Annotated in this window: 102 protein-coding genes and 1 pseudogene (1 of these 103 only partly in view); 50 read left to right on the top strand and 53 right to left on the bottom strand. The window is 67.6% G+C overall.

The features are described 5' to 3' along the window. Positions 1 to 202: 202 nt before the first annotated feature. From ACFOPO_RS06435 to ACFOPO_RS06425, 3 genes are all read left to right on the top strand, one after another. On the top strand, positions 203 to 550 hold the full coding sequence (locus tag ACFOPO_RS06435) for a hypothetical protein (RefSeq protein ID WP_386702077.1): 348 nt from the start codon (positions 203 to 205) through the stop codon (positions 548 to 550). A 211-nt stretch (positions 551 to 761) separates the two neighbouring features. Beyond that, complete coding sequence (locus tag ACFOPO_RS06430; RefSeq protein WP_386702075.1) at positions 762 to 1754, top strand: CheR family methyltransferase; 993 nt, start codon at positions 762 to 764, stop codon at positions 1752 to 1754. Between the two features lie 25 nt (positions 1755 to 1779). Beyond that, positions 1780 to 2421: a response regulator gene (locus tag ACFOPO_RS06425; protein ID WP_386702073.1), complete on the top strand. Its 642-nt coding sequence runs from the start codon at positions 1780 to 1782 to the stop codon at positions 2419 to 2421. An 88-nt stretch (positions 2422 to 2509) separates the two neighbouring features. On the opposite strand, the gene ACFOPO_RS06420 is transcribed toward ACFOPO_RS06425, so the two are convergent. Further along, a complete protein-coding gene (locus tag ACFOPO_RS06420) occupies positions 2510 to 3331 on the bottom strand; it encodes an OmpA family protein (RefSeq protein ID WP_386702071.1) in 822 nt (273 codons plus the stop codon). A gap of 116 nt (positions 3332 to 3447) precedes the next feature. Beyond that, positions 3448 to 11877: a YadA-like family protein gene (locus ACFOPO_RS06415; RefSeq protein ID WP_386702069.1), complete on the bottom strand. Its 8430-nt coding sequence runs from the start codon at positions 11875 to 11877 to the stop codon at positions 3448 to 3450. 432 nt (positions 11878 to 12309) lie between these two features. On the opposite strand from ACFOPO_RS06415, the gene ACFOPO_RS06410 reads away from it, so the two are divergent. Together ACFOPO_RS06410 and ACFOPO_RS06405 are read left to right on the top strand one after the other, a co-directional pair. After that, on the top strand, positions 12310 to 14730 hold the full coding sequence (locus tag ACFOPO_RS06410; protein WP_386702067.1) for a hypothetical protein: 2421 nt from the start codon (positions 12310 to 12312) through the stop codon (positions 14728 to 14730). A gap of 39 nt (positions 14731 to 14769) precedes the next feature. Continuing rightward, positions 14770 to 15501 (top strand): hypothetical protein, encoded by a 732-nt coding sequence (locus ACFOPO_RS06405; protein ID WP_386702065.1) that lies wholly within the window; start codon positions 14770 to 14772, stop codon positions 15499 to 15501. A 33-nt stretch (positions 15502 to 15534) separates the two neighbouring features. Here the strand turns inward: ACFOPO_RS06405 and ACFOPO_RS06400 are convergent, their stop codons facing one another. Then, on the bottom strand, positions 15535 to 19812 hold the full coding sequence (locus ACFOPO_RS06400) for an ATP-binding protein (protein WP_386702063.1): 4278 nt from the start codon (positions 19810 to 19812) through the stop codon (positions 15535 to 15537). Between the two features lie 233 nt (positions 19813 to 20045). After that, positions 20046 to 21278 carry an MFS transporter gene (locus ACFOPO_RS06395; protein WP_386702061.1) on the bottom strand — a complete coding sequence of 411 codons (1233 nt, stop codon included), beginning with the start codon at positions 21276 to 21278 and terminating at the stop codon, positions 20046 to 20048. Positions 21279 to 21402: 124 nt separating this feature from the next. Here ACFOPO_RS06395 and ACFOPO_RS06390 point away from each other — a divergent pair, with 124 nt between their 5' ends. Genes ACFOPO_RS06390 through ACFOPO_RS06375 form a run of 4 tightly spaced genes read left to right on the top strand, consistent with a single transcriptional unit; the run spans position 21403 to position 26949 of the window. Continuing rightward, entirely contained in the window at positions 21403 to 23196 is a 1794-nt protein-coding gene (locus tag ACFOPO_RS06390; RefSeq protein ID WP_386702059.1) for an IucA/IucC family protein, read from the top strand. After that, complete coding sequence (locus tag ACFOPO_RS06385; protein ID WP_386702057.1) at positions 23193 to 23834, top strand: GNAT family N-acetyltransferase; 642 nt, start codon at positions 23193 to 23195, stop codon at positions 23832 to 23834. Before ACFOPO_RS06390 ends, ACFOPO_RS06385 begins: the two co-directional genes overlap by 4 nt. Continuing rightward, complete coding sequence (locus tag ACFOPO_RS06380; protein ID WP_386702055.1) at positions 23831 to 25636, top strand: IucA/IucC family protein; 1806 nt, start codon at positions 23831 to 23833, stop codon at positions 25634 to 25636. The genes ACFOPO_RS06385 and ACFOPO_RS06380 overlap by 4 nt, the downstream gene beginning before the upstream one ends. Then, on the top strand, positions 25633 to 26949 hold the full coding sequence (locus ACFOPO_RS06375) for a lysine N(6)-hydroxylase/L-ornithine N(5)-oxygenase family protein (protein ID WP_386702053.1): 1317 nt from the start codon (positions 25633 to 25635) through the stop codon (positions 26947 to 26949). Before ACFOPO_RS06380 ends, ACFOPO_RS06375 begins: the two co-directional genes overlap by 4 nt. Before the next feature lie 59 nt (positions 26950 to 27008). Here the strand turns inward: ACFOPO_RS06375 and ACFOPO_RS06370 are convergent, their stop codons facing one another. From ACFOPO_RS06370 to ACFOPO_RS06345, 6 genes are all read right to left on the bottom strand, one after another. Then, a complete protein-coding gene (locus ACFOPO_RS06370; protein ID WP_386702051.1) occupies positions 27009 to 29237 on the bottom strand; it encodes a TonB-dependent receptor in 2229 nt (742 codons plus the stop codon). A 118-nt stretch (positions 29238 to 29355) separates the two neighbouring features. Then, positions 29356 to 30114 carry an SDR family oxidoreductase gene (locus ACFOPO_RS06365; RefSeq protein WP_386702049.1) on the bottom strand — a complete coding sequence of 253 codons (759 nt, stop codon included), beginning with the start codon at positions 30112 to 30114 and terminating at the stop codon, positions 29356 to 29358. A 48-nt stretch (positions 30115 to 30162) separates the two neighbouring features. After that, positions 30163 to 31449, bottom strand: coding sequence for a cytochrome bc complex cytochrome b subunit (locus ACFOPO_RS06360; protein ID WP_386702047.1), 1287 nt, complete (start codon positions 31447 to 31449; stop codon positions 30163 to 30165). 36 nt (positions 31450 to 31485) lie between these two features. Then, the gene (locus ACFOPO_RS06355) at positions 31486 to 32013 is read right to left on the bottom strand and encodes an Ohr family peroxiredoxin (RefSeq protein ID WP_386702045.1); all 528 of its coding nucleotides are present in this window, start codon (positions 32011 to 32013) and stop codon (positions 31486 to 31488) included. Between the two features lie 111 nt (positions 32014 to 32124). After that, entirely contained in the window at positions 32125 to 33162 is a 1038-nt protein-coding gene (locus tag ACFOPO_RS06350) for a LysR family transcriptional regulator (protein WP_386702043.1), read from the bottom strand. Continuing rightward, positions 33159 to 33395 carry a sigma factor-like helix-turn-helix DNA-binding protein gene (locus ACFOPO_RS06345; RefSeq protein ID WP_386702041.1) on the bottom strand — a complete coding sequence of 79 codons (237 nt, stop codon included), beginning with the start codon at positions 33393 to 33395 and terminating at the stop codon, positions 33159 to 33161. The genes ACFOPO_RS06350 and ACFOPO_RS06345 overlap by 4 nt, the downstream gene beginning before the upstream one ends. A gap of 213 nt (positions 33396 to 33608) precedes the next feature. On the opposite strand from ACFOPO_RS06345, the gene ACFOPO_RS06340 reads away from it, so the two are divergent. From ACFOPO_RS06340 to ACFOPO_RS06330, 3 genes are all read left to right on the top strand, one after another. Continuing rightward, a complete protein-coding gene (locus tag ACFOPO_RS06340) occupies positions 33609 to 34088 on the top strand; it encodes a carboxymuconolactone decarboxylase family protein (protein WP_386702039.1) in 480 nt (159 codons plus the stop codon). 11 nt (positions 34089 to 34099) lie between these two features. Beyond that, entirely contained in the window at positions 34100 to 34513 is a 414-nt protein-coding gene (locus ACFOPO_RS06335; protein ID WP_386702037.1) for a cupin domain-containing protein, read from the top strand. Between the two features lie 200 nt (positions 34514 to 34713). Beyond that, on the top strand, positions 34714 to 35601 hold the full coding sequence (locus ACFOPO_RS06330) for an RNA polymerase sigma-70 factor (protein ID WP_386702035.1): 888 nt from the start codon (positions 34714 to 34716) through the stop codon (positions 35599 to 35601). Between the two features lie 15 nt (positions 35602 to 35616). Here ACFOPO_RS06330 and ACFOPO_RS06325 read toward each other — a convergent pair whose 3' ends face one another. Next, the gene (locus ACFOPO_RS06325; RefSeq protein WP_386702033.1) at positions 35617 to 36279 is read right to left on the bottom strand and encodes an HD domain-containing protein; all 663 of its coding nucleotides are present in this window, start codon (positions 36277 to 36279) and stop codon (positions 35617 to 35619) included. Positions 36280 to 36512: 233 nt separating this feature from the next. Between ACFOPO_RS06325 and ACFOPO_RS06320 the strand changes: the two genes are divergently transcribed. Further along, positions 36513 to 37334, top strand: a complete 822-nt coding sequence (locus ACFOPO_RS06320; protein WP_386702031.1) for an alpha/beta fold hydrolase — start codon at positions 36513 to 36515, stop codon at positions 37332 to 37334. Between the two features lie 184 nt (positions 37335 to 37518). Here ACFOPO_RS06320 and ACFOPO_RS06315 read toward each other — a convergent pair whose 3' ends face one another. The 3 genes from ACFOPO_RS06315 to glmS form a co-directional block, all read right to left on the bottom strand. After that, entirely contained in the window at positions 37519 to 41640 is a 4122-nt protein-coding gene (locus tag ACFOPO_RS06315) for a response regulator (RefSeq protein ID WP_386702029.1), read from the bottom strand. Between the two features lie 31 nt (positions 41641 to 41671). Continuing rightward, the gene (locus ACFOPO_RS06310) at positions 41672 to 42757 is read right to left on the bottom strand and encodes an HD-GYP domain-containing protein (protein WP_386702027.1); all 1086 of its coding nucleotides are present in this window, start codon (positions 42755 to 42757) and stop codon (positions 41672 to 41674) included. A gap of 137 nt (positions 42758 to 42894) precedes the next feature. Continuing rightward, entirely contained in the window at positions 42895 to 44727 is a 1833-nt protein-coding gene (glmS, locus tag ACFOPO_RS06305; protein WP_386702025.1) for a glutamine--fructose-6-phosphate transaminase (isomerizing), read from the bottom strand. Positions 44728 to 44923: 196 nt separating this feature from the next. Here glmS and ACFOPO_RS06300 point away from each other — a divergent pair, with 196 nt between their 5' ends. The 6 genes from ACFOPO_RS06300 (at position 44924) to ACFOPO_RS06275 (ending at position 52293) form a co-directional block, all read left to right on the top strand. Next, positions 44924 to 46213, top strand: a complete 1290-nt coding sequence (locus ACFOPO_RS06300; RefSeq protein WP_386702023.1) for an efflux RND transporter periplasmic adaptor subunit — start codon at positions 44924 to 44926, stop codon at positions 46211 to 46213. A gap of 25 nt (positions 46214 to 46238) precedes the next feature. Then, positions 46239 to 46970 (top strand): ABC transporter ATP-binding protein, encoded by a 732-nt coding sequence (locus tag ACFOPO_RS06295; RefSeq protein WP_386702021.1) that lies wholly within the window; start codon positions 46239 to 46241, stop codon positions 46968 to 46970. Positions 46971 to 46983: 13 nt separating this feature from the next. Beyond that, the gene (locus tag ACFOPO_RS06290) at positions 46984 to 48303 is read left to right on the top strand and encodes an ABC transporter permease (protein ID WP_386702019.1); all 1320 of its coding nucleotides are present in this window, start codon (positions 46984 to 46986) and stop codon (positions 48301 to 48303) included. A gap of 11 nt (positions 48304 to 48314) precedes the next feature. After that, positions 48315 to 49553: an ABC transporter permease gene (locus ACFOPO_RS06285; protein WP_386702017.1), complete on the top strand. Its 1239-nt coding sequence runs from the start codon at positions 48315 to 48317 to the stop codon at positions 49551 to 49553. A 78-nt stretch (positions 49554 to 49631) separates the two neighbouring features. Next, positions 49632 to 50969 carry a sigma-54-dependent transcriptional regulator gene (locus ACFOPO_RS06280; protein ID WP_386702015.1) on the top strand — a complete coding sequence of 446 codons (1338 nt, stop codon included), beginning with the start codon at positions 49632 to 49634 and terminating at the stop codon, positions 50967 to 50969. Between the two features lie 4 nt (positions 50970 to 50973). Further along, positions 50974 to 52293 (top strand): sensor histidine kinase, encoded by a 1320-nt coding sequence (locus ACFOPO_RS06275; protein WP_386702013.1) that lies wholly within the window; start codon positions 50974 to 50976, stop codon positions 52291 to 52293. A gap of 117 nt (positions 52294 to 52410) precedes the next feature. On the opposite strand, the gene glmU is transcribed toward ACFOPO_RS06275, so the two are convergent. Beyond that, on the bottom strand, positions 52411 to 53781 hold the full coding sequence (gene glmU / locus ACFOPO_RS06270) for a bifunctional UDP-N-acetylglucosamine diphosphorylase/glucosamine-1-phosphate N-acetyltransferase GlmU (RefSeq protein WP_386702011.1): 1371 nt from the start codon (positions 53779 to 53781) through the stop codon (positions 52411 to 52413). A 131-nt stretch (positions 53782 to 53912) separates the two neighbouring features. Between glmU and ACFOPO_RS06265 the strand changes: the two genes are divergently transcribed. Then, the gene (locus ACFOPO_RS06265) at positions 53913 to 54317 is read left to right on the top strand and encodes a GtrA family protein (RefSeq protein ID WP_386702009.1); all 405 of its coding nucleotides are present in this window, start codon (positions 53913 to 53915) and stop codon (positions 54315 to 54317) included. 189 nt (positions 54318 to 54506) lie between these two features. Here the strand turns inward: ACFOPO_RS06265 and ACFOPO_RS06260 are convergent, their stop codons facing one another. From ACFOPO_RS06260 to ACFOPO_RS06220, 9 genes are all read right to left on the bottom strand, one after another. Then, positions 54507 to 54932, bottom strand: coding sequence for a F0F1 ATP synthase subunit epsilon (locus ACFOPO_RS06260; protein WP_158732385.1), 426 nt, complete (start codon positions 54930 to 54932; stop codon positions 54507 to 54509). Between the two features lie 12 nt (positions 54933 to 54944). Then, on the bottom strand, positions 54945 to 56345 hold the full coding sequence (gene atpD / locus ACFOPO_RS06255; protein ID WP_200608918.1) for a F0F1 ATP synthase subunit beta: 1401 nt from the start codon (positions 56343 to 56345) through the stop codon (positions 54945 to 54947). A gap of 83 nt (positions 56346 to 56428) precedes the next feature. Continuing rightward, on the bottom strand, positions 56429 to 57292 hold the full coding sequence (atpG, locus tag ACFOPO_RS06250; RefSeq protein WP_386702006.1) for a F0F1 ATP synthase subunit gamma: 864 nt from the start codon (positions 57290 to 57292) through the stop codon (positions 56429 to 56431). Between the two features lie 85 nt (positions 57293 to 57377). After that, positions 57378 to 58928, bottom strand: a complete 1551-nt coding sequence (gene atpA, locus ACFOPO_RS06245; protein WP_386702004.1) for a F0F1 ATP synthase subunit alpha — start codon at positions 58926 to 58928, stop codon at positions 57378 to 57380. 51 nt (positions 58929 to 58979) lie between these two features. Beyond that, complete coding sequence (locus ACFOPO_RS06240) at positions 58980 to 59507, bottom strand: F0F1 ATP synthase subunit delta (protein ID WP_386702002.1); 528 nt, start codon at positions 59505 to 59507, stop codon at positions 58980 to 58982. A gap of 8 nt (positions 59508 to 59515) precedes the next feature. Then, a complete protein-coding gene (locus tag ACFOPO_RS06235) occupies positions 59516 to 59986 on the bottom strand; it encodes a F0F1 ATP synthase subunit B (protein ID WP_200608926.1) in 471 nt (156 codons plus the stop codon). Between the two features lie 93 nt (positions 59987 to 60079). Continuing rightward, positions 60080 to 60376: a F0F1 ATP synthase subunit C gene (gene atpE, locus ACFOPO_RS06230; RefSeq protein ID WP_158732391.1), complete on the bottom strand. Its 297-nt coding sequence runs from the start codon at positions 60374 to 60376 to the stop codon at positions 60080 to 60082. A 71-nt stretch (positions 60377 to 60447) separates the two neighbouring features. Continuing rightward, on the bottom strand, positions 60448 to 61278 hold the full coding sequence (gene atpB, locus ACFOPO_RS06225; RefSeq protein WP_386701999.1) for a F0F1 ATP synthase subunit A: 831 nt from the start codon (positions 61276 to 61278) through the stop codon (positions 60448 to 60450). Between the two features lie 10 nt (positions 61279 to 61288). Next, positions 61289 to 61657 carry a hypothetical protein gene (locus ACFOPO_RS06220; RefSeq protein WP_386701997.1) on the bottom strand — a complete coding sequence of 123 codons (369 nt, stop codon included), beginning with the start codon at positions 61655 to 61657 and terminating at the stop codon, positions 61289 to 61291. A gap of 322 nt (positions 61658 to 61979) precedes the next feature. Between ACFOPO_RS06220 and ACFOPO_RS06215 the strand changes: the two genes are divergently transcribed. Further along, on the top strand, positions 61980 to 62195 hold the full coding sequence (locus ACFOPO_RS06215) for a DUF2061 domain-containing protein (RefSeq protein ID WP_386701995.1): 216 nt from the start codon (positions 61980 to 61982) through the stop codon (positions 62193 to 62195). Between the two features lie 314 nt (positions 62196 to 62509). Here the strand turns inward: ACFOPO_RS06215 and lpdA are convergent, their stop codons facing one another. From lpdA to ACFOPO_RS06195, 4 genes are all read right to left on the bottom strand, one after another. Further along, positions 62510 to 64336 (bottom strand): dihydrolipoyl dehydrogenase, encoded by a 1827-nt coding sequence (gene lpdA / locus ACFOPO_RS06210; protein WP_386701993.1) that lies wholly within the window; start codon positions 64334 to 64336, stop codon positions 62510 to 62512. A gap of 15 nt (positions 64337 to 64351) precedes the next feature. Beyond that, a complete protein-coding gene (locus ACFOPO_RS06205) occupies positions 64352 to 64996 on the bottom strand; it encodes a hypothetical protein (protein WP_386701991.1) in 645 nt (214 codons plus the stop codon). Continuing rightward, entirely contained in the window at positions 64993 to 66423 is a 1431-nt protein-coding gene (locus ACFOPO_RS06200; RefSeq protein ID WP_386701989.1) for a dihydrolipoyllysine-residue acetyltransferase, read from the bottom strand. Before ACFOPO_RS06200 ends, ACFOPO_RS06205 begins: the two co-directional genes overlap by 4 nt. A gap of 107 nt (positions 66424 to 66530) precedes the next feature. Next, positions 66531 to 67367: a DUF2884 family protein gene (locus ACFOPO_RS06195; protein ID WP_386701987.1), complete on the bottom strand. Its 837-nt coding sequence runs from the start codon at positions 67365 to 67367 to the stop codon at positions 66531 to 66533. A 290-nt stretch (positions 67368 to 67657) separates the two neighbouring features. Here ACFOPO_RS06195 and ACFOPO_RS06190 point away from each other — a divergent pair, with 290 nt between their 5' ends. Then, a complete protein-coding gene (locus ACFOPO_RS06190) occupies positions 67658 to 68311 on the top strand; it encodes an OmpW family protein (RefSeq protein WP_386701985.1) in 654 nt (217 codons plus the stop codon). Between the two features lie 166 nt (positions 68312 to 68477). After that, entirely contained in the window at positions 68478 to 68672 is a 195-nt protein-coding gene (locus ACFOPO_RS06185) for a hypothetical protein (protein WP_386701983.1), read from the top strand. Between the two features lie 87 nt (positions 68673 to 68759). Here the strand turns inward: ACFOPO_RS06185 and ACFOPO_RS06180 are convergent, their stop codons facing one another. After that, positions 68760 to 69611, bottom strand: a complete 852-nt coding sequence (locus ACFOPO_RS06180) for a DMT family transporter (RefSeq protein WP_386702675.1) — start codon at positions 69609 to 69611, stop codon at positions 68760 to 68762. 62 nt (positions 69612 to 69673) lie between these two features. Beyond that, positions 69674 to 70753 carry an NAD(P)-dependent alcohol dehydrogenase gene (locus tag ACFOPO_RS06175; protein WP_386701981.1) on the bottom strand — a complete coding sequence of 360 codons (1080 nt, stop codon included), beginning with the start codon at positions 70751 to 70753 and terminating at the stop codon, positions 69674 to 69676. Positions 70754 to 70914: 161 nt separating this feature from the next. Between ACFOPO_RS06175 and ACFOPO_RS06170 the strand changes: the two genes are divergently transcribed. Both ACFOPO_RS06170 and ACFOPO_RS06165 read left to right on the top strand, forming a co-directional pair. Next, a complete protein-coding gene (locus ACFOPO_RS06170; RefSeq protein ID WP_386701979.1) occupies positions 70915 to 71397 on the top strand; it encodes a YajQ family cyclic di-GMP-binding protein in 483 nt (160 codons plus the stop codon). A gap of 7 nt (positions 71398 to 71404) precedes the next feature. Continuing rightward, entirely contained in the window at positions 71405 to 71950 is a 546-nt protein-coding gene (locus tag ACFOPO_RS06165; RefSeq protein ID WP_386701977.1) for a DUF1415 domain-containing protein, read from the top strand. A gap of 237 nt (positions 71951 to 72187) precedes the next feature. Here ACFOPO_RS06165 and ACFOPO_RS06160 read toward each other — a convergent pair whose 3' ends face one another. The 3 genes from ACFOPO_RS06160 to ACFOPO_RS06150 are packed head-to-tail and all read right to left on the bottom strand — an operon-like array spanning position 72188 to position 74690. Further along, complete coding sequence (locus ACFOPO_RS06160) at positions 72188 to 72865, bottom strand: HAD family hydrolase (RefSeq protein ID WP_386701975.1); 678 nt, start codon at positions 72863 to 72865, stop codon at positions 72188 to 72190. Then, positions 72862 to 73569 (bottom strand): pseudouridine synthase, encoded by a 708-nt coding sequence (locus tag ACFOPO_RS06155; protein WP_386701973.1) that lies wholly within the window; start codon positions 73567 to 73569, stop codon positions 72862 to 72864. The genes ACFOPO_RS06160 and ACFOPO_RS06155 overlap by 4 nt, the downstream gene beginning before the upstream one ends. Further along, positions 73566 to 74690, bottom strand: a complete 1125-nt coding sequence (locus ACFOPO_RS06150; protein ID WP_386701971.1) for a class I SAM-dependent methyltransferase — start codon at positions 74688 to 74690, stop codon at positions 73566 to 73568. Before ACFOPO_RS06150 ends, ACFOPO_RS06155 begins: the two co-directional genes overlap by 4 nt. 146 nt (positions 74691 to 74836) lie before the next feature. On the opposite strand from ACFOPO_RS06150, the gene ACFOPO_RS06145 reads away from it, so the two are divergent. Then, on the top strand, positions 74837 to 75097 hold the full coding sequence (locus ACFOPO_RS06145) for a hypothetical protein (protein ID WP_386701969.1): 261 nt from the start codon (positions 74837 to 74839) through the stop codon (positions 75095 to 75097). Positions 75098 to 75140: 43 nt separating this feature from the next. Here ACFOPO_RS06145 and ACFOPO_RS06140 read toward each other — a convergent pair whose 3' ends face one another. Beyond that, positions 75141 to 77639 (bottom strand): ABC transporter permease, encoded by a 2499-nt coding sequence (locus ACFOPO_RS06140; RefSeq protein ID WP_386701967.1) that lies wholly within the window; start codon positions 77637 to 77639, stop codon positions 75141 to 75143. Continuing rightward, complete coding sequence (locus ACFOPO_RS06135) at positions 77636 to 78349, bottom strand: ABC transporter ATP-binding protein (protein WP_386701965.1); 714 nt, start codon at positions 78347 to 78349, stop codon at positions 77636 to 77638. Before ACFOPO_RS06135 ends, ACFOPO_RS06140 begins: the two co-directional genes overlap by 4 nt. A 79-nt stretch (positions 78350 to 78428) precedes the next feature. On the opposite strand from ACFOPO_RS06135, the gene ACFOPO_RS06130 reads away from it, so the two are divergent. Further along, complete coding sequence (locus ACFOPO_RS06130) at positions 78429 to 79115, top strand: arylesterase (RefSeq protein ID WP_386702674.1); 687 nt, start codon at positions 78429 to 78431, stop codon at positions 79113 to 79115. A 43-nt stretch (positions 79116 to 79158) separates the two neighbouring features. Here ACFOPO_RS06130 and ACFOPO_RS06125 read toward each other — a convergent pair whose 3' ends face one another. From ACFOPO_RS06125 to ACFOPO_RS06115, 3 genes are all read right to left on the bottom strand, one after another. After that, the gene (locus ACFOPO_RS06125) at positions 79159 to 80427 is read right to left on the bottom strand and encodes an aminopeptidase (protein WP_386701963.1); all 1269 of its coding nucleotides are present in this window, start codon (positions 80425 to 80427) and stop codon (positions 79159 to 79161) included. A 104-nt stretch (positions 80428 to 80531) separates the two neighbouring features. Then, positions 80532 to 81020 carry a hypothetical protein gene (locus ACFOPO_RS06120; RefSeq protein WP_386701961.1) on the bottom strand — a complete coding sequence of 163 codons (489 nt, stop codon included), beginning with the start codon at positions 81018 to 81020 and terminating at the stop codon, positions 80532 to 80534. Further along, complete coding sequence (locus tag ACFOPO_RS06115; protein ID WP_386701959.1) at positions 81017 to 81586, bottom strand: RNA polymerase sigma factor; 570 nt, start codon at positions 81584 to 81586, stop codon at positions 81017 to 81019. The genes ACFOPO_RS06120 and ACFOPO_RS06115 overlap by 4 nt, the downstream gene beginning before the upstream one ends. A gap of 177 nt (positions 81587 to 81763) precedes the next feature. On the opposite strand from ACFOPO_RS06115, the gene ACFOPO_RS06110 reads away from it, so the two are divergent. Then, positions 81764 to 82090, top strand: coding sequence for a DUF6249 domain-containing protein (locus ACFOPO_RS06110; protein WP_386701957.1), 327 nt, complete (start codon positions 81764 to 81766; stop codon positions 82088 to 82090). Between the two features lie 52 nt (positions 82091 to 82142). After that, the gene (locus ACFOPO_RS06105) at positions 82143 to 82730 is read left to right on the top strand and encodes a cysteine hydrolase family protein (protein ID WP_386701955.1); all 588 of its coding nucleotides are present in this window, start codon (positions 82143 to 82145) and stop codon (positions 82728 to 82730) included. Between the two features lie 92 nt (positions 82731 to 82822). Here ACFOPO_RS06105 and ACFOPO_RS06100 read toward each other — a convergent pair whose 3' ends face one another. Continuing rightward, positions 82823 to 84490, bottom strand: coding sequence for a M28 family metallopeptidase (locus tag ACFOPO_RS06100; protein ID WP_386701953.1), 1668 nt, complete (start codon positions 84488 to 84490; stop codon positions 82823 to 82825). 150 nt (positions 84491 to 84640) lie between these two features. After that, positions 84641 to 85063, bottom strand: a complete 423-nt coding sequence (locus ACFOPO_RS06095) for a PepSY domain-containing protein (RefSeq protein WP_386701951.1) — start codon at positions 85061 to 85063, stop codon at positions 84641 to 84643. Between the two features lie 275 nt (positions 85064 to 85338). Between ACFOPO_RS06095 and ACFOPO_RS06090 the strand changes: the two genes are divergently transcribed. The 4 genes from ACFOPO_RS06090 to ACFOPO_RS06075 all read left to right on the top strand — a co-directional run bounded on the left by ACFOPO_RS06090 (position 85339) and on the right by ACFOPO_RS06075 (position 89172). After that, positions 85339 to 86610 carry an MFS transporter gene (locus ACFOPO_RS06090; protein ID WP_386701949.1) on the top strand — a complete coding sequence of 424 codons (1272 nt, stop codon included), beginning with the start codon at positions 85339 to 85341 and terminating at the stop codon, positions 86608 to 86610. A gap of 82 nt (positions 86611 to 86692) precedes the next feature. Next, on the top strand, positions 86693 to 87460 hold the full coding sequence (locus ACFOPO_RS06085) for a HipA family kinase (protein ID WP_386702673.1): 768 nt from the start codon (positions 86693 to 86695) through the stop codon (positions 87458 to 87460). After that, a complete protein-coding gene (locus ACFOPO_RS06080; protein ID WP_386701947.1) occupies positions 87447 to 87872 on the top strand; it encodes a DUF3037 domain-containing protein in 426 nt (141 codons plus the stop codon). The genes ACFOPO_RS06085 and ACFOPO_RS06080 overlap by 14 nt, the downstream gene beginning before the upstream one ends. 94 nt (positions 87873 to 87966) lie before the next feature. After that, positions 87967 to 89172, top strand: coding sequence for a serine hydrolase domain-containing protein (locus ACFOPO_RS06075; protein ID WP_386701945.1), 1206 nt, complete (start codon positions 87967 to 87969; stop codon positions 89170 to 89172). A gap of 114 nt (positions 89173 to 89286) precedes the next feature. On the opposite strand, the gene ACFOPO_RS06070 is transcribed toward ACFOPO_RS06075, so the two are convergent. Next, positions 89287 to 89496: a cold-shock protein gene (locus ACFOPO_RS06070; RefSeq protein WP_158732419.1), complete on the bottom strand. Its 210-nt coding sequence runs from the start codon at positions 89494 to 89496 to the stop codon at positions 89287 to 89289. A 271-nt stretch (positions 89497 to 89767) separates the two neighbouring features. Here ACFOPO_RS06070 and ACFOPO_RS06065 point away from each other — a divergent pair, with 271 nt between their 5' ends. The 4 genes from ACFOPO_RS06065 to ACFOPO_RS06050 all read left to right on the top strand — a co-directional run bounded on the left by ACFOPO_RS06065 (position 89768) and on the right by ACFOPO_RS06050 (position 91652). Continuing rightward, the gene (locus tag ACFOPO_RS06065; protein WP_386701943.1) at positions 89768 to 90052 is read left to right on the top strand and encodes a DUF4031 domain-containing protein; all 285 of its coding nucleotides are present in this window, start codon (positions 89768 to 89770) and stop codon (positions 90050 to 90052) included. Positions 90053 to 90155: 103 nt separating this feature from the next. Then, the gene (locus ACFOPO_RS06060; RefSeq protein WP_386701941.1) at positions 90156 to 90608 is read left to right on the top strand and encodes a DUF4019 domain-containing protein; all 453 of its coding nucleotides are present in this window, start codon (positions 90156 to 90158) and stop codon (positions 90606 to 90608) included. A 119-nt stretch (positions 90609 to 90727) separates the two neighbouring features. After that, positions 90728 to 90967 carry a DUF3297 family protein gene (locus ACFOPO_RS06055; RefSeq protein WP_386701939.1) on the top strand — a complete coding sequence of 80 codons (240 nt, stop codon included), beginning with the start codon at positions 90728 to 90730 and terminating at the stop codon, positions 90965 to 90967. A 115-nt stretch (positions 90968 to 91082) separates the two neighbouring features. Next, entirely contained in the window at positions 91083 to 91652 is a 570-nt protein-coding gene (locus ACFOPO_RS06050) for a DUF3016 domain-containing protein (protein ID WP_386701937.1), read from the top strand. Here the strand turns inward: ACFOPO_RS06050 and ACFOPO_RS06045 are convergent. After that, the gene (locus ACFOPO_RS06045; RefSeq protein ID WP_386701935.1) at positions 91649 to 92410 is read right to left on the bottom strand and encodes an ABC transporter permease; all 762 of its coding nucleotides are present in this window, start codon (positions 92408 to 92410) and stop codon (positions 91649 to 91651) included. The two genes, ACFOPO_RS06050 and ACFOPO_RS06045, sit on opposite strands and share 4 nt — an antisense overlap. Next, positions 92407 to 93342 carry an ABC transporter ATP-binding protein gene (locus ACFOPO_RS06040; protein ID WP_386701933.1) on the bottom strand — a complete coding sequence of 312 codons (936 nt, stop codon included), beginning with the start codon at positions 93340 to 93342 and terminating at the stop codon, positions 92407 to 92409. Before ACFOPO_RS06040 ends, ACFOPO_RS06045 begins: the two co-directional genes overlap by 4 nt. 189 nt (positions 93343 to 93531) lie before the next feature. On the opposite strand from ACFOPO_RS06040, the gene ACFOPO_RS06035 reads away from it, so the two are divergent. After that, positions 93532 to 93906: a YciI family protein gene (locus tag ACFOPO_RS06035; RefSeq protein WP_386701931.1), complete on the top strand. Its 375-nt coding sequence runs from the start codon at positions 93532 to 93534 to the stop codon at positions 93904 to 93906. A 66-nt stretch (positions 93907 to 93972) separates the two neighbouring features. Here the strand turns inward: ACFOPO_RS06035 and ACFOPO_RS06030 are convergent, their stop codons facing one another. Then, positions 93973 to 95310 (bottom strand): amidohydrolase family protein, encoded by a 1338-nt coding sequence (locus tag ACFOPO_RS06030; protein WP_386701929.1) that lies wholly within the window; start codon positions 95308 to 95310, stop codon positions 93973 to 93975. A 324-nt stretch (positions 95311 to 95634) separates the two neighbouring features. Between ACFOPO_RS06030 and ACFOPO_RS06025 the strand changes: the two genes are divergently transcribed. Together ACFOPO_RS06025 and ACFOPO_RS06020 are read left to right on the top strand one after the other, a co-directional pair. Continuing rightward, positions 95635 to 95979 (top strand): RcnB family protein, encoded by a 345-nt coding sequence (locus ACFOPO_RS06025; RefSeq protein ID WP_386701927.1) that lies wholly within the window; start codon positions 95635 to 95637, stop codon positions 95977 to 95979. A 163-nt stretch (positions 95980 to 96142) separates the two neighbouring features. Further along, positions 96143 to 96733: a hypothetical protein gene (locus ACFOPO_RS06020; RefSeq protein WP_386701925.1), complete on the top strand. Its 591-nt coding sequence runs from the start codon at positions 96143 to 96145 to the stop codon at positions 96731 to 96733. A gap of 52 nt (positions 96734 to 96785) precedes the next feature. On the opposite strand, the gene ACFOPO_RS06015 is transcribed toward ACFOPO_RS06020, so the two are convergent. Further along, a complete protein-coding gene (locus ACFOPO_RS06015) occupies positions 96786 to 97772 on the bottom strand; it encodes an NAD-dependent epimerase/dehydratase family protein (RefSeq protein ID WP_386701923.1) in 987 nt (328 codons plus the stop codon). Positions 97773 to 97970: 198 nt separating this feature from the next. Here ACFOPO_RS06015 and ACFOPO_RS06010 point away from each other — a divergent pair, with 198 nt between their 5' ends. Both ACFOPO_RS06010 and ACFOPO_RS06005 read left to right on the top strand, forming a co-directional pair. Beyond that, entirely contained in the window at positions 97971 to 98450 is a 480-nt protein-coding gene (locus ACFOPO_RS06010; protein ID WP_386701921.1) for a hypothetical protein, read from the top strand. 184 nt (positions 98451 to 98634) lie between these two features. Then, the gene (locus tag ACFOPO_RS06005; protein ID WP_386701919.1) at positions 98635 to 99216 is read left to right on the top strand and encodes a hypothetical protein; all 582 of its coding nucleotides are present in this window, start codon (positions 98635 to 98637) and stop codon (positions 99214 to 99216) included. Between the two features lie 47 nt (positions 99217 to 99263). On the opposite strand, the gene ACFOPO_RS06000 is transcribed toward ACFOPO_RS06005, so the two are convergent. From ACFOPO_RS06000 to ACFOPO_RS05975, 6 genes are all read right to left on the bottom strand, one after another. Further along, positions 99264 to 99971: an SDR family oxidoreductase gene (locus tag ACFOPO_RS06000; protein WP_386701917.1), complete on the bottom strand. Its 708-nt coding sequence runs from the start codon at positions 99969 to 99971 to the stop codon at positions 99264 to 99266. Between the two features lie 42 nt (positions 99972 to 100013). Beyond that, complete coding sequence (locus tag ACFOPO_RS05995; protein ID WP_386701915.1) at positions 100014 to 101207, bottom strand: acetyl-CoA C-acyltransferase; 1194 nt, start codon at positions 101205 to 101207, stop codon at positions 100014 to 100016. 39 nt (positions 101208 to 101246) lie between these two features. Further along, positions 101247 to 101708, bottom strand: coding sequence for a PaaI family thioesterase (locus ACFOPO_RS05990; RefSeq protein ID WP_386701913.1), 462 nt, complete (start codon positions 101706 to 101708; stop codon positions 101247 to 101249). Next, positions 101705 to 102298 (bottom strand): TetR/AcrR family transcriptional regulator, encoded by a 594-nt coding sequence (locus ACFOPO_RS05985; RefSeq protein ID WP_386701911.1) that lies wholly within the window; start codon positions 102296 to 102298, stop codon positions 101705 to 101707. Before ACFOPO_RS05985 ends, ACFOPO_RS05990 begins: the two co-directional genes overlap by 4 nt. A gap of 76 nt (positions 102299 to 102374) precedes the next feature. Beyond that, on the bottom strand, positions 102375 to 103019 hold the full coding sequence (locus tag ACFOPO_RS05980; RefSeq protein WP_386701909.1) for a hypothetical protein: 645 nt from the start codon (positions 103017 to 103019) through the stop codon (positions 102375 to 102377). Positions 103020 to 103118: 99 nt separating this feature from the next. Next, the gene (locus ACFOPO_RS05975; protein ID WP_386701907.1) at positions 103119 to 103517 is read right to left on the bottom strand and encodes an SRPBCC family protein; all 399 of its coding nucleotides are present in this window, start codon (positions 103515 to 103517) and stop codon (positions 103119 to 103121) included. A 166-nt stretch (positions 103518 to 103683) separates the two neighbouring features. Between ACFOPO_RS05975 and ACFOPO_RS05970 the strand changes: the two genes are divergently transcribed. From ACFOPO_RS05970 to ACFOPO_RS05950, 5 genes and pseudogenes are all read left to right on the top strand, one after another. Further along, complete coding sequence (locus ACFOPO_RS05970; protein ID WP_386701905.1) at positions 103684 to 104223, top strand: hypothetical protein; 540 nt, start codon at positions 103684 to 103686, stop codon at positions 104221 to 104223. Between the two features lie 180 nt (positions 104224 to 104403). Further along, complete coding sequence (locus ACFOPO_RS05965; RefSeq protein WP_386701903.1) at positions 104404 to 104640, top strand: class IIb bacteriocin, lactobin A/cerein 7B family; 237 nt, start codon at positions 104404 to 104406, stop codon at positions 104638 to 104640. 132 nt (positions 104641 to 104772) lie between these two features. After that, positions 104773 to 105932, top strand: a pseudogene (locus tag ACFOPO_RS05960) (ABC transporter transmembrane domain-containing protein); the annotation flags it as partial. Between the two features lie 15 nt (positions 105933 to 105947). Then, entirely contained in the window at positions 105948 to 106811 is an 864-nt protein-coding gene (locus tag ACFOPO_RS05955; RefSeq protein WP_386702672.1) for a peptidase domain-containing ABC transporter, read from the top strand. Next, entirely contained in the window at positions 106808 to 108061 is a 1254-nt protein-coding gene (locus ACFOPO_RS05950; RefSeq protein ID WP_386701901.1) for an HlyD family secretion protein, read from the top strand. Before ACFOPO_RS05955 ends, ACFOPO_RS05950 begins: the two co-directional genes overlap by 4 nt. 4 nt (positions 108062 to 108065) lie before the next feature. On the opposite strand, the gene ACFOPO_RS05945 is transcribed toward ACFOPO_RS05950, so the two are convergent. Further along, a complete protein-coding gene (locus ACFOPO_RS05945) occupies positions 108066 to 108581 on the bottom strand; it encodes a DUF1697 domain-containing protein (protein ID WP_386701899.1) in 516 nt (171 codons plus the stop codon). Between the two features lie 98 nt (positions 108582 to 108679). Here ACFOPO_RS05945 and ACFOPO_RS05940 point away from each other — a divergent pair, with 98 nt between their 5' ends. Both ACFOPO_RS05940 and ACFOPO_RS05935 read left to right on the top strand, forming a co-directional pair. After that, entirely contained in the window at positions 108680 to 110200 is a 1521-nt protein-coding gene (locus ACFOPO_RS05940) for a hypothetical protein (RefSeq protein ID WP_386701897.1), read from the top strand. 18 nt (positions 110201 to 110218) lie between these two features. Continuing rightward, the gene (locus ACFOPO_RS05935) at positions 110219 to 111202 is read left to right on the top strand and encodes a hypothetical protein (RefSeq protein ID WP_386701895.1); all 984 of its coding nucleotides are present in this window, start codon (positions 110219 to 110221) and stop codon (positions 111200 to 111202) included. Here the strand turns inward: ACFOPO_RS05935 and ACFOPO_RS05930 are convergent. Next, positions 111111 to 112349: an MFS transporter gene (locus ACFOPO_RS05930; RefSeq protein WP_386701893.1), complete on the bottom strand. Its 1239-nt coding sequence runs from the start codon at positions 112347 to 112349 to the stop codon at positions 111111 to 111113. The two genes, ACFOPO_RS05935 and ACFOPO_RS05930, sit on opposite strands and share 92 nt — an antisense overlap. A 200-nt stretch (positions 112350 to 112549) precedes the next feature. Here ACFOPO_RS05930 and ACFOPO_RS05925 point away from each other — a divergent pair, with 200 nt between their 5' ends. Next, on the top strand, positions 112550 to 112781 hold the start of the coding sequence (locus ACFOPO_RS05925; RefSeq protein WP_386701891.1) for a DUF2306 domain-containing protein. The gene runs 458 nt beyond the window's last position; only the first 232 of its 690 coding nucleotides appear in the window; its start codon is at positions 112550 to 112552; its stop codon lies off the right edge, out of view.

Genomic DNA, 112781 nt, shown 5'->3' with positions numbered 1-112781 from the left:
GTCAAGTGACGTTCGGGCTATATGACCGGGGGCCATGGCGTTGCATACGCCGAAGTGTGGACTGCGTCGGCGCGGCCGGGGGCATGCCGCCATCATCGGCACAGTCGATGGATCGGCGGTGGTTGCCACCGCGTGGCCGATGCCCGCCCCCTGAAGCGTTCAAATCGATGCATCCCCCATCCAAGTCACGCCTCCCACGCCAGTGACACGAACGCTTCGCCCCTTCTCCCGCGTGCTGCGCGCCAGTTTCCTGGTGCTGCTGTTGCTCGGGCTGGTGTCGAGGCCGGCGCCGGGGCTCGGGTGCGACCTGCTCGCCGCCGAACACGACAGTGCCGTGGCGGCCGGCGACCACGGCGCGCCGCAGGGCAACCACGCGCACGCCAAGGGCGCCCACACGCTGATGCACCAGTGCTTCTTCGGTGCAGCGGTCGATGCCACGGCATCGCCTTTCGTGCTGGCCGACACGCGGAACTCGCCGGTGCCCATTCCCGGTTTCCAGCCGGTGTCCCGGCTGCAACTCGCGGTGCCTTTCAGGCCACCGATCGCCTGAGGCCACAGGCCGCCCGATGGCGGCCGATCTTCGTTGACCTGCAAGCCAGCGTCCTTCCGGTCGCGCCGACCCATACCTGACGGTCGGCACGAACTGCACGCCACTGCGCTCGCGGTCGAACCGCATGATTTCTTGGCTACCAACGCCCACCGCGCGCACGACCCATCGAGGGCCGCTGCCGCCGCATGGCATGGGAGCCCAGGGGCCCCCGATGAGCACGTTGCTGGAACTCGCACTCAAACCGTTCGTTCCGTTCGTCCGTTACACTTGGCGACGCCTTCCCACCGCGTTGCGCCAGACCCGGCAGGCGCGCAGGGTCGGCGCGTTCTTCTACGACCACTACGTCCGCGACACCGACCGCAACCAGACGCACTACACCTGGTTCCTGCGCAACATTCCGCAGCTGCGCCTGCTCAACGAGGTCGTCTCCGCGCATCCGCGTGGACAACCGTTGCGCATCGCATCGATCGGATGCAGCGTCGGCGCCGAGCTCTACTCCACGCTGTGGCTGCTTCGACGGCAGCATCCGTGGTTGCAGGTGGTTGCCCACGGGATCGACGTGTCGGCCGACGTCATCGAGGTCGCGCGCAAGGGCCTCTACCGGCTCAGGACACCTTCGCCGCTCGGCGGCACGATAGAAGTCAACGGCGCGAAGGTATTCACCACCGTTCCGAATGCGTTGCACGACATCATGGACGTCACGCCCGCGGGCGATTTCCGGATAAAGGACTGGATCCGCGAAGGCATCACGTGGTCGGTCGCCGATGCGACGGATCCCGCGCTCGCCACCACGCTGGGGCCGCAGGACGTGGTGATCGCGTGCAACGTGCTCGGCCCGATGGAAGACGCCATCGCCGAGGCCTGCCTGAGGAACGTGGTGTCGCTGCTCGTCCCGGGCGGAACGCTGGTGCTGGACGGCATCGACCTGGATCTCAAGTCGCGCGTCACGCAATCGCTTGGCCTCAAACCGGTGACCCGTTACCTGGAGGAGATCCACACCGCCGATCCCACCAAGGGCGACTGGCCGTGGACGCGCTGGGCACACGAGCCGATCGACCATGAGCGCGCGGACTGGGAATACCGGTACGCAACGGTGTTCGCTGTTCCCGTCGTTGCACGTGCGTTGAATGCCGCGACCTTCACCCCTCGCGCACGCAACTTTGCCGATGATGCCTTGCCGATCGCCAGGCGTTTGAGGACTTGATGGCGCATCCAGGGAACGGACACCCATGCCGCTACGCATCATCATCGCCGACGACCATCCGATTGTGCGCAGTGGCATGCGCGAGCTGCTCGAACGCAGCGGCGAGTTCGGTAGCATGGCCGAAGCGGGCTCGTCCGACGAGCTCGTGCTTGCGCTGGAACAGCACCACTTCGACGTGGTGCTCACCGACTTCAACATGCCCGGCGGCCATATCACCGACGGGCTCAACCTGCTCGAACTGATCCGCCAGCGCTGGCCGCTGACGCCGGTGGTGGTGCTGACGATGGTCAGCAACATCGGCGTGCTGCGCTCGGTGCTGGCCACCGGCGTGCAGGGCCTGCTCAACAAGGCCGACGCGCTGGAGGAACTGGAGCTTGCCGTGCGCACCGCGGCGCAGGGGCGCACTTACGTCAGCGCGGGGCTGCAGGCGTTGATGGACGCGGCGGAGACGGCGGCGCCCGGCAGTGGCGAGGCGCGGTTGTCGCGGCGCGAGACCGAGGTGTTGCGCATGTTCGCGTCGGGATTGACGGTGTCGCAGATCGCGGCGCAGCTCAGTCGCAGCGCAAAGACGATCAGTCGGCAGAAGATGGATGCGATGGCGAAGCTGGGGCTGCGCAATGATCGCGAGGTTTACAACTATGCGCGGGAGAAGGGGTTGCTGGTTTAGGGCGGCCTGGCGCGATTGAACCCGGGTGCGCTTCGCTTACCCGGGCTACGGTTGGTAAAGACCGCCCCGGAGACGGGGCGGTGATTGACTAGCGTGCGATGACTTCGATGCGCACGCGGCGGTTGGGCTTGAGGCAGGCGATCAGGTCCCGGCGCTTGCTGTTGCTGCATTCCACCACCGGGTCGGCACTGCCGCGGCCTTCGGTCTGGATGGCCTCGGCCGGCACGCCCTTCGACACCAGGTACGCCTTCACCGATTCGGCGCGCTGCCTGGACAGTCGCAGGTTGTAGTCGTCGCTGCCCATGCGGTCGGTGAAACCGATCAGGCGCAGGGTTTCCACGCGCTGCGCCGATTCGAGCACTTTCAGGATCTGGACGTCGATCGCCGCCGGCGCATCGGCCGACAAGCGAGCACTGTCGAAGTCGAACAGCGTGTCGGCCGCCACTTCGGTCACCGCCGCCACGTGCGGCGCTTCCGGCGTGATCGGTGCCGGCTGGCCACCGGCCAATGCGGCGCACGGTGCGGGATTCCAGAAGGTCTGCGTCAGCAGCATGTCGTCGTTGAACAGCAGCTTGTACTGGCAGTCCACGTACTGGCCCGGCTCACCCGACGGCAGCTTGAACAGGTAGTCCCATTCGTGCACGCCAATGATGCCTTCGCGGTACATCGGGTGGCCGATCAGGCGATAAACCTCGAGCTTGGCCACGCCCGGGGCGATCTTCGGGAATGCGGTGAGGTCCGGGTAGACGGTCTTTTCGACAATCGGATGGGCCTTGGCTGGATCCGGCCATACCGGCTGCTCGGTCGTGCCGTCATGGACTTCGCTGAGGGAGCGGGTGCCGCACGCGGACAGCGCCAGCGTCACGGCGATCGCCAGGAACGCGCCTGGCAGGCGATGGAGATTGGACATGGAGTGGGTCCTTGAGGGACGGATGGCGCACCTTGCGTGCGCCATCGGAAGTGGAAGGATTGGCTGCACGGCAATGGCGGCCCGCGTGGGGCCGCCATGCCATTGCGACGCTGCGCTTAGAACACGTAGCCGACGCCGACGCGGAACACCGGCTCGTCGCCCTGCGCCGCGGACACGCCGGCGTTGAGGTTGACGCGACCGTTCTCGCTCCAGCGCGACACGCCCACGCCCAGCGCGGTTTCGCCGCGGTAGCTGGCGACACCGGCGTTGACCGCGGTGCGACCCGGCAGGTACGGCGTGACGTTGATCAGCGCCGAGGCCGCCGCGATGCCACGGTTGCCCTGGGTGTTGGCCTCGTCGATCTCGTGCGTCAGGTTGCTCCAGACGTCGTCGATCGCCTTGTCCGTGTAGCGGTTGGCATCGGCCAGGCGCTGGTTGAGCTGCGTCACGTTGACCGCGTCGTGGTCGGCGGTGCCGGCGGCGACATTGGTGATCGCACGGGTCTGGCCCGCACTGCCCACCGACACCGTGTTGGCACGATCGGCCACCGAGCCACTGCCCAGGGCAACCGAGTTCGTCGCCGGCTCCTCGACGCGGGCCTTGCTGCCGACGGCGACACCGTCGGCGGCCATAGCCTTGGCGCCATCACCCACGGCCGTGGCGCCCTTGGCACCGGCCGTCGCGTTGTAGCCCAGCGCGGCGCCGTTCTCGGCGGCGACCGCGGCCGGCTCGCCGCGAGGCGCCGGCTGCGCGGCACCCTGCGCCTTGACGAAGTCCGGCGTGCCACCGATGCCACCGTTCTGCTCGATCTTCGTCACGCGACCGTCGATGTTGGTGATGTGGCCCTGCAGCTGGTCCTTCAGCGCGGCGATCTGGCCGCCGTTGATGGCCTGGCGGCTGCCGGACTCGATGCGACCGTCGGCGACGTTGTTGAGCACGGTGCCGTTGGCGCCGCCGAAGGTCACTGCGCCCTTCTGCGAACCGGCGTCGTACACCACTGCGTCCAGCGCCTTGCCGTTGCCGTCGACCAGGCCGGTGCCCTTGAGCTGGCCCAGGTTGACGGCTTCGTCGTCGGCCGTGGCATCGGCCACGTTCTTCACCTTGACCTTCTTCGTCGGGTTCTTGCCGCCGAGCGTGATGCTGTCCTTGTCGGCACTGTCGTAGGTCACCACGTTGGCCACCTTGCCGTCGCCGTCGATCAGACCCGTTTCCTTCAGCTGCGACACGTTGACCGCATCGTTGTCGGCGGTGCCCTTGGCCACGCCGCTCAGCTTGCGATCACCCGCGGTGCCGGTGAAGTTGACCTCGCTGCCGTCGGTGTCCTTGCCGACCGTCAGGTTCGCACCCTTGCCCGCCTGCTGCACCAGGCCAATGCCACCGCTGTTGATGGTGTTGGTGATGTTGGTCACGCGGCCGTCGACGTTGGTGATGGCGTCACCGACGTTGTTGACGGTGGTGGAGCTGCCGTCGGCCTTGTGCACGGTGTAGGTCGGGTTGGTGATGGTGCCGTCCGGGTTGACCTTGGAACCGCCACCCAACGCACCGGCCACCGATTGCGCCGTACCGAACAGCTGGCCGCCGTTGATGGCGTCCTTGCTGTCGGCGCCGACGGTGCCGGCGGCGACGTTGACGATCTTCGTGCCGGCGACATTGGCCTCACCGTTCGGACCGTTGAACAGCACCGCCTTCTGCGCCTCACCCGTCACCGGATCGATCAGGCCCGTGCCCTTGAGCTGCGACACGTTCACCGCATCGGTATCGGCCGTGCCCTTGGCAACGCCAGTGAGCTTGCGGTCGCCGCCGGTGCCGGTGAAGTTGACCTCGGCGCCGTCGGTGTCCTTGCCGACCGTCAGCTTCTCGCCCTTGCCTGCCTGCTGCACCAGGCCCAGGGTGCCGTTGCTGATGTTGTTGGTGATGTTGGTGACGCGGCCGTCGACGTGGGTGATGGCGTCACCGGCGTTGTTGACCGTGGTGGTGCTGCCATCCGGGTTGGTGACGACGTAGGTCGGACCGGTCACGGTGCCCGTGGTCGGGTCGATCTTGGCGCCGCCTCCCATGCCATCGATGATCGGCTTGAGCTGCGAGACGTTGACGGCATTGTTGCCCGCCGTGCCGTTGGCCACGCCGCTCAGCTTGCGGTCGCCGGCCGTGCCGGTGAAATCCACCTCGCGGCCATCGGTCGCCTTGCCCACCGTCAGCTTCTCGCCCTTGGCCGCCTGCTGGACCAGGCCAACCGTGCCGCTGCTGATGTTGTTGGTGATGTTGGTGATGGCATCGCCGACGTTGTTGACGGTGGTGGTGCTGCCGTCGGGCTTGGTGATGACGTAGGTCGGGCCGGTGATGCTGCCGTCCGGATTGACCTTGGAGCCTCCACCCAGCGATTCGCTGACCGACTTGCTCACGCCGAACAGCTGGCTGCCGTTGATGGCATCCGTGCTGGCAGCGTTCACCGTGCCGGCGCCGACGTTGACGATCCTCGTGCCGGCAACATTGGCTTCGCCATTCGGGCCGTTGAACAGCACTGCCTTCTGCGCCTTGCCCGTGGTCGGATCAATCAGGCCGGTGTCCTTGAGCTGCGACACGTTCACCGCATCGGTGTCGGCCGTGCCCTTGGCCACGCCGGTCAGCTTGCGATCACCGGCGGTGCCGGTGAAGTTGACCTCGCTGCCGTCGGTGGCCTTGCCCACCGTCAGGCGCTGGCCCTTGGCCGCCTGCTGCACCAGGCCCACGGTGCCGTTGTTGATGTGGTTGGTGACGCTGGTGATCGCGTCGCCGGCATTGTTGACCGTGGTCGTGCTGCCATCCGGGTTGGTGATCACGTAGGTCGGACCAGTCACGGCACCCGTGGTCGGGTCGATCTTGGCACCGCCGCCCAGGCCATCGATGACCGGCTTGAGCTGCGCGATGTTGACGGCATCGGTGTTGCCCGTGCCTGCGGCAACATTGACGATCTTCGTGCCGGCAACATTGGCCTCGCCGTTCGGTCCATTGAACAGCACCGCCTTCTGCGCCTTGCCCGTCACCGGATCGATCAGGCCCGAATCCGTGGCGATCTTGTCCAGGCCATCGATGGCCGAGCCGACGTTGTCCACCTTCTTGCCGCCGACGGTGAACTCCGGCGCCTTGACCGTTCCGTCCGGATTGACCACCGAGCCGCCGCCGATCGCCTTCGCCACCGACTGCGCGGTGCCGAACAGCTGGCTGCCGTTGATGGCATCCGTGCTGGCGGCGCCGACCGTACCGGCAGCGACATTCACGATCTTGGTGCCGGCGACATTGGCCTCGCTGTTCGGACCATTGAACAGCACCGCCTTCTGCGCCTCGCCCGTTTCCGGATCGATCAGGCCCGTGTCCTTGAGCTGCTTGACGTTGACGGCATCGTTGTCGGCCACGCCTTCCTTGACGTTGCTCACCGTGACCGGCGCGCCACCGTTGTTCAGCGTCACCTTGTCCTTGGCGGTGCTGTCGTAGGCCACGCCGAGCGGATTGCCGGTGACGGCCTTGGCGTCGATGGCGGAGATGGCTTCACCGATCGTGCCGAAGTCCTTGCCACCGACGTTGATGGTCGGCTTCTTGATGGTGCCGTCCGGGTTGACGCCAGCGCCTGCACCGATCGCGTCGGTCACGCCCTTGAGCTGCGACACGTTGACGCCATCGGTGTTGGCCGTACCGGCCGCCACGTTGACGATCTTCGTGCCGGCGACATTGGCTTCGCCGTTCGGGCCATTGAACAGCACCGCCTTCTGCGCCTCGCCCGTTTCCGGATCGATCAGGCCGGTGTCCTTGAGCTGCTTGACGTTGACGGCATCGTTGTCGGCCACGCCTTCCTTGACGTTGCTGATGGTGACCGGCGCGCCGCCGTTGTTCAGCGTCACCTTGTCCTTGGCCGCGCTGTCGTAGGCCACGCCGAGCGGGTTGCCGGTGGTGGCCTTGCCGTCGATCGCGCTGATGGCGTCGGTGATGTTGTCGTACTTGTTGCCGCCGACACTGATGCTCGGTCCGGTCACCTTGCCGTCCGGACCCACCGCAGCGCCGCCACCGATGGCATCGGTCACGCCCTTGAGCTGCGACACATTCACGCCATCGGTATCGAGCTGGCCGGCCGCCATGTTGACCAGGCGACGCGTGTTGGCCTGGTTCTTGATGGTGTACGGACGACCCTCGGCGTCGAACGCGGTGTACTCACCCGTGCCGTCGTTGCCGATCGATATGGTGTTGGCCTCCGTCGCCACCGAACCTGCACCCAGTGCGACCGCATCGCTTGCCGCGGCTGCGGTGTGGGCCTGCAGGCCCACGGCCGTCGAGCGGTCCGCGCTTGCGAAGGCATTGGAACCCACTGCAATCGAGCCGGCACCGGCCGCACGCGAGACGTCCGACGGCGGCGCGGAACCGGTGTGGTCGCCCTTGCCGGCCACCTGCGAGTAGTAGGCCGCCGTCTTGTACGCCGTGGTCAGGCCCGTGCCGTCCACGCCGGAACCGTCGCCCGCCGCCAGCGTTGCGACGTCGTCGCTGACCACGACCGCCTCGGCGAGCAGCGAACGCGGACTGCGCCTGCTGCTGGCCTGGTTGTCGGTGGCTTCACTGACGATGTCCTTGACCAGGCCGAGGTTGGTGGCATCGGTGTCCTGCACCGCATTGGCGACGTTGCTGATCAGCGTGCCCTTGGGCAAGCGGCCCTTGGTGCGGTCGCCATCGACGAAGTAGGCACTGTCGCCCGTGCCCTTTTCGAGCACCACCGTCGGCGAGCCCGAGGCGATCGAACCCGGGGTATAGGTCACTGCGGCGTTGGTCACGTTGCCGGTCTTGTCGAGCACGAAGCCCGCCGACCTCAGCTGCGACGCGTTCACCGCGTCCCTGTCGGCCAGGCCGTTGGCGACGTTGGTCAGCTGGCGTGCGCCGGCGGTGCCGTTGAAGTCGACCTGGGTGCCGTCGGTGTCCTTGCCGACCGTCAGCTTCTGGCCGGGAGCGGCCTGTTGCACCAGGCCGACCTTGCCGTTCATCACGTTGGTGATGTTGGTGGTGTTGCCTTCAACGATGTCGCCGAGGCCATCGATGGCCGCGCCGACGTTGTCGACCTTCTTGCCGTCGACGGTAAACTCCGGCGCCTTGACCGTGCCGTCCGGATTCACCACCGCGCCGCCGCCGATCGCCTTGGCCACCGATTGCGCGGTGCCGAACAGCTGGCTGCCGTTGACGCCATCCGTGCTGGCGGCGCTGACCGTGCCGGCGGCGACGCCAGTGAGCTTGCGATCACCGGCGGTACCGGTGAAGTTGACCTCGGTGCCGTCGGTGGCCTTGCCCACGGTCAGGCGCTGGCCCTTGGCCGCCTGCTGCACCAGGCCAACGGTGCCATTGTTGATGTGGTTGGTGACGTTGGTGATCGCGTCGCCGGCATTGTTGACCGTGGTCGTGCTGCCATCCGGGTTGGTGATGACATAGGTCGGACCGGTCACGGCACCCGTGGTCGGGTCGATCTTGGCACCACCGCCCAGGCCATCGATGACCGGCTTGAGCTGCGCGATGTTGACGGCATCGGTGTTGCCCGTGCCTGCGGCGACGTTGATGATCTTCGTGCCAGCGACATTGGCTTCGCCGTTCGGTCCATTGAACAGCACCGCCTTCTGCGCCTCGCCCGTCTCCGGATCGATCAGGCCCGAATCCGTGGCGATCTTGTCCAGGCCGTCGATGGCCGCACCGACATTATCGACCTGCTTGCCGCCGACAGTGAACTCCGGCGCCTTCACCGTGCCGTCCGGATTGATCCCGGCGCCCGCGCCGATCACGTTGGTCACGCCCTTGAGCTGCGACACGTTGACGCCATCGGTATCGGCCGTGCCCTTGGCCAGGTTGATGAGCTGGCGCTCGTTGCCAGCCGAACCCAGCGACAGGCTGTTGGCGCGGTCGCCGATCGAGTTTGTGCCCAGGGCGATGCTGTTCGCGGCCGAGGCATTGGCGTTGGTGCCGATGGCGATGCCGCGGTTGGCACCCGCGCTGGCGCCGCCACCGACGGCGATCGCGTCGGTACCACCGGCCTGCGAGTCGGCCAGCTTCGAGTTGGTGTGGAAGTACTTGATGCCCGAACCGTTGGTGATGTTGTTCACCGTGTTCTGCACGGCGCCGACCGTCTGGTTGGTCGCGAACAGCTGGCTGCCGTTGACGGCATCCTTGCTGTTGGCGTTGAGCGCGCCCTCGCCGACGTTGATGATCTTCGTGCCGGCGACATTGGCTTCGCCGTTCGGCCCGTTGAACAGCACCGCCTTCTGCGCCTTGCCGGTGGTCGGATCGACCAGGCCCGATTCCTTGACGATGTTGTCCAGGCCATCGATGGCCTCTCCGACGGTGCCGACCTTCTTGTCACCGACGTTGAACTCCGGCGCCTTGACCGTGCCATCCGGGTTGATCCCGGCGCCCGCGCCGATGACATCGGTCACGCCCTTGAGCTGCGAGACGTTGACGCCGTCGGTGTCGGCCGTGCCCTTGGCCAGGTTGATGAACTTCTGGCCGGCGGCATTGGCCTCGCCGTTCGGACCATTGAACAGCACCGCCTTCTGCACCTTGCCCGTGCTCGGGTCGATCAGGCCGCTGTCCTTGATCTGCTTGACGTTGACCGCGTCGGTGTCGGCGGTGCCGGCGGCGACGTTGATGATCTTCTGGCCGGCGACGTTGGCTTCGCCGTTCGGGCCGTTGAAGGTCACCGCCTTCTGCGCCTTGCCGGTGGCCGGATCGACCAGGCCCGATTCCTTGACGATGTTGTCGAGGCCGTCGATGGCCTCGCCGACGTTGTTGACGGTCTTGCCGCCGACGTTGAACTCCGGCGCCTCGATGCTGCCGTCCGGATTGACCGCGGTGCCGCCGCCGATGGCCGTGGCCACGCCCTTGAGCTGCGAGACATTGACACCGTCGGTGTCGGCCGTGCCCTTGGCCAGGTGGGTGATCTGACGCTCGCTGCCGGCGGTGCCGACAGACACGCTGCGATCGCGATCGGCCACCGACCCGGCGCCGAGCGCGACCGAGTTGGCCGAGGCCTTGCTCTGGCGACCGATCGCGGTGCCAGACGTAGCCGCCTCGCTGTCGGCACCAATGGCGACGGCGAAATCGTTGTTGGCGCGCGACAGCGAGCCGATCGAGATCGCCTGCAACGCCTTGCTGCCGGCGCTGTCACCCAGCGCCAGCGACTGCTGGCCAGCCTTGGCGAGCACGCCGATGGCGGTGGCGTACTTGCCCTGCGCCTTCGATTCGGAGCCCACGGCGACCGAGTAATCGGCATCCGCTACTGCGCGCTCGCCGAATGCCGCCGACTGCACGCCGCTGGCCGTCGCCTGGAAGCCCACCGCGGTTGCGTCACGAGCCGATGCCTGCGCCCGGGTGCCAAACGCACTGGCATTCAAGTCCGAGGCCTTCGACCTGGAACCGACCGCCGTCGAATCCTGCCCCGATGCGTTCGCAAAGACGCCCACTGCGGTTGAACCAACACCGCTTGCTTCAGACCATGTTCCGAGTGCCTGGGCTGCAAAGCCAGTCGCCTTGGCCGTGTCACCGATTGCCGTCGAATCGGTCGCACTGGCGATGGCGTTGGTGCCGAACGCGCTCGCATCCACGGCAAGCGCCTTGGCACCGAAGCCGAGAGCCGCGGCACGAAGAGCGGCGGCTTCAGCCGCGGCGCCAATCGCGACGCCGTTCTCCGCGTTTGTCACTTTCGAGAGGGTGCCGATGGCGATGGCGTCCTTCGAAGCGGCATCAACGGCCACGTGCGATTCAAAGTTGCCTTGAATGGCAATGCTGCCGACGCCCTTGGCTTCGACCTGGTTGCCCAGCGTGGTCGCGTTCACGCCCGATGCGACGGAGAGAAAGCCCAAAGCCGTTGCATTGTCAGCCGTGGCGCGCGACATGGAGCCAATGGCAGTTCCTACTGGACCGCTGGCGACGGCGTCCAACCCCATCGAAACGCCGGCGACTCCGCTTGCCAGTGCACCGCTACCTACTGCGGTGGCATCACGCGCCAGCGCCTTGGCTCCCCAGCCGAATGCCGAGGCGCGCAGGGCGGCGGCTTCCGCCGCGCCGAACGCTGCTGCGTTGTCCCCCGTGGCGTTGGCGCCGTTGCCAACGGCCACGCCATTGGCCTTGGTCGCCGACGTGCCGCTGCCGATGGCGACTGACTCAAGTCCACTCGCCTGCGCGCTGGGACCGATTGCAATGGCATGGGCGGCGCTGGCAAATGCACCCGTGCCGAATGCGTTGGCGTCGACACCATCAGCCCTGGCGCCCGCGCCAACTGCGTTCGCATTCTCTTTCGAGGCCTTGGCGCCCGATCCGATCGCAGTCGTGTTTCCGGAAGAGGCCACCGCGCCATTGCCCAATGCTGTCGTACTGCCTACCACGGTCTGGGCAAAGGCTCCGGCACTGATCGCGACGCCGGCGGCTGCGAATGCTGCTGCGCCTGCAGCAGTTACCGTGCGTGATTGCTTTTTGCGTCCCTTGGCCATTTCCGAAGCCACCACCCATGTGTTGGTGGTGGAGTTCCATACGACGTTGTAGATGGTGTTCATTGAGTCGACTCTCTCTTCGCGTAGTTGGGAAATCGTTCGCGCAGCTCGCAAGCCCGACGCAGGAGCGGCGCTACGACGCGAATATTCGTGACGCGGTCGACACATAACCATCAGAACAACCTCAGCAAACGGGCGTAAGCACGTTTGCATTCAGCTGCGTATTGAGAAAGTTCCTGCATGCGCGCTTGAGGATCTGCTGATACGCGCGTGACTTCGTCGCATCTCGCGGAACACGACATGCGATTGCATCGTCGCAGGCGAGAAATTTTCGTGCTCGACGCAACAGGAACAACACGCGCATGAGATTCGTCTGATTGAACCGGCGCGCTGCCGTGCATACCGTTGCGCTCACCATCGGCTGCCGCTCATTCGCCGACCGCGCAACACGACGTTCGTACAGGCAGCCACTCCTTGAAACAGGACTTCCCTTCGATGCCCGTCGGTGTCTCGCGCGCCCGCATTGCCGTTCTCATCGTGCTGACCTGCGCAGTGGCCGTCGGTTGCAGTTACCTCGCCAACTCCATGCGCGAACCGGCGCGCGCTAGCGGCTCGCTGCACGAGAGCGCCAGCGTCCGCTTGCTGGTACGCGGCACACCGCCCAAGAAGGCAAGCGATCGCATGCACAAGTCTTCGGCCGTGTCCGCGCCGCGGGACGCCGTCGCGCGGTTGCACGGCCTGCCAGCCCCGACTTCGGCAGAGTCCGCGGGCGGCCTCGTTGCTGCGGCGGTGGCGGCGCCTGCAATCGCGACAGCCGCACCAACCACGCACGCTGCGTCCGTTGCAGCGGCTGCGGCCAATCCCGCCGCGGCCACCGACCCGACCCGGCAGCCACCGGAACCCGCAGCGCGCTCGTCCTGGTGGCCACTTCTGGCTGCCGCAGCGGTTGGACTGCTGGTGTTGTTCGCATGGCGCCGTCGCAGCGGGCGACGAAGCAGGCGTCGGGCGATTGCCACCAGTCGCGCGATCACATGGAGCGGCGTCAGCGCCCCTGCGGTGCCGGCTGAAGAAGATGGCGTCGACTTCGGCAATGCCGCCTGGCCGCTGCCGAGCGTGGCGGTGGCGATGGACATGGACTGGGTCGAGGTTCCCTTGCCCGCATCCGTTCCGGCCACCGCACTGTCGATGCACCACGACACCGTGCGTGCCGTTGATTCCCGCAAGCGCGCGATCGATGGCGAGGCTGCCCGCCCCATCGCACTTCAGGCTGCGTCACCAGCAGTCGCGCAGATGACCTATAGCCTGAGCGTCGCACCCGAGACGCTGCGCGCAGCACCGGAACCCGTTGCAGCGACCATCCCGACGGACCTCCCGGCATGTCTCGCCGAGGCCAAACATTGGTTGACCGCCAACCAGCCCGACCGCGCCCTCGAAGCGCTGGCGCCGGTCCTGGCCAGTGGCGATGCCAACGGCGAAACCTGGACGGTGGCCGGCTGGTCGTGGTGGCGCATCGGCCGCGATCAACCGGGCCGGCAGCTGGAAGCCGCAGCCGAAGCGGCATCGGCCTTCCGCAACGCCCTTCGCGTGGAACCCGATCGCGCCAACCTGCTGTCGCGGATGATCGCCCGTTGCCATCAGATGCGCGCACGCCATGAAGTCGGTGGCGCGCGCGTGGAGAGCCTCGATGCGGCCATCGCCGTCTACGACCAGCACCTGCAGGGGCGCGACAGCGACGACGCCATCGTCCTCGAATGGGGCGCGGTGCTGTTCGAACGGGCCATCGCCGCACCGCATGGCGAGCGCGGGCCGTGGCTCGATCGCAGCGAGCGCATCGTCGAGCAGCGTTGGGGCCGCACCGTCGAGGGTGCCGACGAACCGGTGCAATGGCTGTGGATCAACCTGCTGCTGGCGCGGGCCAGCCTGGTCGAGCTGCGTCCGGCGGAGCTGTTGCATGCGCGCGCGGCGTCGCTGCTGCGCGCCGGTATCGCCCGCTTCGACGGCAGTCACCGCGATGCCTGGCTGACGCGCCTGATCGATGCCGAGCGGGCGCTGGCGCAGCGCCTCACGGGCGCCGCCCGGATCACCCGCCTGCGCGCGGTGCAGGCCGGCGTCGAAACCCTGCTGGCGTCGTCGCACAGCATCGCGCCGCTACGCGCGTGGATCGGACTGCTCGGCGACTGGGCCGCGAGCCTGCATGGCGGTGCAGCGCAGGAGAAGCTCAAGGAAGCCGAGCCGCTGTTCGCGCGCATCGAGGCGCTCTCGCCCGGCGATGGCGCAGAAGCGCGCTTCGCACGCGCCTACTACCTGCGCCTGCGCTCGACACACGAGTTTGGCGCCAGCCGCTGGCAGACCCTCGAACAGGCGCAATCGCTGCTGGCCAGCATCGCGCCCGGCCAGATGCCCGACGCCCTGCTCGACCTGGAGTCGGCCGAGGTCCATCTCGCGCAGGCCGGTGTCGGGCACGGTGGTGTCGGGCAGGGTGATCCCGGGCAGAACAACTTCGAGCATTGCCGTCACGCCGCCGCGCTGGCCGAGTCCGCCGCACAGGCGCCCGAGAACGAGGCGCGCGCCCTGCTGTGCGCCGTGACCGCGATGGTGGCGATGGCCCGTTCGCAGCGTCCCGATCAGTTCGCCGTGGCCAGGATGAAGGCCCTCTCGACGCGCCTGCTCGATCTCGCCCCCACCGACGCCGCGGCGCTTCGCGTCGTCGCATCGATGCAGCTGGCGCTCGGTGACCCGCAAGCCGCCAGCGAACTGTGTGCGGCCGCCTGGCGCGCCGGTGCCGCCCGCGCCGAACTGCTGCCGATCTGGCGCGAGGCCGATTCGCGCTGGGCGCAGGCGCTTGGCCCCGGTGGTCGCGACCCGCACTGGCAACGCCTGCACCAGGGCATGCGCATGGCCAACAGCACGTTGTAACCCTCACCCCGCCCTGAACAACAACCCAAGGAAGACCTGATGGACACGCCCACTGTCTCGATCGACGGCGCCCAGCGCCTGTGGAAGACCCGCTATGGAATCGCCGCATCGGTGGCGCTCGACAACCTCGCCGCCCGCTCGCTGCAGCATTACGGCGAATGGGTCGAGCAGGAGCTGGACCTGCTCAGCGGCCTGGTCCAGGACGGCCAGAGCGTGCTGGAGTTCGGCGGCGACTACGGTGCGCATGCACTGTGGTTGTCGCGCGTGGTCGGCGGCAACGGCCAGGTGCACGTCGCCGAGCCGCGCCGGCTGCAGTTCCAGCAACTGTGCGCCAACGTCGCCCTCAACGGCCTGGTCAACGTGCACACCCATTCGGTGTGGCTCGGCCGCGAGACCGGTACCGGACGACAGCTCGACGGCGGCGAACGCGCGCGCTGCGCCAGCATCGACAGCCTCGGCCTGGACGCACTGCACCTGATCAAGGTCAACCTGCCCGGCACGCTGGTGTCGCTGCTGCAGGGCGCGGACGAAACCGTGCGCCGCTTCCGCCCGACCATCTACGTGCGCCTGGGCGGCATCGACCAGACCGCGGCCGAGGTGAAGGCACTCAAGGACGCCGGCTACCGCTGCTGGTCGCACCTGCCGTACCTCTACAGCGCCGATAACCACGCCGGCAACAGCGACAACCTGTTCCCGGGCATGGTCCACCAGAACCTGATCGCCGCGCCGATCGAGGCGCGGTTGGAGTTCGACCGCCTGCGCGAGATCTGATGCAGGCCCGGGTGGCGGCGCCGACGGCGCCGTTCACCCGGGCAACGCGAGCGGCGTCGGTTCGAGGCTTTCGATCACCGTTTCGAGGTTGCGGATCCTCGCCAGCAGCTCCGAACGGCGCATCGCGTGATGGAGCTCGGAAATCCGCGTCGGCGCCGCATCGCCCTCGGCCAGCAGCAACAGGGCGCCGTCGATGCGGTGCAGGATGTCGCGCTGCTGGGCCTCGTTGCCGGATTCGAAGGCGAGGTCGAGCTCGACCATGTCCCGCCGCGTCGAGTCCAGCAAGCCCACCAGCACTTCACGCAACGGCCCTTCGCCACCGAACAGCGCCGTCAGGCGCGCGAGCTTGCGTCCGGTCCGGGGCGATATCGGCAACGGCTCGGCGACCGGCGCCGGCACCGGCAAGGTGTGCTCGAGCCAGGTGGCGAGCATCCGCTCCAGCTCGAGCAGCTGCACCGGCTTGGCCAGGAAGTCGTCCATGCCGGCGTCGCGGCAGCGCCGAACTTCCTCCGGCAAGGCACTGGCTGACAACGCGATCACCGGCAGGTGGCGCTCGCCGCCGGCTTCCTGCTCGCGGATGCGCCGGGTCAGTGCGTAGCCGTCGAGCACGGGCATGTGGCAATCGCTGATCAGCAGGTCGTAGCGCTGCCACGCCATCGCCTGCAGTGCTTGCTCGCCGTTCTCCACCAGCGTGTGTTCGTAGCCCAGGCGCTCGAGCTGGCGCGCGATCACGGCGCGATTGGTGATGTGGTCCTCGGCGACGAGGATGCGCGCCCCGCGCGGCCCATGGCTGCCGGGCAAGGCCTTCGCGTAGGTCGGCGCCGCCAGGCCCAGCGCGGCGTAGCAGGCGTCGGCCGCGGCACGGACCAGCAGTGGGCTGCCACCGAGCGACACCTCGCCGTCGGCGACGTGGTAGCCGCGCGCATCGGCGGAGTCCACCAGGCACAGGTACCGCGCGCCCTGCGGCAATCGCCCCTCGCGCACCAGCTGGGTATCGACGACGAAGAGATCGGCATCGCCCGCGCTGGCTTCGCCCAGCTCCTCCGGCCCGACCTCCATGAGGTTGAAGCCGAGCGTGGACAGCGTGTTGGCCAGTTCGCGCTCGAACATGGGGTCGCGCGTGCACAGCAGCACGGTCTTGCCGGCGATGGCTTCATGCGCCTCGACTTCGCTGGTGATCGGCAGCGCCAGGTCGAGCGTGGCGGTCGTGCCCAGTCCGCGCGCGCTGCTGACCTGGACGTCGCCGCCCATCAGCTGCGCCAGTCGCTGGCAGATCGACAGGCCCAGGCCGGTGCCACCGAAGCGCCGGGTGATCGAACTCTCGGCCTGCACGAACGGCTGGAACAAGCGCGACAGCTGTTCCGGCGCAATGCCGATGCCGGTGTCTTCCACGCTGATCCGGATGCGCTGTACGCCGTGCTGTTCGCCCACCAGCTCGATGCGCAGCTCGACGTGGCCCGCCTCGGTGAACTTGAGCGCGTTGCTGACCAGGTTGGTGACCACCTGGCGCACGCGCACGGCGTCGCCTTCGTGGCCGCCGGCCAGGCGCCAGTCGATGGTCGAGTACAGGCGCACGCCCTTCTCGCTCGCGCGCGCCGAGAACAGCCCCATGACGTTGTCGGCGACCGCGCGCAGGTCGAACGGTTGCAGCTCCAGCTCCAGCCGCCCGGATTCGATGCGCGAGAAATCGAGCACGTCGTCGAGGATCTGCAGCAGCGAGCCGGCCGAGTCCTGCACCATCGCCAGCATGCGGTCCTGCTCGCGGTCCAGTGGCGTCTGCGCCATCAGTTCGACCAGGCCGAGCACGCCGGCCATGGGCGTGCGGATCTCGTGGCTCATCATCGCCAGGAAGTTGCTGCGCGCCGAAACGGCCGCCTCCGCTATAGCCATGGCTTCCACCAGGGCCTCGGCCTGGCGCTTCTCGTCGGTAATGTCGGCGAAGTAGATGCACCACACGACGCTGCCGTCACTCTCGTGCCGCGGCGTGCCGCTGGAGGCGCGCGTCCAGCGCACGTCGCCCTTGACGCGCACGCGGAACTCGACCTCGTGGCGGGCATCCGCGGCGACGATCTCGCCGATGGCGGCGAGCAGGTGGTCGGGATCTTCCGCATCGACCACGCGCAGGCGACGGCCGGACTTGAGGATCTCCGAGCGCGAGCGCCCGAACAGCGCCTGCGTCTGCCCGGCGACGTAGTCGTACACGAGCTTGCCGCCCGGTTGCACGCTGACGCGCACGATCACGCCCGGCAGGCGGTCGTTGGTGTCGATCAGGCGCTGCTCGGAAGCACGGGCGCGTGCCTCGGCCTCGCGGATGTCGCTGACATCGACGAAGGTGCCGACCAGTCCGCCGACCTGGCCCTGCGCGGCGTTGAAGCGGTGCAGCCAGACGATCGCGTCGCGCGGCTTGCCGCCGGGTTGCAGCGGCGCCAGCTTCAGTTCGCGGCGCAGGCTGCGGCCGCTGGCGATCACGCCGACTTCGAGGCGATGGGCCTCCTCGCCATCGATCATCGGCAGGTGCCGGGTCTGCACGATGGTGCGGTCGAGCAGCTGCGCGCGGGACACGGCGAACATCGCTTCGTAGGCCTGGTTCACGGCCAGGTAGCGCCCCTCGGCGTCCTTGACGAACACCGGGTGCGGGATGGTCTCGAGCAAGCCTTGCTGGAAGCGCAGCTGCGCGGCCAGCCTCGCCTCGGCGAGGGCCTGCGCGCGCCATGCCCGGCGCAGGCGCCGGTACGCCACCGCACCAATCAACAGCACCAGCGCGGTGGTGACCAGCCCGGCCACCACCCACGGCAGCGGCACGCCGTAACGGTACTCGGTGGTCAGCCAGCGGCTGCGGATCGCCTGGCGCTCGGGCTCGCCGACGTCGGACAGCACGCGGTCGACCAGCGGCAGCAGCGCCGCATGCTCGGGCACGATGCCGATGGCGAACTCCTGGTCGACGCCCGCCGGCCCGGCGATGCGCAGCTTGGCTGCGTAACGGTCGCGGATCATCGCGTCGATCGCCGGCAGCGTGCCGACGTAGGCATCGGCCTGGCCGGCGGCCACGAGGTCCAGCCCTGCTTCGTTGCTGCCGACCGGGACCAGTCGCGTGCGCGGCAACTGCCCGCGCAGGCGCAGGATCACGCCCGCTTCCTGGCGCACGGCCACCTTGCGACCGGCGAGGTCCTCGGGCCCGGCGACGGCGCTGCCGCGCAGGCGCGTGACGATGACCCCCGGGAAGTGTTCGTACGGACGGCTGACCAGCATGTCGCGGACGTCGAAGTCTTCGGGCATCGTCGCTGCGACGAGGTCGACCTCGCGCGCGCGCACCATCTTCTGCAGGCTCGCCCAGTCCTGCGCCGGCACCATCTCCAGGCGCAGGCCGAGCTCGCGGCTGAGCAGGTCGATATAGTCGGCGGCGACGCCGTCGAAGCGTCCGTCGCTGTCAGCGAAGGAGTACGGCGCGCGATCGACCTCGAAGCCGACACGCAGCGGTCGCAGCTCGCCCAGCCATTCGCGTTCTTCGTGGTTCAGTCCGGACGCGGTGGCCGTGCGCGCCTTGTCCTGGTCGATGCCCCAGCGCTGGCGCAGGCGTTCGACATCGGCCGGGTCGAGTGCGTCTTCCGCCTTGCGCAGGACCCGCAGCAGCATCTGCCGGTCCTTCGGCACGGCCAGGCTGATCGGTGCACGCGGAATGTCGACCTCGTCCAGCATCACCAGCTCGTTGCCATTGCGCTGGTGCAGCAGCGTGCGCGTGCGCAGCGCCGTGGCGCCGACGTAGGCATCGGCCTGGCCGGCGGCGACCAGGTCCAGCGCGGTGCGGCCGTCGTCGCTGTAGAGCAGCTTCGCGGCCGGGTACCGCCGCTTCAGGCGGTCGGCGAGGCCATGGAACTGGCGCTCGATCGCGATGCGCGCCGTGGCGAGGTGCTCGTCGCCGGCCATGCGCGTGTCGCCGCGTCGGGCCACCAGCATGAACTTGCCGGCTTCGTACGGACGCAGGAACACCAGCCGGTTCGCGCGGTTGAGGTGCGGCGTCTGCGCCAGCAGCAGGTCGTACGGCAGGGGCACGCGGGTGTCGCCGTGGGCGACCTGCACCCAGTCGACGAAGGGACGGAATTCCAGGCGCAAGCCGGCGCGCTCGGCCAGCAGGCGCGCGTAGTCGACGCCGAATCCTTCCGGCCGCCCCGCGGCCCAGGTTTCCGCGGGCAGGTGATCGCCGGCGAACACGCCAACGCGCACGTCCCGATGCGCGTTGCGCCACGCGACCTCCTCGCCGTTGAGCTGCAACGGCGGCTCCGACGCCAATGCGGAGAGCGACGACGCGAGCACGCAGAGCGTGAGTGCGAGATGGACCAGTCGTCGCAGGGCACCACGTTTTCCATCTCCCGAGCCGGAGGATGAGGAAGCAGTTACTGCAGGCTTCGGCATGGGAGTACTGAGAAAAAGTAGCGATGCGGCGCGCAGCTTAGTCGGGGCGTTTTACGCTCACCATCAGAATGGTCTGAGCACATTGCTGTCACATGCAGACGCGTTCGCGGTTCGTGAATGCAATGCGCCTGCAGTCACTCCGCACGCACGGGTCGATCACATGCGACTGCAATCGCGACGCTCACGCAGCCCAGCAACGCCACCGCCCAGAACGGCGCAGCGGGCGTGAGGCCGAACAAACCCGCGGCGACCACTGCGGCCAGGGAGAATCCACAGGTGTGCGTCATCGCCAATGCCGCGGCTGCGCGCGATTGCCTGTTTCCTCCCGCCGCGAACGACGCAAGCGTGCTGTAGGTCGGCACCAGCAGCGCCGACGCGACTGCGAGCAGCCCGAACCCGCTCCAGATGCCCAGCATCGCCGGCAGCAACGGCGCCAGCGCGAAGGCCACGCCGGTGGCGACCAGTGCCGTTGCACCGACCATCAACACGGCGCGACCGGGCCGGCAACGCGGCACGACCCACAGCTGCAGCACGATCATCAGCGCGGCGCAGGCGCTGAGCATCCAGCCCAGTTCGAGCGCGACCCGTGTTGGCGTCAGTGCGAACACGGCCTGCAACCACGGGCCGACTGCGTACTGCACCTGGCCCAGTGATGCCTGCATCAGCAGGGCCATCAGCAACCACGGCACCAGCGCGCGCCATGGCATCGATCCCGGAGCGGCATCGCTGGGACTGTCGTGCGCCATGGGCTTGCGCACGCGCGCAAGCAACAGCAACGCCGGCCATGGCGCCAGCGCTACCAGCCAGACCGGCCCGAGCCATCCCAATGCGAGGCTGCCCGCCGCCATCACCGGCCCGATCAGTCGGCCCAGCGCGAGGCCGGCGGAGAAGCGCGACATCATGCGCAGGCGCTGCGAAGGCGACGAGACGTCGGCCAGCCACGCCTGGCACGTGGGCACCAGGCCCGACACCGTCAGTCCGTACAGAACCCGGCCTGCAAGCAACAGCGCGAAGTGTCCGCTCCAGGCTGCGTCATGACGCAGCAGTTGCCACAACAACAAGCCATGGCTGAGCGCGAAGCCGCACAGCGCGATGACGACCACGCGGCGGCGCCCCCAGGCATCGGAACAGCGGCTCCAGAACGGCGCGCCAATCAGGAACAAGCCAGACCCCAATGCAAATGCAGTGGTGACCCGTGGCAGCGACAGGCCGGTCATCTGCATGAGCATCGGCAGGAAGGTCAGCAGCGTAGTCTGCCCCAGCCCCATGACCACGGCGGCGCCTGCCAGCGCACGCATGGTCGAGGTGTCGACGCCGGCGACAGTCCTTGTCGTGTGCGCGTCGTTTTGCGCGTTCGATGCCTGCATGGGATCCATCCCTTGCGGCATGCGCCGCGGAGCGAATCGTAGGCGCGTCTGCTTTCATTGGCAAATGCGAATCGTTATCGTTAACTGGTTTTGCGGAGTTTTTTTTTTCAACAAGGACGGTGCAATGGATATGCCCTCGATCTGTCGCGAGCCTGCCTCGCTGTCAGCGTTCATGAATTCCCTGGCGCGTGAGTGGTCGCACGCGCAATGGCTCGAGCCGGGAACGCTCACACTCAAGTCACACGAAGCGCTGGCGCTGCCTGCTGGCGCATTGCGACTGCCGATGACGCAACCGGCCGGCGCGCTGGTGGTGCCGGTGCGACATCGCTCCGCCGCGGGAAGGCACCGCTTCACGGGCGCGGTCTGGTTCGCACCGCGGGATGGAGAAGCGTTCGAGATCGATTTCGCGCAGGCAGCATCGATGCTCGCCGCGGAGCCGACGCTGCGGCCCGGCGCAACACTCGACCAGCGCCGCGTGTTCCTGCGCCGCGTGCTCGACAGTGCCGGCACCGTGTTGCGTGCCCAAGCGCAGCGTCGCGACGATCTGCTGCGACTGGCCTGGCCCGACGCCGATTACCTCGACGCCGAGCAGGCCCTCGTCCATGGCCATGCCGTCCACCCCACGCCAAAGAGCCGCGACGAGTTCAGCGACGAAGACCTGGCCCGCTACTCGCCCGAGCTGGCCGGTCGCACGCCGCTGTGCTGGTTCGCCCTGCGCGATCGCGCGCTCTGGCGGACCGATGTCGGTGTCGAATGCGCTGATGGACAGATCGCGATGCTCGTCGCCGCCGACCCTGCCGTGGCCACGGCGCTGGCCGGCTTCCGGCGCGAGGACGGCTGGTTCTGTCTCCCGGTGCACCCCTGGCAGGCGCGCGCGCTGCGCTCCACGCCGGCGTACGCGCACTGGCTGCGGCAGGGTGACCTGGTCGACCTCGGCGAACTCGGGCTGCCGTGGTTCCCGACGTCGTCGCTGCGCACGATGTATGCACCGCATGCGCCGTCGATGCTCAAGTTCTCCCTGTCGGTGCGCCTGACCAACTCGCGGCGGGTGTTGCAGCCCGCCGAGGTCGCGCGCGGGCGGCAGATCCACGACGCCTTCGCCAGTGCGCAGGGCCAGGCCCTGCAACTGGAATGCCCTACGCTGCGCATCCTGCACGAGACCGCCGCGCTGGCGCTGGCCGATGTCGACGGCCAGCCCGTGCCGGAGAGCTTCGTGATCCTTCGCGACAATCCGTTCGTGCCCGGCAACCATGCCTACGTGCTGGCGACGTTCTGCCAGGACGGCATCGATGGCATGCCGTCGATGGCGAGCCGGCTCATCACCGAGCTGGCTCGGCGCAGGGGCCGCGACCGTGGCGCGGTCGCCATCGACTGGTTCGAGCGCTTCGTGCAGACCGTGGTGCGGCCATTCCTGCTGGCCCATGGCAACCACGGGTTCCTGTTCAGTGCGCATGCGCAGAACACCGTCGTCGCCATCGAGGCCGGCTGGCCTGCGGGCGTGTGGTTCCGCGACTGCCAGGGCACCACCTTCCACGCCGAGACGATCGCCGCACTGTCCGCGTCGGTGCCTGGCATCGATGCCGCGTCCGGGCTGTCGTTCGACGAAGCGATGACCGAACGACTGCTCGGCTACTACCTCATCGTCAACAACGTCTTCAGCCTGGTCGCCACGCTCGGCGCCGACGGCGTGATCGACGAGGCGATCCTGCTGTCGCGCCTGCGTGATGCGCTGCTCGAGCTTCGCGCCGGTCCGTTGCGCCATCCGCACTTCATCGACTACCTGCTGTCCTCGCCGGTGCTGTGGAGCAAAGGCAACTTCATGATCTGCTTCGGCGACGTCGATGAGACGACGCGCCCGGAGGCATCGTTCGGCTCGTACGTGGCCATGGCCAATCCGCTCCTGGCGGTGGCGGCATGAGCGTCGAACCTGCCCATGGGATGCCACTGCGTCCACCGCAGCCGCGTGGCACCGTGTACCGCCGCTTCCTGCCGGCATTGGCGAGCACCTTCTCGCTGCGCGTGGCCGACATCGACCGCGACCTTGCGCGCTTCCACGACTGGATGAACCAGGCGCGCGTGCACCGGTTCTGGGAACTGGCGGGTGACCTCGCGTCCCACCGCGAGTACCTGCGGCGCCAGCTCGACCACGCCAGCTCGCTGCCGTTGATCGGCGAGTTCGACTGCGAGCCGTTCGCCTACTTCGAGGTTTACTGGGCGAAGGAGGATCGAATCGCGCCCCACTGCGACGCCGGCGACTTCGACCGTGGCTGCCATGTGCTGGTGGGCGAGTCGCGCTTCCGCGGTCCGGCCCGCCTCGATGGCTGGCTGGACGGTCTCATGCATTACATGTTCCTCGACGAGCCGCGCACGCAGCGCATCGTCGGCGAGCCACGCGTCGACAACGAACGGTTCATCCGCGTGCTGCAGCAGCATGGCTTCGACCGGCGCAAGGACTTCGACTTCCCGCACAAGCGCGCGGCGCTGATGGTGCTGGAGCGCGAAACGTTCACGGCGCGCTCCGCGTCGTGGACCGAAGCCGCGGGAGGGACGGCATGAACGCATCCAAAGCCGCCGCTGGCGACGATCACGCGCTCTGGCGCGAGGCCAACCGGCGGATGATCGAGAAGACGCTGTCGGAGTTCAGTTACGAAGGCCTCATCGAGCCAGTCGTGGACGGCGAGGTGTTCACCGTTTCCGGCAAGCGCCACCGTTACCGCTGGCGCGGCCGCCGCAATCGCTGGGGCCAGCCCTGCGTGGTCGCCGGCAGCGTCGTACGCGACGACAGCGACGGGCTTGTAAACAGTGAGCCGGCAAGCGACGCGCTTTCGACGATCCACGACCTGCTGGCGCCGCATGGCATTTCGCCGGTGACGGTGGCGCATTACCTGCGCGAATGCCTGAACACCCTGGGCGCCGATGTCGCCCTGCTGCAGGCGCGGCGCGGACTGGGCGCCAGCGCCTGGCTGCGCTTGCCCGCCGAGCGCCTGCAGACGCTGCTCGACGGCCACCCCAAGGCGATCCCGTGCAAAGGTCGCGTGGGTTGGAGCGTCGATGACAATCGCCGCTATGGCACCGAGTCGGCGCCGTCGTTCCGCCTGCACTGGCTCGGCGTGCACCGCAGCGTCGCCATGCCCGTGCTGTCGAACGGATGGGACACTCGACGCCTGCTCGACAGCAGCTGCGACGTGAAGGAGCGCCGCAGGCTAGACCGTGCGCTGCAGTCCGCGTCGTGGCAGCCGGGCGAGTACTGGCTGCTGCCGGTGCATCCATGGCAATGGCAGGCGATGATCGCGACGCAGTTCGCCGCGCTGCTGGCCGACGGACGCCTGATCAGCCTGGGCGAAGGCGGTGACCACTACACACCGCAGACGTCGCTGCGGACCCTGACGAACGTCGACCGGCCGTGGCTGCCGGACCTCAAGCTGCCGGTGAGCATCCTCAACACGTCGGCCTACCGCGGCCTGCCGGCGCGGCATGTCGCGATCACGCCGGCGCTGTCGGAGGGATTGCAGCGGCTGCTGCAGGGCGACCCGCTGCTGCGCCAGGCCAACACCCAGGCACTGGCGGAACCGGCCTCGGCATTCGTGCCGCATCCGCTGTACCACGGCATGGATGGCGTGCCTTACCAGTTCGACGAGATGCTCGGCGCGGTGTGGCGTGAAAGCACGCACGAGCGTTGCCAGGACGGCGAACAGGTGCTGATGGCCGCGGTGCTGCACCAGCTCGACGATGCCGGCGTGCCGTTGGTTGCGGTGATGATCGAGGCATCCGGTCTTGGCGCCGGCGAATGGCTGCAGCGCCTGTTCGACTGCACGGCGGTGCCGCTGTACCACCTCCAGGCCTGCCATGGCCTCGGCTTCATCGCCCATGGCCAGAACCTGATGCTGCGGCTGGTCGACCAGGTGCCCACGGGCATCCTGCTGAAGGATCTGCAGGGCGACCTGTTCCGCGTCGACGCCGACTGGGAGCGACCGCAAGGCATCGACGCGCAGGCGTGGCAGGCCTTGCCGGCCATGCCGCCGCAGCACCTGCTGCACAACCTGTGGACCGGCCTGTTCGGCAGCGTGTTCCGCTTCATGGCCAGCGTCCTGCACGTCGCCGGCGTGTTCGACGAAGAGGCGTTCCATCGCCTGCTCGCGCAGCGCCTGCGCCGCTACCAGTTCGCTCACCTCGACCTGCGCGAACGATTCGCGCAGCTGGACCTGTTCACGCCGGAGATGCCGCGGTTGTCACTGAACCGCGCGCGCCTGGCCGCCGGTTACGGCGACAGCGAACAGCGGCCGGTCCATGCGCTGGGGCCTGCGTTGTCCAACCCGCTGCTCTTCGACCACCCCACCATCGATCAGGAAGATCAATGAACGTCTCCGCCATGGATAGCCCTTGTCTTGACGTCGCCGGCATTGGTGCCGGCCCCTTCAACCTCAGCGTGGCCGCATTGCTGGCACCGTTGGTCGAGGTACGCAGCGCGTTCTTCGAACGACGCCCGCGCTTCGCCTGGCACCCCGGCATGATGCTGCCGGGCGCGAAGCTGCAGACGTCGTTCCTGAAGGATCTGGTGACGGCGGCCGACCCGACCAGCGCCTACAGCTTCCTCGCCTACCTGGTCGCGCACGGTCGCTTCTACCGTTTCCTCAACGCGGAGTTCGGCGCGATCGAGCGTCGCGAGTTTGCCGATTACCTGCAGTGGGTGGCCGGGCGCCTGCCCAACCTGTTGCTGGGGCACGAGGTGCGCGAGGTGCAGTTCGACGGCGATGGCTTCGTCCTGCACGGCGACGGACAACGCCATCGTGCGCGCAACCTGGTGGTCGCCACCGGCGCCACGCCTTACGTGCCGGAGTGGGCGCCGGCACGGCTGATGTGCCTGCACACGCACCAGTACCTGGAGCGGATCGGCAACGTCGATGGCCTGCGCATCGCCGTGGTCGGCGGCGGCCAGAGCGGCGCGGAAGTGGTGCTCGACCTGCTCTCGGGCACGCGCGGGCAAGCGGCGGCGATCACCTGGCTGTCGCGCCGGCAGACGTTCGAGGCGCTCGACGAAACCGCCTTCATCAATGAGTTCTTCACGCCCCACTACGTCGATGCGTTCCACCGCCTGCATCCGGGCCGCAAGGCGGCGATCGTGGCGCGGCAGAAGCTGGCCAGCGACGGCATCTCCCGCGACACGCTGACCCAGCTGTACCAGACGCTGTACATGGACAGCATGGTGCGCGGCGAAGGATCGCTGTTGCGCTTGCTCCCCCACCGCGATGTGCATGCGATGGAGGCAGACAGTGCCGGCGCATGGCGACTCACCGCCCACAACGGGTTTGATGGCGGGCATGACGTGGTCGATGCCGACCTGGTGATCCTCGCCACGGGTTACCTCACCCGCCTCCCCGACTGCCTGGCCCCGCTGCACGATCGCCTCGATCTCGACGCGGACGGCCGTTACCGCTTGCAGCGCGACTTTTCGGTCCAGTGGGATGGGCCCGCCGCGAATGGAATCTACGTGCAGAACGCCGGCCGCCACAGCCATGGCATCGCCGAACCGCAACTGAGCCTGGCGGCCTGGCGCGGCGCCGTGATCGCCAATGCGATCCTGGGCCACGCGCGTTATGCCACCGGTGATGCCGCGCTGCCGATCGAATGGGCGTCGGGCAGTGGCGAGGCGGCGATCGACAAAGCGGCCTGAGTGGGGCCGGGAGCGCCAGGGCTGCAGGTGCGGCCCTGGCGCGGGTCGCGCTGCGTGGCTCAGTAGCGTGCGCTGTAGCTCACGCCAAACGTGCGGCCGCGTCCGTTGAACGCGAATGCCTCCGGCGCCAGCAGCGCGCCATAGAACAGCTGGGCACGCTGCCCCCAGTGCGTCGCGTAGTCCGCATTGGCGAGGTTCTGGATGCCGACATTCAACGTGCCTGCCGGCAGCTTCCAATGGCCGAGCAGATCGGCAGTGGCGTAGCCATCCAGTTCGCGGCCTTCGCCATCGCGCAGGTCGAACGCCCGCAGCCACTGCAGCCGCACACCGCCGCGCTCGCCTTCCCATGCGCTGAACAGGCCCAGCTTCGACGGGCTGGCGTCAGTCACGGCCGCACGCTGCCAACGGCCTGCCAGCTGCCGCTCCGTGCGGATGGCAAGCGCATTGGCGCCCAGCTGCCAGTCGCGTCCGACCTGCCAGCTGGCCTGCGCTTCGACACCGCGGTTGCGCACCTTGCGATCCACTTCGTCGATGGCCAGGGTCAGCGGCACCACGACGATGTCGCGGTCCGACCAGGCGTGGAAGGCGGCAGCCTGCAGGTCGATCGCATCGCCGTGCAGGCGCCAGCCCAGTTCCACCTGGCGGGTCTTGATGCCGGACAGCGGCGAATCATCGACGCTCACGCCCCGCAGCAGCCGCCAGTGGCTGCCCTGCAACTGGTAGCTGCCCTGCCCGTAGTACTTGCCCGGGTCCGGCAGGTCGAAGCCTTCGCTGTAGTTGCTCCACACCTGGCTGCGCCTGCTTGTTGCCCAGATCGCGCCGGCATTGAACAGGTCGACGTCGTAGTCGTTGCTGCCACCCGGGATCGCGTCGGCCGTTCGCCCGACGCCGGTCGACAGCCAGCGCTGTTGTGCCGCGGCGATGAAATCGTCGACCTCCACCGCCGTGTGCTGGCGACGCCAGCCGGCGCTGAGACTCAACGACGCGGTCGCCTTCCATTGCGCCTGCGCGAATCCGGCCAGGCCATCGATCGTGTAACGCGGGTATCGTCCGATGCGGTCGATTTCGCGTATCGATAGCCCGCCGCTGGCGAAGGCGACGCGCGGGTCGAACATGACCTGGGTCGCGTCGAAGCGCTCGTGGTCATGGTCGATGCCGTAGGTCAGCTGCAGTGACGGCCAGCGCTTCTCCAGCACAAGCTTCATCCCCGAATAGCCTGTCTCCTGCCTGGACGCGGAGTAGTACGGCACGCTGCGCCCGGCGAGGCGATCGACACCGGGGAACGGATTGAACGCCAGCGTTTCGGAGCGGGTGAATCCCTGCCACCAGACGTCCTGGCCACCGAACACATCGGGCGCATGGAAGTCGGCGTTGGCCTGCCATCGGCTGCTGCGCGGCGTCATGTCGGAGTCGAATCCGCCGCGGACCTCGATCAACTCCGGCCGCGTCGGGCGGCCCAGCACGCCGGTGAGGTTCGGCCCGAGGTACAACGCCTTGTCGCCTTCGTAGCCGGAGCGATAGACCTGCGCGCCCAGGCGCAGCACGCGACCGCCATCGAAGCGGAAGTCGACATTGCCCATCAGGTCCAGCGACCGGTTGTACTGCAGATCGGTCTGGGTGATGTCGGGCAACACCTGGTCGCCATTGGCATCGTAGGCGCCGCCGTTGTCCTGGTAGGCCAGCGCCAGCCGTGCCGCCACCGCGTCGGTTCCACCCTCCACGGACTGCGCGACGCGCCAGTCGAGGTCATCGCCTGCGTGCAGGCCACTGCGCCCGCCAAGCTCGCTTTCCAGCGCGAGTCCACCGGCGTCGCCCCGGCGCGTGACGATGTTGACCACGCCGCCGGTTGCGCCGCCACCGTGGACGGCGCTGGCGCCTGACAGCACTTCGATGCGCTCGATGTTGAACGGGTCGATGCTATCGAACTGGCGACTGACCGAACGCGCACTGTTGAGCGACACGCCGTCGATCATCACCAGCACGCTGCGCCCGCGCAGGTTCTGGCCGAAGTTGGTGCGGCCCTGCGCGCCGATGTCGAGGCCGGGGATGAGCTGCGCGACCGCCTCTTTCAGCGGCACGCCGGCGCGCGTCTGCCGTTCGAGCTGTTCGCGTTCGATGACCCACACGGTCGCGGGGATGGCACTGATCGCCTGCGGTGCGCGGGACGCGATGACCACGACCTTGTCGAGCGTTGCGGGCTCGTTGTCGTCAGAAGCGAGCGCGACGGAAGGGAGGCAGATCGCTGGCAACATCACAGCGACAGTCACAGCAATGGCACGTTTTTGCATTCCCGATCCTTGGAGTGCATGAGAGAACCGCCGATCTTAATGCGATCTAATCGCATTTGCGAATGGTTCTCATCGGTGCCGGCGTCCGTGCCGGCACCTGCCGTTGCTCAGCCCGTGCTCAACGCGGCGGCGGCGGCGACGTCTTCAGCCAGTCCTCGAACTTGATCGCGCCGACGATCGGGTTCGGGCCGGGCGTCAGCGAGCTGTCGGTGATCGGTGCACCGAAGTACTCCGCGCCGGCATCGGCGACGACGTCGCGCGATTCCTTGTAGAACTTCAGGTAGTCCTGGACGAAATCCGACATCGGGCGGCGATCGGGACCGGCCACTTCCACGACATCGTTCTTCGGCTCGCCCACGGTCACCTTCGTCAGCGCCGCCGCCACGTCGGTGGCGGCCAGCGGCTGGAACGCAGCGGTGGAGATGTGGATGGCCTCGCCCTTGGTGCCGGAGTGGGCAATGGCATTGAGGAACTCATAGAACTGGGTGGCACGCAGGATCGTGTACGGCCGGCCCGACGCCCTGATCAGGTCTTCCTGCGCCAGCTTGGCGCGGAAGTAGGCATTGCCCGGCTTGCGGTCCGAACCCACGACCGAGAGCGCGACGTGGTGCTTCACGCCTGCCTCGGCTTCGGCGGCGAGCAGGTTGCGGCCGGAGGTCTGGAAGAACTCCATCACCGCCTGCTCTTCGAACGAGGGCGAGTTGGCCACGTCGACGACGACATCGGCACCTTGCAGCGCCTCTTTCAAGCCTTCGCCGGTGATGGTGTTGACGCCGGTGTTCGGCGCCGCGGCCACGGCCTCGTGGCCCAGCTCGCGCAGGTTGTTGCACAGCTTGGTGCCGATCAGGCCCGTGCCGCCGATGACTACGATCTTCATGTCCTGCTCCTGTGGGGGGGGTGTGCGAATGCGTGGCCGGCGTCGTGGCTACCGCACCCGTTCCGGCAGCGGAAGCGTCCGCTCGAAGCCGAAGTGGGTGTACGCCCAGGTGAATGCGAAGAAGCCGAAGTAGATCGCCACCAGCACGCGACCGATCCAGTTCTCGATGATGTTCACGTCGATGCCTTCGCCGAGCAGGCTGGGCAGCAAATGCGCCACCGCGCCGATGCCGATCGCGCCCAGCAGCACGAACGCAACCGCGAACAGCCCCAGCGCGATCTTGTAGCCGCGGCCGCGATAGCGGATGGAGCGGACCTTGCCGCGATCCAGCCACGGCATCAGGAACAGCACGCCGATGGCCAGCGCCATCACGATCACGCCGCTGAGCTTGTGCGGGATGACGCGCAACATCGCGTAGTACGGGGTGAAGTACCACACCGGCTTGATGTGCTCGGGCGTGACCAGCGGGTTGGCCTCGGTGAAGTTGTCGTGCTCGAGGAACAGCCCGCCCACCGTCGGCACGAAGAAGATCATGAACGCAGCGATCAGGATGAAGACGGCCGTGCTCAGCAGGTCCTCGACCGAGTAGTAGGGGTGGAACGGGATGCCGTCCAGCGGCGTGCCGTCGGGCCCGTTGTTCTCGTGGATCTCGATGCCGTCCGGGTTGTTGGAGCCCACTTCGTGCAGGGCCAGGATGTGCACGGTGACCAGCAACAGCAGGATGATCGGCAGCGCGATCACGTGCAGCGAGAAGAAGCGGTTGAGCGTGGCGTCGCCGGGCACGTAGTCGCCCATCACCCAGTGCTGCAGGCTCTCGCCGACCACCGGGATGGCGCCGAACAGCGAGATGATCACCTTGGCGCCCCAGAACGACATCTGCCCCCAGGGCAGCACGTAGCCCATGAAGGCTTCGGCCATCAGCACCAGGTAGATCATCATGCCCAGGATCCACACCAGTTCGCGCGGCTTCTTGTACGAGCCGTACAACAGCGCGCGGAACATGTGCAGGTAGATCACCACGAAGAACAGCGATGCCCCGGTGGAGTGCATGTAGCGGATCAGCCAGCCCCACTCCACGTCGCGCATGATGTATTCGACCGACGAGAACGCTTCGGCCGACGACGGCTTGAAGTGCATCGCCAGGAAGATGCCCGTGACCAGCTGGTTGACCAGTGCCACGCTCGCCAGCGCGCCCATGAGGTACCAGAAGTTGAAATTCTTCGGCGCGTAGTAGCGGCTGGTGTGGGCGGCCAGGAACGAGGTCAGCGGCAGCCGGTCCTCGACCCAGGCCAGCAGTCGGTTCTTCGGGTAGATGCGGACGATCTTGAGGGCCATGTCAGTCTGTCCTGCCGGCATTGCCGGCATCGCGGTTCAGGCAGCTTCGCCGCCGGGCGGCGACTCGTGTTCGGGCGCAAGCGCCACGACGTGGTCGATGCCGTCCCTGAACATCTTCGCGTAGGGGCAGATGCGTTCTGCGTTGCGGACCAGCTCGGCGGCGCAGGCGCGATCGATCCCCGGCAGGTAGACGCGGATTTCCGCCGACAACAGGAACAGTCCGTCCATCGGGTCACGCGCGAAGGTCACGGCGGCGTCGACGGTGGAATCGGCCAGGTCCAGCCCGGAGCGGATCGCCAGCAGCTTGAGCACGCCGTGGAAGCAGGCGCCGTAGCTGGCCGCCATCAACTGTTCCGGATTGCTGCCGCCACCGGGGCCGCCCAGCTCCACGGGCAGGCGCAGGTGTGCTTCCAGCGACCCATCGTCGGACCTGACGATGCCGGAGGCGCGACCGTGCGCCGCTTCTCCACCCGTGATTCGTACGCGACCCGTGTAGATGGCTTCGGCTTCGTCTCCGTAGTACTTGTCGAGCAGGCTTACCGGCGGTGGCTTCAGCTGGGTCATTTGAATGCGTGTCCTTACGGAGATTGCGGGGCGATGCTAGGTGGGCGGGGAGGCATGCAGTAGCCCTTCGGCTGGATGCACGATGTTTCCTGCCGTGCACCAATCGCGTCGTCAGGCCGCGACGGCTTCACCCTCGGTGAAAGCCGCGTCGGCGTGCATGCGGGCGACGGCGGTGGAGCAGTCCAGGTCGAGGGCGCGCACCTGCGTGGTGATGAAGTCGATGAAGGCGCGCACGCGCTTGGGCAGCTGCCGGCGGCTGAGGTAGCACAGGTAGTGGCCGCGGTCGTCGGGTGCGTGCTGGGCCAGGCAGGTCACCAGCGTGCCCTTGCGCAGTTCGTCGCAGACCTCGAACGCCGGGATCTGCGCCAGCCCCTGCCCTTCCATCAACGCATGCAGCATCAGGTCGTCGTCGTTGACGACGATGTCGGCCTGCGGCGTCACGCTGTGCGGCCGGCCGTCGACCTTGAAGTCCCAGCTGCGCAGGCGCCCGTTCGGCAACCGGCGGTTGATGCACGCGTGCGCATCCAGCTCTTCGATCGAGGCCGGGAGGCCGTGCCGGCGCGCGTAGTCGGGCGATGCACACACCACCATCTGCATCGGGATGATCTGCTTGGCGATCACCTGGCTGTCGTCGAGGCGGCCTTCGCGGAAGGCGACGTCGACCCGGTCGACGGCAAGGTCGGGGGTGCGTTCGTCGAGCAGCAGTTCGATCGCGATGCCGGGATAGCGCATGTGGAACTCGCTCATCAGCGGCGCGATGATCTTGCGGCCGAAGCCGTGCGTGGCGCTGATCCGCAGCTGCCCGCGCGGCGGGCCGTCGCGCAGGTCGCGCATCTCTTCCAGCGCCTGGACGATGCGTTCGACGCCGGGCCGGCAGTTCTCGAAGAACAGTTCGCCTTCGGCCGTGAGCGTGGTCGAGCGCGTGGTCCGCGAGAACAGGCGCGCGCCGAGCTGTCCTTCCAGCTTCTGGACGCTGCGGCTCACTGCCGATCGACCGACGCCGAGGCGATCGGCGGCGCGGGCAAAGCTGCCCTCGGTGGCCACCGTGATGAAGGCGACCACGCCGGCATAGCTGGCGGAGAAGCTCGATGCCATCCGGTCGGCCTGGTCGGTCGCGCTGGTGTTGGTGGGCTTGGGCAATGCATTCATAGCGGCGGCGCCTTCTTCTTGTCACACAGGGGTTCCACGTACGTCTGCGCGTGCGCGCGGGCGTACTCGACATGGGCCCGGCAGGTATCCGCCGGTTCGCCGATCAGCCGGGCGATTTCGTCATAGCTGGCCTCGAACACCTCATGCAGCAGGAACGCTGCACGGACGTCCGGCTCAAGTCCGTCGAGTGCGGAGATGAACACGGTCCAGATGCGATCGGCCTTCGATGGCATGAACTGGGGCTTTCCTGTGGCTGTCGTCATGTATCCAGGTCGCGGCAGCGACCGGTTCTGTGACAGGCCATTGGTGCGTCGCGCTCAACACTGCGCGTCCGGTGCGTGATCTACCGCCGCGGGGGCGCGGTGCCTAGATTGACCGCCAAGCAGGACTGCGGCCGCCGGCCAGCCCCCTGTTCAAGTCCCCCATTGAAGAAAGGAGCGCTCGCCATGAGCCAACGCCTCGACTACCAGAAGCAATCCCCGGAACTGCTGAAGAAGTTCGTCGAATTCAGCATGTTGACCCGCAAGTCGTCGATCGAGCAGCCGATCCATGACCTGGTCAACATCCGTGCCTCGCAACTCAACGGCTGCGCGTTCTGCGTGGACATGCACATCAAGGAAGCCACCATCCACGGTGAGCGCCCGCTGCGCCTGCACCACGTCGCCATCTGGCGCGAGTCACAGCTGTTTTCCCCGCGTGAACGCGCGGCCCTGGCCTGGACCGAAGCGCTGACGCAGCTGTCGCCGCTGGGCGTGTCCGACGAGATCTACGACCGCGTGCGCACGCAGCTGTCGGAGCAGGAAATCGTCGACCTCACCTGGGACATCATGGCCATCAACGCCTGGAACCGGATCAGCATCGGCTTCCGTGCCGTTCCCGGCACCGCCGACAAGGCCTACGGCCTGGAAAAGGCCGGACTTTCCTGAGGAGACCCCGCATGCGCATCCATCACTCACTGGCGATGGCCGGACTGCTGTTGTCCGGCATCACCACCGCCCAGGCCCAGCACGCCCACGCCGCCCCGGCCCCGATCGTCAAGCCGGTCCTGACCAAGGCGCTGCCCGAGTACCCGGGCAAGGAAGGCCTGGTGCTCACCGTCGACTACCCGCCGGGCGGCTCCTCGCCGCTACACCACCACGACGCCCACGCGTTCGTTTACGTCATCGAAGGTTCGGTGGTGATGGCGGTGCAGGGTGGCAAGGAGGTCACGCTGACCGCCGGGCAGAGCTGGAGCGAATCGCCGGGCGACATCCACACCGTCAGCCGCAACGCGAGCAACGACAAGCCGGCGAAGTTCGTCGTGTTCATGCTCAAGGATGCCGGCAAGCCGGCGGTGATCCCGGGCTCCTGACGAGCCGGGCTTGCCCCAGTTGTTCCCGGGCAGTGTCGGGGTTCATGGCCGGCACGGTGGCGACGCACCTCCCCCGTTTCTCCACCGCGGCCATGGCCCGGGCACTGCCCGGGCACCCTGGCGAGGCGCGCTGGGTGGCCTCCACGCCCGCCGAACGCTCCAGACGTCACAATCGCGCCTTCTGTTCCGACCTGTGTCGTATGGAAGGCGCCACCGACATCTTCACCCGACTCCGGCCACGCCTGCTCGGCGTGGCATACCGCATGCTTGGCTCCGTCGCCGAGGCGGAGGATGTTGTCCAGGATGTCTGGCTGGGTTGGCACGAGACGGATACGGCCACGGTTGCCGACCCCGAAGCCTGGCTGGTCACCACCGCCACGCGACGCTCCATCGACCGCCTGCGCAAGGCGCGCAGCGACCGCGAGCACTACGTCGGCATCTGGTTGCCCGAGCCCGTGCTGACCGACGGCCCGTCCACGCCCGAACAACTCCAGGAAGCGTCGAGCGACCTGTCGATCGCCTTCCTCACCGTGCTCGAGCGGCTGTCACCGGAAGCGCGCGCCGCCTTCCTGCTGCGCGAAGTCTTCGACGCCGACTACAGCGACATCGCCGCGACGCTCGACAAGAGCGAAGCCGCCGTCCGCCAGATCGTGCACCGCGCCAAGAGCCAGCTGCGCGAGGAGCGGCCGCGTTATGTGGTGTCCGCCGCTGACCACCAGCGACTGATGCAGCGCTTCGCCGCGGCCTGGAACAACGCCGACTTTCAGGCCATGAAGGAGATGATGGCCGAGTCGGCCACGCTGGTCGGTGACGGTGGCGGCTTCGTCACCAGCTTCCCCAAGCCCATGGTCGGCGGCGAACGCATCGCCCAGCTGCTGTTTGCCTGCACGCTGCGCAACAAGGACCAGCTCGAGCTGCGACTCACCACGATCAACGGTCGTCTGGGCGTGCTGCGCTACATCGGCGGGAAACTGGAATCGGCGCAGTCCTACGACACCGACGGCGAGCGCATCACCCAGGTCTATGTGCAGCGAAATCCGGAGAAGCTCCGACGCATCGCCGCCAACCAGTCGTCGTCGCTGAACTGACGGCACCGACCCAGGCTACTCCTCGAACGGCGCGCCCTGCAGCGCATCCACCAGCGACGGCGCCCGGTAGCCCGGGACCAGCCGCTCGCCGAAGTCGCGCGCGAAGTTGTCGTAGGTGGTCTCCGGGTGCCGCTCGCAGATGCCGCAGATGGCCTGCGTGAATCCCTGCTTGAACTTCAGGCGCGGGAACTCGGCCAGGATGCTGGCCATCTTGTCGGCCGGTATGGCATCGAAGCCCCAGCCACCCCAGTCCACGGCCACGCCCTGCACGCACAGCGATGCCTCGGCTTCCTTGTGCAGGCAGATCGATGGCGTCGAGTTCAGCGCGATGCTGTCCCAGATCAGCTGGGTGCGTCGCTCGTCGACGCTGTGCTCGCGCGCGAACGCCCGCGCCGCGTTGGCACCGTCCACCTCGAAGCGCAGCGCACCGCTCGCGACCGGCGTCAACCCGATGTCGTGCAGCAGGGCGGAGACGGCCAGGACCTCGGCGTCATGCGGTTGGCCCTTCGTCCGTGCGATCACCGCGGCGAACAGCCACGAGCGCATGACATGGTTGAACAGGTAGGCATCGCTGTGGTCGCGGGCGAACGCGATGGCACTGTTGACCAGCGGCGTGTCGGGAACGTCGACACCGGCCAGGAGACGGGTGGGGGTCTGCGTGCTGTTGTTCGAAGTCATTGCAGCGCTCCGCTGGTGGATGGCCTGATCCTAGGTTCCGCACACCGGGCCCGGTAGCGCCCGCGGCAGGCGCACGGTGTTGCCTGTCGCGCATCAATGCGCGCCGTTGCCGGTCGTCGCGATTGGATGCCAGCCATTGGTGCGTCGGGGTCAACAACGTGGCCACCGGCACAGGACTACCGCCGAACCGTCGGGATTTCTATGGTTCGCACACCCCCACGAGGAGCCACGACATGCAATCGATCACCACCAAAGACGGCACCGAGATCTACTACAAGGATTGGGGCAGCGGCCAGCCCATCGTCTTCCATCATGGCTGGCCCTTGTGCAGCGACGACTGGGACACCCAGATGCTGTACTTCCTCGACAAGGGCTACCGCGTCATCGCCCACGACCGGCGTGGCCACGGCCGCTCGAGCCAGACCGCCACGGGCAACGAGATGGACACGTACGCCGCGGACGTCGCCGAGCTGGTGGCGCACCTGGACCTGCGCGATGCGATCCACGTTGGCCATTCGACGGGCGGCGGCGAGGCCACGCGCTATGTCGCAAAGCATGGCAAGGGCCGCGTCGCCAAACTGGTCCTGATCGGCGCGGTGCCGCCGATCATGGTCAAGACCGACACCAACCCCGATGGCCTGCCTCGCGAGGTGCTCGACGGCATTCGCAAGGACATGGCGGCCAATCGGGCCGGCTATTACTGGGACTTCCCGCTGCCGTTCTACGGTTTCAACCGTCCCGGCACGCCGCTGCAGGAGCCGGTCCGCGCGAACTGGTGGCGACAGGCGATGATCGGCGGCGCCAAGGCGCAGTACGACTGCATTGCCGCCTTCTCAGAAACCGACTTCACGCAGGACCTCAAGAGCATCGAGGTGCCGACGCTGGTGATGCACGGTGACGACGACCAGATCGTGCCGATCGGCATCTCGGCGATGCTCTCGTCGAAGCTGCTGCGCAATGGCACGCTGAAGGTCTACAAGGGTTTTCCGCATGGCATGTGCACGACGCATGCGGATGTGATCAATCCGGATTTGCTGGCGTTCTTCCGCAGCTGATCGGTGATCCCGGGTGCGCTGCGCTTACCCGGGCTACGGGGCATGGGTTGATGGTGACCCGGGTGCGCTGCGCTTACCCGGGCTACGGTTGATGGTGGCCCCGGGTGCGCTGCGCTTACCCGGGCTACGCACTCCACGCTGGGACGTAGCCCGGATAAGCGCAGCGCATCCGGGGGCCGTCACGTCACGCCGCCGCCTGCACCTCGAGGCTCGCCAGACCGCCCAGCACCGGACGCAATGCCACCAAAGTGCGCTCGACGAGCCCATCGATCTCCTGCCGGCCAGCACCGGCCTCGCACGCCTCCTCCAGCGCCTTGGCCTGCTCGGCCACCTCACGCGCACCAATGCACGCAGCAGTGCCGCGCAGATCATGCGCCAGGCGTCTCGGCGCCGTGGCGTCCGCCGATTGGCAAGCCGCACTGAAGGCAGCGCCAAAGTCCGCGTAATCACGAAGGAACCCCAGCAGCAGCCTGCGATAGAGCGCCGCGTTGTGCCCGCACGTCGCCAGGCCGACGTCCTGGTCGATGGCCGGCAGCGACCCCGTCGTCGCGGTGGTGGCAGCGGCGTGGGGCGGCGTCCTGCGCTCGCAGGGTTCCATCCAGCGCGACATGGTCGCCAGCATCGCCTCGACATCAATAGGTTTCGGAATGTGATCGTTCATGCCCGCTGCCAGCGCGGCGTCACGATCACCGGACATCGCACTCGCCGTCATCGCGATGATCGGCAGTTCCTTCAATCCCAGTCGCCCGCGGATGGCACGCGTCGCTTCGTAGCCGTCCATGACCGGCATCTGGCAATCCATGAGCACGCCATCGAACAGCGGATCGTGCTCCAGCACTTCCAGCGCCTCCCGGCCATTGCCGGCCCACACCACTTCGACGCCGGCACGGCGCAGCAGGTCCTGCGCCAGTTCGCGATTGAGCTCGTTGTCCTCGACCAGCAGGATGCGGCTGCCGACCAGTGACGTCACCACCTTGCGGCGAGCCGCGTCGCGAGTGTCGCCGCTGTCCGCGGCCGCGCCCTGCAGCACGGCCGTGATGGTTTCCCGCAGCACCCACGGCATCACCGGCTTGGCCAGCGCGCGGTCGAGCACGACGCCACGGCGCCGCGCTTCCTCCTGCGCTTCGTCCGGATCGAATGCGGTGACCAGCACCGTCGCCGGCATCGCCATGCCCATCGCGGCGATCCGATGCAGCGTGTCGATGCCATCCATTCCCGGCATCTTCCAGTCCATCAACAGCACCTGGTAAGGGCCGCGCTGCGTGAACATCCGCACGGCGTCTTCGCCGCGGCTCGCGCCGTCCGCCACCAGCCCCATGCCGCGCACCATCGCCAGCAGGGCCTCGCGCGTGGCTTCGTTGTCGTCCACCACCAGCGCCGACAGGCCGCGAAGGCCGTGGCTGCCGACTGCGGCCTGCGAGGACATCTGTGTGCCGAGGCGTACACGCAGATGGAACGTCGAGCCGACACCCAGCGTGCTCTCCACCTGGATGTCGCCGTGCATGAGCTCGGCCAGGCGGCGCGAGATCGCCAGCCCCAGGCCGGTCCCGCCGAAGCGGCGGGTGGTGGCGGAATCGCCCTGGACGAACGACTGGAACAGGCGCCCGATCTGCTCCTTGCTCATGCCGATGCCTTCGTCCTTCACCCACGCATGCAGTTCGATCTCTCCCGGCGCGACCTCGCGCGGCAGTTCGAAGCCGACGATGACCGCGCCGCGCTCACTGAACTTGATGGCGTTGTTGGTGAGGTTGAGCAGGATCTGCCCCAGCCGCAGGGGATCGCCGACCAGCTGGGTGGGCAGGTCCGCCGGCAGCCGGTACACCAGTTCCAGTCCCTTCTGCTCGGCGTTGAGGCCGGCCACGCTGCTGACGTGGTCGAGCACGTCGCGAAGATCGAAGGCTACGTGCTCCACGCTCATCTGGCCCGCCTCGATCTTCGAGAAGTCCAGGATGTCGTTGATGATCGACAGCAGGTTGCCGGCGGAACGGTGGATCTTCTCCAGGTAGCCGCGTTGCCGCGAGTCGAGCTCCAGCTGCAACGCCAGGTAGCTCATGCCGATGATGGCGTTCATCGGCGTGCGGATCTCGTGGCTCATGTTGGCGAGGAAGTTGCTCTTGGCCTGCGTGGCTTCCTCGGCCAGTTCCTTCGCTGCCAGCGACGCCGCCTGCGCCGCCTTCTGGTCGGTCACGTCGATGAACCACGCCAGCGCACCGGCTTCGCCGTCATAGTCGATCGGCAGGTACGTGGCCAGCACGTCGCGTTCGCGACGGTCACGGTCGTACAGCTTGAAGTCGGTGGCGGACAGGATCGCGTGCGCGGCCAGGTGGTCGCGCACGCGGATGCGGTCGCTCGGGTCGACGTACATCTGCGTGGGGTCGTCGCCGACGCCGAGGCCGAAGGTCTGCACGAACTTCGGGTTGGCGAAGCGGATCGCATCCCGGGTCGCGACGCCGACGCAGACCGGGCTGCGGTCGAGGATGTAGCGCAGGCGCTCTTCACTCTGCTGCAGCGCGTTCTCCATTTCGCGCCGCTTGCTCACGTCGCGGACCGAAGCGCAGACACACGCGCCCTGCCCCTCCAGCGCGGGCAGGAACGACAGCCCGATCTCGACCGACAACTCGGTGCCGTCCTTGCGGACGCCACGCAGGTCGGAGTTGGAGCCGCCCATCTGGCGACTGATGCCGTGGCCAAAGAAAGATCGCCGCAAGCCGGTGTGCCGTGTCGACGACGCCGACGGCACCAGCTGCTCGACGGCGACACCTGTCAGCTCATCGCGGTCGTAGCCGAAGATGGCCTCCACCTTCGGATTGGTCATGATGATGCGACCGTTGTCGTCGACGATCATCATGCCGTCGGGTGCGGACTCGATGATGCCGCGGTACCAGGCCTTGGCGGCGCCGATGGTTTCCTGCTGCTCTTCCAGCGCCATGGTCTGCGCCTTCAGGCTGGCCGCCTGCCGTGCCAGCAGCTCTTCCTGGTGACGGCTCTCCTCGAGCAGCTGTCGCGTGCGCATCGTGCGCTCGAGGATTTCCAGGTTCATCGCGAGGATCGGCACGACCTGGTCGAGCAGGTCGCGCTGCGGTGGTTCGAGTGCCTCGAAGCTTGCGATTTCCAGCACGCCCAGCAGGCGCTTGCGTCGCACCAGGGGCAGCAGGTGCACCTGCGCCGGCGTTGCCGAGCCCAGCGCGGACCCCACTCGCAGGAACTCGGCGGGCGCCGGCGCCAGGGTGATGGGCTTGCGCTCGACCGCGCATTGCCCGAGCAGGCCTTCGCCCAACGCAATTGTCGTGGCCGCGCCGCCGTCGGCATAACCGCCCTGCCGCGTCAGCGTTCCTTCCGGCTGGTGCGCATACAACACGCCCCGGCAGATGCCGAGCAATGGCGCCAGCGTCGAGAAGAAGCGCGCGGTCAGCTCGGCCGGATCCGCCGCCGACTGCAGCTCCCCGATGATCGCTGCCAGTTGCGTCTTCACCCAGCGCTGGTCGGCAGTCTGTCGTGCCTGCACCTGGAGCGTGGCAAGGGCGCGCGCGAGGTCACCGGCTTCGTTGGGGTATTGCGTGAAGGGAATCGGCGCATCGAGCACGCCCGTGCTGAGCGAATCGACGGCATCGCGCAACTCATCCGCAGGCCGGCGGATGGAACGGCTGATCAGCGCTGCGATGACCGCGCCAGCGAGCAACGCGACGATCAACACCGCGAGCGTCATGCGCACGCCGTCGTAATAGCGGGCGTCCGCGAGTGCAACCTCCTGGTCGGCGCCCTCGCGCTTGCTGGCGGCCACGCGCTCCAGCGCCTGGCGCGTAGCGGTGGCGGCGCTCTGGAACTCGGCCGATGTCAGGCGCGATGCGGCATCGGCCGGGCCCCCACGCTCGGGCGCCTCGCGCAGCAGCGCCGCGATCAAGTTGGCCTGGCTGCGGTAGCCGGCATAGGCGAGGTCGAACTCGCGCAGGTCCCTGCGCGTGGACTCGCGGTAGACCAGCGGGCGCGCCAGTTCGATCTTCCTGCGCAGGATGGTGTCCGACTCGGCGAACAGGCGCAGCGCTTCGGTGCGCGACGCGCCGGCGTCGACGATGGCCGCCTGGCGCAGGTACTGGCCCATGTCCGACAGCGCTGCCCGGGCCGACTCCACGTGCAGCAGCCCGACCAGGTCCATGTCGTACAACCGGCGGATGCCGTCCATCTGCTGCCGGTTCATCGCCAGGCTGTAGATCCCCAGCAACGCCACCAACAGCACGATGCCGCCGAATCCGAGCTGGAGCCGGCGCACCAGGGGCAGGCGCTCGAGTCGTTCCATCAGGCCAGGCATGGCAGTCGCCTCCCGTCCGCAGCTACACCGGTTACTCGACTGCTTCCGCGGCCGAGCGCTCCTGTTCTTCCACAAAGCGTCGTGCGATGGCTGCGAACTCGTCGCCGCACGCGGCGAAGGCGTCGGCGACATCGGGGTCGAAGTCGGTGCCGCGCCGTTCGACGATGAACGCCATCGCCTGCTCGTGCTGCATGCCCGACTTGTAGACGCGGCGACTGGTCAGCGCATCGTAGACATCGGCCACCGCCATCAGGCGCGCCGAAACCGGAATGGCGTCGCCGCGCTTGCCTTCCGGGTAACCGCTGCCATCCCAGCGTTCGTGATGCCCGTAGGCCAGCTCCTTGGCCAGCCGCAGGAAGGGCACTTCGCCTCCCAGCGCGTCTTCGGCGCGCTGGATGGCATCGCGGCCCTTGCCCGGATGCGTCCTCATCACCGCCAGTTCTTCATCGGTCAGGCGCCCCGGCTTGCGCAGTATCTGGTCGGGGATGCCGATCTTGCCGATGTCGTGCAGCGGCGCCGAACGCACAAGAAGGTCGCGGGTGGCACCGTCGAGGTGATCGGAAAAGCGCGGGTGGTCCTTGAGCCGCTCCGCCAGCACGCGCATGAAATGCTGCGTGCGGTGGCTGTGGGAACCCGTCTCGCCGTCGCGCGTGTCGGACAACGACGTCAGCGCGAGGATCGCCACCTCCTGCGTGCGTTCGACATCCCGCGTGCGGCGCGCCACCTCGTCGCGCAGCCAGCTGTCGCGATCGCGCAGCACGTCGGCTGCTTCCTTGATCCGCAACTGGTTGGCCACGCGCGTGGCCAGGACACGGGGATGGACCGGTTTGGTCAGGTAGTCGACGGCGCCGGCCTCGAGGCCTTTCACCTGGTCCTCCATGCGCTCCAGCGAGGTCAGGAAGATGACCGGGACGTCGCTCGTGGCCGCATCGTCCTTGATCCTGGTGCACAGCTCGAAGCCGGTGCAGTCGGGCAGCATCACGTCGAGCAGCACGATGTCCGGGCTCTCGCGCGCCAGCAGTTCGAGCGCGCTCCGCCCGTCGTCCGCCGTCAGCACCCGATAGTCGGGCTCGAGGATCTCGCTCAACACCATCCGGATCGCGGACGTGTCGTCCACCACCAATACCGTTGCCTTCCCAGGCCTGACGCCGTTCATGTCCACTCCACGGCGCATTGGCAGCGCCGGCAAAAGCTCTCGCGAGAACGCGATGCTCCGCTCCGGATGCGTCAACAGGCCGTGAAGGGTGCTGCTGCTTACTCCACCGTCACCGACTTGGCCAGGTTGCGCGGCTTGTCGACATCGGTGCCACGCGCCAATGCCGCGTGATACGCCAGCAACTGCACCGGGATCGCATGCACCACCGGCGACAGCACGCCGACGTGGCGCGGTGCGCGGATCACGTGCACGCCGTCGGACGGGCCGAACTGGCTGTCCTCGTCGGTGAACACGAACAGCTCGCCGCCGCGCGCGCGCACTTCCTGCATGTTCGACTTCACCTTCTCGAGCAGGCTGTCGTTGGGCGCGATCACCACCACCGGCATGGTCGCATCGACCAATGCCAGCGGGCCGTGCTTGAGCTCGCCGGCCGGATAGGCCTCGGCGTGGATGTAGGAGATTTCCTTGAGCTTGAGCGCGCCTTCCAGGGCGATCGGGTAATGCACGCCGCGGCCGAGGAACAGCGCGTGCTGGCGCGGCGCGAAACGCTCGGCCCAGCTGACGATCTGCGGCTCGAGGTTGAGCGCGTGCTGCACGCTGCCCGGCAGGTGGCGCAGCGCTTCCAGGTACTCCGCTTCCTTCTCGGCCGACAGGCGACCCTGCAGCTTGGCCAGCGTCGCGGCCAGGGTGAACAGCGCCACCAGCTGGGTGGTGAAGGCCTTGGTCGACGCCACGCCAATCTCGGCGCCGGCGCGGGTGTAGTACACGAGCTTGCTGGCGCGCGGGATCGCGCTTTCGGGCACGTTGCAGATCGACAGACTCTTGTCGTGGCCGAGCGACTTGGCGTACTTCAGCGCTTCCATCGTGTCGAGCGTTTCACCCGACTGCGAAATGGTGACGATCAGGTGCCTCGGGTTCGCCACGGCCTTGCGGTAGCGGTACTCGCTGGCGATCTCCACCGAGCACGGGATGCCGGCGATCGCCTCGATCCAGTAGCGCGCGGTCAGGCCGGCGTAGTAGCTGGTGCCGCAGGCGAGGATCTGCACGCCATCGCACTCGCGCAGCACGTCGGCGGCATTGGCGCCGAACAGCGCCGGCGTGAAGCCGTTGCCGTCCATCACCGCTTCAATCGTGTCGGCGATCGCGCGCGGCTGCTCGTGGATCTCCTTCTGCATGAAGTGGCGGTACGGGCCCAGCTCCAGCGAAGCCAGCGATACGTCCGAGACATGCACTTCGCGCTCGACCGGCTCGCCGTCGATGTCGAACACGCTGACGCCTTCGCGACGCACGTCGGCGGTGTCGCCTTCCTCCAGGAAGATCACGCGACGCGTCGACTGGATGATCGCCGAGACGTCGCTGGCGATGAAGTTCTCGCCCTCGCCCAGGCCGACCAGCAGCGGGCAACCCATGCGCGCGGCGATCATGCGGCCCGGCTCGTGCTTGCTGACCACGGCAATGGCGTAGGCGCCGGTAAGTTCGCGCACGGCGAAGCGCACCGCGTCGAGCAGGTCGCGGCCCTGCGACTGGAAGTAGTGGATCAGGTGGGCGATGACTTCGGTGTCGGTCTGCGATTCGAAGGTGTAGCCCAGGCCACGCAGGCGCTCACGCTGCTCTTCGTGGTTTTCGATGATGCCGTTGTGGACCACCGCCAGCTCGCCGAAGCTGATGTGCGGGTGCGCGTTGGCTTCGGTGACACCGCCGTGCGTGGCCCAGCGGGTGTGGCCGATGCCCAGGCCGGCGTGGAAGCCCTCGGCCTGCGCCGCCGCTTCCATCTCCGAAACCCGCCCGGTGCGGCGCACGCGGCGCATGTCCTGCCCGTCGAACACGGCAATGCCCGCCGAATCGTAGCCGCGGTACTCCAGGCGCTTGAGGCCTTCGATCAGGACCGGCACCACGTCGCGATCGGCGATCGCACCAACAATTCCGCACATTCGGCAGCACTCCCTGTATGTCCGGCTAGTTTAGCCGGGGCTGCGGTACCGCCGCTGTACGGCGGACACCCGGGTGTCCGGGCGGACACCGCGGACACTCGCGGCACCCTCCAAGCCACTGATTTCAATGGACCGGCCCGTGGCACGGTTCGTGCGTTGTTTAAGCGCATTCTCATTCCTGCGCATCCAACCCCGCATGATTCGCGACACCTCTGGACAAGACCGTGTAATCGCCGCCGCCCCGGCCAACCCGCGGCGCAAGCAGCTGCTCATCGGCGGCGGCATCGCCGCGGTGCTGCTGCTGGCCCTGACCGTACCCACGCTCGGGCGCTGGCTCGGCTCCGGACAGTCGGTCAGCGGCGAGCGCCTGCGCGTGGCCGAAGTCCGCCGCGGCACCCTGGTCCGCGACGTCGCGGTGCAGGGCCGCATGGTCGCCGCCGTCAGCCCGACCCTCTACGCGCCGGCCGCCGGCACGGTGACCCTGCGCGTGCAGGCCGGCGACGTCATCAAGCAGGGCCAGACCCTGGCGGTGATCGACAGCCCCGAGCTGCGCAGCCGCCTGGTGCAGGAGCAGTCGACGCTGGCCAGCCTCGAGGCCGAGGCGCGCCGCGCCGCGCTCGATGCCCAGCTCGCCCGTTCGACCGCGCGCAAATTGCTCGACCAGGCCGAGATCGACCGCACCGCGGCGACGCGCGACCTCGAGCGCAGCCAGCGCGGTTTCGAAGGCGGCGCGGTGTCGCAGGTCGAAGTCGCCCGTGCCCAGGACTCGGTCAAGAAGGCCGACATCGGCCTGACCCACGCCAAGCGCGACTACAGCCTGCAGGACCAGGGCGTGGGCCTGGACACCCGCAACAAGCACCTGCTCGCCCAGCGCCAGCAGGCGATCGTCACCGAACTTCAGCGCCAGGTCGACCAGCTCAACATCCGCTCGCCGGTGGAGGGCGTGGTCGGCACGGTCGCGATCACCGACCGCACCGTGGTGCCGGCCAACCAGGCGCTGCTGGTCGTGGTCGACCTGCGCGAACTGGAAGTCGAACTGCCGGTGCCGGAGAGCTTCGCCGACGACCTGCGCCTGGGCATGGCGGCCGAGATCAGCTACGGCGGCCACAAGTACGCCGGCAAGCTGCGCTCGGTGTCGCCGGAAGTGGTCAACGGCCAGGTCATGGCGCGCGTGCGCTTCGCCGACGACAAGGCTGCAGAAGGACGTCCCAGCGGCCTGCGCCAGAACCAGCGCGTCAGCACCCGCGTGCTGATCGAGGAAAAGCCGAACGTGCTGATGGTGCAGCGCGGCCCGTTCCTCGACACCGGCGGCGGCCGCATCGCCTACGTCATGGACGGCGACACCGCGATCAAGCGCCCGATCACCGTCGGCGCCAGCAGCCTGTCCGACGTGGAGATCCTCACCGGCCTGCAGCCGGGCGAGCACGTGGTCATTTCCGACATCACCCCTTTCAACGGCGCCGACCAGGTGCTGGTCAACAACTGATCACACAGATCCCAGGAGTACGAACATGTTGAAGATGACCCACCTGAGCAAGGTCTACCGCACCCACATGATCGAGACGCACGCGCTGCGCGGTTTCGACATCCACGTGCGCGAGGGCGAGTTCGTCGCCGTCACCGGGCCGTCCGGCTCGGGCAAGACCACCTTCCTCAACATCGCCGGCCTGCTGGAGGATTTCAGCGACGGCGATTACCTGCTCGATGGCGTCTCGGTGAAGGGGCTCGATGACAACGCCCGCTCGCGCCTGCGCAACGAGAAGATCGGTTTCATCTTCCAGGGCTTCAACCTGATCCCCGACCTGAACCTGTTCGACAACGTCGACGTGCCGCTGCGCTACCGCGGCATGAACGCCGCCGAGCGCAAGCAGCGCATCGAGCACGCGCTCGGCCGCGTCGGCCTGATGTCGCGCATGAAGCATTACCCGTCCGAGCTCTCCGGCGGCCAGCAGCAGCGCGTCGCGATCGCGCGCGCCCTCGCCGGCTCGCCCCGCCTGCTGCTCGCCGACGAACCGACCGGCAACCTCGACTCGCTGATGGCGCGCGGCGTGATGGAACTGCTCGAGGAGATCCACGCGCAGGGCACCACGATTGTCATGGTCACCCACGACCCGGAACTGGCCGCGCGCGCGCAGCGCAACGTCCACATCATCGACGGCCAGGTGACCGACCTCGACGATGCCCCGCGCCTGGGCGGCGAACTCGCCGCTGCCACCGCCGCCACCACCGTGCCGGCCAACTGAGGACACCGCCATGATGGGCTACTACCTCCGATTGGCCATCATCTCGCTTAGGCGAAACCGCATCCTCACCGCGTTGATGGTCGCCGCGATCGCGCTCGGCATCGGCATGTCGATGACCTCGATGACCGTGCTGCACATGATGTCGGCCAACCCGCTGTCGCATAAGGACGAGCAGGTCCGTCGCGTGCAGCTCGACAACTGGGACGCCAACGATCCGTGGGACGAAGACAACCCGTCCGAGCCGCCGGACCTGATGACCTACCAGGACGTGCGCAACCTGGTTGCCGCGCACAAGGCCGAGCACGAGGCCGGATTCTTCCCCAACGTGCTGTCGCTGGAACCGGCGCAGCGCGAGATCAAGCCGTACATGGTCGAGGCGTTGTTCACCACCCATGGCTTCTTCCCGATCTTCGAGCCGCCCTTCAAGTACGGCGGTGGCTGGAGCCAGGCCGAGGACGACAATGCCGCGCGCGTGGCCGTGATCGACCAGGAAACCAACGAGAAGATCTTCGGCGGCGAGAACAGCGTCGGCCGCAAGATCCGTCTCAGCGGCGAGGACTACACCGTCGTCGGCGTGCTCGAGAAGTGGCATCCGACGCCGCTGGTCTATCACATCGCCGCCGGCGCCTTCAACGACCCGCAGGCGGTGTTCGTGCCGATGAGCATCGGCATCGAGAAAGAGCTGGTCAGCGGTTCCAACAACAGTTGCTACGAGGACCGCTCCGACCCGGGTTACCAGGGACTGCTCGGTTCGGAATGCATCTGGATGGACCTGTGGGTGCAGGTCAAGGACGACGCCGACGCGCAGCGCTACCTGAGCTTCCTCAACAACTACGTCAACGAGCAGAAGAAGAACGGTCGCTTCCCGCGGCCGCTCAGCAACAAGCTGCGCAGCGTCTCGGAGTGGCTGGTCGCGGAGAAGGTGGTCAGCCGTGACGCGCGCACGCAGGTGTGGCTGGCGTTTGCCTTCTTCGCCGTCTGCCTGATCAACACCGTGGGCCTGCTGCTGGCGAAGTTCATGGGCAAGTCCTCCGAGATCGGGCTGCGCCGCGCCGTCGGCGCCAGCAAGCCGGCGGTGTTCGCCCAGTACCTGACCGAGTCGGGCCTGGTCGGCCTGGCCGGCGGAGTAATCGGCCTGGTGTTCACCGGTTTGGGCCTGCTCGCCTTGCGCAAGCTCTACGCCGGCACTTCGATCGAGAAGCTGGCGCAGCTGGACTGGACGATGGTCGGCCTGTCGCTGCTGATCGCGCTGGTCGCCAGCCTGATCGCCGGCCTGTACCCGACGTGGCGCGCCTGCCAGGTGCAGCCGGCCACGCAATTGAAGACGCAGTAACGGAGCAGACCATGGAATTCCGTCCAGTACTCAACGCGCTCATGCGCAACAAGACAGGCCTGCTGCTGATCGTGCTGCAGGTCGCCATCACCCTGGCGATCGTCTGCAACAGCGTCTTCATCATCCTGCAGCGCATCGAGAAGGTGAACCGTCCCAGCGGCATGCAGGAAGCCGGACTGTTCACCGTCAACAGCCTCGGCTTCGCGCCGGACTTCGACCTGGCCGGCAGCCTGCGCCAGGACCTCGACGCGCTGCGTTCGATCCCGGGCGTGATCGACGCGACCACCATCAACTCGGTGCCGCTGTCGCAGGGCGGCTGGAGCGAGGGCCTGTCCGACCAGCCCGACAGCGTGCCGCAGGACAAGCGCATCCGTGAGAGCTCGGCCATCTACATGGTCGACGAGCACGGCCTCAACACGCTCGGCGTGAAGCTCATCGCCGGCCGCGACTTCAATGCCGGCGACATCAGCCCGCGCACCAAGGACGACAAGGGCACGCTGCACTCGGTGATCATCACCCAGGCGCTGGCCGAGAAGATGTTCCCGGGTGGAACGGCGGTGGGCAAGACGATCTACAGCAGCCTGGGTGGCAAGAACGGACCGGTGACGGTGGTCGGCGTGGTCGAGCGCCTGCAGGCGCCGTGGGTGGGCTGGGACAAGGTCGAGCAAACCACCATCGTGCCGCAGTACAGCCTCGGCGAGTTCGACGCCAACAGCGCGCGCTACCTGATCCGCGCCGAGCCGGGCCGTCGCGACGAGGTGATGAAGGAAGCCGAACGCAAGCTCGGCGAGATCAACACCGGCCGCATCGTCCGCGGCATGCGCTCGATCGAGGAAGTGCGCGGCGACAGCTACCGCCAGGACCGCGCGATGACCATGGTGCTGACCACGGTGATCTTCGCCCTGCTCGCCGTCACCGGGCTTGGCATCGTCGGCATGGTCAGCTTCTGGGTCACCCGCCGCATCAAGCAGATCGGCACGCGCCGCGCCCTCGGCGCCCGCCGCTTCGACATCCGCCGCTACTTCATGATCGAGAACCTGATCGTGGTCGGCATCGGCGTCGCAGTGGGCCTGGTGCTGACCTACGGCTTCAACATGTGGCTGATGAAGCACTACGAGCTGCCGCGCCTGGCGTGGTACTACGCGCCGCTGGGTGCGCTGACCGTGCTGTTGCTGGGCCAGTTGGCGGTGTTCGGCCCGGCCACGCGCGCCACCCGGGTGTCCCCGGCCGTGGCCACGCGCACCGTCTAGGCCATGGCGTCCGCAGTGCCGGACGGCGACCACCGTCCGGCACATGGCGGCCACGCGGCCAATTGCTACGCTAGGCCGATGCGCACGATCCTGGTCATCGACGACAACCATGCCGTGCACGTCGCACTCGACGTGCTGTTCTCGCTGGCCGACCTGCGCGTGCTCAGCGCGGAATCGCCGGACGAGGGCATGGCCCTGCTCGAACGCGAGAACATCGACCTGGTCATCCAGGACATGAACTTCACCGCCGACACCACGTCCGGCGAAGAAGGCATCGCGCTGTTCCGCACCATCCGCGACCGCTTCCCCGATTTGCCGATCATCCTGCTGACCGCATGGACGCGGCTGGAGTCCGCGGTCGCGCTGGTCAAGGCCGGCGCCGCCGACTACCTCGGCAAGCCGTGGGACGACCACAAGCTGATGACCGCGGTGACCAACCTGCTCGAACTGGGCGAGGCCAACCGCGCACTGGCCGAGCGCCGCGCCGAAGAACGCCGTCGCCGCAAGGAACTCGAACGCGATTACGACCTGCGCGGCGTCGTCTTCGACGATCCCGCCAGCGAGCGTCTGATCAGCCTGGCCTGCCATGTCGCCCGCGCCAACGTGCCGGTGCTGATCAGCGGCCCCAACGGCGCCGGCAAGGAGCGCATCGCCGAGATCATCCAGGCCAACTCCTCGGTGCGCGGCGGACCGTTCGTGACGCTCAACTGCGGTGCGCTGCCGTCGGAACTGATCGAAGCCGAACTGTTCGGCGCCGAAGCCGGTGCCTACACCGGCGCCAACAAGTCGCGCGAGGGCAAGTTCGAAGCGGCCGATGGCGGCACGCTGCTGCTCGACGAGATCGGCAACCTGCCGCCGGCCGGTCAGATGAAGCTGTTGCGCGTGCTGGAAACCGGTCGCTTCCAGCGCCTGGGCTCAAATCGCGAACGCCAGGTGGATGTGCGGGTCATCGCCGCCACCAACGCCGACCTGCCGGCGATGATCCGCGCCGGCACGTTCCGCGAGGATCTCTACTACCGCCTCAACGTCATCGAGCTGCGCGTGCCGCCGCTGTCCGAGCGGCGCGGCGACATCCTGCCGCTGGCCGAATACTTCCTCGAAGGCCGGCGCCAGCTCGGCGAAGGCGCGCGGTTGGCATTGCTGCGGCACTCGTGGCCGGGCAACGTGCGCGAGATGAAGAACGCGATCCAGCGCGCCCTGCTGCTTGGCCAGTCCGAACGCATCGAACCGGACGAACTCGGCCTGCCCGACGCGCCGCCGCAACCGCGGCCGCACGGCGACGACGAGGTCAGCCGCGAGGCGATCGAAGCGGCCATGCGCCGCGCCGGTGGCGTGCTGAGCCAGGCCGCCGCCGAACTCGGTCTCAGCCGCCAGGCGTTGTACCGCCGCCTGGAAAAGCTGGGCATCCCGCGCTGACGCCATGCGCCCGCCGTCGCACCGCTTCTCGTTGACCGGCAAGCTCGCCTTGCTGCTGTTCGCCTTCGCGCTGGTCGCGACGGGTGCCACGGTGCTGTTCGACTACCTGCTCGACAACCTGGCCCTCGCCGCCTGCCTGTCGGCGCTGCTGTGCGCGGTGCTGGCGCCGTGGCTGGCGCACCGCTATCTGGCGCGGCAGCTGAGCCTGTTCCGTGCACTGTCCGGTTCGGTCGCCAGTTTCCGCGATGGCGATTTCAGCTTCAGCCTGGCGCGCCGCTCGCAGGACGAACTCGACGACCTCGTCGCCGCGCACAACGAACTGGGCAACGTGCTGCGCCAGGAACGGCAGTCGCTGTTCCAGCGCGAGCTGCTGCTCGACACCGTGGTGCAGAACACCCCGACCGCGCTGGTGCTGACCGAGCCGGGCGGCGCCATCGTCTACGGCAACCTGGCCGCGCGGCAGTTGTTCAACGACGGCCGCAAGATCGAGGGCCTGCGCTTCGCCCAGCTGGTCGAGCGCACGCCCGCGCCGTTGCGCGAAGCACTGGGTGAAGGCCGCGACCGTCTCTTCACCTTCGAGTATGCCGGCCAGGAAGAGACCTACCACCTCGCCCGCCGCGAGTTCCACCTCAATGGCCGCGTGCACACGCTGTTCCTGTTCAAGCGACTGACCGCCGAACTCAATCGCCAGGAAGTGGCGACGTGGAAGAAGGTCATCCGCGTGATCAGCCACGAGCTCAACAACTCGCTGGCGCCGATCACGTCGCTGGCGCATTCCGGTGCCGAGCTGCTGCGCCGCGAGGATTACAGCAAGCTCGGCCGCATCTTCGACACCATCGAGGAGCGCGCGCGCCACCTGCACGGTTTCCTGCGCGCGTATTCCAGCGTCGCCAAGTTGCCGGTGCCGGAACTGGAGACGATCCAGTGGTCAACGTTCCTGATGCGCCTGCAGCAGCACTATGCCTTCCAGCTGGACGGCAATCCGCCGGAGGACACGGTGCGGTTCGACCCGGCGCAGATCGAGCAGGCCCTGATCAACGTGCTCAAGAACGCGCACGAGTCGGGCTCGTCGCCGGACCACGTCACGCTGGCGGTGCGCCAGATCGGCCGCATGGTCCGCATGGAAGTGGGCGACCGCGGCCCGGGCATGTCGGAAACCGTGCTGGCCAACGCGCTGGTGCCGTTCTACTCGACCAAGCGCACGGGCAGCGGACTGGGCCTGGCGCTGGCGCGCGAGATTGCCGAGGCGCACGGCGGCCGCATCGCCCTGGCCAACCGCGACGGCGGCGGCCTGACGGTGAGCCTGACGCTACCGGTGGAATAACCCGTCGTCCCGCCCCATCACCGTCATCCCGGCGAAAGCCGGGATCCATTTGCTTCTGCTCGAGGCGATGGCAGTCGCAAGATCAAAGTGGGTCCCGGCTTCCGCCGGGACGACGAATCAGTGCTTCGGCAGCTTCTTCGGCCGCTGCCACCCTTCAATCGACGTCTGTCGCGCACGCGCCACCGACAACTGCCCTTCCGGCGCATTGCGCGTAATCACCGATCCGGCCGCGATCGTCGCATCCTTGCCGATCGTCACCGGCGCCACCAGCGACGAGTTCGAGCCGATGAACGCACCGTCCTCGATGATCGTGGTCGACTTGTTCACCCCGTCGTAGTTGCAGGTGATCGTGCCGGCTCCGACGTTGACGCCGCTGCCGATCACCGCATCGCCGATGTAGCTGAGGTGGTTGGCCTTGCTGGTCACGCCGATGCGCGCGTTCTTGGTCTCGACGAAGTTGCCGATGTGCACGCCATCGGCCAGCACGGTGCCCGGACGCATGCGCGAGTACGGGCCAATCTGCGCCGCGCCTTCGACGACCACGCCATCGAGGTCGCAATGCGCGCGCACTTCGGTGCCCGGTCCCAGGCGCACGTCCTTGAGGCGGCAGAACGGGCCGATGCGCACGCCGTCGCCGAGTTCGACGCGGCCTTCGAGCACCACGTCGACATCGATCTCGACGTCATGGCCGACGGTCACTTCACCGCGCTGGTCGAACCGCGCCGGATCGGTCAATCGCGCGCCCTGCAGGCACAGCGCACGCGCCGCGCGGCGCTGGAAGGCGCGCTCGAGCTGCGCCAGCTGCCACGGGTCATTGGCGCCCTCGACCTCGAGCGGATCCTGCACGTGCACCATCTCGGCGGCGTTGAATTCCGACGCGGCCGATGCAAACACGTCGGTGAGGTAGTACTCGCCCTGGGCGTTGTCGTTGCCCAGGTGCTCCAGCCAGCCACGCAGTGCCTCGCCATCGGCGACCAGGATGCCGGTGTTGACGGTCTGGATGGCACGCTGCTCGTCGTCGGCATCCTTGTGCTCGACGATGCGGCCGACGCGCCCCTGCGGGTCGCGCACGATGCGGCCGTAGCCGCTGGGGTCGTCGAGGTCGGCCACCAGCACCGCGATCCGGCCCGGTGCCGCCAGCAGGTGCCGCAGGGTCTCGCCGGTGATCAGCGGCACGTCGCCGTACAGCACCAGCACGCGCGCGTCCTGCGGCACGGCCGGCATGGCCTGCTGCAGTGCATGGCCGGTGCCCAGGCGCTGCTCCTGCTCGGTCCAGTGCAGGTCGGTCTGGTCGGCGAAGGCGGCACGCACCTGGTCGCCACCATGGCCATAGACGACATGGATGCCGTCGGCGCCCAGCTTGCGCGCGGTGTCGATGACATGGGCGAGCATCGGCTTTCCGGCGATGTTCTGCAGCACCTTGGCCTTGGTGGACTTCATCCGCTTGCCCTCGCCCGCGGCGAGGATGACGACGTGCAACTGGCTCATGCGGGTTCCTGTGCGATTGCTGCGCCGGCGGCGGCGCCAGGGGCCAATCTTAGCAATCCCCACCGTCGCGACGCCCTGCCCCGGCCGCGGGCGGCGCTTTGTCTACGGGCGCATTGTCTACAATCGGCCCCATGCGCAAACTTCTCCCCGACTCGACGCTGCTCCGCCAGGGCGGCAGCTACTTCGTCATCGGTCTGGTGCAGCTGCTCGTCGACTGGGCGACCTTCGTTGCGTTCAGCGCGCTGGGCATGGCGGTTGAGCCGGCCAACATCTTCGGCCGCATCGGCGGCGCGCTGCTCGGCTTCTGGCTCAATGGCCGCTTCACCTTCGCCGGCGCCGACACCGCCGTCGGCCGCCGCCAGCTGATGCGCTTCCTCGCCATGTGGGCGGTGACGACGATCATCAGCACCTGGGGCGTGGCCCATGTCGACCGGGTCATCGGCCTGCACTGGGCCTGGCTGGCCAAGCCGGTCATCGACCTGGGCCTGGCCGCGGCGCAGTTCGTGCTGTCGCGGCACTGGGTCTACAAGCGCTGACGCCCGTCACCGTTCGTCCTGAGCGTAGCGCAGCGAAGTCGAAGGACTGACGCCGCAGCTGCGTCGGCCATCCTTCGACTTCGGTCCTTCGGCCCTACGCTCAGGACGAACGGTGCAGGCGGGGCGAACCAAACGAAAAACGCCGGCACGAGGCCGGCGTTCTCGCGAAACATCTGGTCGCCTGGGCGATCAGTGCTTCATGTTCTTGCGCAGGCGCTCGAGCGCGCTGAGCTGGGCGATGCTCATGGCCAGCTGGCTCTGGGCTTCTTCCATGCTCATCTTCGGATCCTTCTTCGACAGGATCCGCTCGGCTTCTTCCTTGGCGGCGCGGACAGCGGCTTCGTCGATGTCCTGGGCGCGCACGGCGGTGTCGGCCAGCACGGTCACGACCGTCGGCTGCACTTCGAGGATGCCGCCGGAGATGGCGAAGTCCAGGTGCTCGCCGCCCGGCAGCGTCACCACGACCTTGCCCGGCTTGAGACGGGTGATCAGCGGTGCGTGCTTGGGCGCGATGCCCAGCTCGCCCATTTCACCGGTGGCGACCACGAGCTCAGCCTCGCCGTGGAAGATCTCCTGCTCGGCACTGACGATGTCGCAACGGATGGTGGATGCCATGGGTCTCTCCGATCAGCCCGCGATCTTCTTGGCCTTCTCGACCGCTTCCTCGATGCCGCCGACCATGTAGAACGCCTGCTCCGGCAGGTGGTCGTACTCGCCTTCGACGATGCCCTTGAAGCCGCGGATCGTGTCCTTCAGCGCGACGTACTTGCCCGGGGAACCGGTGAAGACTTCGGCGACGTGGAACGGCTGGCTGAAGAAACGCTCGATCTTGCGCGCGCGCGACACGGCCTGCTTGTCTTCTTCCGACAGCTCGTCCATGCCGAGGATCGCGATGATGTCCTTCAGTTCCTTGTACTTCTGCAGGGTCGACTGGACCTTGCGCGCGACTTCGTAGTGCTCCAGGCCGATCACGTTCGGATCGAGCTGGCGCGAGGTCGAGTCGAGCGGGTCGACGGCCGGGTAGATACCCAGCGAGGCGATGTTTCGCGACAGCACGACGGTGGCGTCGAGGTGGGCGAAGGTGGTCGCCGGCGACGGGTCGGTCAGGTCGTCCGCGGGCACGTACACGGCCTGGATCGAGGTGATCGAACCGGTCTTGGTCGACGTGATGCGCTCCTGCAGGACGCCCATTTCCTCGGCCAGCGTCGGCTGGTAACCCACGGCCGACGGCATGCGGCCCAGCAGCGCCGACACTTCGGTACCGGCCAGCGTGTAGCGGTAGATGTTGTCGACGAACAGCAGCACGTCGCGGCCCTTGCCCGAAGCGTCCTTCTCGTCGCGGAAGTACTCGGCCATGGTCAGGCCGGTCAGCGCGACGCGCAGGCGGTTGCCCGGCGGCTCGTTCATCTGGCCGTACACCATCGCCACCTTGTCGAGGACGTTGGAGTCCTTCATCTCGTGGTAGAAGTCGTTGCCCTCACGGGTACGCTCACCCACGCCGGCGAACACGGACAGACCCGAGTGCGCCTTGGCGATGTTGTTGATCAGTTCCATCATGTTGACGGTCTTGCCGACGCCGGCGCCGCCGAACAGGCCGACCTTGCCGCCCTTTGCGAACGGGCACATCAGGTCGATGACCTTGATGCCGGTTTCGAGCAGGTCGTTGCCCGAGGACTGGTCCTCGTACGACGGGGCGGCGCGGTGGATTTCCCAGTGAGCCGAAGCGGTGACTTCACCGGCTTCGTCGATCGGGCGACCCAGCACGTCCATGATGCGGCCCAGGGTGCCCGAGCCGACCGGCACCGAGATGCCCTTGCCGGTGTTGTTGGCCACCAGGTTGCGCTTGAGGCCGTCGGTCGAGCCGAGCGCGATGGTGCGCACGACGCCGTCGCCAAGCTGCTGCTGCACTTCGAGCGTGATCTCGGTGTTGTCGACCTTCAGCGCGTCGTACACCTTCGGCACGGACTCGCGCGGGAACTCGACGTCGACGACCGCGCCGATGATCTGAACGATCTTGCCCTGACTCATGGTGGTTTCCTCGTAACTTTAAAGCTGGTGTGCGGTCGCGACGATCGCGCCCACGTGATTGGGTGATGGCTGCGCCGGCGCGGTCAGACCGCGGCGGCGCCGCTGACGATTTCCGAGATTTCCTGGGTGATCGCCGCCTGGCGGGCCTTGTTGTAGACCAGGTTCAGCGTGCCGATCAGCTTGGTGGCGTTGTCGGAGGCGGCCTTCATCGCGACCATGCGCGCGGCATGCTCGGAGGCGACGTTCTCCAGCACCGCCTGGTACACCAGCGACTCGACGTAGCGGGTCAGCACGTGCTCCAGCACGCTGGCCGCGTCGGGCTCGTAGATGTAGTCCCAGTCGTGGTGCGCGACCTTCGTGTCCGACTCGGGCAGCGGCAGCAGCTGGTCGAACGCCGCGCGCTGGGTCATCGTGTTGACGAAGTCGTTGTAGCAGATGAAGACGCGGTCGACGTTGCCGCTGCTGTAGCCGTCCAGCATGACCTTGATCACGCCGACCAGCTGCTCGAGCTTGGGCTGGTCGCCCAGGTGGGTGACCGAGCCGACCATGTTGACGTTGATGCGACGGAAGAACACCGAGGCCTTCTGGCCGATGGTGACCACGTCGATCTCGACGCCCTGCTCCTGCCACTTGCGGAACTCGCCCAGCAGCTTGCGGAACAGGTTGTTGTTGAGGCCGCCGGCCAGGCCACGGTCCGAGGACACGATGATGTAGCCCACGCGCTTCACGTCCTGGCGCTCGACCAGGTACGGATGCTGGTAGTCGGAGTTGGCCTGGGCCAGGTGACCGATCACCTGCTTCATCACGCGTGCATACGGACGCGAGACCTTCATCCGGTCCTGCGCCTTGCGGATCTTGGATGCCGAGACCATTTCGAGCGCGCGCGTCACCTTGCGGGTGTTCTGCACGCTCTTGATCTTGGTTTTGATTTCGCGGCCGCCTGCCATGTATCGCTCGCTATCGGTTCGTCATCGAGCGGGCCGGAGCCCGCCATTGGCGCAGGGATGGGCCGAAGCCCGTCCTAGCGACTCCTTACCAGGTGCCGGTCTGCTTGAACTCGGCGATACCCTGCTTGAAGGTCGCCTCGATCTCGTCGTTCCAGCTGCCGGTGGCGTTGATCTTGTTGACCAGCTCGCCCTGGGTGTTGACGAAGTGGGCGTGCAGGCCTTCTTCGAACGCCAGGATCTTGCTGACCGGCACGTCGTCGATGTAACCCTCGTTGACGGCGTAGATCGACAGCGCCTGCAGCGCGATCGACATCGGCGCGTACTGCTTCTGCTTCATCAGCTCGGTGACGCGCTGGCCGCGCTCGAGCTGCTTGCGGGTGGCTTCGTCCAGGTCGGAGGCGAACTGCGCGAACGCAGCCAGCTCACGGTACTGGGCGAGGGCGATACGGATGCCGCCCGACAGCTTCTTGATGATCTTGGTCTGGGCCGCACCACCGACGCGCGACACCGAGATACCGGCGTTCACGGCCGGGCGGATGCCGGCGTTGAACAGGTCGGTCTCGAGGAAGATCTGGCCGTCGGTGATCGAGATCACGTTGGTCGGAACGAACGCCGAGACGTCGCCGGCCTGCGTTTCGATGATCGGCAGCGCCGTCAGCGAACCGGTCTTGCCGGTGACCTTGCCTTCGGTGAACTTTTCGACGTACTCCTCGGAGACGCGGGCTGCGCGCTCGAGCAGGCGGCTGTGCAGGTAGAACACGTCACCCGGGTAGGCTTCGCGACCCGGCGGGCGCTTGAGCAGCAGCGAGATCTGGCGGTAGGCCACGGCCTGCTTGGACAGGTCGTCGTACACGATCAGGGCGTCTTCGCCGCGGTCGAGGAAGTACTCGCCCATGGTGCAGCCGGAGTAGGCGCTGATGTACTGCATCGCGGCCGACTCGGACGCGGTGGCGGCCACGACGATCGTGTGCGCCAGCGCGCCGTTCTCTTCGAGCTTGCGCACGACGTTGGCGACGGACGAGGCCTTCTGGCCGATCGCCACGTACACGCACTTAATGCCGGTGCCCTTCTGGTTGATGATCGCGTCGATCGCCAGGGCGGTCTTGCCGGTCTGGCGGTCACCGATGATCAGCTCGCGCTGGCCACGGCCGATCGGGATCATCGCGTCGACGGTCTTGTAACCGGTCTGCACCGGCTGGTCGACCGACTTGCGCCAGATCACGCCCGGGGCGACGCGCTCCACCGGAGCGGTCAGCGACGCGGTGATCGGGCCCTTGCCGTCGATCGGCTCGCCCAGCGCGTTGACGACGCGGCCGAGCAGTTCCGGACCGACCGGCACTTCGAGGATGCGGCCGGTGGTCTTGGCCACGTCGCCTTCGCGCAGGTGCTCGTAGTCACCCAGGACCACGGCGCCGACCGAGTCGCGCTCCAGGTTCAGCGCGAGCGCATACGTTGCGTTCGGCAGCTCGATCATTTCGCCCTGCATCACGTCAGCCAGGCCGTAGATGCGCACGATGCCGTCGGACACCGAGGTGACGGTGCCTTCGTTGCGCGCTTCGGCGGTCAGCTTGACCTTCTCGATGCGGGTCTTGATCAGTTCACTGATTTCGGACGGGTTGAGCTGGGTGGTAGCCATGGGTTGGAGTCCCTTGATCCGGTATTACCCGGAATTTGCAGATGAATTCGTTTATTGCGCCAGCGAGGACTGCAGGCGCGCGAGCTTGCCCTTGAGCGAGCCGTCGATGACCACTTCGCCAGCGTCGATCACGGCGCCGCCGATCAGCGAGGCGTCGACCGCGGTCTCGATCTCGACGTTGCGGCCAAAGCGCCTGACCAGCGCGGCCTTGATGGCGTCGAGCTCGGCCGCCGGCAGTTCGCTGGCAGCGGTGACCTTGGCCTTCACCACGCGCTCGGCATCGGCGCGCAGCTCCTCGAACAGGCCGGTGATTTCCGGCAGCAGGGCGAGGCGGCGGTTGTCGGCGAGCAGGCCGAGGAAGCGGGTGAACGCTTCGTCGGCACCGTCCATCGCCAACAGGCCGACGGCGTCGACCGGGTTGATCAGCGGATGGCCGAGCAGCGCCTGCGCCTGCGGATCGGCGGCCACACGGGCGGCGAACGCGAGCGCCTGCGACCATGCGGCAGTGCGGCCGCTTTCACGCGACAGCGCGAAGGCGGCACGGGCGTACGGACGGGCGAGGGTCAGTGCCTGGGTCATCGCTCAGCTCAGATTTCTGCGGCCAGCTCGTCGAGCAGCGCCTTGTGGGCGTTGGCATCGATTTCGCGCTTGAGCAGCTTCTCGGCACCGGACACGGCCAGCGTGGAGACCTGCTTGCGCAGCTCCTCGCGGGCGCGGTTGGCGCTCGCTGCGATCTCGGCGTCAGCCGCCGCCTTCTGGCGGTTGGCTTCTGCGATCGCGTCGTTCTTGGCCTGGTCGATGATCTGATTGGCGCGCTGGTGCGCCTGCTCGATGATCTCGTTGGCCTTGGTACGGGCGGTGCGCAGCTCGGCGTCGACGCTCTGCTGTGCCTGCGCGAGGTTCTTCTGGCTCTGCTCTGCAGCGGCCAGGCCCTCGGCAATCTTGTGTTGACGTTCTTCGATCGCCTTGTTGAGGGGCGGCCAAATGAACTTCATCGTGAACCAGATGAGGATCGCGAACGTGATCATCTGGCCGAAGAAGGTCATGTTGAGATTCATGACAGCTCCGATAGGACGCTGCGGGCGGTGATGCCCGGGAGAGCCGTCCGCAGTGCGGACGGCTCCGGTGCTTCTACAACAACTGCGAACTGATTAATGCGCGGCGCCGGCGGTGGCGGCAGCAGCATTCTTCACTTCGCCCAGCAGCGGGTTGCCGAAGGCGAACAGCAGGCCGACGGCCAGCGCGATGATGAACGCCGCGTCGATCAGGCCGGCCAGCAGGAACATACGGCCCTGCAGCATCGGCACCAGCTCCGGCTGACGGGCAGCCGACTCAAGGAACTTCGAGCCCATCAGCGCGATGCCGAGGCAAGCGCCGATAGCGCCGAGGCCGACCATCATGCCGATCGCGATAGCGGTCAGGCCCTGCACACTGGCGATGAATTCCATGGTTTTCTCCTACTGAAACGTTTTGGTTGGATAGATGAAGCGCGGAAGGGTGAAGCGAAAACGAAAACGACTTAGTGACTCTCGTACGCGCCGGCGATGTAGACGACGGTGAGGATCATGAAGATGAAGGCCTGCAGCAGCACGATCAGGATATGGAACAGCGCCCATGCAGCGTTGAACAGCACGCCCGGCACGAACATGATCAGGCTGCCGCCGAGCAGGCCGGCGATGAGCATGAACACCAGCTCGCCGCCGTACATGTTGCCGAACAGTCGCATGGCGAGGCTGACCGGCTTGACCAGGTACTCGATGACGTTGAGGCCGAGGTTGGCCGGTGCCAGCGCGATCTTGGTGCCGGTGCCGTGCGCGTGGAACGGCGCGGTCAGCAGCTCCTTGCCGAAGCCGAAGCCGCCCTTGGCCTTCACCGAATGCCACAGGATCAGGAAGAACACGACGACCGACATGGCCAGCGTGGTGTTGAGGTCCGCGGTGGGGACCCAACGGAAGTAGGTGTGGTGCGCGACATCGGCGCCGGCGGCCAGCTTGATCGCCGTGTACGGCGCGTCGAGCGGCAGCAGGTCCATGCAGTTCATCAGCACGACCCACATGAAGATGGTCAGCGCCAGCGGGGTCAGCGAACGGCGGTCGCCGTGGAAGCTGTCCTTCACCTGGCCGTCGATGAACTCCAGGATCAGCTCGACGAAGGCCTGGCCCTTGCCCGGCACGCCGGAAGTGGCCTTGCGCGCGAAGAAACCGAACCAGGTGATGAAGATCAGGCCCAGCACCAGCGACACCGCCCAGGTGTCGATGTGGAACGCACCGCCAAAGAACTCGATCGAGTTCTGCTGGAGATGGTGCTGAATGTATTCGTTCAGGCCGCCCGAACCGGTCTGTTCACTCACGAAAAGACACCTATCGTTTCAAAAGGTTGGCCAGGACGAATGCCAGCGTTCCCGCAAGCACTCCCACCAGCATTGGCAACGGCGGCAGCTTGAACCCGGCGAGGCCGAGCGTTAAAACTGCAAACACCACCACCCACTTCAACATCACCCCGGCCAGAAGCCGCCCCACCGCCATCCCGGCCGGCTGGATACCGCCTCCGAGGGCCATCAGGGCCGCTACGACACTGCCCGCGACGATCGCGCCACCGCCGACCGCCGCCGCCAGCGCCGAAGGCGCCCCGAGGGGGAGGAAGGCCAGCGCGACCAGCGCTGCCGCGCCGGCCTGCCAGGCAGTCGCGCGCGACGCCAGCCGGCGACCTGCGGACAATGGATCGTGCACGCGGGACTCGTCGGTCTGGGGCAGGCGCAAAGCGCCCGGTAGAGCCGCAAAAGTATAGAGGTCGGCGGCGTTCCCGGCAACCGGCGTCAGTCACGTTTGCACGGGAGTTTGGCCCGTTCAGGTTGCTGCGGAAGGCGTCCGGCGGCTTCATGGCGGCCAGCGTGACCGCATCGGTGCGTGCGCTCAATTACCTGAAAGGTAAGGCGCGCGGGCCCTGCGGCGAATGATAGCGCTACCCTATCGAAGCCAGTGCAACTTTGAATTTGACTCCGCGCGGCCCGCGTGCAGAATCGATAATCATTCTCATCTGCGCAGGCGTGCCATGACCAAGACCCTCAGCTTCGCGGCGGTCCACTTCAGCGTCGCATTCACGGTTGGCTATCTGATGACCGGCAGCGTCTGGGTCGGCGGTGCGCTGGCCCTGGTCGAGCCGGCCTGCAACACGGTCGCCTTCCACTTCCACGAGAAGATCTGGAAGCGGATCGAACTGCGCCGGAGCCGTGACCGGCAAGGCGATGCCACGGCCGTGACGGCCTGAGATCCCGCAGTCAGGCAACCGGCCGGCGTACGCGGCACATTAGCGACGGAACCTTTCGAGATTCCACCGGTCACACCTAGAGATCGCCCGCCCAGTCTCTACTCCTCGTCAAAGCAAGCTAAGGCGGGCCCTCCGAAGCCCCGGTCTCCCTACCGGGGCTTCGCCTTTTGCGCGAGCGCAAACGCGTAGCCCGGGTAAGCGAAGCGCACCCGGGGATCAGGCCTGCGTGGACCCGGGTGCGCTTCGCTTACCCGGGCTACGTTTGCCGGAGACTTGTCATCCCGGCGAACGCCGGGATCCATTCTGGGGGCGCGTTACTTCTTCTTGGGGATGTACAGGTCGGTGATCGTGCCTTCGTACACTTCCGCCGCCATGCCAACCGATTCGCTCAAGGTCGGATGCGGGTGGATCGTGCTGCCGATGTCGGACGCTTCGGCGCCCATCTCGATCGCCAGCGCCACTTCGGTGATCAGGTCGCCGGCATGCACGCCGACGATGCCGCCGCCGATGATGCGATGGGTCTTCTCGTCGAAGATCAGCTTGGTGAAACCTTCACCACGACCGATGCCGACCGCGCGCGCAGACGCGGCCCACGGGAACTTGCCGATGCCGATCTCCAGGCCCTTGGCCTTGGCTTCGGTTTCGGTCACGCCGACCCATGCGATTTCCGGATCGGTGTAGGCCACCGACGGAATCACCCGCGCCACCCACTCGCGCTTCTCGCCCGCAGCGACTTCCGCCGCCAGCTTGCCTTCGTGCGTGGCCTTGTGCGCCAGCATCGGCTGGCCGACGAGATCGCCGATGGCGAAGATGTGGGGAACGTTCGTGCGCATCTGCCGGTCGACCGGGATGAAACCGCGGTCGGTGACCTGCACGCCGGCCTTGTCAGCGTCGATCTTGCCGCCGTTGGGCGAACGACCGACCGCCACGAGCACGCGATCGAACGTCATCGGCGCCGGCGCGGCGTCGCCTTCGAACGACACGGTGATGCCCTGCTTGGAGGCTTCGACCGTCGTCGCCTTGGCCTTGAGGTGGATGGCCACGCCCTGCTTCTTCAGGCGATCGGCCAGCGGCTTGACCAGGTCCTTGTCGGTGCCCGGCATCAGCTGCTCCATGAACTCGACCACGGTCACTTCACTGCCGAGCGCCTTGTACACCGTGGCCATTTCCAGGCCGATGATGCCGCCGCCAACCACCAGCAGCTTCTTCGGCACGTCGACCAGGTCGAGCGCGTCGGTGGAGTCCATCACGCGCGGGTCGTCCCAAGGGAAGTTCGGCAGCTTCACCGCCTGCGAACCGGCGGCGATGATGCACTGCTCGAAGCGCAGCAACTGGGTCTTGCCGTCGTCGCCGGTGATCTCGATTTCGTTCGCCGACACGAACTTGCCGTAGCCCTGCACCGTGCGCACCTTGCGCTGCTTGGCCATGCCGGCCAGGCCCTTGGTGAACTGGTTGACGACCTTGTTCTGCTTGAAGTCGCGCAGCTTGTCGATGTCGATCTTCGGCTTGCCGAAGTCGATGCCGATGTCGGACGAATGCGCCGCTTCCTCGATCAGCGCGGCGGCATGCAGCAGCGCCTTGGACGGGATGCAGCCCACGTTGAGGCAGACGCCGCCGAGCGCGGCGTAGCGTTCGATCAGCACGGTGTCGAGGCCGAGGTCGGCGGCGCGGAACGCGGCGGTGTAGCCGCCGGGGCCGGAACCGAGCACGACCATGCGGCATTCGATGTCGGCCTTCTTGCCGGTGCCGGTGGCCGCCTTCGGCGCTTCGCTCCCTCTCCCGCTTGCGGGAGAGGGATGGGGTGAGGGCGCCGGCGCCGCGGCGGCCGACTTGCCCTCACCCGCCGCGCTGCGCGCGGCGACCTCTCCCGCAGGCGGGAGAGGTGCTTTTTCTTCGGCGGCGCCAGCGCCTTCCAGGATCGCGATCACCGCGCCCTCGGCCACCTTGTCGCCGACCTTGACCTTGAGCTCCTTGACCACGCCGTCGGCCGACGACGGCACTTCCATCGTCGCCTTGTCCGACTCCAGCGTGACCAGGCCCTGGTCCTTCTTCACCGTATCGCCGACCGCGACCAGCAGCTCGATCACCGGCACGCCGTCGTAATCGCCGATGTCCGGCACCTTGACTTCAATGGTCGCCATTCAATTCTCCTGCGCTCAACCGGTGGCGCCGGCGAGCGATTGTTCCAGTTCTTCGAGCGACTCTTCGAGCTTGCGCCAGCGCTTGATGCGCTTTTCGTCGCTGTCGTCGGTGGCCTCGATCAGCAGGCCGACCTGATCCATGAGCTGCGCGGCGGGCCCGCAACCGGGCTGCAGGCCGCTGACGCGCAGGTCGTCGACCACGAACAGCAGCACTTCGTTGTCGTGGAACTGCGCGGCACGGTCGGCCGGCACTTGGGTGCTCAGCGCACGCTGCCAGTCGCTGACGAGGCGTCGCGCCAGCGCGGCCGGCATCGGCACCTGCTGCACGTCGGGCTGCTGGCCCACGCGCAGTTCGCGCTTGCCGTCGGCCCACACCTGCACGCGCTCATCGGCCTGGCTGTAGCGCAGGGTCCAGTCGCCATCGCCTGCGGTGGCGAACAGCTGCACGGCGCTTTCGACGCTGCGCGCCGGCAGGCGGGTCATGCTCAGCGTCGGCTTGGCGCCGGCGGCAAACAGGCCTTCGACCGCGGAACCGTAGTTCTCGGTCGCCGGCGGCCAGCCGCGGCCGAGCTCGAGGTTGCACGCGTCGTCGGCGTGCGCGCTTGCCGCTGCCTGTACGGCCAGCAGGCTCGCCATCAGGTACAGCGCGCGCGGGCTCACAGAAGCACGCGCCGCATGTCGGCCAGCAACTGCGCCAGGTGCGCGGTGAAACGCGCGGCCAGGGCACCGTCGATGACGCGGTGGTCGTAGCTCAGCGACAGCGGCAGGATCAGGCGCGGCGCGAACTGCTTGCCGTCCCAGACCGGCCGGATCGCCGACTTCGACACGCCGAGGATGGCCACTTCCGGCGCGTTGACGATCGGCGTGAACTTGGTGCCGCCGATGCCGCCGAGCGAGCTGATCGAGAAGCAGCCGCCGCTCATGTCGGCCGGGCCGAGCTTGCCGTCGCGGGCCTTCTTGGCCAGCTCGGAGGTTTCCTGGGCGATCTGGATCACGCCCTTCTTGTCGACATCGCGCACGACCGGGACGACCAGGCCATTGGGCGTGTCGGCGGCGAAGCCGATGTGGAAGTACTTCTTCAGCACCAGCGTCTCGCCGGTCGCATCGAGCGAGGCGTTGAAAGTCGGGTACTTCTGCATCGCCGACACCGAGGCCTTCATCAGGAAGGCGAGCATGGTCAGCTTGATGCCGGCCTTTTCGTTTTCCTTGTTGAGCGCGACACGCAGCTCCTCGAGGTCGGTGATGTCGGCGTCGTCGTGCTGGGTGACGTGCGGGATCATCGCCCAGTTGCGCGACAGGTTCGCACCCGACAGCTTCTGGATGCGCGACAGCGGCTTGGTTTCGGTCTCGCCGAACTTGCTGAAATCGATCTTCGGCCACGGCAGCAGGTTGAGTCCGCCACCCAGCGCGACCGGTGCGCCGGCGGCGGCCGGTGCGGCACCACCCGCCATCACGCCCTTCACGAACTTCGACACGTCGTCCTTGCTGATGCGACCGCCGCGCTCGCTGCCGGCGACCTGCGACAGGTCGACACCGAGCTCGCGCGCGTACAGGCGCACCGCCGGGCTGGCGTACGGCACTTTGTCGGGCATCAGTTCGTCGGCATTGAAGGTCACCGGCGGGGTGCGCGGCGGCATCGCTTCCGGATCGGTGCCCGGGCGCTGCGCGTCAATCGACGCCTGGGCGATGCGGTCGGCCTGCGCGGCCACGACGACCGGCTCGACCTTGGTGCCCGTCTCGGCCGCCTTGACCTGCTGCGACGGCGCGGCCGGTTCGGCGCGCGGCGGCGGCGACGGCTTGGCCGGTTCGGCAGCCGGGGCCGGTGCTGCGGCGGCGGCGCCTGCCTCGGCCGGTTCGATCATCGCCACGACGCTGCCCTCGGACAGCTCGTCGCCGATCTTGACCTTGAGTTCGCGCACGATGCCGGCGAAGGGCGCGGGAACTTCCAGCGTCGCCTTGTCGGACTCCAGCGTGACCAGTCCCTGGTCCACTTTCACTGTGTCGCCGACGGCGACCAGCAGTTCGATCACGGGCACGCCTTCGTAGTCCCCGATATCGGGAACGCGCGCTTCTTTGAGGTCAGCCATGTGTGTGGGGTCCGGCAGTACGCGAAAACCCTATTGTGCGGGTTGCCGGCGACCGCGCCAACCGCAGGCGACATACGTCACGGTATCGCCCGCCAAGGCCGACAGGCCTAGCGTGCCCGGGCCTGCGCCGCCTCCGCCGCGGCATCCCTGGCGGGGTTGGCATCATCCTTGTCGGCCGGCTTGTCCTGGCGAGCTTCCAGCATGTTGAGCGGTCGACCATCGGGCAGGCGGAATTCCAGCGAATCGTCGATCCGGTCCAGCTCGACCATGCGCCGGCACAGGCCGTCGGCGCGCTGCTCCAGTGCCTTGGCCCGGGGCTCGACCTTGGCGTCGATCTGCGCGTCGAGGTTCTCCAGGCGCTTGAGGCGGCTGGCGTCACCGCTGAAGGCCGCGCCTATCGCGCCGCTGACGATGTCGCCGATCATGCTCGGGATCACCTCGGCGACCGCTTCGCCGATGCCCTGCCCCAGGTCGTGGCCGTTGAAGCGGGTGGGCGTGACCGATCGCGCCAGGCGGGCGTCGATCTTCGCCCGCGCCTGCGTCACCCGGGCCTGCGCCGCCTTGGGATCGCTGCTGAAACCGGCCGCGACTTCGCCCAGCACGCTGAAGGCGATGTCGGCCGCTTCGCGCCCGATCGCCTGCGCTTCCGGCATCGCCGCGCGCGTGCCCTTCTCGAATTCGGCGATGCGCTGGGTGTCGGCACTGCTGAGAGTCACCCAGCGGTCATCGACGAACAGCTTGCCCTGGCGCATCACGATCGCCTTCGGCACGCCGCTGTCGCGGGTGAGGATCACGCTGCGGTCGTCGATGCTCAGGTCGTAGTCACTGTCCATGTTGCAGGACATGTCCACGTGGGTTTCCCGGGGTTCGGTTTCCGCCGCATGTGCGTACGCAACCGGCAACGACAGTGCAATGAGCACGCTGTGCAAGGACAAGGCGCGCATGTCGACCCCCATGGTTCCTGGAGCCCATATCTTGCAGCTTCCGGGCCGCGATGTCCTCTAGCGCGCCATTGCTGCGCACGCGCGATTGGGCGGTGTCGTCACCGTGAGTTCATCCGCGCCATGTTTACGCGCGCACGTCAGTGAACACGAGCTTCGCGCGAAAGTTCCGCGCCGCGCGACCTCCGGGGCAAGAACGGTTCATGCGGCGGTGATTAGGGTAGGCGCGCCTTTCCAAGGCAGCCTCCCCCAAGGCGTCAGCAAGTCGTTCCCAATAACGAGGAGTTCTCTCCATGATGCATTTTCGTCATTTGACCCTGGCCGTCCTGGCCACCCTGGCCATCGCCCCGTCCGCCTTCGCGCAGGACGCATCCACTGAAGCAGCGAGCGGCAAGCGCTTCGCCGTGGTCGGTGGTTACGCGCTGTCGGAGCCGACCAAGAATCCGGAAATCGCCGGCGCCCGCACCAACGTCGACGGCGACGGCGCCGCGACGCTCAGTGCCAGCTACTACGTCACCGACAACATCGCCATCGAAGCGTGGGGCGCCGCCGACAAGTTCGGCCATCGCGTCAACACGGCCAATGGCAAGGTCGCCAGCATCGACAGCCAGCCGTATGCGCTGAGCGGTCAGTACCACTTCGGCAATTCGACCAGCCTGGTGCGTCCGTTCGTCGGCCTGGGCTACTTCGAGGCCAACGTCGACGGCGAGAAGCCCGAGCCGACGGGCGCGCTGGCGGGCCAGCGCATCGGCGTGGAAACCGCCAAGGGTGCGATGGCCACCGCCGGCCTCGACGTCAACATCACCCCGACCTGGTTCGCACGCGCCGACGTGCGCTACATGCACGACACCACCGGCCAGCCGGACGTGAAGGTCGATGGCGCCAAGGTGGGCAAGGCCGAGCTGAATCCGGTCGTCCTCGGCGTTGGCGTCGGCGCGCGCTTCTAAGGTCCGCCGTCCACTGCATGGCAACGGGCCCCGAGCGGGCCCGTTGTTTTCTTCACGCGCCGACGACACCGCGGGGCGAGCGCCGCTCAAGCGCCTCGCGGCGTTCACGCTGCGATCACCGCCCGCAGTTAGGGTCGCGGGTGTTTCCTAAAGGCAGGAGTTACGCATGACGACCAAGCTCGATAAACCGCTGCGTCGCGAGATCCAGATCGAGGATCGCCCCTACACGCTCACCATCGATGCCGATGGCCTGAAGCTGGTGGAGAAAGGGCGCCGCAACGGCCAGGAAGTACGTTGGGCCGACCTGGTGGGCGGCAATACCGCGCTGTCGGCCGCATTGAACGCCAGCACCGAGAACTGATCGACGCGCCAAGGCGCACCCATCGACTCGACGGCGCGGCTTGCCTGGCCGCGCCCTCGACCCGGGCGTCCGCGATGCATGCAGGCGTCAGGGATGCTCGGCTTCGGCGTGCACGCGTTCGCGCTGCAGCAGGTACAGGCCGCTGGCGATGATGATGCCGGCGCCCACCCAGGTGATCGCATCGGGCAGCACGCCCCACAGGGTCAGGTCCAGCAGCACGCCCCAGACCAGGGCGGTGTATTCCAGCGGCGCGATCAGCGACGCCTCGCCCATCCGGAACGCTTCGGTGATCGCGTACTGGCCCAGCGCGCCGGCCACGCCTATCCCGGCGATCAGCCACAGGTCATCACTGCGGATCGGCACCCACTGCGGCCATGCAAGCACGCCTGCGCCGACCGCGATCATCGCCATCAGCCACACCATCATTGCTTGCGTGCTGTCGGTGCGCGCGAGGATGCGCACCGTGATTGCGCTGACCGAGTACATCAGCGCCGCCACCAGCACCGCCAGCGCGGCCAGGCTCACCAGGCCCTCGCCGGTGGGCCGCAGCAGCACCAGCACGCCCAGCAGGCCGACGCCAATGGCGGTCCAGCGCCGCGGCCCGACCTTCTCGCCGAGGAACGGCACCGACATCGCGGTGATGATCAGCGGCGCGACGAAGAAGATCGAGTACGTGGTCGACAGCGGCATCCGCGCCACCGCGTAGACGAAGGCGGCCATCATCGCCACGCCCAGCACGCCGCGCAGGAGGTGCAGCGACCAGCGCACGCGCAGCAGCGGCGCCACGCCCACCGTGGCCAGCGCCCACACCAGCACCAGCGGGAACGAGGCCGCACCGCGCAGCGAGGCGACCTGGAACGGCGGGTAGTGCGCAGAGAGCTGCTTGAGGCCGGCGTCCATCATCGCGAACAGCGCCACCGCGACCAGCATGGTCAGCATTGCGCGCGTCTGGCGGGCGCGTGTCTGCCGGGCATGCGCCTGGTGCTGGTCGGTTGGCACGGTCAACCGTCCTGCGACGCCCAGCGGCCGATGTCGATCACGAAGCGGTAGCGCACGTCGGCCTTGAGCATCCGCTCGTAGGCGTCGTTGACCTGCTCGATGCCGATCAGCTCAATGTCGGAGGCGACGCCGTGCTCGGCGCAGAAATCCAGCATCTCCTGCGTTTCGGCGATGCCGCCGATCATCGAACCGGCCAGGCGCCGGCGGCGGCGGATCAGCGTTCCGGCCGCCACTGCCTGCGGTGCATCGGGGATGCCGAGCAGGACCATGGTGCCGTCGAGCTTGAGCAGCTCCAGGTAGGCGTTGTAGTCGTGCGCGGCCGAGACGGTGTCGAGGATGTAATCGAACTGCTGCGCCAGCGTCTTGAAGACCGTGCCATCGCGGGTGGCGGCGAAATCCTTGGCGCCCAGCGCGAGCGCATCGGCGCGCTTGGACTCCGACGTGCTCAGCACCGTGACCTCCGCGCCCAGCGCCACGGCCAGCTTCACGCCCATGTGCCCCAGCCCGCCCAGTCCGACCACGGCGACCTTGTCACCGGCCTTGACGCCGAAGTGCTTGAGCGGCGACCAGGTGGTGATGCCGGCGCACAGCAGCGGCGCGGCGCGGTCGAGCGGGATCGACGGCGGGATCCGCAGCACGTACGCCTCGTCGACGGTGATGCGGGTGGAGTAGCCGCCGTAGGTCGGCCGCGTCTTGTCGAAGCGGTGGTCGACCGGGTCGCGCTCGAAGCTGTTGTAGGTGCCGCTCATGCCCTGCTCGCAGAACTGCTCCTCGCCGGACGTGCAGTTCGCGCAGCTGCGGCAGGAGTCGACGAACACGCCGACACCGACGTGGTCGCCGACCTTGAACTTCCCCGCCTGCGCGCCAACGCTGGCGACGCGGCCGACGATCTCGTGCCCGGGCACCATCGGGAAACTCGCACCGCCCCATTCGTCGCGGGCCTGGTGGATGTCGGAGTGGCAGACGCCGCAGTAGAGGATGTCGATCAGCACCTCGGAGGGGCCCGGCTCGCGGCGCTCGATGGTGAAGGGGGCGAGCGGCGAACGGGCGTCCTGCGCGGCGTAGGCGGGCGTCTTGAGCATGGTGCGTCCAGGCATCTTTCGGGCACGAGTGGGCCGCCAGTCTAGCCCCCGCCGGCGCCGCGTCGCGCGCATGCGGTGCAACGCAGCGTGCCGTGGCTGCGCGATGGCGCGGCCTGCGCTAACCTTTGCGCCCCCCGTAGTGCGTTCCGCTGGAGCCGGCCATGCCTTCTTTTGACGTCATTTCCGAAGTCGACACCCACGAGTTGACCAATGCCGTCGACCAGGCCAACCGCGAGCTCGGCACCCGCTTCGACTTCAAGGGCGTCGATGCCAAGTTCGAGCTGGACGACCAGGTGATCAGCCAATCGGCGCCGAGCGACTTCCAGCTCAAGCAGATGAACGACATCCTGCGTGCACGCCTGATCGCGCGCGGCATCGATGCGCGCTGCCTGGAGTTTGGCGACGTCGAGACCAACCTGGCCGGCGCGCGCCAGAAGATCACCGTCAAGCAGGGCATCGAGCGCGAGCTGGCCAAGAAGATCCAGGGCGCCCTCAAGGACGCCAAGATCAAGGTCGACAGCCAGATCAACGGCGACAAGCTGCGCGTCAATGGCAAGAAGCGCGACGACCTGCAGGCGGCCATCGCCCTGCTCAAGGCGGCCGAGTACGAGCGCCCGCTGCAGTTCGACAACTTCCGCGACTGAGGTGGCGATGAGCGGCGATGACCACGAGGCGATCGCCGCGACGCGGCGCTGGCTGGAACGCGCGGTGATCGGGCTGAACCTGTGCCCGTTCGCCAAGGCGGTGTACGTCAAGCAGCAGGTGCGGTTCGTGCTGAGCGAGGCGACCACGCCGGAGGCGCTGCGCGAGGAGCTGGCCTCCGAACTGGCGCTGCTCGCGGCGACCGATGCGGAGGAGACCGACACGACGCTGCTGGTCCATCCGCAGGTGCTCGGCGATTTCCTCGATTACAACGACTTCCTCGACCAGGCCGACTCGGTGATCGCGTTCCTCGGGCTGGAGGGCCACATCCAGGTGGCCAGCTTCCATCCCGACTACCAGTTCGCCGGCACGGCGCTCGACGATGTGGGGAACTGCAGCAACCGCTCGCCGTATCCGATGCTCCACCTGCTGCGCGAGGCCAGTGTCGAGCGTGCGGTGGCGGCGTTCCCGGACCCGGAGGTGATCGTCGAGCGCAACATCGCGACGCTGGAGAAGCTGGGGATCGAGGGCTACCGGCGGTTGTTGGAGCCGTAGCGTTCCGTCATCCCGGCGAAAGCCGGGATCCATCCTGCTCGTCATCCCGGCGAAAGCCGGGATCCATCTCGCTCGTCATCCCGGCGAAAGCCGGGATCCATCCTGCTCGTCATCCCGGCGAAAGCCGGGATCCAGGAGACCGCGCCAACGTCAAAATGGGTCCCGGCTTTCGCCGGGACGACGGTGACGGACTTGACGACGTGCGGGCCTGGGTCCCGGCGTTCGCCGGGACGACGGTCAGCGCAGCGCCGGCTCGATCAGCGTGCGCGCCTGCACCAGCGAATCGACGATGCGGTGCCCCAGCGCGCGCGCCGTGTCGTCCGGCACGACCAGGTCGGGCACCTGGATCGGCGTCATGCCCGCGGCCAGTGCCGCGCGCACGCCCGGCACCGAGTCTTCCAGCACCACACAATGCGCCGGCGCCACGCCCAGTCGCTCCGCCGCCAGCAGGTAGATGTCCGGCGCCGGCTTGGAGTGGACGACATCGCTGCCGGTCACGACCGTGACGAAATGCGGCAGCAGCCCGCACAGTTCCAGTTTCTGCATCGCCCGCTCGCGCCGGGTCGAGGTCACTACGGCGCGCGGCACGCCGCGCCGGTCCAGCAACGCCAGCAGTTCGAGCAGGCCGGGCTTGAGCGGCAGGCCGGCTTCGACGTGCGCGTCATAACGCGTGCGGCAGCCCTGCAGCAGCGCCTGCAACCGGTCTTCGTCCAGGTAGGCGCGCAGCAGGTCGTGGCAGGCGCGGTCCGACTGGCCGACGAACGACAACCACAGCGAGTCTTCGAACTGCAGTCCCAGTTCGTCCGCGGTTTCGCGCCAGCACTGCAGCAGCGCGCGTTCGCTTTCGATCATCAGCCCGTCCATGTCGAACAGGACAGCGACCGGGGTGAACTGCACCGGTCCCAGCAGACTCATGCCGCGGCACCGAACAGGCGCGTGATGTCGCCGGCATCGAGCAGGCGCCATTGCCCGGCGGGCAGGTCGTCGAGGCCGAGCCCGCCGATGCGGCTGCGATGGAGCGCCTCGACGTGGTTGCCGGTGGCGGCGAACATGCGCCGCACCTGGTGGTAGCGGCCTTCGGTGAGGGTCAATGCGGCGTGGCGCGGGTCGTTGACCTGCAGCTGCGCCGGCGCCAACGGCGTGTCTTCGGACTCGAGCACCAGCGTGCCGCTGGCGAACAGCGTGCCTTCGTCGCCGCGCAGGTCCTGCGCCAGCGTGGTCTCGTAGACCTTGGCCAGCCGGGCCTTGGGCGAGACGATGCGATGCAGCAGCGCGCCGTCATCGGTCATCAGCAACATGCCGGACGTGTCACGGTCGAGCCGGCCGACGCTGGACAGGATCGGCGAGCGCAGCCGGTAGCGTGGCGGCAACAGGTCGTAGATGACGCGACCGGGATCCTTGGTCGAGCAGGTGTAACCGACCGGTTTGTGCAGCATCAGGGTCAGGCCGGCCGGCGGATCGAGCGGTTCACCGTCGACGCGGATGCCTTCATGTTCGACCTTGTCATCGGCATACAGCACCTCGCCGGCCGCATCGGTGATGCGCCCTTCGCGGAACATCCGGGCGACATCCTTGCGGCTGCCGTAGCCGAGGTTGGCGATCAGCTTTACCAGCTTCATTTCCAGTTCCTTTCCCTGGACTTGCCCTTGCGGCGGTCTTCGCGGGCAGCGCCCGTCGGCGCCGCAGGTGCCGCCTGCGGCGTGGCCACGGCGGCGATCACCTTGAAACCGTCACGCTGAGCCACGGTGCGCACGTCGCCGAAATGCACCGACAGCATCTCCTCGTAAGGCAAGTGGCGATTGGCGACCAGCCACAACTGCCCGCCCGGTCGCATCGCCTGCGCGGCGGCGGAAATGAAGGCCCGGCCGATGTCGGGACGATCGGCACGACCCTGCGCGTGGAACGGCGGGTTGCTGACGATCACGTCGTACTTGTCCGTCAGGCCACGGGTGACGTCGTGCCAGTGGAAGCCAAGCTGGACGCGTGCTGCGTCCTGAGCGAGGTTGCTGCGTGCCAGCTCCAGCGCGCGACCCTCGGCCTCGAACAGGTCCAGTGCGGTGATGCCCGGGCAGCGCGCCAGCAACTCGCTGGCGATGTAGCCGTAGCCGGCACCGAGATCGGCGGCGCGACCGGCCAGGGTCGGCGGAAGCTGCTCGACCAGCAGGCGCGAGGCCGGGTCGATGCGGTCCCAGGCGAACAGGCCCGGCCGGCTGAGGAAGCGGCCCTCGGCGATCGCGCGCGGCGCATCGGCCTGCAGCCATTGCCTGGCCAGCTCCGGATCGGCCGGACCGTCCATGGGCGCGGTCCAGAACACCCGGCATTTGTGCTTGGAGAGGTTGCCGACCGGACCGGCGATGCGCGCCAGGTCCGCTTCGCCGGATTTGGCACCTTCGTTGTTGCCCAGGCAGGCCACGACGCGACCACCCGGTGCGCAGCGCGCCAATGCGCGTGCGAACAACGCGCGCGCTTCGTCGCGCTGGCGCGGCGGCAGCACCAGCACCAGCGGATAGAGGCGCTCGTCATCGGCCTCGACGCGGGTGAGGCCTGAACGCTCGAGTGCGTCGGCCTCGGGCTTGAAGCTCTGTTCACAGACCAGGCCGGGAAGCGCGCGCTGGTGCAGCGGCCAGCCGTCGCGCGCACGCAAAAACAGGGCGCCGCCGGTGTCCGGCCAACTCAGCAATCCGTCCGCGAACGGGAGAAACAGGGCCTGCAGGGCCGCATCGTCGCCTTCAGCACGCATGCCGGGCACTCATGGGGGAAAGTACGGGTGTCATTGCGCAATTCTACGCGGCCGCACGCCGCACTACGGCCAAAGCGCAGGAGCTTCATGCCGATTCAACGCCTTGCGCGGCACCATGGAGCCAGATTCAGGCAAGGAGAATGGCGATGCGCGCGCTTTTCGTAGGCGGACTGGTCGACAACAGCGAGCTCGATCTGGACGGCGCCGAGCCGCCCCTGCATTACCCGGAGAACACGGGTGCGGGGCAACCACGGTATCGGCTGCACCAGATCGGCATGCGCGACGGCGAAATCGCCTACGCGGTCTACGGCGCGCCGGACCTGCCCACCGACGAGGTCGACCGCGTCGCCAGCGAACGCGGCTACCCGCGCCGGTTCAGCGCGAAGCCGCAACCGGTGTTCCAATAGCGGTGCCCAGTAGCGGCGCCCCAGTAGCGGCCGCAACGCCCAGTCAATCCTGCAACTCCCGCAAGGTCACCGACGGCGGCGCATCAAGCACGCGCCGCGTCGCAAACATGCCTGCCAGCAACGCCGCCAGCACGCCGATGGCCGCGCCGGCCGCGGCCAGGCGCCAGTCGGTCTTCCACGGCAGGTCGAACACGCGCGTGGCGATCACGCCGGCCAGCACCGATGCGGCGATGGCGGCGGTGAGGCCCGACAGCAATCCGATCGCGGCGAACTCCGAGGCCTGCGCCAGGCGCAACTGGCGACGGCTGCCGCCAATGGCGCGCATCACGCCGCCTTCCAGCAGGCGCTCGTCCTGGCTGGCACTGACCGCGGCCATCAGCACCAGCAGGCCCGCCGCCAGCGAGAACACGAACACCACCTCGACCACCGTCGACACCTGGTCGGCGGTGCTGCGCACCTGCTTGAGCACGGCGTCGATGTCGACCACCGACAGGTTCGGGAAGCGCTCGACCAGGTCGGCGGTGAAGCGCGTGCGCGTCGGTGGCACGCTCACGGCGGTGATGTAACTGGCGGGAAAACCGTCGAGCGAACCCGGCGAGGCGATCACGAAGAAGTTCGGCCGGAAGCTTTCCCAGTCGACGCTGCGCAGGCTGGTGATGGTCGCTTCGAACGGCTGCCCGGCGATGTCGAAGGCGATGCGGTCGCCGAGCTTCCAGCCCAGCCGCTCGGCGAAATCTTCCTCGACCGACGCTTCCGGACGCGCAGGCCTGCGCTTGCCCCAGAAGGTGCCGGCGGTGACGCGGTTGTCCTCGCGCAGGTGATCGGTGACCGAGAGGTTGAATTCGCGCTCTGCCAGGCGCTGCGCGCGCTCGCCCTGCGCTTCGTAATCGGCGCCGGTGACCGCCTTGCCGTTATGCGAGACGAGGCGACCGCGGATCATCGGATACAGCGTCGGCTCGGCGATGCCCTGCCCGGCGATGAAGGCGCGCACATCGGCGACCTGGTCGTCCTGCACGTTGATGATGAAGCGATTGGGCGCATCGGCCGACAGCGCGACCTGCCAGCGATCGAGCAGGTCGGTGCGCACGAAGGTCAGCAGCAGCAACGCCATCAGGCCCAGCCCCAGCGCCGACACCTGGGCGATGCTGGCGCCGGCACGACGGCTGACGTTGGCCAGGCCGTAGCGCAGGCTGCCACGCAGGCGCGAGCGGACGCGACGCACGACCAGGATCAGCAGCCACGCCAGCAGCGCGAGCACGACCAGCGTCGCCGCGATGCCGAGCAGCATCGACAGGCCCAGTGCGGCCGAGCCGGCCTTCCACCAGAGCAGCGCCGCGAGGCCGGCGAATCCGGCAATCGTCACCAGCCACGCACTCGGCTCGGTCGGGTCGAGATCGCGCCGCAGCACGCGCAGTGCCGGCACGCGCCGCAGCGCCAGCACCGGCGGCGCGCCAAACGCGAGCAGCACGACCAGGCCGACGCCGTAGCCCTGCAGTGCCGGCAGCAGGCCCGCCGGCGGAATCGACAGTTTCAGCGCCTGCTCCAGCCAGCCGCCGATCAGCCATTGCAGGCCGAACGCAAGCAGCACGCCAACAGTGCTGGCAATCAATCCCAGCATCACCAGTTCGCCGACCTGGATGGCGACCAGCGTGCGCTGGCTGGCGCCCAGGCAGCGCATCACCGCGGTGCCGGACAGATGGCGTTCGCTGTGCCGGCGCGCCGCCATCGCCACCGCGACCGCTGCCAGCACCACCGATACCAGCGCCGCCAGGCCAAGGAAGCGGCCGGCGCGGTCGAGCGCCGAGCGGATCTCCGGACGTGCATCGGCGATGGTTTCCAGGCGCTGGCCGCGTCCGAGCGCGGGACGTGCGCGCGCAACGAAGCGCTCGACTGCCTCGGCGGGACCTGCAATCACGAGCCGGTAGCGGATGCGACTGCCTTCCTGCACCAGACCGGTCGAGGGCACATCGGCAAGGTTGAGGAAGACCTTCGGCGCGACGTTGAAATAGTCCAGCGCCGCGTCTGGCTCCTGCATGACCAGCGCGGCCAGCTTGAACCTGGCATCGCCGATGGCGATCTCGTCGCCGAGGCGGGCACCGAGCGTGTCGGCGCCGGCACGGCTCATCCAGACGGTTCCCTTCGCCGGCACGTCACCGGCATCGCGCTCGACGCCACTGGCGTCGGCGATGCGGAAGCTGCCGCGCAACGGGAAGCCGTCGCCGAGGCCGCGCAGGTCGCCGAGCTGCAGGCGCTCGCCGACGCGGATCATCGTCTGCAGTTCCTGCGTCTGCGTCTGCTGCAGCTGCGGGTCATTGGCCGCCTCGCGAACGACGCCGGTGATCGGCGTGTCGGCACGCACCACGGCGTCGCCGCCGAGCAGTCGGTTGGCTTCGATCGCGAGCGCGCGCTCTGCACGGTCGGTGACGAAGCCGACCGCGGTCACGGCCAGCACCGCCAGCACCAGTGCCGCGATCAGGATGCGGACGTCGCCGGCGGCGAGGTCGCGGCGCAGTTGCCGCCAGGCCAGCCCGATCTGCCTCATGAGGCCACCAGGCGGCCGCTGTCGAGGCGCAGCATGCGGCTGCAGCGCGAGGCCAGGTGTTCGTCGTGGGTCACCAGCACCAGCGTGGTGCCGGCATCGGCATTGAGCTCGAACAGCAGCTCGATGATCGCCTGGCCGGTATGCGTGTCGAGGTTGCCGGTGGGCTCGTCGGCAAACAGCAGCGCCGGCCGGGTGACGAACGCGCGCGCCAGCGCGACGCGCTGCTGCTCGCCGCCGGACAGCTGCCGCGGGTAGTGGCCCAGGCGCTGTGCCAGGCCGACTTTCTCGAGGATCGTGCGCGCAGCCGACTCGACCTCGCGATCACCGCGCAGCTCCAGCGGCAGCATCACGTTCTCGATGGCGGTCAGCGAGGGCAGCAGCTGGAAGTTCTGGAAGACGAAGCCGACCTTCTCGCCGCGCACGCGGGCACGGCCGTCCTCGTCGAGCGTCGACAGCACTTCGCCGTCAAGCGTCACGCGGCCGCTGCTGGGCGTGTCGAGACCGGCCAGCAACGACAACAGCGTGCTCTTGCCGGAACCGGAAGCGCCGACTATCGCCACCGTGTCGCCGCGCGCGATCTGGAAGCCGACATCCTCGAGGATGACCAGCTCGCCCGAGGGCAGCATCACGCGCTTGCCCAGCCCGTCGACCTGAAGCGTTGCCGACGCCGTGGCCGGTGGAGCGGCGCGCAGTTCCATTGAATCGGCCATGATCGTCTCTATGCTTGAAGGGGACATGTCTTTCTCAGCCGGAGCCCGGGTCACGATGTTCACCAAGACATTCGCTGCGATGAACGAAGGATATGCGGCATCGCGCCGGCGCGTTCAATGTGCCATCGGATGGGGTGCCGCCCTCGTGCTGGCGCTGGCCCTCGCGGCGCCCGCATTGGCACAGTCCGCCGCGCGCGCCACACTGGCTGCGGCACCCGCGCGCACCGTGCTGGTCATGGGCGATTCACTCTCGGCGGGCTACGGCCTGGCCGCCTCGCAGGGCTGGGTCGCGTTGACCGCCGACCGCGTCGCCAAGGATCGACCGGGCTGGCGCGTCGTCAATGCCAGCATCAGCGGCGAGACCACTGCCGGCGGCGCGGCCCGCATCGGTGGCGAGATCAAGCGCACGAAGCCGGCCGTGGTGGTGATCGAACTGGGTGCCAACGACGGGCTGCGTGGCCTGCCGCTCGCGCAGTCGCGCGCCAATCTCGAACGCATGATCCGTTCGTCGAAGGACGCCGGCGCGAAGGTGCTGCTCATTGGCATGCGCATGCCGCCCAACCTGGGTCGCGAGTACACGCAGGGTTTTGCCGACAACTACAGTTCGCTGGCGAAGCAGTACAGCGTCGCGCTGCTGCCTTTCCTGCTGGAACCCATTGCGCTGGACCGCAATGCATTCCAGGCCGACAACCTGCATCCGGTGGCGAGTGCGCAGCCGAAGCTGCGTGACCATGTGTGGACGCAGCTTGGACCGTTGTTGAAGTGATCCGTCATCCCGGCGAACGCCGGGATCCATTTGCTGTATCCGGTCAGAGTTTCAGCACGCCCTTCTCGATGATCGGCTTGCCGTCCAGCGTGACCGTGCTGCCGGGCAGGAAGGCGATGACGCCGTAAGGCACCGAGTTGTCGCCGCCGGCCCAGGTGTTGCTGCCCGTGCCGACGGTGACCGCGCCCGCCGGCACCCACGTGCCGACCGTGCTGTTGGCCGGCAGCGCGACATTCGGGTTGATGCCGAAGTCGATGAAGGCGAACTCGTTCTTGCGCGGGTCTTCGACCGCGTCGTATTCGGCCTTGAAGTCGCCATAGCCCGGGCCGTCGCCGGTCATCGCGGTGATCTTGCCGCCCTCGATGGTCAGGGTCATGTTGTCGATGGGCTTGCCGCGGAAATACGTGCGCGTGTGCACGACCTTGCCCACCGCCGTGCCCGGCACCGGCGTGGTGTAGACCTCGCCCGCCGGCAGGAATGCCGCCAGCGACGGGCCGCCGGCCTTCTGGTCTTCGGGCGAAATGATGCCGTCGCTGACCAGCACGCGGCGGTCCTTCAGCTGCAGCTTCAGGTCGGTGCCATTGGGGTTGGTGATGTGCAGTTCATTGCCGGCCGCGATCGCCGCCTTGATCTGCTCGCCGCGCGCCTGCAGCTGGGCGTAGTCGATGTTGAGCCCCTTCCAGAACGCGTCGGCCAGTTGCGCTTCGGTCATGCCGTAGCGTTCGGCGCGCCATGGCGTCGGGTAGAGGTTGTTGCCGACTTCGACGATGCGCACGCCGTTGTTGAGGAAGGCCTGGCTCACCGCCTCGTCGGACTTGCCGCGCGCGGCCATGCGTTTGGGGTCGGCGCCTTCGTACAGGTTTTCGCTGGTGCCGTTGTTCAGGCCGATCGCGACGTCGGCGATGTCGGCCAGTTCCAGGCCGAGCTTGTCGGTCTGCGTGTCGTACTTTTCGGACACGTCGAAGAACATGCGTCGCGACATGCGATCGCTGCCATAGGTCACCAGCGGGAACGCGCCGAGCTTGCGCACCTGCACCGCGATGTTCTCGATCAGTTCGGCATCCTGGGAGCGGCCGCTGATGAGCACGACCTCCCCTTCCTTGACCGCCGCCGATTGCGAGACCAGGCGTTCGGCGAGTTGCTCCAGCTCGGTGGCCGAAGGCTTGGGCACCGCTGCCGTGGCGGGGGTGGCAGGCGTGGCCGCGGTGGCCGGAGTGGCGGAGGCGGCTTCCTCCGACGGCTGCTTCTGGCAGGCCGCGAGCGCGGTGCAGACGGCAACCGCGAGCGCGGCCGCGACGAGGGGACGGTTCATGGCGAGCCTCGCATTCCCGGGTGCTGGCCGGGCTCGGAGAGCCAACGCCAACCGCCGGGTTCAGCGGTCACCGTACTTCTGTCACCGCCCGTCGGCAACGGCCGTCAGGCAGGGTGTCCTTGGTCGTGGTGCCGCAGCAGGCGTCCTCCCCACTGCCAGGCCAGCGAGAGGCCCAGGCACCCCATCAGCAGGCCCGCCCAGCCGGTCGTCTGCGCCGACGGCTGCGGCCACAGGGCGACGAAGGCCGAGACCCAGCCCGATCCGTAGATCGCCACTGCGCCGACCGCCACCACCACCAGCACCGCAATCAGGATCCGCAGCAGCCAGCCTTCGACGCGCTCGCCCAGGGTCTGCGCGGCCTCGACCCGGCGCACGATCTGGTCGGTCAGGTCGAAGGGCACCGGTTCCATCGCCGGGGCCCGCAGCGCGCGGGCGATCAGGCGGTACTCGCCAACACGCGGATCGGCCGGATCGAGCGGGACGCCACGGCGCTCCTGCTCCATGGCGCGCTCCTGCGCCTGCCACTCGCGCTCCAGGCGCTGGGCGTCGGCTGGCTGCTTGCCTGAGGGGGTGCGGTTGTCGGGTGTGTTCATGCGATGGCTCCCATCCGGGCCTGCAGGCGTTCGCGCAGGCGCGCCCGGCTCCGGAACAGATGGCTCTTGATCGTGCCTTCGGCGAGACCGGTGATGCGGGCGATCTCGACGATGGGCACTTCATCCAGGTGATACAGCGTCAGCAAGGTCCGCTGCAAGGGCGGCAGGGCCTCGATTTCCTCGTGCAGGCCGGCGGCGATCTCGGCGTCGGCGCAGGCGCTTTCCAGGTCGAAGCCGTCGCTGACCTGGTCGAGCAGGGACAGGCCGTCGTCGTCATCGCCACTGTCGGCGATCGCGATCCGGCGCTTTTCGAGGTGGCGCTTGGCCACCGAATAGGCGACCTGGCCGATCCACGACTTCAGCGCGCTCTCGCCGCGGTACTGGTGCAGGCACTGGTGCACCCGCAGGAAGGCTTCCTGGCACAGCTCGCGGGTGTCCTCGGGCTGGCGGACCATGCGCTGGATGATGTGCCAGCACAGTCCCTGGTACTCGCGCACGAGCCGTTCGAACGCGCCGGGCACGTTGCCCAGCACGTCCTCGACCAGTTTGCGGTCGTCCGGCGTCACAGCGATCCACCCGTCATGGCTATGTGGATACGTCCAGGGCCGGGATGGTTGCAACCGGTTTTCACGCCGGGGGCTGCAACCGGTGCAACCGGTCGTGGGCTGGCCGTATCTGATGGCCTGAACCCGGAACCTTTCCCGATCAACCACGTCCCGACCACCCAGCCATAGAGAGCCACCATGAACTTCGAGCTGCTGATCCCGATCACCCTGTTCATCTGCATCACCTACGCCATCAAGGTCGTGGTCGACGCGCGCACCCGCGCCAAGCTCATCGCCGGCAATGGCTCGGAAGACCTGATCCGCTCGCTGGTCCAGGCCGAAGCGCAGCAGCGCCGCCACACCTCGCTGCGCTGGGGCATCCTCTTCGTCGCCCTCGGCCTGGGCTTTGCGCTGATCGAAGCCTTCGGCTGGACCGAAATCACCCCTGGCGTGATCGCAGTGCTGCTGGGCATGACCGGCGTGGGCAACCTGCTGTCGTACGCGGCGTCGCGCAAGCTGGGTTGAGCGTGGCGGGGGCTGCGCGCAAAGTATCGGCATTGCCTTGCGGAGACTGCGCATGACCCCTGGCCGCCACAGCCTGCTATCGAACAGCGTGCTGATTCCCATCGACGTGCAGCGTGGTTTTGATTACCCGCCGTGGCCGGCGCGCAACAACCCGGCCATGGAGGCCAACGGCCAGCGCCTGCTGGCCGCCTGGCGCGACCGCAACCTGCCGTTGATCCACGTGCGCCACGATTCCGTGGTGCCCGGTTCGTCCCTTGCGCCGGAACACCCGGGCAATGCCTTCCGCGATGGTTTCGAGCCGCTGTCCGGCGAGCCAGTGGTGAGCAAGTCGGTCAATGCCGCCTTCATCGGCACCGATCTCGATCTGCGGCTGCGCCGGCTCGGCATCGACACGGTCATCGTGTTCGGCATCAGCACCGACATGTGCGTGTCGACGACCGCGCGCGTCGCCTCCAACCTGGGCTACCGCACCGTGGTGGTGGGCGATGCCTGCGCCTGCTTCGACCTGCCCGACGGTGCCGGTGGCGTGATCAGCGCCGACGAGATCCAGCGCGCGCACCTGGCGACGTTGCGGGTGGAGTTTGCCGACGTGGTCGATACCGATTCGCTGATCGCGCAGTTGCGCGACGTGGCGGCCTGAAAAGCAAAGGGCGAAGCAGTCGCTTCGCCCTTGCCTTCAAGCAGCTGCCCTCACCCCGGCCCTCTCCCGCGCGCGGGAGAGGGAGTGGGTGGTTACTTGCGATCGCCCGCCGTCGCGTCACGCGCGGCACGGAACTCCGAGGCGGAATCCCAGTTCGGCCAGCGGTCCGAGTCGGCCAGGTCGTGGCCGACCGTGTACAGCAGCTGCAGGTCGCGGGCCATGCCGGCGAAGGTCCAGCTGGCTTCCCACTGGTCGGCCGGCTGGTGGTAGCGATCGGCGACGTATTCGTCTTCGATCTTCTTGCCCGCTGCCAGGCCGCCGTCGACCAGGTCGTTGCCGGAACCGAACGAGATCGCCGGCACGCCGCGCTTGGCGAACGGGAAGTGATCGGAGCGGAAGAAGTGGCCGGCTTCCGGCTTCGGGTCGGTCACGTAGTCCAGGTTCCACTGCTTGGCCGTGGTCACCAGCTGGTCGAGCAGTTCCTGCTTGGCGCTGCCGGAGGTGGTGAAGTTGCGTGCCAGGCCGTGCGGGTCGAGCGCGTCCATGTTGATCACGGCCACGGTCTTGCCCAGCGGGTACAGCGGCTTGGAGGCGTAGTACTCCGAACCGAGCAGGCCCTTCTCTTCGGCGGTCACGGCCAGGAACACGATCGAGCGGTCCGGTGCCGGCGCCTTGGCGAAGCCGCGCGCGAGCTCGAGCATGGCGGCGATGCCGGTGGCGTTGTCGACCGCACCGTTGTAGATGGTGTCGCCCTTGGCATCGGGCTGGCCGACGCCGAGGTGGTCCCAGTGGCCGCTGTAGATCACGGTCTCGTCCGGGCGCTTGGCACCGTCGATGCGACCGACGATGTTGTGCGAGGTGATGACTTCGCGGTTGACGTCGTACTTGGCCGACAGCGTCGCGCCCTTGAGTTCGACCGGCTTGAAGTCGCGCGTGGCGGCCTGCTTCTTCAGCGCGTCGAAGTCCTGGCCGGCGCCCTTGAACAGCGCAGCGGCGAAGTCGCGCTGGATCCAGCCTTCCATCGTCGGGTGCACCGAGGCCGGGTCGTCGCGGACGACGTCGAACATGGTGTTGGTGTTGGAGTTCTTCACCGTCGCCCAGCCGTAGGAAGCCGGCGCGGTCTCGTGCACGATCAGCAGGCCGAGGGCGCCCTGGCGTGCGGCTTCCTCGTACTTGTAGGTCCAGCGCCCGTAGTAGGTCATCGCCTTGCCGCCGAAATCACCTTGGCCACTCTCGAAGTCCGGATCGTTGATCAGGACGACGGCGATCTTGCCCTTGAGGTCGACGCCCTTGAAGTCGTCCCAGTTGCGCTCCGGCGCCTTGACGCCGTAGCCGACGAACACCAGCGGTGCGTTGGCGATGTCGATGGCGGTGGTCCCGTTCTGCGCGGCGCGCACGGCGATCTGCTCGCCCTGGGTCAGCGCCTGCGACTTGCCGGCGACCTTCACCGACACCTGCGGCGCGCCCCTTATCTCGGCGCGCGCCAGCGGCACGGCCTGGGTCCACTCGCGCTGGCCGTCCTTGAGGTCGCCACCGGGCTTGAGGCCGGCGGCCTTCATCTGCGCAATGACATAGTCGACGGTCTTGGTCTCGCCCTCGGTGGCGGGGCCGCGGCCTTCGAACTCGTCGGTGGACAGCACCTTGACGTCGTTGGACAGGCGCTTGGGGTCGAAGGTCGGGGCGGTCGGCTTGGCCGCCGAGGCGGGGTTGACCGCCAGCGCTATCGACAGCGCCAGCAGGGAAACGGCAGGAAACTTCATGGACGCTCTACCAGTTGGAGTCCGCCGATCTTAGGCAGCACGGGCGGCCACGGCCAGCATGACCATTGGCCCGGGCGCTGGGCGGCGGCTTGCTTTGCCAGGACGGTCGGTTGAGGCCCCTCCCCCTGCTCGCAGGGGGAGGGGCGGCACTCAGTCCTTTTCCTTGCCGACCACCTTGCCATCGGCCGGGTCAATCTTGAGCACGACATCGCGGCCGCCGGGGTCGTCGCCCTCGGCATTCCAGATGCCGTTGTCGAACTCGACATCGTGGACATTGGTGTAACCGGCGGCCGACAGGCGCGCACGCACATCGGCCTCGCTGAGATTGGCGACCTGCTCGTCCGGATAGACACGACCGGTCTTCGCATCGATGCGCACGTCGACACGGTTGCCTTCGGCGCTGCGCGCGTCGGCCTTCCACACGCCGTCCTCGAACTTCACATCATTGACCTTGGTGTAACCCTGTTCGGCCAGCTGCTTGCGCACTTCGTGTTCGGTCAGCGCGTCCTTCGCCAGCACGGGTGCGGACAGGCACAGCAGCAGCATTGCATTCAACGCGACGATCTTCTTCATCGTTTCATCTCCTCGGCATTGCAGCGTCCGAGTCTTGTTTCCGCCAGACGAACCGGCAGTGAACGCGCGCGGCATCGTTCAGCTGCACGTGCACACGACCTTCACGCGCGCGACGTTGCCGGATGTGTCGACATGCGTCGGCCTGGCCGCGTCGACTGCGCGCCCCGATTACCATGGAACCCAGTGTTGCCCGGTCGCGGCTGGTTTCGCCCGCAGGCGACGCGCACACTTTCATTCCCACGGCTGTCCATTCGCCGCTGTCTCCGGTACCCCACGTGACTGCTTCCCCTGCCGTATTGCCAATCGTGCGTCCGTTGTGGCGCGACCGCACGCTGGTGCTCGCCGGCATCGTGCTGTCCGCGTTCAACCTGCGCACGGCGGTGACCTCGCTGACGCCACTGCTCGACAGCCTCGGGCAGACGCTCGGTTTTGGATCGACCATGACCGGCGTGCTCGGCATGGTGCCGACCGCGGCCTTCGCGGTGTTCGGCGTGGCGACACCCGGCATCGCCCATCGCCTCGGCCTGGAGCGCACCGCACTGCTGGCGATGGTGCTGGCGACCCTGGGCCTGTTCGCGCGTGCCTTCGTCGGCGATACCTGGATACTGCTGCTGACCTCGGCCGTGGCGCTGTCGGGCATGGGCATGGGCAACGTGGTGCTGCCGCCGCTGGTGAAGCGTTACTTCGCCGACCGGGTCGGCACGGTCAGCGCCTTCTACATCACCGTGCTGCAGCTGGGCACGATCCTGCCGGCGCTGCTGGCGGTGCCGCTGGCGCAAAGCGTCGGCTGGCGTGCTTCGCTCGGCGGCTGGTCGCTGGTCGCGGCGGCGGCGGCGTTGCCGTGGATCGCGGTGCTGTGGATGGAGCGCTTCGGCCATTCGCGCCAGGCACGGGCGCTGGCGGATGCGCACGACTGCGCGGTAAAGGTCGGCGACGCAGCACCCGAACTGGCCGAGCCTGCCTGCCCGGGGCGCGTATCGCGCTCGCCGGTGGCATGGGGCCTGGCGCTGATGTTCGGCATGACTTCGCTGATCACCTATTCGATGTTCACCTGGCTGCCGAAGCTGCTGGTCGAGGCCGGTGGCAGCCCGGCACTGGGCGGCAGCATGGTCGCGCTGTTCTCGACGCTCGGGCTGATCAGCGCACTGGTGTTGCCGGCGGTGGCAGTGCGGGTGAGCAATCCGTATCCGATCGTGGTCGCGTGCGCGGTCGCCTACGTCGCCGCGTTCGCCGGACTGCTGCTGGCGCCGATGGCGGCGCCGCTGCTGTGGGTCGCGCTGCTGGGCCTGGGACCGAGCACGTTCCCGCTGTCGCTGACGCTGATCAACCTGCGCACGCGTTCGCAGGTCGGCTCGGCCAAGCTGTCGGGTTTCATGCAGGGCGTGGGCTACAGCCTCAGCTGCCTGGGACCGTTGCTGTTTGGCCTGCTGCACGAGATGACGCACGGCTGGGCATGGCCGTTCGCCTTCCTGCTGGTCTGCCTGGCCGTACTGCTGGTCGGCGGCTGGCTCGCCTGCCAGCCGCGCATGCTCGAAGACACCTGGTAGACGCTCTCAAGGGCATCTACCAAGCCAAGGCCATGGGTTGCAGGTAACCTGTCGCGGCTTTTCATTGGCCCTGCCCATGCCCCTGCGCTCCATCACTGCCGCCCGCTACGTCACGCCGCTGCGCGAAGGCGGGTCGCTGCCTGCCGTCATCGAGGGCGATGACGACGGCCTGTATGTATTGAAGTTCCGCGGCGCCGGGCAAGGGCCCAAGGCGCTGGTCGCCGAGCTGGTCGCCGGCGAGATCGCGCGCGCACTCGGGCTGCCGATTCCGGAGCTGGTGTTCGTCGATCTCGACCCGGAGCTGGCACGCACCGAGCCCGATCCCGAGATCCAGCAGCTGATCAAGGACAGCGCCGGCCTCAACCTCGCCCTCGACTACCTGCCCGGCTCGATCAACTTCGATCCGGTCGCCGAGCAGGTCGATGGCGCTCTGGCCTCGGAAGTGGTGTGGTTCGACGCGTTCGTCAGCAACGTCGACCGCAGCTTCCGCAATCCCAACCTGCTGATCTGGCACCGCAAGCCGTGGCTGATCGACCACGGCGCAGCGCTGTATTTCCATCACGGCTGGGACGGATCCCCGACTCATGCCGGCAGCGCGTTCCCGATGATCCGAGAGCACGTGCTGCTGGCGCGCGCCGACGACATCGCCGGCGCCGATGCACGCCTGGCACCGAAGCTGGCGCGCGAGGACTTCGCCGCGATCATGGCGATGGTGCCCGACGCCTGGCTCGTTGGCGCCGACACCCCCGCCGACCCGGCCGAACACCGCGCCGCCTACGTCGAACACTTCATGCAACGACTGGCGCAGCGCCAGCGTTTCGTCGAGGAGGCCGTCAATGCACGCGCCTGATCCGATCAAGCGTGACCCGCAACGCCACGACACCTACGACTACGCAGTGATCCGCGTGGTGCCGCGCGTGGAGCGAGAGGAATTCGTCAACGTCGGCATCATCCTGTCGTGCGCCGGCGCGAAGTTCCTGGAAGCGCGCATCGAGCTGGACGAAGCGCGCCTGCTCGCGATCGATCCGCAAGTGGACCTCGAAACCGTGCGCCGCCACCTCGCCGCGATCGAAGTGATCTGCGCCGGCGGCCCCGGCAGCGGCCCCATCGGCCAGTTGCCCCAGCGCGCGCGCTTCCACTGGCTGACCGCCAAGCGCAGCTCGATCATCCAGACCTCACCGGTGCACATGGGTCGCTGCCCCGCAGTCGGTTCGGCGATCGAGCACCTGATGGCGAAGATGGTGCGGGTCTCCGGAAGCTAGGGCCGCGGGAGCCGTGCGGTAAACCAACGCCCCGATCCTTGCATCCCAGCTGGCGCCGCATGAAGCCGCGGCCCATCCCACGGAGGCAGGAAGCATGTCCATCGAATCGCGCGGCGCCCGGATCATCCGGGCGCTCTTCACGAGAGCCGGCGCCGCACTGCTGGTAGTGGTTGTCGTGGCGACGCCCGCTGCGCAGGCCTTCGCGGCCAAACGCGCGCCATCGCTTCCGCCATTCGCCGAAGTCATTGAGCGCGAAATGCCGGCGATCATGAAGTCCGCCAACATCAAGGGCGTCGCCGTCGCCCTGCTCGTGGATGGCGAACTCGTGTACGCCAAGGGATTCGGCTTTGCCGACCACGACGGCAAGCTGCCTGTCACGCCCGACACCGTATTCTCCGCGGCCTCGCTGTCGAAGCCGATCGCGGCCTGGGTGGCGATGCGCCTGGTCGATGAAGGCGTGATTGCACTCGACGAACCCGTCGCCGACACGCTGTCACCGTGGCCGCTTGCCGGCAGCGCGTTCGACTACCACGCGATCACCTTCCGCCACCTGCTCTCGCACACCGCCGGCACCACGCTCGGCGGTTACCAGGGCTGGCTCGACTTCAACGAGTTGCCCTCGCTGGAGGAGTCGCTGGCCGGCAAGACCAACGGGCGTGGCGCAGTGGAACTGTTCGCGCCGGCGGGCAGCCAGTTCCAGTACTCGGGCGGCGGTTACACCCTGATGCAACTGGCGATCGAACGAACCACCCGGCGCAGGTACTCCGACCTTGCCGACGAACTGGTGTTCCAACCCCTGCACATGCGCCACACCAGCGTGGCGATGACCCCGGCGATCATGGCCCATGCGGCGCAGGGGCATGGCGACGACGGCAACCCGGTGCCGTCGCGTTATTACGTCGAGCAGGCGCCGTCGACACTGACCACCACCGTCAACGACTTCGCGAAGTGGATGATCGCCGGCATGGTCGACAACGATGGCGAATCGAAAGGCCCGCTGTCCGGGGAAGAACTGGCACAACTGCGCGAAGCGGCGACGCTCACCTCGCAACGCGCGCCGGGAGACGCGATCTACGGCCTGGGCCATTTCATCGAACGCCTCGGTGATGGCAGCACCGCGGTAGGCCACGACGGACGCAACCAGGCCGGATTTCGCGCCAAGTTCCTGATGCGGCCTGAGCAGCGCGACGGAATCGTCTTCCTCAGCAATTCCCGCTCGGGCCTGGCACTGGACCGCATCGTCTGCCTGTGGGGGGCCGATGCGGCACATGTCGACGCCGCCACGGCCTGCAGCAAGTAGCGCAAGGGCAACGTCCATGGATTCCCGCCTTCGCGGGAATGACGGGCAAAAAAAAACCCGGCCGAAGCCGGGTTTTTCCTTCGTCAGCGCGTTAGCGCCGCGACGATGTCAGACTCAGACCGCCTGCACGGCGTCGGCCTGCAGGCCCTTCTGGCCCTGGACGACGGTGAAGGTGACCTTCTGGCCTTCCTGCAGGGACTTGAAGCCCGAGCCCTGGATCGAACGGAAGTGGACGAACACGTCCTCGCCGTTCTCGCGGCTGATGAAGCCGAAGCCCTTGGCATCGTTGAACCACTTGACGGTACCGGTTTCACGGTTCGACATTTTGTTTACTCCTTGGAACATGGTGAATTGCCGCTTTCGCGGCGTGAGGCTGGTTGCAAGGAGAAAACGAGGTGCAACGATGGAGTAAATCTTGATCTACATCGGGCCACATTCACGGTGACCCTTGGCTAACTCAGCGCGGCAAACGTTAGACGCTATTGCCTCGCAAAGCAATGGCGGGGATGCAATTCTGTTCAGAGATGGAACGTTTGCCCCCTCCAGACGCCCTCCAACCCCTCCCGGAGCCCCCCATGACAGGCCCCAGCCCGCCATGACCGTCTACGTCGACGACGCTGTTCATCTGTGGCGCGGCCGGCGCTGGGCGCACCTGATGGCCGACACCCTGGACGAACTGCACGCCATGGCCGCCAGGCTCGACATCCCGCGGCGCGCCTTCCAGGACAAGACCTCCGGCGCCCACTACGACGTCCCTGCCGACCTGCGCGAACGCGCCATCGCGCTCGGCGCGCAGCCCATTTCCCGCCATACCGACCGCGAACGCGTCCGCGCCGTCATCCGCGTGGCCAAGCTGCAGGGGCGCGGCGAGCACCCTTGATCCGCCCTGATCGTGTCGCATGTGCTTCACGGCGCCTCGGCATGGGCTACGCATACTCAGCCCACCCATAGCCGACCGGCCTGCCCCGTCCGGAGACCCGCCGATGACCCCCTCGAGGAAGCTGGCCGCACTGGCCTTCCTGGCACTGACCGCCGCGTTCGCCCCGGCGATGGCCCAGCAACAGGCCGCGGCCGCCCGCGAGATCGACCCCAACAGCCTGGCCACGGCGGCGATGCAGGCGGCCCAGCTGATCGACGCCGGACGCGCCGGCGAAGTCTGGGACGGCGCCTCGGCCGTGGCCAAGCGCAGCGTCGACCGCAAGAAGTTCACCGAATCCATCGCCGCCCAGCGCAAGCCGCTCGGCGCGACCGCGGCGCGGCGCTGGACCGTCGTCAGCCGGCACTCCACGGCCGGCACCGAGCAGTTGCCGGCCGGCACGTACGCCAATGTCGAGTTCGACACCCAGTTCGCGGGCAACCGCACCGGCCACGAGCTGATCTCGTTCCGCCAGGACGAGGACGGCACCTGGCGGCTGGCCGGGTACGTATTGAAGTAAGGCCAGTGCTCAAGTAAAGCCAGTATTGAAGTAAGGCCAGCGGCGGGCCGGCGCCAAGTATCCTTATGGCCCCGCGCGGCCGACGCCGTGCGGCAGCAGCCAAACGGACCACGACGACCATGACCGACACCACCCCGCCCGACCGCCTCTCCAACGACCCGCGCAGCCCGCACTACAACGAAGCCCTGCTGGAGCGTGGCGTCGGCATCAAAGTCAACGGCGTGGAGCGCACCAATGTCGAGGAGTACTGCATCAGCGAAGGCTGGGTGCGGCTGCCGGTCGGCAAGTCGCTCGATCGCCGTGGCAACCCGATGACGGTGAAATTGAAGGGCACCATCGAGGCCTGGTTCCTGACCTGATCTGGCCTGACATCAGAAACCGCCGCTGTACGACCGCCATGGCACCCATGGCGGACGCGCGGGCGCAGGCAGACAATCGGTGTGTACCAACACCGGTACCCCTCCGGAGCCTGCCATGAACCTGCGGCCCGCCCTCATTGCCCTCGCGCTGGCCATCGTCAGCGCCGGCGTGCCCGCCGATGCGCGCACGCGCAACGTCACCGATCCCAACGCACCGCGCGCCCTGCCCGTGGAGGGCCCGGTCAGCGTGCGCTGGGAGGATCCGTCCAAGTTCACCGACATCCGCTACAGCCGCAATCGCTGGGAAGCGGTGCGCGGCAACTGGGTCGAGGAGCTCGCCGAACATGTGCGCAAAAGCGCCGAGAAGCGCCTGCCGCCAGGCCAGCGCCTGGACGTCGATATCGTCGACATCCGCCGCGCCGGTTCCTATGAGCCCTGGCATGGCCCGGACCTCGACGACACGCGCATCATCCGCGACATCTATCCGCCGCGGATGACCGTCAATTTCCGACACACCGATGCCAACGGCACGGTGCTGGCCGAAGGCGAACGCAAGCTCAGCGACACCGGCTTCATGATCGGCGCCAGCCCGGTGACCAACAGCGACATCCTGCGCTACGAAAAAAGCATGATCGACAGCTGGCTGACGCGCGAGATCGGCTCGCCGCGCTCCGACCGGAGCTAGTTCTTCAGCTTCCAGCCGGTGCGGAAGATCCACCACACGATCGCCAGGCACAACGCCAGGAAGCCCAGGATCGCCATCGCGCTGATGCCGACGTTGACGTCGGAGATGCCGTAGAAGCTCCAGCGGAAGCCGCTGATCAGGTACACGACCGGGTTGAACAGCGCGATCTTCTGCCACACCGGCGGCAGCATGTTGATCGAATAGAACGCACCGCCGAGGAAGGTCAGCGGCGTGATGATCATCAGCGGCACGATCTGCAGGCGCTGGAAGCTGTCCGCCCACAGGCCGATGATGAAACCGAACAGGCTGAAGGTCACCGCGGTCAGCAGCAGGAAGCACAGCATCCAGAACGGGTGTGCGATCTCGTAAGGCACGAAGAAGCGCGCCGTGACCAGGATCAGCGCGCCCAGCATCAGCGACTTGGTCGCGGCCGCGCCGACGTAGCCGATCACGATCTCGAACGCCGACACCGGCGCCGACAGCAGCTCGTAGATGGTGCCGGCCCACTTGGGCATGTAGATGCCGAAGGAGGCGTTGGAGATGCTCTCGCTGAGCAGCGACAGCATGATCAGGCCGGGGATGATGAAGGCGCCGTAGCTGACCCCGCCGACCTCGCCCATGCGCGCGCCGATGGCCGCGCCGAACACGACGAAGTAGAGCGAGGTCGACAGCACCGGAGAGACGATGCTCTCCATCAGCGTGCGGAAGGTGCGGGCCATCTCGAAGCGGTAGATGGCGCGGATCGCGTGCAGGTTCATGCGCGCTCCTCCCGGCCCTGGCGGACCAGGCTGACGAAGATTTCCTCCAGCGAGCTCTCGCTCGAATGCAGGTCGCGGAAGTCGATGCCGTGGTCGTGCAGGCGGCGCAGCAGCGCGGCGATGCCGGTCTCCTGCGCCTGCACGTCGAAGGTGTAGACCAGCGTGGTGCCGTCCTCGGACAGCTCCAGCGGGTAGTCCGACAGCCCTTCGGGGATCTTTTCCAGCTGCGACTGCAACTGCAGCGTCAGCTGCTTCTTGCCGAGCTTGCGCATCAGCGTAGCCTTGTCCTCGACCAGGACCAGCTCGCCGTGGTTGATCACGCCGATGCGGTCGGCCATGTCCTCGGCCTCTTCGATGTAGTGCGTGGTGAGGATGACGGTGGTGCCGTTCTCGCGCAGGCGCCGCACCATCTGCCACATCTCGTGGCGCAGCTCGACGTCGACGCCGGCGGTGGGCTCGTCGAGGAACAGGATCTGCGGCTCGTGCGCCAGCGCCTTGGCGATCAGCACGCGGCGCTTCATGCCGCCGGACAGCGCCATGATCTTGCTGTCCTTCTTGTCCCACAGCGACAGGTCGCGCAGCACCTTCTCCAGGTAGGCCGGATCGGGCGCCTTGCCGAACAGGCCGCGGCTGAACTTCACCGTCGCCCACACGCTTTCGAAGGCATCGGTCGACAGTTCCTGCGGCACCAGGCCGATCTTGCTGCGCGCGGCGCGATAGTCGCGCACGATGTCGTGGCCGTCGGCCAGCACCGTGCCCGAGCTGGCGTTGACGATGCCGCAGATGATGCTGATCAGCGTGGTCTTGCCGGCGCCGTTGGGCCCGAGCAGCGCGAAGATCTCGCCGCGGCGGATCTGCAGGTCGATGCCCTTGAGCGCCTGGTAACCCGACGCGTAGGTCTTGGTGAGGTTGCGGACATCGATGACCGGCACGCGTCGACCCTCTTGCACGGATGGCAGCGCAGCATCGTACCCGAGGGCTGCTGCGACAAGTCACTGATCCGGGGAGGCATCATCCCGTGGGCGGGCGAATGGTCCATCTGTCGCCTTTGGCACATGAGCGCGCGCCGCGATCGGCCACAATGGGGCTCCAGACGTCCCGACCACTGCCAGGAGGCCCCAGTGAAGTTTCTGCTCATGGTGTACACCGACCCCACGCTGATGGATGCGCTGCCCGAGGGTGAGTTCGACCGGATGATGCGCGGCTGCCTGCACAAGGCCGACGAACTGCGCGCCAAGGGCGTGCTGCTCGATGCGCAGCAGCTGGAGGAGCCGGTGACCGCCAAGTCGCTGCGCGCGCGCAACGGCAGCACGACCATATTTGACGGCCCGTTCGCCGAGGCCAAGGAAGTGTTCGCCGGCTTCAACCTGATCGAAGCGGCGAACATCGAGGAAGCGCTGGAGATCGCGCACTCGTTCCCGTGGATCCGCGTCGGCTCGATCGAAGTGCGCCCGGTGCGCGACATGGACGCCGTCCGCGACCGCGTAGGCGCGTAACGCGAACCCCCTCCCCCCTCGCGGGGGAGGGACAGGCGCCGCAGGCGCCAGGGAGAGGGAAAGCCCTTACTCCCCGCCGCGAACCACCTTGCCCTGCTTCATCACCAGCACCGGCTTCTCGGTCGCGCGAATGTTCTGCAGCACATCGCCAGGCACCGCGACCACGTCGGCGAACTTGCCGACTTCCAGCGTGCCGGTCTCGCCGTCGACGCCGAGCAGCTTCGCCGAGCCCTGGCTGCTGGTCAGCAACGCGGTCGACGGGCTCATGCCCAGGTCGACCATGTCGCCGAATTCCTGGGCGTTCATGCCGTGCGGATAGACCGCCGCGTCCGTGCCCAAGGCGATCGGCACGCCGATCCGCAATGCTTCCTTGAACATCTTCGTGTGCGCCTCGCCGGCCGCGCGCGCCTTGGCGCCGATCTTGGGCGGGTACGAGTCGGCCTTGGCGACCACCCACACCTGGGTCATGCGCGTGGGCACCAGGTACGTGCCCTTCTGCTTCATCAACTGCAGCGTCGACGAGGTGAGGAAGCTGCCGTGCTCGATCGAATCGACGCCGGCCTCGACCGCCTGCTTTGCCGCCAGGTCGCCGTGGCTGTGCGCGGCCACCTTGCGGCCCCAGGTGTGGGCCTCGCCGATGATCGCCTTGAGCTCGTCCGGCGTCAGCTGCGGCACGTCGACCGGGTCGGCCTCGGACAGCACGCCGCCGGAAGCGCAGATCTTGATCAGGTCCGCGCCGTACTTCATCTGTTCGCGCACGGCCACGCGGCATTGCTCGGCGCCGTTGCAGACGCCTTCGAGGGTGCCGACCGGCTTGACCCGATCCGGCGGGAACGGCGATGCGTCGCAATGGCCGCCGGTCGAGCCGATCGCGTGGCCGGCCACCAGCATGCGCGGGCCTTCGACCAGGCCGCCGTTGATGGCATTGCGCAGGGCGACGTCGACGAAGTCCGGCGCACCGACCTCGCGCACCGTGGTGAAGCCTGCGTCCAGCGTCAGCCTGGCGTTGCGCGCGGCATGGAACGACTGCTCCACCGGGAAGCGCAGCATGTTCTCGTAGAAGCCCTGCGCCCAGTCGTCGTCGTGGTCGGAGGCGATGTGGGTATGGGCATCGATGAAGCCCGGCAGCAGCGTCGCCTCGCCGAGGTCGATGACGCGCGCATTGGCCGGCAGCGGCGCGGACGCGCCCACACCGATGATGCGGTCGCCCTGCACCACCACCAGGCCCGGCGAGGTCACCCGTCCGCTGCGGCCGTCGAACAGGTGCGCGGCGCGCAGCACCACCGGCTGCACCGCGGGCGCAGCGGCCGGCGCAGCGCTCGCGGGCGCCTGGGCGTGGGCGATCAGTGCGGCGGACAGGGCCAGCGACAGGCCCGTCAGGGCGGCGGCGAGGTGCGACTTCATTCGATTCCCCTTGGCGGCGGTGAAGGTTCCCGGGCCGAGTGTAGGGCAGCCGTCTCGCCCGGTGCGACCGCCGCCGCCGACACTGGCCGCCTCCTCGTCAGGGAGACAGCGGGGCGACGCGCGGACTGGGCCCCGCGCGCCGCCCCGGCTTTTCTGGCCCTCCGGAACCCTTGCCAGGGGGCTTACCTAAAGGCCGAATGAAGGACGTCATCGCCGAATAGCGACGGCCGTCATGGTTCGCGAAGGGCGGGCCTTGCCGGCGCCGGCGGCACCGTAGGATCGCAGCGCACGCACCAACTGCATCTGCACTCCACAGGGGAACCCATGAAGCGCCTGCTCTCCGTACTACTGATCGGTTTCGTGTTCCTGGCGCCTGCGGCGGCTTTCGCCCACGGCAAGAAGCACGGCGACGACCATCACCACCATGACGATCACGACCGTGATTACCGTGATGACGACCACCACCCTGGCAAGCACAAGGGCCACCACAAGCAGGAGTACCGCCGTGGCGTGGTCTATGTCGAACGCCGGGTCTACGTGGACGACTACACGCGTTACCACCTGCACGAGCCGCCGCGCGGCCACCGCTGGGTGCGCAGCGATGACGGCAAGTACGTCCTGATCGCCGTGGCCACCGGCATCATCGCGGACGTGTTGTTGCACCATTGAGGCGCGCTTCCCGGGTGCGCTGCGCTTACCCGGGCTACGTTGATTGCAAAGAGCCCCGCCTTGGCGGGGCTTTTTGTTGGGCGCCGAAGTGAATCCGGCCTTCACTTGCCCTTGCGCAGACTGAACGCGGATCGCACCGCCAAGGCAATCAATGGAGACCGCAGTGAAAACAACCGCCCTGCCTTCTGTACTGGCGCTTGCCGTGACCATGGCACTGGCCACGGCCTGCTCGACCACCACCCCGGCCGCCGCCGCCGACCATCCGAGCGAGACGGTCGCGATGAGCGTGCAGGCCACCGGCAAGATCGTGAACATCGACTCGCCCTCGCGCCTGGTCACCATCGAAGGCGAAGACGGCAAGCAGGTCGAAGTGCACGCCGATGAGACCGTGCGCAACTTCGACCAGGTCCACGTCGGCGACGTGGTCCAGATCGACTACGTCAACGCGGTGACCATCGACATCCAGCCGGCGGGCAGCGCCGAGCCGGGCGCGTACATCAAGGAAGGCCAGGACGTGGCCAAGACCGGCGAGAAGCCGCGTTACGGCAAGGCCGAGGTGGTGACGGTGCTCGCACCGATCGAAGCCATCGATACCGTCAACAACACGATCACCGTCAAGGGTCCGCGCGGCAACGTGGTGACCCTCGACGTCAAGAAGCCCGAGCACCAGGCGCGGCTGAAGAACCTCAAGGTCGGCGACATGCTGCGCATCGCCTTCACCGAGGCCGCGGCGGTGTCGATCAAACCGAAGTAAGCGCCGTCAATCAGAAAGGGCGGCCTTGTGCCGCCCTTTTTTGTGTCCGCTGTCAGCCGCTGACCGGGTAAGGCCCGTCGGCAAACACCTGGTCGTGGTAGCCCTTGCTGCCCACGGCTTCGGCGAGCGCGCTGCGGAATCCGCCGCCGCTGGCCATCGCGGCCAGCACGCCGCGGTAGTCGTAGCGCGGCTCCCAGCCCAGCTCCGAGCGCGCCAGCGTGTTGACGTAGACGCGGTCGAGCTGCGGGAACATCCGCCATCCGTGCGCGGCGTACAACGATGCGGCCTCGGGGAAGAGGCGGTTGACCACCCCGGGCGCGTCGCGCCGGAGTTCGGCCAGGTCGGCTCCGGTGAAAGGCGTCGTCGCCGACACGATGTAGCGGCCAAAGCCGATGTCCGGCGCACGCTCGACCGCGAGCAGGTGCGCATCGACGGCATCCTCGATGTCGAGCCGGCGATAGAGCAGTTCGTTGGCCTGCGCGTTGGCGGTGACATAGCCGCTGCGCATGTCGATGCTGTCGTCCGGTTCGGGGAAGAAGCGCGACGTTCGCAGCACCACCACCGGCAGGCGCCGCTTGCGGAAGAACAGCTGGCACAGGTGCTCGGCCGACAGCTTGGTCACGCCGTAGATGTTCTTCGGAATCGGCGCGACGTCCTCGGTGATCCATGCCGCCGGCAGACCCGGTGCCGGCGTCAGTGCCGCGCCGAAGGTGCTGGTGGTGCTGGTGAAGACGAACGATGCGACGCCGGCGGCGACCGCCTCTTCCAGCAGTACCAGCGTGCCGCTGATGTTCGTGTCGACGAAATCCTGCGGAGGGTGCGTGGCCACGTGCGGCTTGTGCAGCGTCGCGGTGTGGATGACCGCGTGCACGTGCGGCATGCGATGGCGGATGAAGTCGCGATCGGTGATTGAACCGACGTGGTCGGTGAACGCCGAGGGCTTGATGTCGATGCCGACGGCCGGCCGGCCCGCCGCCCGCAGTTTGCGCATCAGGGCTTCGCCGAGGTGGCCGGCGCTCCCGGTGACGAGGGTAGTCATTGCGTGCGCTCCGGTGGCTGGATGCCTGTGTCGAGAGTACGGGGTGCAAAGCCGAGTCCGGACTCCAAAACCGGCCCGGCGGCTGGCCCGGAATGTTTCGATTGGCCCTGCCGACAGGGGCAATAGTGGCTCTCGCATGGGTCCACCTGCGCGCCTAATGTCGATCGCGCTTTCCCCCAACCCATGGAGAGGTCGACGATGAATACCCATTCCCGACGCGCCCTGCGCCCCCTGGCATCCGCGATCCTGGCCCTGGCGGCCTTGTCGCTGGCACCGGCCGCGCTGGCCGGCGGCCACGGCAACGCCCGCGGCTGCGCCCGCCAGTTCGAACTGGCCCAGCGGATGGACATGGAGTCCTTCCGTGACTACGACGAAGAGACCTTCCGCGCCGTCCACGACGAGCGCGCAGTCACCATCTTCGGCAGTGGCGCGGTGCGCTATGGCATCGACGCGATCATGACCGCCCTGGCCAGCCACTTCGCCGGCCGCGAAGCGGTGTGGACCTGGACCGAGAAATACCGCGTGGTCGACGGCTGCAACTCGGCCTTCATCCTCTACGAGACCGTCTACGAGATCCCGCGGATTGGTTTCCGCCAGCACGCCCTGACCGGCGTCACCTACAGCCACGACGGCCACCGCTGGCTGGCGATTGCCGACCAGGGCACGCCGTTGCCCTGAGTGGTATCGCGGTCAAGCAGCGGGGGATCAGGCAGTTCCCCCGCTGCGTTTGCAGAGTCCATGCCATCTGGTAGGACTTGTGCCCGCATCGGCGTAGTCCATTCCCGCGACATCGACTGTGATGTCACATGTGACGGGAAGGCCATGCAACGATCCGGCGAAGTTACACACGGACGTACGCTCAATGACCCAAGGACGGGATGAGCTCGCACATCGCCAGGCTCGCTGGCTGCCAGGCCTGCTCCTGGACCTGCTTGAACGCGCGCCTCGCGTCGAGCTTTCCGAGGACGGACACGCTGCGGTCACCATCGTCGCGCGGCACCTGTTCCTGCTGATCTTCTTCATGGGGTCGGTGCATACGGTCCAGGGCGTGTTGCGCGACTATCGGCATGCCAGGTCGATCCTCAGGAACCACGGTGTCGCGATCGCTGCTCCTGCGAAGGCCGACACGGCACTGGATCGACTCCTGCCGACGGCAAGAAAGGACAGGGACCTCTATACCTTCACCGTAGATGGGACGTCGTACTCCGCCAGCTTCGCCACGGATGACACGACCGTGCAGGTGGCTTACGCGAAGGCCCAGCCAGGGCGCTTCGATCGGCTGGACGTGCTCGAGTACAAGGGCAGTACGGCCTACGTCATCATCGGCACGCTCGTGGCCGTGCCCGCATTGGCGATGGCCTGCTGGGCGTCGCTGGCGTTCCTGACGCGCTTTTTCTTCCGGGTTGGACGGTGGTCCGATCTGCACCGACGCAATCAAGGCTGACTGGAGACAGGGCCTGTCTCCAGCCGGCCCGGGCCTGCACGGGTGGTCTACTCGCTTCCGGCCGACAGGTACGCTGCCTGCGGCGAGGACAGGCTGCCCTTGACCTGGCGGCTGGTGTCGTCGGCGAGGACTTCCTCGCTGCCGTCCTGCAGCGCGCGCACGATCTGCTCGGCGACATCCTTGGGTGCGATCTTGGGTGCGTCGAAACCGGCGGTCATGTCGGTATCCATCAGGCCGAGGTGGACGCCGACGACCTGCGTGCCCTGCCCGCGCAGTTCGTTGCGCAGGCCGTTGGTCAGCGACCAGGCCGCGGCCTTGGAGACGCAATAGGTCGCCGTGCCCGGCAGGCTGATCCAGCTCAGCACCGACAGCACGTTGACGAGGGCGCCACCACCGTTGCGCGCGAGCGTCGGCGCGAATGCCTGGGTCATCCGCCAGGGGCCCCAGAAGTTGGTGTCCATTTCCTCGCGCGCGGTCGTCTCGCCGGTGTCGGAGAGCAGCACGCCGCCGCGGGCGATGCCGGCGTTGTTGATGACCACGTTGACGTCGGGGCAGGCCCGGGCTGCCGCGGCGATGCTTTCGGGCGAGGTCACGTCCAGCGCGATCGGGGTGACGCCTTCGACGTCGATGGAGTCGGGGTTGCGCGCGGCGGCGTAGATCTTGGCCGCGCCGGCCTGCTTGAGCGCATCGAGCAGGGCACGGCCGAGCCCGCGGTTGCTGCCGGTGACCAGTACAACGGCGTTGCTGATGTCCATCGTGAGCCTCTGTGGGGGAGTGTTGCGGTGTGAGGGTTGGGGTTACGGAATGCGTTCGATTGCAATCGCGGTGGCTTCGCCGCCACCGATGCACAACGCGGCCACGCCGCGGGTGAGGCCGCGGCGCTGCAAGGCATGCAGCAGGGTGACGATCAGGCGCGCCCCGGTGGCGCCGATGGGATGGCCGATCGCGCACGCGCCGCCGTTGACGTTGAGGCGGTCGCGGTCGATGCCCAGGTCCTGGGCGGCGGCCATGGCCACCACGGCGAAGGCTTCGTTGATCTCGAACAGGTCGACGTCGGCGACGCTCCAGCCCACCTTCGACAGCAGCTTTTCGATCGCCGGGATCGGTGCGGTCGTGTACCAGGCCGGTGCCTGGCTGTGGGTGGCATGGGCGCGGATCTCGGCGAGGATCGGCAGGCCTTCGCGTTCGGCCAGCGAGCGCCGCGTCAGCACCAGCGCCGCGGCGCCGTCGGCATTGGCCGATGCGCTGGCGGCGGTGATCGTGCCGTCGCTGGCGAAGGCAGGCTTGAGCGTCGGGATCTTTTCCGGCGAGACCTTGAGCGGATGCTCGTCGGTTTCGACGATGCGCTCGCCGCCCTTGGCGGGCACGGGCACGGGCACGATCTCGTCGGCGAAGGCGCCGCTTTCGATCGCGTTGCGGGCGCGGGTCAGCGTCTCGACTGCGTAGGCGTCCTGGTCGGCACGGCTGAAGCCGTACTTCGATGCGGCCGCTTCACCGAACTCGCCCATTGCGCGGCCGGGCTCGTACGCGTCCTCGAGGCCGTCGAGCATCATGTGGTCGAAAATGCGGTCGTGGCCGACGCGATAGCCGCTGCGCGCCTTCGACAACAGGTACGGGGCGTTCGACATCGATTCCATGCCGCCCGCCACCACCAGGTCGGCCGAGCCAGCGAGCAGCAGGTCATGGCCGATCATCGTGGCCTTCATGCCGGAGCCGCAGACCTTGTTGACGGTGGTCGCGCCGACGGCATCGGGCAAGCCCGCGCCGCGCGAGGCCTGCCGTGCCGGCGCCTGGCCCTGGCCGGCGGGCAGCACGCAGCCCATCAGCACTTCATCGACGCGCTCCGGCGCCAGGCCGGCACGCGCGAGCGCGGCCGAGATCACGTGCGCGCCGAGCTGCGGCGCGGTCAGCGGCGACAGGTCGCCGAGGAAACGTCCCTGCGGCGTGCGAACGGCGGAGACGATGACGATGGGGTCGTGTGGGGAAGACATGCGCAACTCGTTGGGGGAGGAACGAAACGCTGGCTATTGCTACGGCGCGGGGGCCCGGTCGATCACCAGCAGCGTGGAGGTGGCGGTGGCATAGAGGCGGCCATCGGCACCGGTCAGGCGTGCTTCCGCGAACGCGGCGCGACGGCCGATCGAAACGACCTTGCCTTCGGCGCGCAACAAGCCGGAATCGCGCGTCACCGCCTTGTGATACGCGACCTTGAGTTCAAGCGTCGTGTAAGCCTGCTGCGCGCTCAGCCGCGAGTGCACGGCGCAGCCGCAGGCCGAGTCGAGCAGGGTCGCGGCATAGCCGCCGTGGACCATGCCGATCGGGTTGTAGGCGTGGTCGCCGGGGGTTCCGGCAAACACGGCGCGCCCCGGTTCGACTTCGATGAAGTCGAAGTCCAGCGAATGCAGGATGCCGGGCTTGCGGCCGGAGGCGATCAGCGCCTGCAGCTGCGACAGGCCGTCGAGGCCGGCGCCGATTTCATCGACCATGCTCATCCATCGATCTCCAGGTTGAGGCGACGGCCCAGCTGCCGGCGTGCCGCCGCCAGGAGCGCGTCGGAACGGGTGCGGTCGCTTTCGCAACGCGCCATCGCCAGGGTGCCGATCAATTCGGCCAGCACCGAGCTGGCCAGGTCGTCGGCGTCGGCGTGGCCCAGTCGCGCCAGCCGGGCGGCCAGGCCGTCGGCCAATCGGCGCGAACCGCGCGAATACGCCTCGCGGGCGGCGACGTCCAGTCGCGGCAGTTCGGATGCCAGTGCCGCCATCGGGCAGCCGGTGCCCGGGCCATCACGGTGTTCCGCTGAGAGATAGACACGCAAACAGGCGGCCAGGCCGTCCGCATCGTCGCGGCCTTCGAGCGCGCGGCGCCACTGGGCGCCGGAGTCCTCGAACATCTGCGTGATCGCGGCGGCGACCAGCTCGTCCTTCGACTGGAAGTGGGCGTAGAAGCCGCCGTGGGTCAGCCCGGCCTCGCGCATCACGCCGGCCACGCCGACCCCGGCCGGGCCGTCACTGCGGATGGCACGGGCGGCCACCCGCAGGACGCGCTGGCGGGTCTGGAGCTTGTGGTCGGGGTCGTAGCGCATGGCACCTTATATGATGACCGTCATATAAAGTTCAAGGGGACGCCCCCCCCGTGAGGCCCGCGCCGCCTGCGGCGGCTCAGACGTGGGCGTAGCGGACGAAGGCGTGGATCGCCGGCAGCGTCTGGTAGTGAAGTTCGGCCAACAGGGCGCGTTCGCCGTTCGACAGCGGCGCCAGCGGCTCGGTTTCGAGATCGCTGTAGCTGCGCCGCCACCCCAGCACCAGGGCGGCATCCATCGGCACGTCGGTGAAGTCGCCATACGGTCGCCTCGGGGCGATGTAGGGCAACGGCGAGAACACCTGGCGGGTGCGCCACGACGCGGCCTTGAGCAACTTCAGGTGCTCGCGGGTGAAGCGGAAGCAGTCGCCCTCCATCCCCGACCTCGGTGCGTCGAGGAACTCGGCGATGTCGCGCGGCAGGCGGTAGTCGCCGGGTGCGAGGCTGGCCTTCTCGATGAACTCCGGCAGTGCGAACGCCGCCTCGAGGAACAGGCGCAGGCGATCGCCTTCTTCCGCCAGCGTGGTCATGCGCCGCAGCGATGCGAAGCCGTCCTCGTCCAGGTGCAGTGGCGTGACCGGATTGACGCAGGGGGCGCCGGTGTCGGTCGGCATCCAGTCGAATCGGATTTCGCGGATCAACTCGATGTGGGCATCGATCAGGGGCACTGGCGCGAAGCCGTCAAAACCACACAGTGCTTCGTAGAAACGTTCACGCTCACCCATTGTTCTTTGCGACAGCACTGCATTCCGGACCTGCAGTTGATCGCGCAAACCGCCGCCGACCTATCAGAATTGTCTGAATGTGCGGAAATCGCCGGCATTTCAGGTGACGCCTTCGAGCGTCTGCTTCATCGCCTCCAGGCCCTGCTCGATCAAACCGGCGACCTTCGCTTCCAGCGCGTCGGGCAGCAGGTCGGCGATCCACACCAGGCGCGTGCCGCCGTTTCCGGACTCGAAGGCCTGCACCGAGGCGTTGTGGTGGGCGAAGGGCTCGTCCTGCACGGACCAGACCACGCGCCGCTCGCCGTCGTCGACATCGATGATGCGTTCGTGCACCGTCATGCCGTTGGCGAAGGTGATCTTGCGGACGTCGCCTTCGAGCTCGCACTGGGTGACAAAGCCGCGCACCAGCCGCTCATGAATGCGGCCCACGTCGCGCAGCGCATCCCAGGCCTGCGCAGGCGGTACCGACACCTGGATCTCCCGGCGGATCGAGGCCATGGGACTTCCTCCTGTCGAGTGCATGTGAAGGGGCCAGCTTGCTGCGCCCTGCGTGGGCAAGATAGTGCTTTGGATGCAACCCGACGTGAGGCGAGGTCACGGCAATCAGAGCGCCGCGCGTGCGATGGCCGTATCCTGTCGACCTGGCCAATCGGCGGAGGCCGCCATGAGCACCCACACCGAATACGACCCCGACGACAACTTCGCGCGTTCATTCGCCGCGGACGCAGACATCGACGAGGAAGCGGCGCTGGAAGCGGTGGCGTGGCAGTTGCTGCTGCTGATCAATCCCGGCGACGAAGACGCCGCCATGCAGCAGTTCCAGGCCTGCCGCGACGCGCTCGACGAAGGCGAGGATCCGGTCGAACTGATCCGCGACGTGATCGACTGGAAGTCGGGCTTCCACGTCGAAGACAGCGACCCGGGCGGACTGATCGAGGTGCTGGACGAACTGGCCTCGCGCTTCAACCTGCACATCGACTGGGGCGTGGAAGACCCGACCGACGAAGACTTCCTGTCCGACGCCGAGGTCCCGTCGCTGATCGGCGTCGCCTACGACCGCCTTCGCGAGCATCACTACACGCTGTGGACCTGGGAGACCGGGCACGACACGCATGCCGGCTTCATGACCCTGCAGCGTGACGACGAAGCGTTGCGCGCGGTGGCCGGCGCGCTCGGCTTCCACGTGCGCCCCGGCGCCGGTTGACCGCATCGAGTCACACGACCTGCACGCCGCTGCCTCGAACCAGATCGAGCGCTGAACGAGCGCTCGTTGCTGAGCCGGTTCTGATGGCTCCGCATTGGGGTGAAATCGAGAATGATCGCCGAGTGAACTTCATCACTCGGGGAGTCCGTGCGGGCTCCCTTCCCCCAATGAGGAAGCATCATGCGTGAGTTGAATCAGAACGAACTTGAGAACGTGGGTGGAGGCGTGATCCTGCTCGGCCTTGCCATCGCGACCGCCTCTTTCTACGGCACGCTCGCCAAGTTCCAGGCCTATGACTACAAGGCCTATGCGCACAATTTCCACGACAGCACCGGCTTCGCGCTGCCGCGCGTGCCGCTGTTCGCGGGCAACAACTACTACGCCCAGGGTTGGCCGGCTCCCAAGAAGTACCAGTAAGTCTCTGCTGCGCCCTGCCCCGGGAGGGGTCCAGCACCCAGCCCGGGGCCTTGTTCCCCGCAAGCGAGCAACGTGGACACGGACGTCGTTCTCCAGTCGGAAGCCTCCGAATGCGCGCTGGCGTGCATCGCGATGGTCGCCTCGCACCACGGCAGCGAACTTCCGCTGCGCGAACTGCGGCGCCGCTTTCCACTCTCGCTCAAGGGCGCGGATCTGCGCCGTCTGGTCTTCGTTGCCGGCGAGCTGGGCTTCGCCCATCGCCCGCTTCGCTTGGAGCTGGACGAACTGCAGCAACTGGCCACGCCGTGCATCCTGCACTGGGATCTGAACCACTACGTGGTGCTGGTGCGATGCAAGGGCGACCAGGTCACGATCCACGACCCGGCCGTCGGCCGGCGCACCCTGACACGTAGCGAAGTCTCCCGCCATTTCACCGGCATCGCGCTGGAGCTGACGCCCTCGGCCAAGTTCAAGCAGGAAGTGGCCGCGCCGGCGATCTCGCTGCGCACGTTCACCGGCTCGATCACCGGGCTGTGGCGTTCGCTCGCACTGGTGCTGTCCCTGTCGGTCGCGCTGCAAGTGTTCGCGCTGACCAGCCCGTTGTTCATGCAATGGGTGGTCGACCAGGTGCTGGTGGCCGCCGACCGCTCGCTGCTGACGGTGCTCGGCCTGGGTTTCGGCCTGGCGCTGCTGCTGCAACTGGCCATCGGCGTGCTGCGTGGCTGGGCGGTGGTGTACCTGTCGGCGCAGCTGGGCCTGCAATGGGCCAGCAACGTGTTCAACCATCTGCTGAAGCTGCCGCTGGACTTCTTCGAGAAGCGGCATCTGGGCGACATCACCTCGCGCATGGGTTCGGTGCAGGCGATCCAGAAGACGCTCACCACCGGTTTCGTCGAGGCGATCATCGATGGACTGATGGCGCTGGTGACGCTGGCGATGATGCTGCTCTACAGCGCGAAGCTGACGCTGGTCACCTTGCTCGCAGTGGCGCTGTACCTGGCGCTGCGCTGGCTGTCCTATCGCCGGTCCGCGACGGCAACGAGCAGCACCTCATCAAGGCCGCCCGCCAGGAAAGCCACCTGCTCGAATCGATCCGCGGCATCCAGTCGCTGAAGGTGGCCGGGTGCGAACCGGCGCGTCGGTCCGCGCATGCCAACCTGCTCAACGACACCGTCAACCGCGAGACCTGGCTGGCCCGTCTGGACCTGGGCTTTGGCACCGCGAGCCAGCTGATCTTCGGGATCGAACGCATCGCCGTGATCTGGTTCGGCGCGACGCTGGCGCTGGAGAACGTGTTCTCGGTCGGCATGCTGGTGGCGTACCTGGCCTACAAGGACCAGTTTTCCGGCCGCGTCAGCAGCCTGATCGACAAGGGCATCGAGCTCCGCATGCTGCGCCTGCACCGCGAGCGCCTGGCCGACATCGTGCTTGCCGCGCCGGACCCTGCCATCCACGAAGCCATGGTCGATGGCGACCTGCCTGGCGCGGACCTCGAAGTCAGGGGGGTCGCCTTCCGCTATGCCGATGGCGAACCGTGGGTGCTGCAGGACTGCAGTTTCACGATCGCCGACGGCGAATCGGTCGCCATTGTCGGCGCGTCGGGTTGCGGCAAGACCACCCTGGCGAAGGTGATGCTGGGATTGCTGCCGGCCACGACCGGCGCGGTGCTCGTCGGCGGGCAGGAGCTGCGCACGCTCGGACCGGGCCGCTTCAGGCGCTGCGTCGCAGCGGTGATGCAGGACGACCAGTTGTTCGCGACCAGCCTCGCCGAGAACATCGCCCTGGGCGACGATGCCTACGACATGGAAAGGGTGGAATCGGCCGCGCGCCTGGCCGCCATCCACGACGAGATCGTGGCCATGCCGATGGGCTACCACAGCCTCGTCGGCGACATGGGCGCGGCCTTGTCGGGCGGGCAGAAGCAGCGCGTGATCCTCGCCCGCGCCCTGTATCGGCAACCGCGCATCCTGTTCCTCGACGAGGCCACCAGCCATCTCGATGTCGAACGCGAGCGGATGGTCAACGAGGCGGTGGGCCAACTGCAACTGACCCGCGTGATCATTGCCCACCGTCCTGAAACCATCGCCAGCGCCGACCGCGTACTGGTGATGCATGGCGGCCGGATCGTGCAGGAGCTGCGCCCGCAGCGCGCGTTGCAGGCCAGCGCATGAGCCAGGACCTGTTCCGCCCCGAAGTCATGGAAGCCCGCCGGTACAGCGCGATGGGCCACGTGTCGCTGGCGCAGCCGTTGCGGCTGTGGGTGCTGTGCGGCTTCGCCTGCCTGGCCGCGGCGCTGATCGTCGCCCTGCTGGTGTTCGGCGAATACAGCAGGCGCTCGCGCGTTACCGGACAACTCGTGCCGAGCCTGGGCGTGTCGACCGTCGTGGCGGTCAGCAACGGCGTTGTTGCAAGGCTGGTGCCGCAGGAGGGCGACCGCGTGAACGCCGGCGACGCGCTGGTTCGCATCGACACGCCACGGGCCATGGCGACCGGACAGGATGCGCTGGTGGCGATCCGCGAGGGCATGGCAACGCGCGATGCCAGCGTGCAGGCCATGGCGCAGTCGCAGATCGCCCAGCTGGATGCGCAGCGCACCGGCACCGCTCGCCAGTTGTTCGCTGCACGCAAGGAGCTTGCACAGGTCGAACAGGCCATCGCCACGCGCCGGGCCCAGGTTCGCCTGGGGCGGGAAACGCTCGAGCGGTATCGCAGCATCGCCGATGCGCAGTTCGTCAGCCAGGTGCAGGTGGACCAGCAGGAACTGTCGATGCTCGACCTGCTCAACGAGCAGCAGGCGCTCGAACGGCAGGCCACGGCGGTGCGGCGCGGCATTGCGCAGATGGAGCAGTCGCTGCAGGAGATTCCCGCGCAACGGCGCGCGCAGCAGGCATCCATGGCGCGCGACCTGGCGCTCATCAGCCAGGAGCGCGTGCAGCACGAGGCCAGCGGCGCACTGCTGCTGAAGGCACCGGTGTCGGGACTGGTGGCCAACCGCCTGGTCGAACCCGGACAGGCGGTGCAGGCCGGGCAGCCGTTGCTGAGCCTGCTGCCGCAAGGGTCGCTGCTCGAGGCGCAGCTGCTGGTGCCCAGCCGCTCAGTCGGTTTCATCGAAGCCGGCGACAAGGTGCTGCTGCGCTACCAGGCGTACTCGTACCAGAAGTTCGGTCACTACAGCGGCCGCGTGATCCGGGTGTCGCGCAATGCAGTCACTCCGCCCACCGCGAGTGCCGGCCAGGCCGTCGAACCTTATTACCGGGTACAGGTCCGGCTCGACCGGCAATCGGTCATGGTCTACGGCAAACCCGAACCATTGCGCCCGGGCATGGTGCTGGAAGCAGACATCCTCAGCGAGCGGCGCAAGTTGTACGAGTGGCTGCTTGAGCCGCTGTACTCGCTGCGCGGCACGGTCGGATCGGGCTGAACGATCAGCGGGGTTCTGCCGCCATCGCGGCCAGCTTCGCCACGGTGTTGAGGTTGCGCGCCGTGCCGGACTTCGCGGCCGGAATGACCAGCTTCGAACTGGCCATGCCATCGCCGTAATGCACGTAGATCTCGCGTTTGCCGAGGGCGATCTCCTCCCCAGTGCGGTGGCGCACTGTCGCCAACGTGTCGGCAGGCGGCTTTGCATCGAGGAAGATCGCGACGACGCGATTGGGTGCGCCCGCAGGGAACGGATTGTCGGCGAGCACCTGCGCCATTTCCGCCGCGGTGCGGATCGCCACGCCGACCGGCTTGCCGGCGTATCGCGCCAGCGCCGCCTCCAGCGCCGACTTCGCCTTGTCGGCCGTGCCGGCCGAGTCGAACACGACATTGCCGCTGGCGATGTAGGTGCGCACATTGCGGAAACCGGCGGCTTCGCACATGGCGAGCAGGTCGGCCATCGGCAGTTTGCCGGTGCCGCCGACGTTGACGGCGCGAAGCAGGGCGATATGGGTCGTCATTGCGGACAAGGATAGCCCGCGCCCCGCAACCATCGGTTAGGCTTGCGCCCATGCGCCCGGCCCTATTCCTGGCCGGCGCCAAGGCTCGGGGGAGCTCGATGTTCGCAGGCATCAGGGGACTGTTGGTTGTCATCGCACTGGTTGCGCCCGTCGGCGACGTCGCCGTGGCCGCATCCACTTCTGCCACGGGCCGGCCGGCGCCGCAGGGAACGGCACTGGCCTATGAGCAGAAGGTGCGTCGTGCACTGGAGCTCGCTGGCAACAACGGCAGTGTCATCGCAGACCCGGCCCTGTCGGCGGTGATCGCCGATCCGTCGTTCAACGGCCTGGCGTCTTCCCAGCAATACGTCGTGCTCGCCACCGCCACGCTGGTCGCCATCAATCTCGGACAGTTCCCGCGGGCGCGCGACCTCAGCAAGCGTGCAACGCTGGTCGATCCGGAAAACCCGGACGAGTTGTACCAGTTGTCGCAGCTGTCCCGCGTGACCGGTGACACCGAGGGCGCGGGCACCTCGCTGATCCAGTTTTCCGAACGCTGGCCCGAGCTGCTCGACAACCTCGAGCAGGTCCACATCCAGCAGACGGTCCAGTTCCTCGACCACGACTCGCCGACCAGGCTTGCGCTGCTGAAGGCGCTGTTCGACGCCAATTGGGACCGCAACGGTGCCGGTGCGAGCCCGATGTGGTTCGATCTGGCCGCGCTCCAGATCGAGCACGGCGACAACGCCGCGGCAGCGGTGTCAATGAAGCGTGTCACGACGCCTGCCGAGCTGGTGAAACTGCGGATCGATCGCCGCTTCGATTCGCTGGTGGACCGCGATTCGTGGCGGTTCAACGTCGAGAACGCCGCGAAACAGCGTGTGGAAGCGCTGGCCGTCCTCACCCAGGCCAAGCCGCGCTCGCTCAGCATCCGCAGCGAGTACATCGATGCCTTGTTGACCGTGGGCCTGCATGACGAGGCCTTGGCGCAGGCCGACGCGGCCATTGCCGAGATCGCCGAGGCAGGCAGCGACAGTGACAGTGCTCCCTTCGACGACATGCGCCTCCAGGTCTGGCTGCACGACAGCCGCGCGATCGCATTGCGCCGACTCGGCCGTCCCGAGGAAGCGGTGGCGGTGATGGAACGGGCCAGCGGCATGAGCGAGAGCGGCGCCCCCAACATCAGCCAGGTGATCAACCTGGGGCAACTGTATTGCGCGCTGGGACGGGGTGGTGATGCAGCGGCCACGGTTGCCCGGGTCGGCAAGAACCTCACCGGCTACGGTCAGATGGCGCTGGCCATGGTGCAGCAGTGCGCGGCCCTGCAGTCCGGCGACCGCGCCGGATCGGATGCGGCGCTTGCCTACATTCGCGAGCATCGCAAGGACTCGCCGGTGATGCTGCTCACCGCCCTGCTCGAAGCCGGCATGGAGGACGAAGCCGCCGACGCGATGATCGCGTTCCTCGCTTCGCCGGGCAGTCGCCCTGACGTACTGGAATGGGCACAGGGTTTTCGCCAGACCCCGCCGCTCGTCGGCCAGGTGCGTGGCCGCAACAGCCGCGACGCACTGCTTGCGCGCAAGGATGTGCTCGATGCGGTGGCCAAGGTCGGCCGGATCGAGCAGTTCGCGATCTTCTAGGACTGGAGTGCCGAAGGCATGCGCGGTCGACTCAAGAGCGGATGGCTGTTGGCCGTGTCCTTGTCGGTCGTCGTGCTGGCGATCGCCGGCATCCGCTGGCTGAGAACCGACGCCGTGGCGCAGCACACGACGGAAGCACCGGTGCCGCGCCGTATGGCGGAGCCGTTCAATCCGACGACGCAGAGCGCGCACTACGCCGTCGATTCCACCGCAGACGCCGACCAGACCGCGCAGGTCGTACAGGCCGTCGAGGCGCTGCGCGAGGCGTACATCGCATTCTTCCCGGGCCCGCGAACGCAGCGCGACGACGGGCGGAAGCTGCAGTTGCGCCTTTACCGCGACCAGGCCGAGTTCAAGGCCAACAACCGCAGCAGTCCCTGGGCCGAGGCCTACTACCAGACGCCAACGTGCCATGCGTACTTCGCCGGCGGAGAGCGCAACCCGTATCACTGGATGCTCCACGAGGCCACGCACCAGCTCAATCGCGAAGTGGCCGGCATGCCGAGGTTCCGCTGGAGCGACGAAGGCGTGGCCGCCTACTTCGGCGCGAGCAGGCTGGAAGGCGGCAAGCTGTTGCCGGGCACGATCGACAGCAACGCGTATCCGATCTGGTGGCTGTCGAGCCTGGCGCTGAGTGGCGACCTGGCCGACGACGTCGCCCATCACCGCATCATTCCGCTGCGAGCGGTGATCGACGGCACCGGCCCGCCGATCGGCCAGCATGTGAACCTGTATTACATCGAGTTCTGGAGCCTCTCCCACTTCCTGTTCCACTACAACGGCGGACAGTACGCGCAGGCCTATCGTCGACTGCTGGCGAAGGGCGGCGGCGCCGCGGAGTTCGAGAAAACGATAGGACCGATCGAGCGCGTGCAGGCCGAGTGGTACGGGTACCTGCAGGAGTTGGCAGCTACTCCGCCTCGCCCATGGCCAGTGCCACTTCGCCCTGCGCCGCATCGCGCCGCGCCCACGCATAGATCAGCAGCCCCAGCAGCGCCATGACCGCGCCGACCACGCCGGTGGACGTCCAGCCGTAACCGGCGGTGATCGCCATGCCGCCGAGCCACGGGCCCAGCGCGTTGGCCATGTTGAAGGCCGAGTGGTTGGAGGCGGCGGCCAGGGTCTGTGCCGAGGCGGCGACGTCCATCAGGTGCGCCTGCAGGATCGTCGCCAGTGCACCCATCGTGCCGACCGCGACCACCACCGGCAGCACCGTCCACACCGACTTCGCGGCCAGCGGGAACAGCAGCAGCACCAGCATTGACCACACCAGCACCAGCGGCGCCGCGCGGAACTGCCAGCGGTCGAACAGCCAGCCGCCGGCCACGGTACCGATGATGCCGCCGATGCCGAAGGCGACCAGGCCGAAGGGAATGAAGGTCTCGCGCACGCCGGTGACATTGACCAGCGTCGGCGCGAGGTAGCTGAAGACGCAGAACATGCCGGCGAAGCCAATCGCGCCGATGCCGAGCGCCAGCCACACCGGCTTGCGGTTGAAGTCGCGCAGTTCGCGCAGCGCATCCGGGCGCGGTGCGTTCATGCCGCGCGGCAGCACGCGCATGGTCATCGCCACGGTGGTCAGTGCCAGCACCGACACCAGCGCGAACGCCCAGCGCCAGCCGAACGCCTGGCCCAGCCAGGTGGCCAGCGGATTGCCGACCAGCAGCGCGATCGACAGGCCCAACATCACCCGGCCGACCGCGGCACCGCGTTGTTCCGGACGGCTGATGCGCGCGGCGACCAGCGCGGCGATGCCGAAGTAGGCACCGTGCGGCAGGCCGGCGACGAAGCGGGCCAGCATCAGCGTGTGGTAATCCGGCGCCAGCGCGCTGGCGAGGTTGCCGAAGGCATAGAAGCCCATCAGCGCCAGCAGCAGGCTGCGACGGGACAGCTTCGAACCGAGGATGGCCAGCAGCGGCGCACCGACCACCACGCCCAGCGCATAGGCGCTGATCACGTGGCCGACCTGCGGCTCGCTAACGCCCATGCTGCGGGCGATCTCGTTGATCAGGCCCATCACCACGAACTCGCTGGTGCCGATGGCGAAACCGCCCAGGGCCAGGGCGAACAGGATCAGCGCGACCTGGCGCGGCGACAGAACGGGCGACGGCGCCGCGGCGGGCGCAGCGTGGGAGGGGGAGGCAGGCATGGGGACATTATGCTGCATCGCAGCATGTGACGGGACCGTGCGGGTGACCCACAGCGTTGCAGGGATTGAGGGACGTCATCCCCGCGAAGGCGGGAACCCAGCGACTTTGAGTTGCACCAGGGCGTACGACTCCCCCGATTCGGACGACCCGGCACGTCGAGACCACCAATCTCAGGCCTCCCAAACCCAGGAGGCAGGCAATGAATCGCGGTTGGCAACGTGTCGGAACCTACGGATCCCGCGCACTGCGCTGGACGCTGACCTCGCTGTTCCTGCTGCTCAGCCTGGCCGTGGCGGCCTACGCCTTCACTTATATGTATCGCTACCACGGGCCCCAGGACGTCATGTCGGCCAAGTTCGTCCTGTCCGGGCTCGACGTGCCGGCACACTTCATGGGGGCCGGCCTGGCCCTGCTGCTGGCGCCGCTGCAGC

It is taken from the genome of Lysobacter sp. GCM10012299 (genome assembly GCF_042649405.1).
GTDB lineage: Bacteria > Pseudomonadota > Gammaproteobacteria > Xanthomonadales > Xanthomonadaceae > Lysobacter_J.
Note: the sequence above shows the minus strand (reverse complement) of the source record. Positions and strands in the feature narration are given on the sequence as shown.

Bases quoted from the DNA above. Each gene is read 5' to 3' on its own strand.
- ACFOPO_RS06430 (WP_386702075.1), top strand. From the start codon at position 762: ATGAGCACGTTGCTGGAACTCGCACTCAAACCGTTCGTTCCGTTCGTC.
- ACFOPO_RS06425 (WP_386702073.1), top strand. From the start codon at position 1,780: ATGCCGCTACGCATCATCATCGCCGACGACCATCCGATTGTGCGCAGT.
- ACFOPO_RS06420 (WP_386702071.1), bottom strand. From the start codon at position 3,331: ATGTCCAATCTCCATCGCCTGCCAGGCGCGTTCCTGGCGATCGCCGTG.
- ACFOPO_RS06415 (WP_386702069.1), bottom strand. From the start codon at position 11,877: ATGAACACCATCTACAACGTCGTATGGAACTCCACCACCAACACATGG.
- ACFOPO_RS06410 (WP_386702067.1), top strand. From the start codon at position 12,310: ATGCCCGTCGGTGTCTCGCGCGCCCGCATTGCCGTTCTCATCGTGCTG.
- ACFOPO_RS06405 (WP_386702065.1), top strand. From the start codon at position 14,770: ATGGACACGCCCACTGTCTCGATCGACGGCGCCCAGCGCCTGTGGAAG.
- ACFOPO_RS06395 (WP_386702061.1), bottom strand. From the start codon at position 21,278: ATGCAGGCATCGAACGCGCAAAACGACGCGCACACGACAAGGACTGTC.
- ACFOPO_RS06390 (WP_386702059.1), top strand. From the start codon at position 21,403: ATGGATATGCCCTCGATCTGTCGCGAGCCTGCCTCGCTGTCAGCGTTC.
- ACFOPO_RS06385 (WP_386702057.1), top strand. From the start codon at position 23,193: ATGAGCGTCGAACCTGCCCATGGGATGCCACTGCGTCCACCGCAGCCG.
- ACFOPO_RS06380 (WP_386702055.1), top strand. From the start codon at position 23,831: ATGAACGCATCCAAAGCCGCCGCTGGCGACGATCACGCGCTCTGGCGC.
- ACFOPO_RS06375 (WP_386702053.1), top strand. From the start codon at position 25,633: ATGAACGTCTCCGCCATGGATAGCCCTTGTCTTGACGTCGCCGGCATT.
- ACFOPO_RS06370 (WP_386702051.1), bottom strand. From the start codon at position 29,237: ATGCAAAAACGTGCCATTGCTGTGACTGTCGCTGTGATGTTGCCAGCG.
- ACFOPO_RS06365 (WP_386702049.1), bottom strand. From the start codon at position 30,114: ATGAAGATCGTAGTCATCGGCGGCACGGGCCTGATCGGCACCAAGCTG.
- ACFOPO_RS06360 (WP_386702047.1), bottom strand. From the start codon at position 31,449: ATGGCCCTCAAGATCGTCCGCATCTACCCGAAGAACCGACTGCTGGCC.
- ACFOPO_RS06355 (WP_386702045.1), bottom strand. From the start codon at position 32,013: ATGACCCAGCTGAAGCCACCGCCGGTAAGCCTGCTCGACAAGTACTAC.
- ACFOPO_RS06350 (WP_386702043.1), bottom strand. From the start codon at position 33,162: ATGAATGCATTGCCCAAGCCCACCAACACCAGCGCGACCGACCAGGCC.
- ACFOPO_RS06345 (WP_386702041.1), bottom strand. From the start codon at position 33,395: ATGCCATCGAAGGCCGATCGCATCTGGACCGTGTTCATCTCCGCACTC.
- ACFOPO_RS06340 (WP_386702039.1), top strand. From the start codon at position 33,609: ATGAGCCAACGCCTCGACTACCAGAAGCAATCCCCGGAACTGCTGAAG.
- ACFOPO_RS06335 (WP_386702037.1), top strand. From the start codon at position 34,100: ATGCGCATCCATCACTCACTGGCGATGGCCGGACTGCTGTTGTCCGGC.
- ACFOPO_RS06330 (WP_386702035.1), top strand. From the start codon at position 34,714: ATGGAAGGCGCCACCGACATCTTCACCCGACTCCGGCCACGCCTGCTC.
- ACFOPO_RS06325 (WP_386702033.1), bottom strand. From the start codon at position 36,279: ATGACTTCGAACAACAGCACGCAGACCCCCACCCGTCTCCTGGCCGGT.
- ACFOPO_RS06320 (WP_386702031.1), top strand. From the start codon at position 36,513: ATGCAATCGATCACCACCAAAGACGGCACCGAGATCTACTACAAGGAT.
- ACFOPO_RS06315 (WP_386702029.1), bottom strand. From the start codon at position 41,640: ATGCCTGGCCTGATGGAACGACTCGAGCGCCTGCCCCTGGTGCGCCGG.
- glmS (WP_386702025.1), bottom strand. From the start codon at position 44,727: ATGTGCGGAATTGTTGGTGCGATCGCCGATCGCGACGTGGTGCCGGTC.
- ACFOPO_RS06300 (WP_386702023.1), top strand. From the start codon at position 44,924: ATGATTCGCGACACCTCTGGACAAGACCGTGTAATCGCCGCCGCCCCG.
- ACFOPO_RS06295 (WP_386702021.1), top strand. From the start codon at position 46,239: ATGTTGAAGATGACCCACCTGAGCAAGGTCTACCGCACCCACATGATC.
- ACFOPO_RS06290 (WP_386702019.1), top strand. From the start codon at position 46,984: ATGGGCTACTACCTCCGATTGGCCATCATCTCGCTTAGGCGAAACCGC.
- ACFOPO_RS06285 (WP_386702017.1), top strand. From the start codon at position 48,315: ATGGAATTCCGTCCAGTACTCAACGCGCTCATGCGCAACAAGACAGGC.
- ACFOPO_RS06280 (WP_386702015.1), top strand. From the start codon at position 49,632: ATGCGCACGATCCTGGTCATCGACGACAACCATGCCGTGCACGTCGCA.
- ACFOPO_RS06275 (WP_386702013.1), top strand. From the start codon at position 50,974: ATGCGCCCGCCGTCGCACCGCTTCTCGTTGACCGGCAAGCTCGCCTTG.
- glmU (WP_386702011.1), bottom strand. From the start codon at position 53,781: ATGAGCCAGTTGCACGTCGTCATCCTCGCCGCGGGCGAGGGCAAGCGG.
- ACFOPO_RS06265 (WP_386702009.1), top strand. From the start codon at position 53,913: ATGCGCAAACTTCTCCCCGACTCGACGCTGCTCCGCCAGGGCGGCAGC.
- ACFOPO_RS06260 (WP_158732385.1), bottom strand. From the start codon at position 54,932: ATGGCATCCACCATCCGTTGCGACATCGTCAGTGCCGAGCAGGAGATC.
- atpD (WP_200608918.1), bottom strand. From the start codon at position 56,345: ATGAGTCAGGGCAAGATCGTTCAGATCATCGGCGCGGTCGTCGACGTC.
- atpG (WP_386702006.1), bottom strand. From the start codon at position 57,292: ATGGCAGGCGGCCGCGAAATCAAAACCAAGATCAAGAGCGTGCAGAAC.
- atpA (WP_386702004.1), bottom strand. From the start codon at position 58,928: ATGGCTACCACCCAGCTCAACCCGTCCGAAATCAGTGAACTGATCAAG.
- ACFOPO_RS06240 (WP_386702002.1), bottom strand. From the start codon at position 59,507: ATGACCCAGGCACTGACCCTCGCCCGTCCGTACGCCCGTGCCGCCTTC.
- ACFOPO_RS06235 (WP_200608926.1), bottom strand. From the start codon at position 59,986: ATGAATCTCAACATGACCTTCTTCGGCCAGATGATCACGTTCGCGATC.
- atpE (WP_158732391.1), bottom strand. From the start codon at position 60,376: ATGGAATTCATCGCCAGTGTGCAGGGCCTGACCGCTATCGCGATCGGC.
- ACFOPO_RS06215 (WP_386701995.1), top strand. From the start codon at position 61,980: ATGACCAAGACCCTCAGCTTCGCGGCGGTCCACTTCAGCGTCGCATTC.
- lpdA (WP_386701993.1), bottom strand. From the start codon at position 64,336: ATGGCGACCATTGAAGTCAAGGTGCCGGACATCGGCGATTACGACGGC.
- ACFOPO_RS06200 (WP_386701989.1), bottom strand. From the start codon at position 66,423: ATGGCTGACCTCAAAGAAGCGCGCGTTCCCGATATCGGGGACTACGAA.
- ACFOPO_RS06195 (WP_386701987.1), bottom strand. From the start codon at position 67,367: ATGCGCGCCTTGTCCTTGCACAGCGTGCTCATTGCACTGTCGTTGCCG.
- ACFOPO_RS06190 (WP_386701985.1), top strand. From the start codon at position 67,658: ATGATGCATTTTCGTCATTTGACCCTGGCCGTCCTGGCCACCCTGGCC.
- ACFOPO_RS06185 (WP_386701983.1), top strand. From the start codon at position 68,478: ATGACGACCAAGCTCGATAAACCGCTGCGTCGCGAGATCCAGATCGAG.
- ACFOPO_RS06180 (WP_386702675.1), bottom strand. From the start codon at position 69,611: ATGCTGACCATGCTGGTCGCGGTGGCGCTGTTCGCGATGATGGACGCC.
- ACFOPO_RS06175 (WP_386701981.1), bottom strand. From the start codon at position 70,753: ATGCTCAAGACGCCCGCCTACGCCGCGCAGGACGCCCGTTCGCCGCTC.
- ACFOPO_RS06170 (WP_386701979.1), top strand. From the start codon at position 70,915: ATGCCTTCTTTTGACGTCATTTCCGAAGTCGACACCCACGAGTTGACC.
- ACFOPO_RS06165 (WP_386701977.1), top strand. From the start codon at position 71,405: ATGAGCGGCGATGACCACGAGGCGATCGCCGCGACGCGGCGCTGGCTG.
- ACFOPO_RS06160 (WP_386701975.1), bottom strand. From the start codon at position 72,865: ATGAGTCTGCTGGGACCGGTGCAGTTCACCCCGGTCGCTGTCCTGTTC.
- ACFOPO_RS06155 (WP_386701973.1), bottom strand. From the start codon at position 73,569: ATGAAGCTGGTAAAGCTGATCGCCAACCTCGGCTACGGCAGCCGCAAG.
- ACFOPO_RS06150 (WP_386701971.1), bottom strand. From the start codon at position 74,690: ATGCGTGCTGAAGGCGACGATGCGGCCCTGCAGGCCCTGTTTCTCCCG.
- ACFOPO_RS06145 (WP_386701969.1), top strand. From the start codon at position 74,837: ATGCGCGCGCTTTTCGTAGGCGGACTGGTCGACAACAGCGAGCTCGAT.
- ACFOPO_RS06140 (WP_386701967.1), bottom strand. From the start codon at position 77,639: ATGAGGCAGATCGGGCTGGCCTGGCGGCAACTGCGCCGCGACCTCGCC.
- ACFOPO_RS06135 (WP_386701965.1), bottom strand. From the start codon at position 78,349: ATGGCCGATTCAATGGAACTGCGCGCCGCTCCACCGGCCACGGCGTCG.
- ACFOPO_RS06130 (WP_386702674.1), top strand. From the start codon at position 78,429: ATGAACGAAGGATATGCGGCATCGCGCCGGCGCGTTCAATGTGCCATC.
- ACFOPO_RS06125 (WP_386701963.1), bottom strand. From the start codon at position 80,427: ATGAACCGTCCCCTCGTCGCGGCCGCGCTCGCGGTTGCCGTCTGCACC.
- ACFOPO_RS06120 (WP_386701961.1), bottom strand. From the start codon at position 81,020: ATGAACACACCCGACAACCGCACCCCCTCAGGCAAGCAGCCAGCCGAC.
- ACFOPO_RS06110 (WP_386701957.1), top strand. From the start codon at position 81,764: ATGAACTTCGAGCTGCTGATCCCGATCACCCTGTTCATCTGCATCACC.
- ACFOPO_RS06105 (WP_386701955.1), top strand. From the start codon at position 82,143: ATGACCCCTGGCCGCCACAGCCTGCTATCGAACAGCGTGCTGATTCCC.
- ACFOPO_RS06100 (WP_386701953.1), bottom strand. From the start codon at position 84,490: ATGAAGTTTCCTGCCGTTTCCCTGCTGGCGCTGTCGATAGCGCTGGCG.
- ACFOPO_RS06095 (WP_386701951.1), bottom strand. From the start codon at position 85,063: ATGAAGAAGATCGTCGCGTTGAATGCAATGCTGCTGCTGTGCCTGTCC.
- ACFOPO_RS06080 (WP_386701947.1), top strand. From the start codon at position 87,447: ATGCACGCGCCTGATCCGATCAAGCGTGACCCGCAACGCCACGACACC.
- ACFOPO_RS06075 (WP_386701945.1), top strand. From the start codon at position 87,967: ATGTCCATCGAATCGCGCGGCGCCCGGATCATCCGGGCGCTCTTCACG.
- ACFOPO_RS06070 (WP_158732419.1), bottom strand. From the start codon at position 89,496: ATGTCGAACCGTGAAACCGGTACCGTCAAGTGGTTCAACGATGCCAAG.
- ACFOPO_RS06065 (WP_386701943.1), top strand. From the start codon at position 89,768: ATGACCGTCTACGTCGACGACGCTGTTCATCTGTGGCGCGGCCGGCGC.
- ACFOPO_RS06060 (WP_386701941.1), top strand. From the start codon at position 90,156: ATGACCCCCTCGAGGAAGCTGGCCGCACTGGCCTTCCTGGCACTGACC.
- ACFOPO_RS06055 (WP_386701939.1), top strand. From the start codon at position 90,728: ATGACCGACACCACCCCGCCCGACCGCCTCTCCAACGACCCGCGCAGC.
- ACFOPO_RS06050 (WP_386701937.1), top strand. From the start codon at position 91,083: ATGAACCTGCGGCCCGCCCTCATTGCCCTCGCGCTGGCCATCGTCAGC.
- ACFOPO_RS06045 (WP_386701935.1), bottom strand. From the start codon at position 92,410: ATGAACCTGCACGCGATCCGCGCCATCTACCGCTTCGAGATGGCCCGC.
- ACFOPO_RS06030 (WP_386701929.1), bottom strand. From the start codon at position 95,310: ATGAAGTCGCACCTCGCCGCCGCCCTGACGGGCCTGTCGCTGGCCCTG.
- ACFOPO_RS06025 (WP_386701927.1), top strand. From the start codon at position 95,635: ATGAAGCGCCTGCTCTCCGTACTACTGATCGGTTTCGTGTTCCTGGCG.
- ACFOPO_RS06015 (WP_386701923.1), bottom strand. From the start codon at position 97,772: ATGACTACCCTCGTCACCGGGAGCGCCGGCCACCTCGGCGAAGCCCTG.
- ACFOPO_RS06010 (WP_386701921.1), top strand. From the start codon at position 97,971: ATGAATACCCATTCCCGACGCGCCCTGCGCCCCCTGGCATCCGCGATC.
- ACFOPO_RS06005 (WP_386701919.1), top strand. From the start codon at position 98,635: ATGACCCAAGGACGGGATGAGCTCGCACATCGCCAGGCTCGCTGGCTG.
- ACFOPO_RS06000 (WP_386701917.1), bottom strand. From the start codon at position 99,971: ATGGACATCAGCAACGCCGTTGTACTGGTCACCGGCAGCAACCGCGGG.
- ACFOPO_RS05995 (WP_386701915.1), bottom strand. From the start codon at position 101,207: ATGTCTTCCCCACACGACCCCATCGTCATCGTCTCCGCCGTTCGCACG.
- ACFOPO_RS05990 (WP_386701913.1), bottom strand. From the start codon at position 101,708: ATGAGCATGGTCGATGAAATCGGCGCCGGCCTCGACGGCCTGTCGCAG.
- ACFOPO_RS05985 (WP_386701911.1), bottom strand. From the start codon at position 102,298: ATGCGCTACGACCCCGACCACAAGCTCCAGACCCGCCAGCGCGTCCTG.
- ACFOPO_RS05980 (WP_386701909.1), bottom strand. From the start codon at position 103,019: ATGGGTGAGCGTGAACGTTTCTACGAAGCACTGTGTGGTTTTGACGGC.
- ACFOPO_RS05975 (WP_386701907.1), bottom strand. From the start codon at position 103,517: ATGGCCTCGATCCGCCGGGAGATCCAGGTGTCGGTACCGCCTGCGCAG.
- ACFOPO_RS05970 (WP_386701905.1), top strand. From the start codon at position 103,684: ATGAGCACCCACACCGAATACGACCCCGACGACAACTTCGCGCGTTCA.
- ACFOPO_RS05965 (WP_386701903.1), top strand. From the start codon at position 104,404: ATGCGTGAGTTGAATCAGAACGAACTTGAGAACGTGGGTGGAGGCGTG.
- ACFOPO_RS05955 (WP_386702672.1), top strand. From the start codon at position 105,948: ATGCTGGTGGCGTACCTGGCCTACAAGGACCAGTTTTCCGGCCGCGTC.
- ACFOPO_RS05950 (WP_386701901.1), top strand. From the start codon at position 106,808: ATGAGCCAGGACCTGTTCCGCCCCGAAGTCATGGAAGCCCGCCGGTAC.
- ACFOPO_RS05945 (WP_386701899.1), bottom strand. From the start codon at position 108,581: ATGACGACCCATATCGCCCTGCTTCGCGCCGTCAACGTCGGCGGCACC.
- ACFOPO_RS05940 (WP_386701897.1), top strand. From the start codon at position 108,680: ATGTTCGCAGGCATCAGGGGACTGTTGGTTGTCATCGCACTGGTTGCG.
- ACFOPO_RS05935 (WP_386701895.1), top strand. From the start codon at position 110,219: ATGCGCGGTCGACTCAAGAGCGGATGGCTGTTGGCCGTGTCCTTGTCG.
- ACFOPO_RS05930 (WP_386701893.1), bottom strand. From the start codon at position 112,349: ATGCCTGCCTCCCCCTCCCACGCTGCGCCCGCCGCGGCGCCGTCGCCC.